111 protein-coding genes and 1 tRNA gene (1 of these 112 cut by a window edge) are annotated in these 109,032 nt (G+C 63.8%); 50 read left to right on the top strand and 62 right to left on the bottom strand.

All coding sequences use genetic code 11. The annotated features are described in order from the left end of the window. Positions 1 to 151 precede the first annotated feature (151 nt). Positions 152 to 2,428 (top strand): FdhF/YdeP family oxidoreductase, encoded by a 2,277-nt coding sequence (locus H8F27_RS07010; protein WP_197152562.1) that lies wholly within the window; start codon positions 152 to 154, stop codon positions 2,426 to 2,428. A 209-nt stretch (positions 2,429 to 2,637) separates the two neighbouring features. On the opposite strand, the gene H8F27_RS07005 is transcribed toward H8F27_RS07010, so the two are convergent. Next, positions 2,638 to 4,191, bottom strand: coding sequence for a transposase (locus tag H8F27_RS07005; protein WP_197152555.1), 1,554 nt, complete (start codon positions 4,189 to 4,191; stop codon positions 2,638 to 2,640). A 322-nt stretch (positions 4,192 to 4,513) separates the two neighbouring features. Here H8F27_RS07005 and H8F27_RS07000 point away from each other — a divergent pair, with 322 nt between their 5' ends. From H8F27_RS07000 to H8F27_RS06985, 4 genes are read left to right on the top strand one after another with little or no spacing between them, the layout of a single operon-like run. After that, complete coding sequence (locus H8F27_RS07000; protein WP_197152553.1) at positions 4,514 to 5,032, top strand: HPP family protein; 519 nt, start codon at positions 4,514 to 4,516, stop codon at positions 5,030 to 5,032. After that, positions 5,029 to 5,778: a sulfite exporter TauE/SafE family protein gene (locus tag H8F27_RS06995; RefSeq protein ID WP_197152551.1), complete on the top strand. Its 750-nt coding sequence runs from the start codon at positions 5,029 to 5,031 to the stop codon at positions 5,776 to 5,778. The genes H8F27_RS07000 and H8F27_RS06995 overlap by 4 nt, the downstream gene beginning before the upstream one ends. Before the next feature lie 21 nt (positions 5,779 to 5,799). After that, positions 5,800 to 6,219 carry a nucleotidyltransferase family protein gene (locus H8F27_RS06990; protein WP_197152550.1) on the top strand — a complete coding sequence of 140 codons (420 nt, stop codon included), beginning with the start codon at positions 5,800 to 5,802 and terminating at the stop codon, positions 6,217 to 6,219. After that, positions 6,206 to 6,589: a HEPN domain-containing protein gene (locus H8F27_RS06985; protein ID WP_197152548.1), complete on the top strand. Its 384-nt coding sequence runs from the start codon at positions 6,206 to 6,208 to the stop codon at positions 6,587 to 6,589. Before H8F27_RS06990 ends, H8F27_RS06985 begins: the two co-directional genes overlap by 14 nt. A gap of 6 nt (positions 6,590 to 6,595) precedes the next feature. On the opposite strand, the gene H8F27_RS06980 is transcribed toward H8F27_RS06985, so the two are convergent. Then, positions 6,596 to 7,231: a molybdenum cofactor guanylyltransferase gene (locus H8F27_RS06980; protein WP_231596571.1), complete on the bottom strand. Its 636-nt coding sequence runs from the start codon at positions 7,229 to 7,231 to the stop codon at positions 6,596 to 6,598. Between the two features lie 149 nt (positions 7,232 to 7,380). Between H8F27_RS06980 and H8F27_RS06975 the strand changes: the two genes are divergently transcribed. Beyond that, the gene (locus H8F27_RS06975; RefSeq protein WP_197152546.1) at positions 7,381 to 8,946 is read left to right on the top strand and encodes a NarK family nitrate/nitrite MFS transporter; all 1,566 of its coding nucleotides are present in this window, start codon (positions 7,381 to 7,383) and stop codon (positions 8,944 to 8,946) included. Between the two features lie 79 nt (positions 8,947 to 9,025). Beyond that, the gene (locus H8F27_RS06970; protein ID WP_197152544.1) at positions 9,026 to 11,233 is read left to right on the top strand and encodes a molybdopterin oxidoreductase family protein; all 2,208 of its coding nucleotides are present in this window, start codon (positions 9,026 to 9,028) and stop codon (positions 11,231 to 11,233) included. Here the strand turns inward: H8F27_RS06970 and H8F27_RS06965 are convergent. Next, the gene (locus H8F27_RS06965; protein ID WP_197152543.1) at positions 11,176 to 11,664 is read right to left on the bottom strand and encodes a nitrate reductase associated protein; all 489 of its coding nucleotides are present in this window, start codon (positions 11,662 to 11,664) and stop codon (positions 11,176 to 11,178) included. The two genes, H8F27_RS06970 and H8F27_RS06965, sit on opposite strands and share 58 nt — an antisense overlap. After that, the gene (locus tag H8F27_RS06960; RefSeq protein WP_197152542.1) at positions 11,654 to 12,772 is read right to left on the bottom strand and encodes an anthranilate phosphoribosyltransferase family protein; all 1,119 of its coding nucleotides are present in this window, start codon (positions 12,770 to 12,772) and stop codon (positions 11,654 to 11,656) included. The genes H8F27_RS06965 and H8F27_RS06960 overlap by 11 nt, the downstream gene beginning before the upstream one ends. 247 nt (positions 12,773 to 13,019) lie before the next feature. Here H8F27_RS06960 and H8F27_RS06955 point away from each other — a divergent pair, with 247 nt between their 5' ends. The 6 genes from H8F27_RS06955 (at position 13,020) to H8F27_RS06930 (ending at position 18,133) form a co-directional block, all read left to right on the top strand. Next, positions 13,020 to 13,169, top strand: coding sequence for a hypothetical protein (locus H8F27_RS06955; protein WP_197152541.1), 150 nt, complete (start codon positions 13,020 to 13,022; stop codon positions 13,167 to 13,169). 50 nt (positions 13,170 to 13,219) lie between these two features. Continuing rightward, on the top strand, positions 13,220 to 13,426 hold the full coding sequence (locus H8F27_RS06950; protein ID WP_197152540.1) for a hypothetical protein: 207 nt from the start codon (positions 13,220 to 13,222) through the stop codon (positions 13,424 to 13,426). A 280-nt stretch (positions 13,427 to 13,706) separates the two neighbouring features. After that, positions 13,707 to 15,263, top strand: a complete 1,557-nt coding sequence (locus H8F27_RS06945) for a ferredoxin--nitrite reductase (protein WP_197152539.1) — start codon at positions 13,707 to 13,709, stop codon at positions 15,261 to 15,263. Positions 15,264 to 15,378: 115 nt separating this feature from the next. Then, complete coding sequence (locus H8F27_RS06940; protein WP_197152538.1) at positions 15,379 to 16,680, top strand: CbiX/SirB N-terminal domain-containing protein; 1,302 nt, start codon at positions 15,379 to 15,381, stop codon at positions 16,678 to 16,680. Next, positions 16,677 to 17,483 (top strand): uroporphyrinogen-III C-methyltransferase, encoded by an 807-nt coding sequence (gene cobA, locus H8F27_RS06935; protein WP_197152537.1) that lies wholly within the window; start codon positions 16,677 to 16,679, stop codon positions 17,481 to 17,483. Before H8F27_RS06940 ends, cobA begins: the two co-directional genes overlap by 4 nt. A 173-nt stretch (positions 17,484 to 17,656) precedes the next feature. Beyond that, positions 17,657 to 18,133: a redox protein gene (locus H8F27_RS06930; protein WP_197152535.1), complete on the top strand. Its 477-nt coding sequence runs from the start codon at positions 17,657 to 17,659 to the stop codon at positions 18,131 to 18,133. 2 nt (positions 18,134 to 18,135) lie between these two features. Here the strand turns inward: H8F27_RS06930 and H8F27_RS06925 are convergent, their stop codons facing one another. The 8 genes from H8F27_RS06925 to H8F27_RS06890 form a co-directional block, all read right to left on the bottom strand. Beyond that, positions 18,136 to 20,169, bottom strand: coding sequence for a transglutaminase family protein (locus H8F27_RS06925; RefSeq protein WP_231596570.1), 2,034 nt, complete (start codon positions 20,167 to 20,169; stop codon positions 18,136 to 18,138). Between the two features lie 13 nt (positions 20,170 to 20,182). Beyond that, the gene (locus tag H8F27_RS06920) at positions 20,183 to 21,103 is read right to left on the bottom strand and encodes a transglutaminase family protein (RefSeq protein ID WP_197152532.1); all 921 of its coding nucleotides are present in this window, start codon (positions 21,101 to 21,103) and stop codon (positions 20,183 to 20,185) included. Next, positions 21,088 to 22,047 carry an alpha-E domain-containing protein gene (locus H8F27_RS06915; RefSeq protein WP_197152530.1) on the bottom strand — a complete coding sequence of 320 codons (960 nt, stop codon included), beginning with the start codon at positions 22,045 to 22,047 and terminating at the stop codon, positions 21,088 to 21,090. The genes H8F27_RS06920 and H8F27_RS06915 overlap by 16 nt, the downstream gene beginning before the upstream one ends. Continuing rightward, the gene (locus H8F27_RS06910; RefSeq protein WP_197152528.1) at positions 22,041 to 23,480 is read right to left on the bottom strand and encodes a circularly permuted type 2 ATP-grasp protein; all 1,440 of its coding nucleotides are present in this window, start codon (positions 23,478 to 23,480) and stop codon (positions 22,041 to 22,043) included. The genes H8F27_RS06915 and H8F27_RS06910 overlap by 7 nt, the downstream gene beginning before the upstream one ends. Positions 23,481 to 23,557: 77 nt before the next feature. Beyond that, complete coding sequence (ureC, locus tag H8F27_RS06905; RefSeq protein ID WP_197152527.1) at positions 23,558 to 25,282, bottom strand: urease subunit alpha; 1,725 nt, start codon at positions 25,280 to 25,282, stop codon at positions 23,558 to 23,560. 12 nt (positions 25,283 to 25,294) lie between these two features. Next, positions 25,295 to 25,612: an urease subunit beta gene (locus H8F27_RS06900; RefSeq protein WP_197152525.1), complete on the bottom strand. Its 318-nt coding sequence runs from the start codon at positions 25,610 to 25,612 to the stop codon at positions 25,295 to 25,297. A gap of 26 nt (positions 25,613 to 25,638) precedes the next feature. Beyond that, complete coding sequence (locus H8F27_RS06895) at positions 25,639 to 25,941, bottom strand: urease subunit gamma (RefSeq protein ID WP_197152517.1); 303 nt, start codon at positions 25,939 to 25,941, stop codon at positions 25,639 to 25,641. Between the two features lie 37 nt (positions 25,942 to 25,978). After that, positions 25,979 to 26,905, bottom strand: coding sequence for an urease accessory protein UreD (locus tag H8F27_RS06890; RefSeq protein ID WP_370594475.1), 927 nt, complete (start codon positions 26,903 to 26,905; stop codon positions 25,979 to 25,981). 36 nt (positions 26,906 to 26,941) lie between these two features. On the opposite strand from H8F27_RS06890, the gene ureE reads away from it, so the two are divergent. The 9 genes from ureE to H8F27_RS06845 all read left to right on the top strand — a co-directional run bounded on the left by ureE (position 26,942) and on the right by H8F27_RS06845 (position 34,552). Further along, positions 26,942 to 27,433, top strand: a complete 492-nt coding sequence (ureE, locus tag H8F27_RS06885) for an urease accessory protein UreE (protein ID WP_197152515.1) — start codon at positions 26,942 to 26,944, stop codon at positions 27,431 to 27,433. Continuing rightward, the gene (locus H8F27_RS06880; RefSeq protein ID WP_197152513.1) at positions 27,423 to 28,064 is read left to right on the top strand and encodes an urease accessory protein UreF; all 642 of its coding nucleotides are present in this window, start codon (positions 27,423 to 27,425) and stop codon (positions 28,062 to 28,064) included. Before ureE ends, H8F27_RS06880 begins: the two co-directional genes overlap by 11 nt. Before the next feature lie 9 nt (positions 28,065 to 28,073). Further along, positions 28,074 to 28,670, top strand: a complete 597-nt coding sequence (ureG, locus tag H8F27_RS06875) for an urease accessory protein UreG (RefSeq protein ID WP_197152512.1) — start codon at positions 28,074 to 28,076, stop codon at positions 28,668 to 28,670. Between the two features lie 119 nt (positions 28,671 to 28,789). Then, entirely contained in the window at positions 28,790 to 30,082 is a 1,293-nt protein-coding gene (urtA, locus tag H8F27_RS06870) for an urea ABC transporter substrate-binding protein (protein WP_197153413.1), read from the top strand. Between the two features lie 89 nt (positions 30,083 to 30,171). Continuing rightward, positions 30,172 to 31,329 (top strand): urea ABC transporter permease subunit UrtB, encoded by a 1,158-nt coding sequence (gene urtB, locus H8F27_RS06865; RefSeq protein WP_197152510.1) that lies wholly within the window; start codon positions 30,172 to 30,174, stop codon positions 31,327 to 31,329. 4 nt (positions 31,330 to 31,333) lie between these two features. Beyond that, positions 31,334 to 32,521, top strand: coding sequence for an urea ABC transporter permease subunit UrtC (gene urtC / locus H8F27_RS06860; RefSeq protein ID WP_197152508.1), 1,188 nt, complete (start codon positions 31,334 to 31,336; stop codon positions 32,519 to 32,521). Continuing rightward, positions 32,518 to 33,264: an urea ABC transporter ATP-binding protein UrtD gene (urtD, locus tag H8F27_RS06855; protein ID WP_197152506.1), complete on the top strand. Its 747-nt coding sequence runs from the start codon at positions 32,518 to 32,520 to the stop codon at positions 33,262 to 33,264. The genes urtC and urtD overlap by 4 nt, the downstream gene beginning before the upstream one ends. Then, positions 33,261 to 34,028 carry an urea ABC transporter ATP-binding subunit UrtE gene (gene urtE, locus H8F27_RS06850; RefSeq protein WP_197152504.1) on the top strand — a complete coding sequence of 256 codons (768 nt, stop codon included), beginning with the start codon at positions 33,261 to 33,263 and terminating at the stop codon, positions 34,026 to 34,028. Before urtD ends, urtE begins: the two co-directional genes overlap by 4 nt. A 38-nt stretch (positions 34,029 to 34,066) precedes the next feature. Continuing rightward, positions 34,067 to 34,552: a hypothetical protein gene (locus H8F27_RS06845; protein WP_197152502.1), complete on the top strand. Its 486-nt coding sequence runs from the start codon at positions 34,067 to 34,069 to the stop codon at positions 34,550 to 34,552. A 26-nt stretch (positions 34,553 to 34,578) separates the two neighbouring features. On the opposite strand, the gene H8F27_RS06840 is transcribed toward H8F27_RS06845, so the two are convergent. From H8F27_RS06840 to queC, 3 genes are read right to left on the bottom strand one after another with little or no spacing between them, the layout of a single operon-like run. Then, positions 34,579 to 35,481, bottom strand: a complete 903-nt coding sequence (locus H8F27_RS06840) for an aminotransferase class IV (RefSeq protein ID WP_370594474.1) — start codon at positions 35,479 to 35,481, stop codon at positions 34,579 to 34,581. Beyond that, positions 35,478 to 36,815 (bottom strand): anthranilate synthase component I family protein, encoded by a 1,338-nt coding sequence (locus H8F27_RS06835; RefSeq protein WP_197152500.1) that lies wholly within the window; start codon positions 36,813 to 36,815, stop codon positions 35,478 to 35,480. The genes H8F27_RS06840 and H8F27_RS06835 overlap by 4 nt, the downstream gene beginning before the upstream one ends. Continuing rightward, positions 36,812 to 37,582, bottom strand: coding sequence for a 7-cyano-7-deazaguanine synthase QueC (gene queC / locus H8F27_RS06830; RefSeq protein ID WP_197152498.1), 771 nt, complete (start codon positions 37,580 to 37,582; stop codon positions 36,812 to 36,814). The genes H8F27_RS06835 and queC overlap by 4 nt, the downstream gene beginning before the upstream one ends. Positions 37,583 to 37,620: 38 nt before the next feature. Here queC and H8F27_RS06825 point away from each other — a divergent pair, with 38 nt between their 5' ends. Beyond that, positions 37,621 to 38,136 carry an ecotin family protein gene (locus H8F27_RS06825; protein WP_197152491.1) on the top strand — a complete coding sequence of 172 codons (516 nt, stop codon included), beginning with the start codon at positions 37,621 to 37,623 and terminating at the stop codon, positions 38,134 to 38,136. Here the strand turns inward: H8F27_RS06825 and H8F27_RS06820 are convergent, their stop codons facing one another. From H8F27_RS06820 to H8F27_RS06810, 3 genes are all read right to left on the bottom strand, one after another. Continuing rightward, positions 38,137 to 38,808, bottom strand: coding sequence for a 7-carboxy-7-deazaguanine synthase QueE (locus tag H8F27_RS06820; RefSeq protein WP_370594473.1), 672 nt, complete (start codon positions 38,806 to 38,808; stop codon positions 38,137 to 38,139). Between the two features lie 326 nt (positions 38,809 to 39,134). Then, positions 39,135 to 40,766 carry a CTP synthase gene (locus H8F27_RS06815; RefSeq protein WP_197152490.1) on the bottom strand — a complete coding sequence of 544 codons (1,632 nt, stop codon included), beginning with the start codon at positions 40,764 to 40,766 and terminating at the stop codon, positions 39,135 to 39,137. Between the two features lie 58 nt (positions 40,767 to 40,824). After that, on the bottom strand, positions 40,825 to 41,328 hold the full coding sequence (locus tag H8F27_RS06810; RefSeq protein WP_197152489.1) for a Dps family protein: 504 nt from the start codon (positions 41,326 to 41,328) through the stop codon (positions 40,825 to 40,827). Between the two features lie 200 nt (positions 41,329 to 41,528). On the opposite strand from H8F27_RS06810, the gene H8F27_RS06805 reads away from it, so the two are divergent. Together H8F27_RS06805 and H8F27_RS06800 are read left to right on the top strand one after the other, a co-directional pair. After that, positions 41,529 to 42,122: a hypothetical protein gene (locus H8F27_RS06805; RefSeq protein WP_231596569.1), complete on the top strand. Its 594-nt coding sequence runs from the start codon at positions 41,529 to 41,531 to the stop codon at positions 42,120 to 42,122. Positions 42,123 to 42,134: 12 nt separating this feature from the next. Further along, positions 42,135 to 42,866, top strand: coding sequence for an MlaD family protein (locus H8F27_RS06800; protein ID WP_231596568.1), 732 nt, complete (start codon positions 42,135 to 42,137; stop codon positions 42,864 to 42,866). A 42-nt stretch (positions 42,867 to 42,908) separates the two neighbouring features. Here the strand turns inward: H8F27_RS06800 and aspS are convergent, their stop codons facing one another. Both aspS and gcvT read right to left on the bottom strand, forming a co-directional pair. Beyond that, positions 42,909 to 44,732 carry an aspartate--tRNA ligase gene (gene aspS / locus H8F27_RS06795; RefSeq protein ID WP_197152480.1) on the bottom strand — a complete coding sequence of 608 codons (1,824 nt, stop codon included), beginning with the start codon at positions 44,730 to 44,732 and terminating at the stop codon, positions 42,909 to 42,911. Positions 44,733 to 44,773: 41 nt separating this feature from the next. Next, positions 44,774 to 45,883: a glycine cleavage system aminomethyltransferase GcvT gene (gene gcvT / locus H8F27_RS06790; protein ID WP_197152478.1), complete on the bottom strand. Its 1,110-nt coding sequence runs from the start codon at positions 45,881 to 45,883 to the stop codon at positions 44,774 to 44,776. Between the two features lie 176 nt (positions 45,884 to 46,059). Between gcvT and H8F27_RS06785 the strand changes: the two genes are divergently transcribed. Both H8F27_RS06785 and H8F27_RS06780 read left to right on the top strand, forming a co-directional pair. Then, positions 46,060 to 46,257, top strand: coding sequence for a hypothetical protein (locus H8F27_RS06785; protein ID WP_231596567.1), 198 nt, complete (start codon positions 46,060 to 46,062; stop codon positions 46,255 to 46,257). A gap of 106 nt (positions 46,258 to 46,363) precedes the next feature. Continuing rightward, positions 46,364 to 46,762 (top strand): cyclic nucleotide-binding domain-containing protein, encoded by a 399-nt coding sequence (locus H8F27_RS06780; protein ID WP_231596566.1) that lies wholly within the window; start codon positions 46,364 to 46,366, stop codon positions 46,760 to 46,762. On the opposite strand, the gene speE is transcribed toward H8F27_RS06780, so the two are convergent. Further along, positions 46,756 to 47,619, bottom strand: coding sequence for a polyamine aminopropyltransferase (speE, locus tag H8F27_RS06775; RefSeq protein WP_197152474.1), 864 nt, complete (start codon positions 47,617 to 47,619; stop codon positions 46,756 to 46,758). The two genes, H8F27_RS06780 and speE, sit on opposite strands and share 7 nt — an antisense overlap. A 79-nt stretch (positions 47,620 to 47,698) precedes the next feature. Between speE and arfB the strand changes: the two genes are divergently transcribed. Further along, positions 47,699 to 48,148 (top strand): alternative ribosome rescue aminoacyl-tRNA hydrolase ArfB, encoded by a 450-nt coding sequence (gene arfB, locus H8F27_RS06770; RefSeq protein ID WP_197152472.1) that lies wholly within the window; start codon positions 47,699 to 47,701, stop codon positions 48,146 to 48,148. Between the two features lie 79 nt (positions 48,149 to 48,227). Here the strand turns inward: arfB and mazG are convergent, their stop codons facing one another. Both mazG and H8F27_RS06760 read right to left on the bottom strand, forming a co-directional pair. After that, positions 48,228 to 49,055: a nucleoside triphosphate pyrophosphohydrolase gene (mazG, locus tag H8F27_RS06765; RefSeq protein ID WP_197153409.1), complete on the bottom strand. Its 828-nt coding sequence runs from the start codon at positions 49,053 to 49,055 to the stop codon at positions 48,228 to 48,230. A gap of 45 nt (positions 49,056 to 49,100) precedes the next feature. Further along, positions 49,101 to 49,622 (bottom strand): metal-binding protein, encoded by a 522-nt coding sequence (locus H8F27_RS06760; protein WP_197153408.1) that lies wholly within the window; start codon positions 49,620 to 49,622, stop codon positions 49,101 to 49,103. A 27-nt stretch (positions 49,623 to 49,649) separates the two neighbouring features. Between H8F27_RS06760 and H8F27_RS06755 the strand changes: the two genes are divergently transcribed. Next, a tRNA-Val gene (locus H8F27_RS06755) sits at positions 49,650 to 49,721 on the top strand. A gap of 66 nt (positions 49,722 to 49,787) precedes the next feature. On the opposite strand, the gene H8F27_RS06750 is transcribed toward H8F27_RS06755, so the two are convergent. The 3 genes from H8F27_RS06750 to H8F27_RS06740 form a co-directional block, all read right to left on the bottom strand. Next, the gene (locus H8F27_RS06750; RefSeq protein WP_197152470.1) at positions 49,788 to 50,825 is read right to left on the bottom strand and encodes an alpha/beta fold hydrolase; all 1,038 of its coding nucleotides are present in this window, start codon (positions 50,823 to 50,825) and stop codon (positions 49,788 to 49,790) included. Between the two features lie 109 nt (positions 50,826 to 50,934). Continuing rightward, on the bottom strand, positions 50,935 to 53,598 hold the full coding sequence (locus H8F27_RS06745) for an HAD-IC family P-type ATPase (protein ID WP_197152468.1): 2,664 nt from the start codon (positions 53,596 to 53,598) through the stop codon (positions 50,935 to 50,937). Positions 53,599 to 53,616: 18 nt separating this feature from the next. Further along, positions 53,617 to 53,874, bottom strand: a complete 258-nt coding sequence (locus H8F27_RS06740; protein ID WP_197152465.1) for a hypothetical protein — start codon at positions 53,872 to 53,874, stop codon at positions 53,617 to 53,619. Positions 53,875 to 53,922: 48 nt separating this feature from the next. Here H8F27_RS06740 and H8F27_RS06735 point away from each other — a divergent pair, with 48 nt between their 5' ends. Together H8F27_RS06735 and H8F27_RS06730 are read left to right on the top strand one after the other, a co-directional pair. Continuing rightward, complete coding sequence (locus H8F27_RS06735; protein WP_197152458.1) at positions 53,923 to 54,381, top strand: protein phosphatase; 459 nt, start codon at positions 53,923 to 53,925, stop codon at positions 54,379 to 54,381. Then, a complete protein-coding gene (locus H8F27_RS06730) occupies positions 54,381 to 55,001 on the top strand; it encodes a 2OG-Fe(II) oxygenase (protein WP_197152456.1) in 621 nt (206 codons plus the stop codon). The genes H8F27_RS06735 and H8F27_RS06730 overlap by 1 nt, the downstream gene beginning before the upstream one ends. 18 nt (positions 55,002 to 55,019) lie before the next feature. Here the strand turns inward: H8F27_RS06730 and H8F27_RS06725 are convergent, their stop codons facing one another. Beyond that, the gene (locus H8F27_RS06725) at positions 55,020 to 55,283 is read right to left on the bottom strand and encodes a Nif11 family protein (protein WP_197152454.1); all 264 of its coding nucleotides are present in this window, start codon (positions 55,281 to 55,283) and stop codon (positions 55,020 to 55,022) included. A gap of 122 nt (positions 55,284 to 55,405) precedes the next feature. On the opposite strand from H8F27_RS06725, the gene H8F27_RS06720 reads away from it, so the two are divergent. Next, on the top strand, positions 55,406 to 56,212 hold the full coding sequence (locus H8F27_RS06720) for a hypothetical protein (protein WP_197152452.1): 807 nt from the start codon (positions 55,406 to 55,408) through the stop codon (positions 56,210 to 56,212). A gap of 24 nt (positions 56,213 to 56,236) precedes the next feature. On the opposite strand, the gene H8F27_RS06715 is transcribed toward H8F27_RS06720, so the two are convergent. Next, positions 56,237 to 57,085 (bottom strand): cyclopropane-fatty-acyl-phospholipid synthase family protein, encoded by an 849-nt coding sequence (locus tag H8F27_RS06715; protein ID WP_197152450.1) that lies wholly within the window; start codon positions 57,083 to 57,085, stop codon positions 56,237 to 56,239. Between the two features lie 6 nt (positions 57,086 to 57,091). After that, positions 57,092 to 57,940, bottom strand: coding sequence for a class I SAM-dependent methyltransferase (locus tag H8F27_RS06710; RefSeq protein WP_197152448.1), 849 nt, complete (start codon positions 57,938 to 57,940; stop codon positions 57,092 to 57,094). Positions 57,941 to 58,170: 230 nt separating this feature from the next. On the opposite strand from H8F27_RS06710, the gene H8F27_RS06705 reads away from it, so the two are divergent. The 4 genes from H8F27_RS06705 to H8F27_RS06690 are packed head-to-tail and all read left to right on the top strand — an operon-like array spanning position 58,171 to position 64,235. Continuing rightward, the gene (locus H8F27_RS06705) at positions 58,171 to 59,334 is read left to right on the top strand and encodes a glycine betaine/L-proline ABC transporter ATP-binding protein (protein ID WP_197152446.1); all 1,164 of its coding nucleotides are present in this window, start codon (positions 58,171 to 58,173) and stop codon (positions 59,332 to 59,334) included. Further along, positions 59,334 to 60,248 carry an ABC transporter permease gene (locus H8F27_RS06700; RefSeq protein ID WP_370594472.1) on the top strand — a complete coding sequence of 305 codons (915 nt, stop codon included), beginning with the start codon at positions 59,334 to 59,336 and terminating at the stop codon, positions 60,246 to 60,248. Before H8F27_RS06705 ends, H8F27_RS06700 begins: the two co-directional genes overlap by 1 nt. After that, on the top strand, positions 60,245 to 61,279 hold the full coding sequence (locus H8F27_RS06695; RefSeq protein ID WP_197152444.1) for a glycine betaine ABC transporter substrate-binding protein: 1,035 nt from the start codon (positions 60,245 to 60,247) through the stop codon (positions 61,277 to 61,279). Before H8F27_RS06700 ends, H8F27_RS06695 begins: the two co-directional genes overlap by 4 nt. Beyond that, positions 61,245 to 64,235, top strand: a complete 2,991-nt coding sequence (locus tag H8F27_RS06690; RefSeq protein WP_231596565.1) for a valine--tRNA ligase — start codon at positions 61,245 to 61,247, stop codon at positions 64,233 to 64,235. Before H8F27_RS06695 ends, H8F27_RS06690 begins: the two co-directional genes overlap by 35 nt. 321 nt (positions 64,236 to 64,556) lie before the next feature. Here the strand turns inward: H8F27_RS06690 and H8F27_RS06685 are convergent, their stop codons facing one another. From H8F27_RS06685 to H8F27_RS17520, 6 genes are all read right to left on the bottom strand, one after another. Then, positions 64,557 to 64,841 carry a hypothetical protein gene (locus H8F27_RS06685; protein WP_197152442.1) on the bottom strand — a complete coding sequence of 95 codons (285 nt, stop codon included), beginning with the start codon at positions 64,839 to 64,841 and terminating at the stop codon, positions 64,557 to 64,559. After that, positions 64,838 to 65,023 (bottom strand): hypothetical protein, encoded by a 186-nt coding sequence (locus H8F27_RS06680; RefSeq protein WP_197152441.1) that lies wholly within the window; start codon positions 65,021 to 65,023, stop codon positions 64,838 to 64,840. The genes H8F27_RS06685 and H8F27_RS06680 overlap by 4 nt, the downstream gene beginning before the upstream one ends. Before the next feature lie 75 nt (positions 65,024 to 65,098). Further along, positions 65,099 to 66,787 (bottom strand): glycosyltransferase family 39 protein, encoded by a 1,689-nt coding sequence (locus H8F27_RS06675; RefSeq protein ID WP_197152439.1) that lies wholly within the window; start codon positions 66,785 to 66,787, stop codon positions 65,099 to 65,101. 67 nt (positions 66,788 to 66,854) lie between these two features. Next, positions 66,855 to 67,145: a hypothetical protein gene (locus tag H8F27_RS17530; RefSeq protein ID WP_231596564.1), complete on the bottom strand. Its 291-nt coding sequence runs from the start codon at positions 67,143 to 67,145 to the stop codon at positions 66,855 to 66,857. After that, complete coding sequence (locus H8F27_RS17525) at positions 67,067 to 67,351, bottom strand: NAD(P)-binding domain-containing protein (RefSeq protein WP_231596649.1); 285 nt, start codon at positions 67,349 to 67,351, stop codon at positions 67,067 to 67,069. Before H8F27_RS17525 ends, H8F27_RS17530 begins: the two co-directional genes overlap by 79 nt. Before the next feature lie 5 nt (positions 67,352 to 67,356). Next, positions 67,357 to 67,497 carry a hypothetical protein gene (locus H8F27_RS17520; RefSeq protein ID WP_231596563.1) on the bottom strand — a complete coding sequence of 47 codons (141 nt, stop codon included), beginning with the start codon at positions 67,495 to 67,497 and terminating at the stop codon, positions 67,357 to 67,359. A gap of 60 nt (positions 67,498 to 67,557) precedes the next feature. On the opposite strand from H8F27_RS17520, the gene H8F27_RS06665 reads away from it, so the two are divergent. After that, a complete protein-coding gene (locus H8F27_RS06665; RefSeq protein WP_197152437.1) occupies positions 67,558 to 67,860 on the top strand; it encodes a hypothetical protein in 303 nt (100 codons plus the stop codon). Positions 67,861 to 67,873: 13 nt separating this feature from the next. On the opposite strand, the gene H8F27_RS06660 is transcribed toward H8F27_RS06665, so the two are convergent. The 8 genes from H8F27_RS06660 to H8F27_RS06625 form a co-directional block, all read right to left on the bottom strand. Continuing rightward, a complete protein-coding gene (locus H8F27_RS06660) occupies positions 67,874 to 69,070 on the bottom strand; it encodes a 4'-phosphopantetheinyl transferase superfamily protein (protein ID WP_255517748.1) in 1,197 nt (398 codons plus the stop codon). Positions 69,071 to 69,081: 11 nt separating this feature from the next. Further along, the gene (locus H8F27_RS06655) at positions 69,082 to 70,341 is read right to left on the bottom strand and encodes a beta-ketoacyl synthase (RefSeq protein ID WP_197152428.1); all 1,260 of its coding nucleotides are present in this window, start codon (positions 70,339 to 70,341) and stop codon (positions 69,082 to 69,084) included. Between the two features lie 24 nt (positions 70,342 to 70,365). Next, a complete protein-coding gene (locus H8F27_RS06650) occupies positions 70,366 to 71,658 on the bottom strand; it encodes a beta-ketoacyl synthase (RefSeq protein ID WP_255517747.1) in 1,293 nt (430 codons plus the stop codon). 3 nt (positions 71,659 to 71,661) lie between these two features. Beyond that, a complete protein-coding gene (locus H8F27_RS06645) occupies positions 71,662 to 72,540 on the bottom strand; it encodes a hypothetical protein (protein ID WP_197152424.1) in 879 nt (292 codons plus the stop codon). 9 nt (positions 72,541 to 72,549) lie between these two features. Then, a complete protein-coding gene (locus H8F27_RS06640; protein WP_197152423.1) occupies positions 72,550 to 72,981 on the bottom strand; it encodes an acyl carrier protein in 432 nt (143 codons plus the stop codon). A 4-nt stretch (positions 72,982 to 72,985) separates the two neighbouring features. After that, positions 72,986 to 73,744: a 3-oxoacyl-ACP reductase FabG gene (gene fabG / locus H8F27_RS06635; protein WP_197152415.1), complete on the bottom strand. Its 759-nt coding sequence runs from the start codon at positions 73,742 to 73,744 to the stop codon at positions 72,986 to 72,988. Positions 73,745 to 73,829: 85 nt separating this feature from the next. Beyond that, on the bottom strand, positions 73,830 to 74,585 hold the full coding sequence (gene fabL, locus H8F27_RS06630) for an enoyl-[acyl-carrier-protein] reductase FabL (RefSeq protein WP_197152413.1): 756 nt from the start codon (positions 74,583 to 74,585) through the stop codon (positions 73,830 to 73,832). A gap of 61 nt (positions 74,586 to 74,646) precedes the next feature. Further along, complete coding sequence (locus H8F27_RS06625; RefSeq protein WP_231596562.1) at positions 74,647 to 75,195, bottom strand: hypothetical protein; 549 nt, start codon at positions 75,193 to 75,195, stop codon at positions 74,647 to 74,649. A 49-nt stretch (positions 75,196 to 75,244) separates the two neighbouring features. On the opposite strand from H8F27_RS06625, the gene H8F27_RS06620 reads away from it, so the two are divergent. Continuing rightward, positions 75,245 to 75,880 (top strand): TVP38/TMEM64 family protein, encoded by a 636-nt coding sequence (locus H8F27_RS06620; RefSeq protein WP_197152412.1) that lies wholly within the window; start codon positions 75,245 to 75,247, stop codon positions 75,878 to 75,880. Here H8F27_RS06620 and H8F27_RS06615 read toward each other — a convergent pair. Genes H8F27_RS06615 through H8F27_RS06605 form a run of 3 tightly spaced genes read right to left on the bottom strand, consistent with a single transcriptional unit; the run spans position 75,856 to position 78,588 of the window. Next, positions 75,856 to 76,029 carry a hypothetical protein gene (locus H8F27_RS06615; protein ID WP_197152410.1) on the bottom strand — a complete coding sequence of 58 codons (174 nt, stop codon included), beginning with the start codon at positions 76,027 to 76,029 and terminating at the stop codon, positions 75,856 to 75,858. The genes H8F27_RS06620 and H8F27_RS06615 overlap by 25 nt on opposite strands. 57 nt (positions 76,030 to 76,086) lie before the next feature. Beyond that, entirely contained in the window at positions 76,087 to 78,141 is a 2,055-nt protein-coding gene (ligA, locus tag H8F27_RS06610; RefSeq protein ID WP_197152408.1) for an NAD-dependent DNA ligase LigA, read from the bottom strand. 24 nt (positions 78,142 to 78,165) lie between these two features. Continuing rightward, positions 78,166 to 78,588, bottom strand: a complete 423-nt coding sequence (locus H8F27_RS06605) for a hypothetical protein (RefSeq protein WP_197152406.1) — start codon at positions 78,586 to 78,588, stop codon at positions 78,166 to 78,168. A gap of 53 nt (positions 78,589 to 78,641) precedes the next feature. Here H8F27_RS06605 and H8F27_RS06600 point away from each other — a divergent pair, with 53 nt between their 5' ends. From H8F27_RS06600 to H8F27_RS06590, 3 genes are all read left to right on the top strand, one after another. Beyond that, positions 78,642 to 79,187, top strand: coding sequence for a SprT family zinc-dependent metalloprotease (locus tag H8F27_RS06600; RefSeq protein ID WP_197152404.1), 546 nt, complete (start codon positions 78,642 to 78,644; stop codon positions 79,185 to 79,187). 134 nt (positions 79,188 to 79,321) lie between these two features. Continuing rightward, a complete protein-coding gene (locus H8F27_RS06595) occupies positions 79,322 to 79,837 on the top strand; it encodes an RNA helicase (RefSeq protein ID WP_231596561.1) in 516 nt (171 codons plus the stop codon). Positions 79,838 to 79,862: 25 nt separating this feature from the next. Next, a complete protein-coding gene (locus H8F27_RS06590; protein ID WP_197152400.1) occupies positions 79,863 to 80,384 on the top strand; it encodes a DUF1269 domain-containing protein in 522 nt (173 codons plus the stop codon). Here H8F27_RS06590 and H8F27_RS06585 read toward each other — a convergent pair. After that, entirely contained in the window at positions 80,337 to 80,978 is a 642-nt protein-coding gene (locus H8F27_RS06585) for a chorismate lyase (RefSeq protein WP_197152399.1), read from the bottom strand. The two genes, H8F27_RS06590 and H8F27_RS06585, sit on opposite strands and share 48 nt — an antisense overlap. 94 nt (positions 80,979 to 81,072) lie before the next feature. On the opposite strand from H8F27_RS06585, the gene H8F27_RS06580 reads away from it, so the two are divergent. Further along, positions 81,073 to 82,149: a glycosyltransferase family 4 protein gene (locus H8F27_RS06580; protein ID WP_197152397.1), complete on the top strand. Its 1,077-nt coding sequence runs from the start codon at positions 81,073 to 81,075 to the stop codon at positions 82,147 to 82,149. On the opposite strand, the gene H8F27_RS06575 is transcribed toward H8F27_RS06580, so the two are convergent. From H8F27_RS06575 to mnmG, 3 genes are read right to left on the bottom strand one after another with little or no spacing between them, the layout of a single operon-like run. Next, entirely contained in the window at positions 82,113 to 83,000 is an 888-nt protein-coding gene (locus H8F27_RS06575) for a glycosyltransferase family 2 protein (RefSeq protein WP_197152395.1), read from the bottom strand. The genes H8F27_RS06580 and H8F27_RS06575 overlap by 37 nt on opposite strands. 53 nt (positions 83,001 to 83,053) lie before the next feature. Beyond that, the gene (locus H8F27_RS06570) at positions 83,054 to 83,878 is read right to left on the bottom strand and encodes a hypothetical protein (RefSeq protein WP_197152393.1); all 825 of its coding nucleotides are present in this window, start codon (positions 83,876 to 83,878) and stop codon (positions 83,054 to 83,056) included. A gap of 13 nt (positions 83,879 to 83,891) precedes the next feature. Next, on the bottom strand, positions 83,892 to 85,853 hold the full coding sequence (mnmG, locus tag H8F27_RS06565; protein ID WP_197152391.1) for a tRNA uridine-5-carboxymethylaminomethyl(34) synthesis enzyme MnmG: 1,962 nt from the start codon (positions 85,851 to 85,853) through the stop codon (positions 83,892 to 83,894). Positions 85,854 to 85,995: 142 nt separating this feature from the next. Here mnmG and H8F27_RS06560 point away from each other — a divergent pair, with 142 nt between their 5' ends. Further along, complete coding sequence (locus tag H8F27_RS06560; protein WP_197152389.1) at positions 85,996 to 87,255, top strand: O-antigen ligase; 1,260 nt, start codon at positions 85,996 to 85,998, stop codon at positions 87,253 to 87,255. A gap of 59 nt (positions 87,256 to 87,314) precedes the next feature. Here the strand turns inward: H8F27_RS06560 and H8F27_RS06555 are convergent, their stop codons facing one another. The 4 genes from H8F27_RS06555 to H8F27_RS06540 form a co-directional block, all read right to left on the bottom strand. After that, on the bottom strand, positions 87,315 to 88,094 hold the full coding sequence (locus tag H8F27_RS06555) for a hypothetical protein (protein ID WP_197152387.1): 780 nt from the start codon (positions 88,092 to 88,094) through the stop codon (positions 87,315 to 87,317). Further along, positions 88,084 to 89,493, bottom strand: a complete 1,410-nt coding sequence (gene dnaB / locus H8F27_RS06550; RefSeq protein WP_197152385.1) for a replicative DNA helicase — start codon at positions 89,491 to 89,493, stop codon at positions 88,084 to 88,086. The genes H8F27_RS06555 and dnaB overlap by 11 nt, the downstream gene beginning before the upstream one ends. Before the next feature lie 120 nt (positions 89,494 to 89,613). Continuing rightward, positions 89,614 to 90,072, bottom strand: coding sequence for a 50S ribosomal protein L9 (gene rplI / locus H8F27_RS06545; RefSeq protein WP_197152383.1), 459 nt, complete (start codon positions 90,070 to 90,072; stop codon positions 89,614 to 89,616). Between the two features lie 42 nt (positions 90,073 to 90,114). After that, on the bottom strand, positions 90,115 to 91,086 hold the full coding sequence (locus H8F27_RS06540) for a fatty acid desaturase (RefSeq protein WP_197152381.1): 972 nt from the start codon (positions 91,084 to 91,086) through the stop codon (positions 90,115 to 90,117). Between the two features lie 55 nt (positions 91,087 to 91,141). Between H8F27_RS06540 and H8F27_RS06535 the strand changes: the two genes are divergently transcribed. Then, a complete protein-coding gene (locus H8F27_RS06535; protein WP_197152380.1) occupies positions 91,142 to 91,930 on the top strand; it encodes a hypothetical protein in 789 nt (262 codons plus the stop codon). Positions 91,931 to 91,970: 40 nt separating this feature from the next. Here H8F27_RS06535 and H8F27_RS06530 read toward each other — a convergent pair whose 3' ends face one another. Beyond that, the gene (locus H8F27_RS06530) at positions 91,971 to 92,957 is read right to left on the bottom strand and encodes a fatty acid desaturase (protein ID WP_197152379.1); all 987 of its coding nucleotides are present in this window, start codon (positions 92,955 to 92,957) and stop codon (positions 91,971 to 91,973) included. A 62-nt stretch (positions 92,958 to 93,019) separates the two neighbouring features. Here H8F27_RS06530 and H8F27_RS06525 point away from each other — a divergent pair, with 62 nt between their 5' ends. From H8F27_RS06525 to H8F27_RS06510, 4 genes are all read left to right on the top strand, one after another. Further along, the gene (locus tag H8F27_RS06525) at positions 93,020 to 94,294 is read left to right on the top strand and encodes a methionine gamma-lyase family protein (protein WP_197152377.1); all 1,275 of its coding nucleotides are present in this window, start codon (positions 93,020 to 93,022) and stop codon (positions 94,292 to 94,294) included. A 20-nt stretch (positions 94,295 to 94,314) separates the two neighbouring features. Beyond that, positions 94,315 to 94,704: a glycine cleavage system protein GcvH gene (gcvH, locus tag H8F27_RS06520; protein ID WP_197152376.1), complete on the top strand. Its 390-nt coding sequence runs from the start codon at positions 94,315 to 94,317 to the stop codon at positions 94,702 to 94,704. Next, positions 94,704 to 97,607 carry an aminomethyl-transferring glycine dehydrogenase gene (gene gcvP, locus H8F27_RS06515; RefSeq protein WP_197152374.1) on the top strand — a complete coding sequence of 968 codons (2,904 nt, stop codon included), beginning with the start codon at positions 94,704 to 94,706 and terminating at the stop codon, positions 97,605 to 97,607. Before gcvH ends, gcvP begins: the two co-directional genes overlap by 1 nt. Positions 97,608 to 97,701: 94 nt before the next feature. Further along, positions 97,702 to 97,896 (top strand): hypothetical protein, encoded by a 195-nt coding sequence (locus H8F27_RS06510; RefSeq protein WP_197152372.1) that lies wholly within the window; start codon positions 97,702 to 97,704, stop codon positions 97,894 to 97,896. 43 nt (positions 97,897 to 97,939) lie between these two features. Here H8F27_RS06510 and H8F27_RS18120 read toward each other — a convergent pair whose 3' ends face one another. From H8F27_RS18120 to H8F27_RS06485, 5 genes are all read right to left on the bottom strand, one after another. Then, complete coding sequence (locus H8F27_RS18120) at positions 97,940 to 98,653, bottom strand: rubrerythrin family protein (protein WP_197152370.1); 714 nt, start codon at positions 98,651 to 98,653, stop codon at positions 97,940 to 97,942. Positions 98,654 to 98,748: 95 nt separating this feature from the next. Beyond that, positions 98,749 to 99,450: an ATP-binding cassette domain-containing protein gene (locus H8F27_RS06500; RefSeq protein ID WP_197152368.1), complete on the bottom strand. Its 702-nt coding sequence runs from the start codon at positions 99,448 to 99,450 to the stop codon at positions 98,749 to 98,751. Next, positions 99,450 to 100,613 (bottom strand): ABC transporter permease DevC, encoded by a 1,164-nt coding sequence (devC, locus tag H8F27_RS06495; RefSeq protein ID WP_197152360.1) that lies wholly within the window; start codon positions 100,611 to 100,613, stop codon positions 99,450 to 99,452. Before devC ends, H8F27_RS06500 begins: the two co-directional genes overlap by 1 nt. Beyond that, positions 100,610 to 101,602: an efflux RND transporter periplasmic adaptor subunit gene (locus tag H8F27_RS06490; protein ID WP_197152358.1), complete on the bottom strand. Its 993-nt coding sequence runs from the start codon at positions 101,600 to 101,602 to the stop codon at positions 100,610 to 100,612. Before H8F27_RS06490 ends, devC begins: the two co-directional genes overlap by 4 nt. A gap of 121 nt (positions 101,603 to 101,723) precedes the next feature. Continuing rightward, positions 101,724 to 103,529: a diflavin flavoprotein gene (locus tag H8F27_RS06485; RefSeq protein WP_197152350.1), complete on the bottom strand. Its 1,806-nt coding sequence runs from the start codon at positions 103,527 to 103,529 to the stop codon at positions 101,724 to 101,726. 407 nt (positions 103,530 to 103,936) lie between these two features. Between H8F27_RS06485 and H8F27_RS06480 the strand changes: the two genes are divergently transcribed. Then, on the top strand, positions 103,937 to 104,656 hold the full coding sequence (locus H8F27_RS06480; protein ID WP_197152349.1) for a hypothetical protein: 720 nt from the start codon (positions 103,937 to 103,939) through the stop codon (positions 104,654 to 104,656). A 181-nt stretch (positions 104,657 to 104,837) separates the two neighbouring features. Next, entirely contained in the window at positions 104,838 to 105,008 is a 171-nt protein-coding gene (locus tag H8F27_RS06475; RefSeq protein ID WP_197152347.1) for a hypothetical protein, read from the top strand. Between the two features lie 527 nt (positions 105,009 to 105,535). Here the strand turns inward: H8F27_RS06475 and H8F27_RS06470 are convergent. Then, positions 105,536 to 105,910, bottom strand: a complete 375-nt coding sequence (locus H8F27_RS06470) for a hypothetical protein (RefSeq protein ID WP_197152345.1) — start codon at positions 105,908 to 105,910, stop codon at positions 105,536 to 105,538. Between the two features lie 1,588 nt (positions 105,911 to 107,498). After that, a protein-coding gene (locus H8F27_RS06465; RefSeq protein ID WP_197152343.1) for a tyrosine-type recombinase/integrase crosses the window boundary here: on the bottom strand, positions 107,499 to 109,032 show its 3' portion. 206 nt of this gene lie beyond the right edge of the window; the window shows 1,534 of its 1,740 coding nt (coding positions 207-1,740); the start codon falls outside the window, past its right edge — the gene reads right to left on this strand; it ends in the stop codon at positions 107,499 to 107,501.

The raw sequence follows: 109,032 nt of genomic DNA, 5'->3' as shown, positions 1-109,032 counted from the left end.
TAACGGCTGGAGTGCCCTTTGCGGCCAGGCCCCGTATGAAGTTCGTTTTTCAGGGCTTAGGTGGATGGGCACAGCCGTTGGGCACAGCTGCCCTCAGAGGCAGCTGCTTTGCCATACCCCTAGGGTTTGACAAACGCAGCCAGTAGTAGCCATGGCGCCTGAGCTATCTGGATCGCCGGCACCAACCCAGCTGCCGGCCCCAGAAGACGCCGCCAGTGGGGGCGGCTGGCCCCTGATCGAGGGCTGGGCCCGCGCCACCCTCTCACCCACGGGGTTGCGGCTTTGGCAGACTCTCAACCACAAAAGTGCTTGCCTGAGTTGCGCCTGGGGCACGGGCGGCCAGAACGGCGGCTTTCGCGATGAACTGGGCGAGCCGCTGCAGCGCTGCCTCAAGAGTGTGGAGGCGATCGGAGCCGAACTGCAGTCGGCGGTGCCAGCGGAGGTGTTTGCCGGCCGCAGCCTGGCTGAGCTCCAGCAGCTCAGTTCCGCCGAATGCGACCAGCTGGGCCGGCTCGATCGACCCCTGATCCGGCGAGCCGGCAGCGACCACTACGAGCCGATCGGCTGGCAGGAGGTGCACGACCTCAGCGCCGCGGCCTTCGCTAGGCCGTCGCCGGAGCGGGTTGCTTCCTACAGCTCCGGGCGCTCCTCCAACGAGGCCGCCTATCTGCTGCAACTGCTGCTGCGGGCTCTCGGCTCCAACAATCTGGCCGACTGTTCCGACCTCTGCCACGCCCCCTCCAGCATCGGTCTCAGCCGGGTGTTTGGCAGCGGCACCTCGATGGTGAGCCTCGAGAGCCTCCAGCAAGCCGATGGCGTGGTGTTGGTGGGCTCCAATGCGCCGGCCAACCACCCGCGGCTGATGAACGAGCTGATCCGCCTGCGGGAGCGCGGCGGCACGGTGATCGTGATCAATCCGGTGCTGGAGGCGGGGCTGCTCAGGTTCGGCTCGCCCGCCTTCCCGATTCGCTCCATGCTCGGCGGCGGCAGTGAGATCGCCTCCCTGTTCCTGCAGCCGATTCCCGGCTCCGACACCGCCGTTTTTCTGGGGCTGCAGAAGGCCCTGCTGGAGCGTGGCGCCATCGCCCTCGACTTCGTGAAGGCCCATGCCGACGGCTGGCAGGCCCTGATCGAGCAGATCGAGACCACCAGCTGGGAGGCGATCACGGGCTGTTGCGGCCTCAGCCGCGAGGAGCTGGAGCACACCGCCTCCCGCTTGGCTGCGTGCAAGGCGGTGGTGTTCGCCTGGGCGATGGGCATCACCCACCACGCAAACGGCACCGCCAACGTGCAGGCGATCGCCAACACGGCCGTGCTTACGGGCAACGTGGCCCGGCCGGGGGCTGGCACGATGCCGATCCGCGGCCACTCCAACGTGCAGGGCTTCGGCTCGATGGGGGTGACGGTGAATCTGCGCGAGCCGATGCGGTTGGCGCTTGAGCAGCTGCTCGGCCGGCCCCTCAGCCCCACCCGGGGCTACAACACCCGCGCCCTGATCGAGGCGGCCGCTGCCGGCGCCGTCGATTCCCTGCTCTGTCTGGGCGGCAACCTGTATGGCGCCAACCCCCACAGCAGCCAGGCCCAGGCAGCCCTTGGCCGCATCGACACGATCATCTACCTGGCCACCAAGCCCAACACCGGCCACTTCCACGGCCTGGCGGCCCGCCAGACCCTGCTGCTGCCGGTGTTCAACCGCTTTGAGACGCCCCACCGCACCACCGTTGAATCGGGCAACAACTGGGTGCGGCTCAATGAGCCCGGCAGCACCCATCTGGCCAGCGGCCAGCTGATCAGCGAGGTGGAGTTCCTGGCCGAGCTGGCCCACCGCCTGCACGGCAGTGAGCCGATCGACTGGCGGCGGCTGCAGGATCCGGTGTATGTGCGCGAGCTGATCGCCCGCACCGTGCCCGGTTATGCCGCTATCGCCGAGATCGACGCCAGCAAGAAGGAATTTGAGGTGGCCGGCCGGGTGTTCCAGGAGCCCCGTTTCGCCACCGCCACTGGCCGGGCCCAGCTGGCGGTGACACCGCTGCCCGAGCTCGGATTGCCGCACGCGGATCACTTCGGCGGCCTGGCCGCCGGCGAGCAGGGCCTGGTGCTGAACCTGATCACCGCCCGCAGTTACGGCCAGCACAACACGGTGGTCTACAAGCTGGGCGACGGCTATCGGGGCATGCCGCACCGCCAGACGATCCTGGTCAACCCGGAGGATCTCGCCGCCTGTGGTCTGCGGGCCCACCAGCGGGTGACCGTGCAGGGTGAGGCGGGCCAGCTCGACGGGATCGAGCTGATCCCCGGCTCGGTGCGCCGCGGCGCGGCTTTGATGTTTTATCCGGAGGCCAACGTGCTGATGCGGGCGGTGAGCGATCCCGAGAGCGGTACGCCGGCCTTCAAGCGGGTGCCGGTGCTGTTGCGCGGGGCAGGCTGAGCTGTTGCCGTCGCCACCCTGTCTGCCACGCCCGGGCCTATCAGCCCCACCTCGATTGCCCTAGGAGCCTGTTGCGCATAGCGCCGTCTCAGACGCCATCTCTCCCCGCCGTGCACATTTTTTGTGCCGTCTACTGGTGAATTTATCAGATTCTTTGTTTCAGTAGCGCTGCGCAGCCCCGCCTGGCAGCCTGGAGCGGCAGAATCCCCTCACCCGGTAGCCATGGCCTGCTGCTGCCTCTGTTTCTTCATGTAGCGCCAGAGCTTGTTGAGGTTGTGCGTTGCACCCCAGAGCAACCACTCCCCATTCACCTTCTCCAGGCCCCGCAGCAGGAAGCGTCTCAGACGACGACATTCCTTGATCTGACCAAACACCGGCTCCGCGATCGTTTTGCGTCGGGCGTAGATCTTCTGTCCTTTCTTCTTGCGCAGCTTGCGGGCCATCCGGCCCTTGGCATCTAGATGCTTGGGGTTCGGGCCATAGATCGGTGGTGGTGGCTGACCGTGCGGCAGCCGGCCTGTGGCGATGTGGGGATCAACGCCGCAGTCCTCGCAGGCCTTGGCGTTGTCCTCGCTCCAGTAGCCGGTATCGGCGATCAAGGTCCTGGGCACCTGGCTGGTATTGGCGATGGTGCGCTCCAGCATGGGAACCAGGTGCTCCACATCAGGAGGCTGGTTGCTCACCCCCATCGCCACGATCACCTGGTAGTCGCCATCAACGACCGCCTGGCAGTTGTAGCCCTGCAGCACGTTGCCATCGCTTTTGACGATGTGGCTGTCGGGATCAGTGAAATTCCGCTGGGTTTTGGCAGTGGGGCTGCCATCGGCCCGATGGGCCAGGCCGCGATAAGGCATGGCATCAGCCGGCTGTGGCTCCAGCCCCTGCGGTTCAAGGCCTGCCTCGTTGGCCTTCTCGATCGCCAGCTCCCTGGCGGCGTCTGCTTTCTCCCTGGTCCTGGCTGCTTTGTCAGCCAGCTTCTGCTGCTGCTCGCTGGCATCCGCTGCTGCATCAGCATCTGTGGCATCGGCATTGGCAGCAGCATCTGCCGCTGCTGCCTGCTTGGCGCGATCACGGGCAGCAGCGGCGGCGGTTTCTGCTTCCAAGGCTTTGCGCGCCCGGCTGATCGCCGCCAGCCGGTCCTGACGCCGCTGCAGCTCCTTGGGCAGGTCACTGGCCAGCTTCCCCTTGCCGTACTTGCTGTCCTCCTGGGCATCCAGGAGCTCGGCCTTGCGCAGCAGCTCCCTGATCTCCTTCTCTAGCTGGGCCTCGGCTTTGAGCATCCGCTCGTGGCTCATCGCCTTGTGCTTACTGGCATTAGCCTGCACCTTGGTGCCGTCCAGCGCCACATGGCCCAGGCTCACCATCCCGGCCTCCTGGCAGAGCCGCAGGATCTGCACAAACAGATCACTGAGCGCTTCGAGGTTGCGGCGGCGGAACTCACTGATCCGGCTGTGGTCGGGCTGCTGGTTGCCGGTCAGCACACGGAATGCCAGATCCTCGTAGCAGGCCCGCTCGATTTTGCGGGAGGAAACGGTGCCCACGCAGTAGGCGTAGAGCAGCAGCATCGTCAACATCCGCGGGTCAAACCCCTTCTCACCTCTGGGATCCTTGGCCTGCGCTGGGATCAAGATGGCCGAGAGATCCAGCTCATCCACCAGGTCGAGCAGGAAATACACCTGGTGGTCTTCTGAGAGCCACTCCCTCGGCGATGGCGGCAGCAGGGTTGTCTGCTCCGGCTGCCAGGATCGAAAGGTCTTGTGCATGTGCCATTCTATCGCCCAGATCCATTGCTACCACTGGAATCTGGGCAGATTGATAGGCGTCTGTGGAGAAGCTGGCCGCAGATCTATGCGCAACAGCCTCCTAGCCCGGCAACTTCAGTCGCTGGACCTGCGACATGTGCTCCACGACTCCCTCGGGCTTCGTCACGGCCAGGTCTTCAGCAGCGTGGCCGATGCGTCTGGCTGGCTGATTAGTAGCCGTCGTCACCATGGTGGCGCCGGCTGCCATCGACAGTGCGCCGAGGAGGTTGGGGCTGGCTCGCGAGGATGGCGGGGACGATCCGATGGGCGTGTACGAAAGGTGATGCGGGAAGGCTGGCTGGCGGAGCAGCGGCGGCGGGGGCGGGCCTATCAGCCCCACTTCCAGCGCCGCCAGTTATCTGTGACCTGGCTGGGTGCGCTGCTGGCGCTCTCCCTGCTCGGCCTACTCGGTGCCTGGAGCGGCATGGTGCTGCTGGCGGCGCCGCTGGGAGCCTCCTCGGTGCTGCTGTTCGGCTACCCCGCCAGCCCCCTGGCCCAGCCGCGCAACATCGTGCTCGGCAATCTGCTGGGTGCGCTGGTGAGTGTGGCGGCGGGGGCCTGGCTGGGCCGGGGGCCCTTGGTAATCGCCCTGGCGGTGGGGCTCACGGTTTTGCTCGGTCAGCAGCTGCGCTGCCTGCACCCGCCCGCCGGCGGGCTGGCGTTTCTGGGGGTGGTGCTTGGGCCCACGCCCCTGTTTGTGCTCACCCCCGTGCTCAGCGGCTCGCTGCTGCTGGTGCTGCTGGCGACCGGCTTCAGCCGCTGGGTGAAGGGGGCGCTGCCCTATCCGCACCACTGGCTGTGACCCTCTGGCTGCTGCCGCCCCTGGCCCTGGTGGCCTTTCTCTATGCCACCGTGGGCCATGCGGGCGCCTCCGGCTACATCGCCGTGCTGGCCCTGGCCGGTCTGCCGGCGGAGCAGATCAAGCCGCTTGCCCTGATCCTGAACATCGCGGTGGCGGCCCAGGGCAGTTGGCAGTTCTGGCGAGCCGGCCACCTGCGCTGGCGGCTGTTCTGGCCGGTGTTGCTGGCCGGCCTGCCGGCGGCCTTTCTGGGGGGCTGGCTCGATCTGCCCACCCTCTGGTTTCAGCGGTTGGTCGCAGTGGTGCTGCTGACCTCGGCCCTGCGCTTTCTCCGCCAGCCAGGCGATCCCGAACGCTTGACGCAACCGCCACTGATTCTGCTTGTGCTTAGCGGTGCCGGGCTGGGGCTGCTGGCTGGCCTCACCGGTACCGGCGGCGGCGTGTTCCTCACGCCCCTGCTGTTGTGTTGCAGCTGGGCCTCCACCCGCCAGGCGGCAGCGGTGTCGTCGCTGTTCATCTTCGGCAACTCGCTCAGCGGCCTGGCCGGCCTGCTGCTGGCCCGCCAGCCATCTGGGGCCCTGCTGCCGGCCCTGCCGGCCCAGCTGGGCTGGATGTTGCTGATGGTGCTGCTGGCCGGTGCGGTGGGTTCGCGGCTTGGTAGCCGCCACTGGCCGGTGGCTTGGATCCGTCGCTGTCTGGCCTTGGTGCTGCTGCTGGCCGCCGCGAAGCTCCTGGGTTTCGCGGGCTGATGTTGGCGGTAGCGTTTCAGCATGGTCGCCTCCGCTGCCGAGCGTTTCACGCCGCCCCCCATCCCCTGGCGCCATCCCCTGGCGCTGGAGCCGGCTCCTGAGCTGGGTCCGGGGTTGGATCCCCAGAGGTCTGGGGAAGCCTTGGCGCGTCTGTGCGCCGAACCCGATGTGCAGGCGGTGATCGCCTTTGGTTCGCGGGCCAGGGGTGAGGCACGGCCCGACTCAGATCTGGATCTGGCGGTGATCGTGGGCCAGCCCCAGCTCACGCCGACCGAAAAGATGGCTTGCTGGAAGCGCTTTAACCGAGCGCTGGGCCGGCAGGGAGTGGCTGTCGACCTGGTGGTGGCGGGCAGCGCTGATGCCGAGCGCCTGAGTGGCTCCCGTTGGCACGTGTTCGGCGATGTGGCCCGTGAGGGCCGGGTGCTGTATGTCGCCCGCTGAAGACGCCTTGCTGCTGCTGGCGATTGTGCGTCGCCATCTGCGCAGCCTGGGGCTGACCCTTGACTCTGCCTATCCCGACGAAGACTGGGGCTTCACCGCCCAGCAGGCGGTGGAGAAACTGCTCAAAGCCTGGATTGTGCTGGCCGACCGGCGGCCACCCCGGGTCCACGACCTCGAAGATCTGTTCGCCCTGGCTGGTCAGCAGCTTGATCCCCTGCTGCTTGAGCTGCAGGTGTTTGCGGTGGAGGCCCGCTATGAGCAGGGCCCATTTCCGTTGCCCGCGCCGCGGCAGGAGCTGCTGGCCCTGGTCGAGGCGGAGCTGGAGCGGTGCGAGCGCATGGTGGCGGCGCTGGGCGAATCGGACGCCTGAATTGGCTTAGGCCAACTGACTTGGCCCGGGCCGGTTCACGTTGCGGATGGCACGGGGATCCAATGGCACCGTCTGGTAGGGCAGCGTCGCCAGCCAGCTCTGCAAGCGCCGTTCGCCTCGGCCCACCGCTGCGGCCAGGTGGGCCCGGATCGGGGCGCTGCTCGGATAGAGGCCTAGCAGCGGTTGCAGCCGCTCGCCGTCGTGGGCCAGCTGCAGCCGGATCGGGCTCCCGGTTGCTGCGCCCGCTAGCAGGGCTTGCAGGGCGGCCAGGCTGAGATCCGGCATGTCCACCGGGCAGAGCAACAGGCGCTCGTCTGGGTGGTGTTCCATCAGCCGGTGCAGGGCCAGCAGCGGCCCCTCCCAGGGCGGCGGTTCGGCAATCAGCTCCAGGGCAACGCCGCTCGCTTTGAGCTCGACCTGCAGCGCCTCGGAGCGCTCCAGGTGCGGCCCATGGCGGCTCAACAGGGCGATCGGCGCCTGGAGTTGGGCTAGCAGTAGCAGCGTGCGCTCCAGCCAACTGCCGCCCTCGGGGTGGCTCAGCAGTGCCTTGTCGCAGCCCATGCGCCGGCTGCTGCCGCCACTAATCAGGCAGCAGCGCAGGGGGGCCTGGGGCCGGATCAGTTCCAATGGCGTGGAATCCAATGGCGTGGAACAGCATCGGCTGATCTCGGTAGCGTCAACCACAGAAATGAATCAGACGCTCTGGTGTAGTTGCATCGCGGCTTGCATAAAGCGCCGCCCATCAGGTCTGGCTCAGCGTTCTGAAGCTTCGATCATAATTCCACCTCGACATGCTCGGTGAACTCTGGTCTTTCCAGGGGAGATACAAGACGCTGCATCTCACCTGGTTTGCGTTCTTTCTTACTTTTGTTGTCTGGTTTAACCTGGCGCCGCTGGCGACCACCGTCAAGGCTGATCTGGGCCTCACGGTGCCCCAGATTCGCACCGTTGCAATCTGCAACGTGGCCCTCACCGTACCGGCCCGCATCCTGATTGGAATGCTGCTCGACAAGTACGGGCCCCGCCTCACCTACTCGGCGCTGCTGGTTTTTTCTGCTTTCCCCTGCCTGTTGTTCGCCTTCGCTCAGGATTTCAACCAGCTGGTGGTGGCCCGCCTGCTGCTTTCGATCGTGGGCGCCGGCTTTGTAATCGGCATTCGCATGGTGGCTGAATGGTTCCCGCCCAAGGAGATCGGCCTGGCTGAAGGCATCTACGGCGGCTGGGGCAACTTCGGTTCCGCTTTCTCGGCCCTCACCATGGTCACCCTGGCCGGCTGGCTCTCCTTCGGAGGTGGTTTCGCGGTCGATGGCGTGGTGCTCAACTGGCGCGGGGCCATTGCCCTCTCCGGCATCATCGCCGCCATCTACGGCGTCTTCTACTACCTCAACGTTGAAGACACCCCGCCTGGCCGCACCTACCAGCGCCCCGCCAGGACGGCTGGCCTGGAGGTGACCTCCATGCGGGACTTTTGGGGCCTGATCGGCATGAACGTGCCCTTCGGCGTGATCCTGGCCGTGCTGGCCTGGCGCCTTCAGAAGGTGAAGTTTCTCGATGACACCGGCTTTGCCATCGCCATCGTGCTGGTGCTGCTGTTCTTCGGGTTCCAGACCTGGGGCATCATCCGCACCAACAAGGAGTTGATCGCCGGAACCAAGGTGTATCCCAAGGAGGATCGCTATGAGTTCAAGCAGGTGGCCATTCTCGAGCTCACCTACATCGTGAACTTCGGCTCGGAGCTGGCCGTGGTGTCCATGCTCCCCACCTTCTTCGAAACCACCTTTGACCTGCCTAAGGCCACAGCGGGAATCCTGGCCTCGGCTTTCGCGTTTGTGAACCTGGTGGCACGTCCCGGCGGCGGCCTGCTCTCGGACAAGCTCGGGTCGCGCAAGTCGACGATGGGCTTCCTCACGGTTGGTCTTGGTTTCGGCTATCTGCTGATGGGCATGATCAAGCCCGGAACGTTCGTTGGCTCCGCCGGCATCCTGCTGGCCCTGGTGATCACCATTTTGTGTTCCTTCTTTGTGCAGGCAGGGGAAGGATCCACCTTCGCCATGGTGCCGTTGGTGAAGCGTCGGGTCACAGGCCAGATTGCCGGCATGGTGGGCGCCTACGGCAACGTGGGTGCCGTGGCCTACCTCACCATCTACAGCCTGCTGCCGCTGTGGTTGTCCGGTGCCGCCGATGCCGAACCCACCCCCGCCGTGGTGGCTGCCTCCAACAGTGCCTTCTTCCAGGTTCTGGGTGTGGCTGGTCTGATCGTTGGTTTCCTCTGCTACTTCATGCTGAAGGAGCCCAAGGGATCCTTCGATGAGCTCCACGAAGGAGAAACGGCTGTGGCTTCCCCGCCGCTGGTCTGATCCGGGTCCTCAACCGCATCGCTGATGAGGGGCAGGCCCTGGGTCGGCCCCTTTTTTGTCCGCCTGTTCTCTGAGCTCCATGGCTGCTTCCCCACCAGGCTCGGTGCGCTCCCAGTGCCCCTACTGCGGCGTGGGCTGTGGCCTGGAGTTGCTTCCCCCTGCTGCCAAAAATCAGCCCACCCGGCGCGACGCCGACGGCCTTCCCCTCTGGGGCACCCGGGGGGATCGGCGCCATCCCTCCAGCCTTGGGCAGGTGTGCATCAAGGGGGCCACGGTGTGCGACACCCTGCGCCACGGACGGCTCAGCCAGCCGCTGGCTCGCGCCAGCCTGGATGAGCCCTTCCAGCCGATCAGCTGGGATCAGGCCATCGATAGCATCGTGGCCAGGATCCGCAGCTCCCTGGCCAGCAAGGGCCCCGGTGCGATCGCCATGTATGGCTCCGGCCAGTTTCACATCGAGGACTACTACGTCGCCCAGAAGTTGCTCAAGGGGGCGATCGGCACCAACAACTTCGATGCCAACTCGCGCCTGTGCATGAGTTCGGCAGTGGCGGGCTATGCCCGCAGCCTCGGCTCCGATGGCCCCCCCTGCTGCTACGAGGATCTCGACCACTGCGCCGTGGCCTTCCTGATCGGCACCAACACGGCGGAGTGCCATCCGGTGCTGTTTCAGCGGCTGCTGAAGCGCAAACGGCGCCAGCCCGGCAGCGTCACGATCGTAGTGGTGGATCCCAGGCAGACGGCCACCAGCGACGCGGCCGACCTGCACCTGGCGATTCGCCCCGGCACCGACCTGGTGCTGATGCACGGCCTGGCCCATCTGATGGTGCAGGCGCTCACGATCGACGTGGAGTTCATCGAGGAGTCCACCGAAGGTTTCGCCGCCTATGCCGAACTCCAGCAGGCCTGGACCCCCGAGCGGGTCAGCCGGCTGTGCGGCATCCCTGAGGCGGCCCTGCGGCAGCTGGCCCAGCTCTGGGGCCAGGCCCCCAGCGTGCTCAGCCTCTGGTCGATGGGCCTCAACCAGAGCGTGGAGGGCACCGCCAAGGTGGCGGGCCTGATCAACCTGCACCTGCTCACCGGCCAGATCGGCAAGGTGGGAGCGGGGCCCTTCTCCCTCACCGGCCAGCCCAATGCCATGGGCGGCCGCGAAGCCGGTGGGCTGGCCCACCTGCTGCCGGGCTATCGCACGGTGGTGGATCCCTCCCACCGGGCCGTGGTGGAGGCGGCCTGGCGGTTCGAGGCCGGCGCGATCGATCCCGCGCCTGGCCTCGACGCCTGGCGGCAGGTGGAGGCGATGGAATCCGGTGCCCTTGATCTCTGGTGGGTGGCCGCCACCAATCCCCTGGTGAGCATGCCGAACCTGGAGCGGGTCAAGGCCGCCGTGAGCCGCTGCCCGTTGGTGGTGCTCAGTGATGCCTATGCCGACACCGAGACCGCCCAGTACGCCCACCTGCTGCTGCCTGCGGCCCAGTGGAGTGAAAAGCCCGGGGTGATGGTGAATTCAGAGCGGCGGGTCACCCTGTGTCCGGCCTTTCGGCCGCCCCCCGGCGAGGCCCGCCCCGACTGGCAGGTGTTCGCGGAGGTGGGCCGCAGGCTGGGCTTCGTTGAGTCCTTCAGCTACGGCTCCGCGGCGGAGGTCTACGCCGAGCTGACCGCCCTCACCGCCGGTCGGCTCTGCGATCACTCCGGTCTCAGCCATGCCCTGCTGGCCAGCGAGGGTCCCCAGCAGTGGCCCTTCCCCTGCGGCTCAGCTCCCAGCCAAGAGCCCCGGCGCCTGTACACCGACCACCACTTCCCCACCGCCAGTGGTCGGGCCCGCTTCATCGCCGAGCAGCCCATGGGCCTGGCGGAGCCTCCCAGCGACGGGTATCCACTGGTGCTCACGGTGGGCCGTTACTTGGGCCAGTGGCACACCATGACGCGCACCGCCAAGGTGCCTCGCCTCAACGCCCTGCATCCTGAGCCCTTGCTCGAGATTCACCCCGAGGATGCCGGCCCCCTCGGCCTGGAGGATGGCTCCATGGCCGAGATCCGCTCCCTGCGTGGCACGATCACGGCCCGGGCGACGGTGACCGAGCGCATCCGACCGGGCACCGTGTTTCTGCCGATGCACTGGGGCTTCATGCAGGAGCAGGCCTGTGAGGCCAACGCCCTGCTGCACGAGCAGGCCTGCCCGATCTCCAGGCAGCCCGAACTCAAGGCCGCCGCCGTGGCCGTCGCCAGGGTTCAGGAGGTGGCCCCGGTCGGGGCAAACAGCTCCACCAGCGCCGCTGGCAGGTTGTGATGGTCGTGGCCGGGGCGGGCCAGCTTGCAGAGAGCAAACCGCTCCAGCTCCGAGAGACCATTCCACTGGTCAGGCCCCAGCCCATAGCCCAGCTCTGCGGCTGAGCTGCTCACCTCAGCGGGGGGCTCTCCAGGGTGTTGCCAGGGGGCTTCGCGGGGGATGGGCAGGGAGGTGACCCCGCCGTCCGCCATGGCCGCCGTGCTCTGGCGCAGCTCGGCCGCCAGGGCCGCCAGGTCGTCGGGGCCGTCACGCCAGAGCACGAGCTGATCCCGCTGGCTTTCCGTGAGGGCCAGCCAGTGGTTGAGCCGCAGTTTCACACCGCAGAGATCGAGCTTGCGGCGTAGGCAGAGGGGAATGCAGCGCCAGTTCCCGACGAAGTCGCGCTCGAAGCCGAAGCAGTGGGAGCAAGGATGGGAGCCTTCAGGAAGCATCGTGTCTCCACTGGATCAGGGCACGCAGCTGATCCAGCAGCGCTCCGCTCTGGACCAGATCTGTGGCGCGGGCCACGCCTGCAGCCAGATCCTGGCAGACACCGCCATACCAGAGATAGGCCCCGGCATTCCAGATCAGGGCGGTGGCCAGGGGCCCCTGGCCACCCAGAGCGGCCAGGGCCTGCTCGCGCCAGGTCTCTAGATTCTGCCAGAGGGCATCGTGGTCGTAACAGCCGTGGTCGCGCGGGTGAAGGATCAGGCGCTCCCCATCACCTCCCTGGGCCCGGGCCGTGATGCAGGCGCGGCTGATCGGCAGGTCGGTGCTGCCCTCGAGGCCTTTCACCGTGATGGCCATCGCCTCGCCGGCCAGTTCCAGGGCCTTCCAGGCCCGGCTTTCGGTGGGGGGATGCACGAAGCCGCTCACCAGCAGGTGGGGGCCCTGATGGGCGGTCCAGAGCAATTCGAGGCTGGCCACGGGGGGGCGCTTGCCCAGGTCGTCGCGGATCGGCGTGAGGCTCTCCGCCAGCGGGAAGTGGTCCGGTTGGTGCACCAGGGCCAGGCGGTGCTGCGTCAGCCCTGCCTGCACCGTGGTCAGGTCCAGCCCCTGCAGCTCCAGCCCCAGGGCGGCGAACAGCTCGATGGCCGGCACGCCATATTTCACCGGCATGCGCCCCCCCCCCTGCAGTACCACGGGCAGCCCGGCCGCACTCAGGGCCAGGGCGGTGAGCGGGTAAATGGGGGCCGTGCGGGTGCGGCCGTCAAAGGGCATGCTGAAGCAGAGGGCAGGCTCGGCGCTGTGCAGGCTCGGCCCCAGGCGCCGGTAGACATCCAGCATTCCGGCCAATTCCTGGGGCTCGGGCCGACGGATCCGATGGGCGATCAGAAAGGCGCCGATCTGGGCCGGCGTGGCCTCTTCGTTCAGCATCAGTTCCATCGCATGGCCGGCCTCCTCCCGGCTCAGCCCCCGGCTGGTGTGCTCGCCACTGCCCACCTTCTGCAGATAGTGCTTGAAACGCTCCCGGCCAGACAGAAGCTCGGCAGCAGGGGCATGGCCGTTCAGTCCGGTCTCAGGCGAGGCGTTGGGCAGGGTGCCGGTAGGGAGCGCCATCTAGGGCTGAGGGGAGGGGGCAGCGTGGGCCGCACGAACTGCATGGTCGAGAACTCCATGCTGTCACCAGTGATCGTCCAGCGTGCGCCCCACCGAACAAAGGCCAGAACGGAAAAGAAGTATCAACCGACACGGAAGACATCCTGAAGATTGGCGCCGGAACCAGGCGGCTTCGGTTCGGTACCAACCGCTGCATCCCGATGGCCCCCTGGCTGGAGACAGTCGATCCTGAGACCTGGGTGCGCCGATGCGATTTGCTGCCTGCTGCGGGCTTCTGCTCGGATGCCTGCATGGTCTGGTGAGCCTTGAGCTGCGGCCCAACAGCGTCGTTGAGGCGCCTGGATCAGCTCTGGTGGGGGCCTGGAGCCCTGCCCCCCCAGCCGGCGCCCGCTTCTGAATCCCCTCATCCAGCTTCGATACTGGAGTTTGTTCTTCGGCAGCTCCGCCATGGCCACTCCGCTGCAGACCACCCGTAGCGCCAGCTCCCCCCTCGGCGTCGCCCTCGCCTTCGTCGGCATGTTTGTGGTGGGGTCCCTGGGAGTTCAACTGCTGGCCGGTCTGCTACGCGACGCGGCGCCTGCCGCTTCCGCCGGGCGAGCCGCCTCGGTGGTGGCCCATCCCGCCACCCTCTGGAGTGCCCTGGGGGAGCGCTGAAGCCAGCCAGGTCAGGGATAACAGATCCGTAACGACCACGACACCCGGTCCTGCCCCGCGCCTGCAAGATCAGTGAAGGTCTGTGATTGCAGATCCCAGCTCATCTCGAAGGGGAGCCGCAGCGCCATGGCGCTGCCCTCCCATTCCGGACAACGCATCCCTCATTGGCGTTCACCGGCTCCATCCCCTCCCGATCCCGGGGCTGAGCTTGGTGGTGCCATGGGGTCACGTTCACGGCCGCGTTGTCTGGGCGTGTACTAGCGCGCCGTGTACCTTTTCCATGAGCTCTTCCAGCACCCCCGCTGCGCCTGCCCCCAGCTCCGGCCTCACCAAGGTGGAGCAGGCCAAGGCCGATCTCTGCGGCCTCGATCTGCAACCCCAGCTGGCTGAGCTGGCCGCCGCGGGCTGGGACAGCCTCGACGAGGCCACCCTCACCATCCGGCTGAAGTGGATGGGCATCTTCTTTCGGCCCGTCGCCCCCGGCCGTTTCATGCTGCGGCTGCGACTCCCGAACGGCGTGGTTAGCGCTGAGCAACTGGTGCTGCTCGCCGAGGCGGTGGATCGTTGCGGCGAGCACGGCAGCGCCGACATCACCACCCGCCAGAACCTGCAGCTGCGGGGCCTGCTGTTCGAGGACATGGCGCCGCTGTTGGAGGCCATGGAGCGGGTGGGCCTAACCAGTCGCCAGTCGGGACACGACAACCCGCGCAACATCACCGGCAACCCCCTGGCCGGCATCGATCCCGAGGAGATCGTCGACACGCGTCCCCTCGTGCAGGCGATTCAGGCGCGGCTGTTCCAGCCGGATGGCCCCCGCAACCTGCCGCGCAAGTTCAACGTGGCCGTCGGCGGTGCTCCCGACAGCTTCCTGCTCCACAACGACCTCGCCTTCCTGCCCGCCCATCACGCCGGCGAGCTCGGCTTCACCGTGATGGTGGGCGGCTTCTTCTCAGCCCAGCGCAACGAACTCGCCATCCCGCTCGGCCTGTGGCTGCGGGCTGATCAGCTGCCTGATTTTGCCCTCACGGTGCTGTTGCACTTCGAGCAGAACGGCAATCGCAAGCTGCGCAACAAGAGCCGGCTGATGTATCTGATCGATGATCTGGGGCTTGAGACCTACAGGGACACGATCAAGGCGGCCTATGGGGCGTTGGCCGGCGGCGAGGCGATGGCCTCGCTCCAGCCCCACGACGGCACGCACCTGGTGACACGGGCCCCCCGGGATGGCCTCGGCTGGAATGCCCAGGCCCAGGAGGGGCTCGGCTGGATGGGCCTGCACGTGCCGATGGGCCGTCTCGATGCCGAAGGGATGCTGGCCCTGGCCGGTCTGGCCCGGCAGTACGGCAGCGGTGAACTGCGGCTCACCGAGGCCCAGAACGCCCTGATCGTCAACGTGCCGGAAGCCAGCCAGGAGGCGCTGTTGGCCGAGCCGCTGCTGCAGCGCTTCCGCCCCGATCCCGGCCACCTGCAGGCCGAGGCTGTGAGCTGCACCGGCAACGCCTACTGCAGTTTTGCCCTGATCCCCACCAAGAGCACGGCCCAGGAGCTGGTGGAGGAGCTGGAGCGGCGGGTGGAGCTGCCCCATGGGGTGCGCACCCACTGGACCGGTTGTCCCAACGCCTGCGGCCAGCCCTACATGGGTCAGATCGGCCTGATGGGAGCCAAGACCCGCAAGGACGGCGAGATGGTGGAAGCCGTGAAGATCTTCCTCGGCGGCTCCATGGACGCCGACCCGAGGCTGGCTGAGCTGCATGACAAGGGTGTGCCTCTCAGCGACCTACCGGACGTGATGGAGCAGCTGCTGGTGGACCGCTTCGGAGCTCGCCGCCGCGAATAGGCAGCCAGCTGATCAGGGTGGTGGTGGTAAGAACACCAGCGGGCTGGAATCCAGTGGTTACCTACCCAGCACACCTCGCGAGCTGATTGCCCTGGCCCCTGTTGAGCCCCAACTAATGCCGGCGGATCTGCCACCGATGGGCTGCGCGGATCGCTGGTCCTGGCTGCAAAGGTTGCGCCACCAGCCTGAGCTGGTTGCCGAAGACTGGCTGGCGGCGCTGGAGGCTGGAGTTCTGGGGGCAGACCAGGATCTTTTGGCCGTCCTGGCGGAGCGCCTGGATCCTCCGGCCCAGTTGCGAATGCTGCGCTGGTGGCGCCAGCAGGCCAAGCCCGATCCCGCCTTACCCGCCCAGGTGCTGCGCCACCTGGATGGGGCCAGTGCTGCCTGGTTGCTGGAGCAGCTGGCCGCTGGCCCGGCTGCCCTTGCTGCGGAGTTGCCCCCCGCTGTGGCGGCGGCCCTGCTTCCCTTGCTGGGTCACCAGCGCCAGCGTCAGGCCTGGCCGGTGCTGCAGGCCTGGTTGCAGGCGCCGATTGCCAGGCACCTGCGGCGCTCAGCGCTGGAGGGGGTGGCCCGGGGCCTGTCGGTGTGGCCCCGGGCCCAGCTGCGGGTTGTGCTCAGCGCCCTCGCCGCCGGTCTGGATACCCAGCTGGCTGCCACAGCGGTGGATCTGCTGGCCCGTCTGCCCGGCGCCCGCCGGGCCCTGGTGCCCCTGGGCCTTCGCCAGCTGGATCCCCAGGTGGCGGAGCGCCTTGGTCGCCGCCTCGCGGCCATCCCCGCCCGGCCTCTGCTGCTGGTGGTGCATGGCCGCATGGGCGGGGGGCTGCCGGCTGAGTTGGTGGCCCTGGCTGCCGAACTGGAGCGCCGCCGCGGGGCGCCCGTGCGCCTGCAGGCCCTCAGCGCTTTGGCGCCGCCGGCGCCCCAGGAGCTGCTGCTGGGCGATCTGGGCGATCAGCCGCTCACCCTGGTGCCCTTGCTGCTGCTGCCGGGCGGCCATGTGCGCCACGACCTGCCGGCGATCGCGCGCCATTGGGCTGGGTTTGCGCGACTGCAGCGCATCCCCTTTCTGGGGGCCTGGCCCCGCTGGCAGGCGGCGCTGGCTGTGGAGCTGGCGGGGTTGGGCCCCAGGGATTCCCAGGGCTTCGCTGTGCCCCTGCTGTTGCACCATCCCCTCGAGGGCCCCCTGGCAGGGCGATATCTGGCCACCCTGGAACGGCGCACCGGTTGCCGTTGTCTGGCCACTCCATACAGTGCAGAGCACCTCGCCGAGCTGCAGCTGTCCCTCTCCGCCCCGGCGCTGCCCCTGGTTCTGGCGGCCAATCGGCTCACCGACCAGCTTGCCGATCAGGTGGGTCCGCCGCTGCTGCAAAGGCCGCTCCTGCACCAGCTGCTGCTGGCCGAACTGGAGGCCCTGCCATGAGTACCGCCCCCCAGCCCGGCACTGTCCCCCAGCCAGGCACTGTGTATCTGGTGGGGGCGGGCCCGGGCGATCCCGAGCTGCTCACCCTCAAGGCCCATCGCCTGCTTCAGCAGTGCGATGCCCTCGTCTACGACTCCCTGGTGCCCAAGGCCCTGTTGGATCTGGTGCCGGCGGGCTGTGAGCGCCGCTTCGTGGGCAAGCGCCGCGGCCACCATTCGGTGCCCCAGCCCAGTACCAATGCGGTGCTGGTCGAGCTGGCCGGCCGCTGCCGTTTGATCGTGCGGCTCAAGGGCGGCGATCCCTTTCTGTTTGGCCGCGGCGGCGAGGAGGCGGCCCATCTGGCGGCCCGGGGCATCCCGGTGCAGGTGGTGCCCGGCGTGACGGCTGGCATTGCGGCGCCCGCCTACGCCGGCATTCCGGTGACCCACCGGCGGGCCGGCTCCAGCGTCACCTTTGTGACCGGCCATGAGGAGATCGACAAGCAGCGTCCGGGGGTCGACTGGCGTGGCTTGGCCCGCTGCAGCGACGGCCTGGTGATCTACATGGGCCTGCACAACCTGCGCCGCATCGCCGAGGAATTGATGTTGGGGGGCCTGGCCGCTGACACGCCGGCGGCAGTGATCCAGCAGGGCACGGTGGTGGGCCAGCGCCTGTTGCTCAGCCCCCTGGGCGAACTGGCCGACCGGGCTGAAGCAGAGGCGTTTGCCTCCCCCTCGATCGTGCTGGTGGGCCAGGTGGTGGCCCAGCGGGTGGCCGCCTGCAGTCCCGCTCCAGCTGCCGTGGAGATGCCGATTCCCTTTTGAGGGTCAGATCTGAGGGGGCAGGGCTTCGGGTCACTGGCGGAACTGGCCCGTGGTTCGGCTGTTTCAGTAGTGGTTGAAACGGTTGCTAGGCCGGATTGTTCGTTTCACTGAAGCTTCTCAAGCCAGCCCCCGTGCCGGACCTAATGACTGCGTTCATGCCCAAGCCGGCTCCGATGTTTGAGTTGATCCCCTACGAGAAGTTCCGGGATACCCCGGCGGTGCGCTTTTTTGACATCACCGTCGCCGCATCGAATGCCCGCGACCTGGTGATCCATGCCGGCCCGGCCATCAGCCCCCCTGACGAGGAGAAGACCGGCGCCTGGCAGTTTTATCTGCACCCCCACCAGGAGGACAACCTGCTGGCCCTCCACGGCGGCCGCACCTTCTACCTGGTGAATTTCGGCTGGAATTACCCCTATCACATAGTTCGCCTGGAAACCGGTGGCGACATCCTGCGCATTCCCCCGGGCACCTTCCACCGCTCCGTTTCCGACCCGGATGGCTCAGTGGTGCTCAACCAGGCCGTGCGCGAGGAGGGTGCCAGCGTGCAGCGGGAATTCCGCGTCTACAACAGCCGCCGCATCCCGCGCCTGTTTGCCACCACCTTCAAAACGGCGCCCCTGCCCAAGTTGCACGGGGTCAGCTGGTAGCTCTAGAGGCGCAGATCGAGGCTGCAGGATCCCGGATCTGGGCCGCGCAGGCTTGGCCCCTTACCCCTGGGCTCCCCGGGCTGGTCGGCGATGGGCCCAAAGCCCTGCTCCTCCCGCTCTAGCCGCCAGGCCTGCAGCCTGGTGCCGCTGGCGGCATCGCTCAGTACCAGCTCTAGGGGCACATCCACCGGCAGGCAGGGATGCAGGCAGGGGAACAGGGCCTCCTGGCGGTAGCGCACGGCCAGCGGCCCCTGCTCCTCTGGAGCTGGCAGGGGCACGGCTCTGCCCTGCAGTTCCAGCCGGAAGCGGCGGCGGAAGTCGGGGCTGGTGATCAGTTCGAAGCGCCGCAGGGAGCTGTCCACGAAGCGGCTGGTGCTGCCCCCCTCCACCGGCGTGTCGCAGAGCAGGGGCCAGGGTTCGAGGGCCTGGCGGATCGTCAGCTCTGCAGCCCCCTCCTGCCAGTGCAGCAGCTGTGGGAAGCGCCACTGCCAGATCTCCGCAAAGGGTTTGGGATCGAGCGCCAGGCCCGCAGCGGCGAGCTCGGCCAGCACCTGCTCCAGATCGCTCCAGAGCTGGCTGGGGAGTAGGAGCCTGTCGTGCAGGGCTGGGCCCCAGTCACGCAGTTGGCTGGGGCGATGGGCGGGCTCGAGCAGATGCACGGCCAGGGCGCGCCAGAGCAGGGCGACGGCGTTGGTCCAGCCGGGTTCAGGCAAGGACTCCAGGGCCCGAAATTCCAGTAGTCCCTGGCAGCCGGCGGTCCAGGCCGGGTTCCAGAACTTGTCGAGGCTGATCTCGCTGCGGTGGGTGTTGCCGCTGCGGTCGGCGTGCAGGTGGCGCAGGGTTTCGCCGATCGCCACCCGCTGGTCCCCCGGGGGCAGGTGCTCGAGGGCCCGGTGGGCCAGTTCCAGGTCCAGCAGGCTGGCGGAGCCCTCATCGGTTCGGGGTGCCTGGGAAGCCGGGCCGACGCTGCGGCCGCTGAACAGATAACCCAGGCATGGGTGGTGCTGCCAGTAGCGCAGGATTCCCACTAGCCAGGCAGGTCGGGCAAAGAAGGGGTTGGTCTCCAGGCTCGGCCCCCCCAGCAGCAGGTGGTTGCCGCCGCCGGTGCCCTCGCGGCGCCCGCCCTGCTCCCGCCAACAGCGCAGGCCCACGGCCGCGGCGGCCTGCTCCAGCAGCAGGATCCAGTCGGCATAGTCCTGCCAGCTGGGGCACACCGGCAGGTTCACCTCCAGCACGCCGGGGTCGGCCGTCAGGCCCAGCACCTGCCAGTGGCCGCTGCAGTCCACCGGCAGCACGCCGCTGAGCTCCGGCCGCTGCCAGGCGCTGCTGTGCCGGGCGATCAGCTGCAGCAGCTGTTCCAGGGGCTCCCGGGCCAGGGGTGGCAGAAACAGTCCCCAGCCCTCCCCGTCGAGCTCCAAGGTGAGCACCTGGCGCAGGCCCTGCTCAGGGAAGTGCTGCAGGGGCAGGCGCAGCCCGGCCGGGCCCTGGGCTGCGCTGAGCTGGCGCAGGGGCTTGGCCAGCGGCCAGTTGAGCGAATGCCAGCGGCCCTGCTCGCAGCTCAACGGTATGGCCCAAATCCGCCGCTCGGCCTGGAGGGGGTCCCGCAGGGCCAGGGGGTGCAGGCGGCAGCCGAGCCCCTTGCCGAGTTTCGCCAAAAATTTCAGCGCCTGGCTTTTTCTGGGCACCGCGGCTGGGTTCGGGCTAGGCCAGAGCGCCAGGGGGTCGCCGTCGCCGCCGCGGATCAGCCGTAGGGCCCAGCGGGGATTGACTTCGCCGTCGTAGCGCTTGCCGGGGCAGTAGAGCAGGGTGCTGTCGGGCCAGGCCCGACGTTGCAGCTCCTTGGCCAGGGCCCTGGCATAGCCGAGCTTGGTGGGGCCATCGGCGGCCACGTTCCACTCCGCCCCATCCGGTTCTAGGGGCACCAAGGTTGGCTCCCCTCCCATGGTGAGCTGCACGCCGGCCTGGCGCAGGCGTTGTTCGATCACCTCAGCAGGACCTGGGATGGCCTCAGCAGGGACTGGGATCGCTTCAGACACGGCTGGCTCGGGCTCAGAGGGGATGGGGAACCTCAGGGGCCCCGGACGACTCATGAATTGTCGACTCTTGGATTGCCGACTCCTGGATTTCAGCCTCGATGCTCCAGCTCATTTTGCTCTCCACGCCGTTGGGGCCGGAGAAGCTGCCGGTGACCGCCGCCGTCAGCTCCGGCTTGGAGGAGGTGGCCAGGGGGATGTAGCGGTCGTCGATGATGCCGCTGCCGCTCGGGTCAAAGCCCCGCCAGCCGGCACCGGGGAGGTAGACCTCGGCCCAGGCATGCAGGTCGTAAATCTCAGGTTTCGGTTCCACCAGGTGGTAACCGCTGACAAAACGGGCCGGCAGGCCGACGCAGCGGCAAGCCTCGACCATCAGCATCGCCAGGTCGCGGCAGGAGCCCACCCGCTCCTTGAGGGTCCGGCCGGCGGGCCAGGCCGGACCCACGTGCCTCTGGGTGTACTTGACCCGGTCCTGGATGATCTCCACCAGCTGCTGCAGGAACATCAGGGCCCGCTGATCGCTGCCCATCAGCGCCTCCTGGGCCACGTCCACCGCGGCTGGATCGTGCTGTCCATTGGGCAGCCAGCCCTCCAGGCTGCCGGCCAGATCCCCGTTGAGGTGGCCCACGGGGTAGGGCAGCAGGGGTTCGTTGCCCTCCAGGCAGGCCTGCAGCAGGGGGGGCGTTTCGGTTTCCACCAGGCTGCTGGCCCGCACACTGAAGGCTTCGCAGGGTCCGTTGAAGCGGGCCCGGATGATTTCATCGCCGCTGGCGGCCACCAGGGGGTACTGGCGTCCGGGCTGGGGGCTGATCGTCAGCTGGAAATCCAGCAGGCGCTGGAAACCCTGGCCCCTGGGTTTGAGGCAGAAGCGGTGGGGGCCAAGCAGCACGGGTGCGCTGTAGCTGTAGGTGAAGGTGTGGATTACGCGGGCACGCATGCGGAGTCGGCGATGAAGTAGCGCTGCTCGACCAGATCATGGAGCCGGTTGAGATCGCTTTGCAGATCGTCGATCGACTCGTGCAATCCCCCGGCGATCAGCTCGTCGATGCTCGTGTAGCTCCAGCGGGCCAGGGTGAGACCGCTGAGGCATTCGAGCTCATCGGGGGCACCTGGCACGGCCTGGCCCCGCACGATGCGCAGGGTTTCGTTGATGCGCTCCAGGCAGTAGCGCACCGACCGGGGAAAGATCGGATCCAGTAGGAGAAAGGCGGCCACGGCTTTCGGTTCGATCGCCTGCTGCTGGGACTGGCGGAACATCTGATAGGCCCCGGCACTGCGCAGCAGCGAGATCCACTGCAGTTCATCCAGCACACCGCCGACCTCATCCGGGGAGGGCAACAGCAGAAAGTATTTGACATCGAGGATGCGGGTGGTCTTGTCGGCCCTCTCCAGCAGTCGGCCCAGCCGGCTGAAGTGCCAGGAGAGGTCACGGCTGAGGGTGGCATCGGTGATGCCATAGAAGAGCTGGCAGGCCCGACGGATGTCCCGCAACTGCTCCTGGGGCTGCTGTTTCCAGAAGCCTTCGCTGTCAAGCAGGGTCCAGTAGATGTCGTTGAGCTGCTCCCACATCTCGGTGGTGATCACGTCGCGGATCTGGCGTGCGTTTTCCCGGGCGATGGCGATGCAGTTGGCCACGCTGTGGGGGTTGGCTTCTGCCCGCACCAGAAACTCCACCACCTGCTCGGGCCCGCCGGCCGGATAGAGCCGATCAAACAACTCCCGATCGCCACTGGCATCGATCAGGGGCAGCCAGGGCTCGGCGCTGCCGGGAGGGCAGTCGAGGGCCATGGCCTCACTCACCTCGACGAAGCGGGAGATGTTCTCAGCCCGCTCTACATAGCGGTTGATCCAGTACAGCGAATCGGCGACGCGGCTCAGCATGGTTGCTCGGCCACGATCCAGGTGTCCTTGCAGCCTCCCCCTTGGGAGGAGTTCACCACCAGGGATCCCCGGCGCAGGGCCACCCGGGTGAGGCCACCGGGGCTGACCCAGGCGCCCCGGCCGCGCAGCACGTAGGGCCGCAGGTCAACGTGGCAGGGGAACAGTTCACCCTCGCTCAACGACGGCACGGTGGAGAGCTCCAGGGTGGGCTGGGCGATGTAATTGCGCGGATCAGCCTGGATTTTGGCATCGAATTCGGCGATCTCCTCCGGGCTGGCATGGGGGCCGATCAGCATGCCGTAACCGCCGGCCTCAGCCACCGCCTTGACCACCAACTCGCCCAGGTGGGCCAGCACATAGGCCCGGTCTTCCTGGCGGGAGCAGAGGTAGGTGGGCACATTTTCGATGATCGGCTCCTCGCTTAGGTAGTAGCGAATCATCTCCGGCACGTAGGCATAGATCAGCTTGTCGTCGGCGACGCCGGTGCCGGGGGCATTGGCGATCGCCACCCGACCGGCCCGGTAGGCCGCCATCAGGCCCCGCACCCCCAGCATTGAATCGCTGCGGAATACTGCCGGATCGAGGAAGTCGTCATCGATGCGCCGGTAGATCACATCCACGGGCTCCAGGCCAGCCGTGCTGCGCATCCACACCCGCTCGTCCTGGCAGATCAGGTCGCGACCCTCGACCAGCTGGATGCCCATCTGCTGGGCCAGGTAGCTGTGCTCGAAGTAAGCGCTGTTGAAAACCCCCGGGGTGAGCAGCACCACCTTGGGGGTATCGGTCCAGTGGGCCAGCTCCCGCAGGGTCTGCAGCAGGCGGGAGGGGTAATCGTCGATCGGTTGCACCGTGCGTCCTGAGAACAGGCTCGGGAACATCCGCTTCATCACGCGGCGATTTTCCAGGAAGTAGGCCACGCCGGAGGGGCAGCGCAGGTTGTCCTCCAGCACCCGCCAGGCTCCCTGGCCGTCGCGCACCAGATCCAGGCCGGAGATGTGGCACCAGCGGCCCAGGGGCGGCTTGAAGCCCTGCAGCTGGGGCCGCCAGCCCTGGGAGCTCTCCACGTCTTCCCTGGGGATCAGGCCATCGCGCAGGATTTGCTGGGGGCCATAGACGTCGGCCAGAAAGAGGTCTATCGCCTCCAGGCGCTGCAGCAGGCCCTCCTCCAGCCGCTGCCAGTCGTCGTTGCTGATCAGCCGGGGCAGGGGATCAAAGGGCAGGATCCGCTCCCCCCCCTGGCTGCCGGAATCGTTGAGGCGAAAGGTGGCCCCCAGCCTCCGCAGGAGCACTCCGGCGGCGGCATGGTTGCGGTTGAGTTCGTCGAGGCCCAGCTGACCCAGGGAGGAGACCAGGGGCCTCAGGGCGCTGCGGGGCTGGTCGGCGGCGCTGAAATATTCGTCGTAGCCCTTGTTGGGTTTGTATTCCGTGAACATGGATCACCCCCTCGACGTGGCGGGATCATGTCCAGCCGGCGGGGTTATCGCCGGTGTGTATTGATACGGAAGCCCGGCTACAGCAAAAAGTAGCGCTGGGCCATCGGCAGCACCTCGGCTGGTTCGCAGCTGAGCAGCACCCCATCGGCAAACACCTCATAGGTCTGGGGGTCTACCTCAACCTTCGGCAGGGCCGTGTTGTTTTTCATTGAGGCCTTGCCGATGTTGCCGCGGGTGTTGGTCACGGGCACGCAGGGGCGTTTCAGGCCCAGCTGGCGGGGGAGGTCGGCATCGAGGGCTGCCTGGCTCATGAAGGTGAGGCAGCTAGGGGCCAGGGCGGCTCCAAAGGCGGCAAACATCGGCCGGCCGTGCACCGGCCCGGGGGTGGGGATCGAGGCGTTGGCATCCCCCATCTGGGCCCACACGATCGAGCCGCCTTTGATCACCAGCTCCGGCTTCACGCCGAAAAAGCCCGGCTTCCACAGCACCAGATCGGCCAGCTTGCCCACCTCCACCGAACCGATCTGGGAATCGAGCCCGTGGGCGATGGCCGGGTTGATCGTGGTTTTGGCTATGTAGCGCTTCAAGCGGGTGTTGTCGTTGCGGCCTCCACTGGAGGCGGAGTCTTCGGGCAGGGCGCCGCGCTGCAACTTCATCTTGTGGGCGGTCTGGAAGGTGCGGGTGATCACCTCGCCCACCCGGCCCATGGCCTGGGAGTCGCTGGCAATGATCGAGAAGGCGCCCAGGTCGTGGAGGATGTCTTCGGCGGCAATCGTTTCGCGGCGGATGCGCGATTCGGCGAAGGCCACGTCCTCCGGGATGCGTGGATCCAGGTGGTGGCACACCATCAGCATGTCGAGGTGCTCCTCGAGCGTGTTGCGGGTGTAAGGGCGGGTGGGGTTGGTGCTGCTGGGCAGCACGTTGGCCTCGCCGCAGATTTTGATGATGTCGGGGGCGTGGCCGCCGCCGGCTCCCTCGGTGTGGAAGGTGTGGATCGTGCGGCCGCCGATGGCGCGGATCGTGTCTTCCACAAAGCCCGCCTCGTTGAGGGTGTCGGAGTGGATGCACACCTGCACGTCAAAGCGGTCGGCCACCGTGAGGCAGCAGTCGATCGCGGCTGGGGTGGTGCCCCAGTCTTCGTGGAGCTTGAGGCCGCAGGCGCCGGCGCGCACCTGCTCTTTGAGGGCCTCGGGGCTGGAGGCATTGCCCTTGCCGTAGAAGCCGAGGTTCACCGGCAGCCCCTCGGCGGCCTGCAACATGCGGGCCAGGTGAAAGGCGCCCGGGGTGCAGGTGGTGGCGTTGGTCCCGGTGGCCGGGCCGGTGCCGCCCCCCAGCAGGGTTGTTACACCGCTGGCCAGGGCCGTTTCAATCTGCTGGGGGCAGATGAAGTGGATGTGGGTGTCGATTGAACCGGCGGTGAGGATGTGGCCCTCGCCGGCGATCGCTTCGGTGCCCGGGCCCACCACGATCGTCACGCCCGCTTGGGTGTCGGGGTTGCCGGCCTTGCCGATGGCGCAGATGCGGCCGTCGCGCAGGCCGATGTCGGCCTTGACGATCCCCCACCAATCCAGGATCAGGGCGTTGGTTACAACTGTGTCCACGGCGCCTTCAGCGCGGGAGGTCTGGCCCTGGCCCATGCCGTCGCGGATCACCTTGCCGCCGCCAAATTTCACCTCATCGCCGTAGACGGTGAAATCCTTTTCCACCTCCAGAAATAGTTCGGTGTCGGCCAGGCGCAGCCGATCGCCGGTGGTGGGGCCGTAGGTCTCGGCGTAGGCGCGGCGGGAGATGCGGTATGGCATGTAAAAAAAGGGTTAATCGAGCGGGCCGTTGACCAAGCCGTTGAAGCCGAAGATGCGGCGCTCGCCGGCGAAGGGCACCAGCTGTACCTCGCGGCTGTCGCCGGGCTCGAAGCGAATAGCCGTGCCGGCGGGAATGTCGAGCCGCAGGCCGCGGGCCGCGTCGCGGTCGAACTCCAGGGCGCTGTTGGCCTCAAAGAAGTGGAAGTGGGAGCCCACCTGCACGGGCCGATCGCCCGTGTTGGCCACCAGCAGCGTTGTCACGGGCCGGCCGGCGTTGAGCACGATCTCGCCGGGTTCGGGCAGCAGTTCACCAGGGATCAGGGGGGGCATGGCGGATCGGGGTTGGGGGGCAGCGATCAGCGGATCGGGTTGTGCAGGGTCACAAGCTTGGTGCCGTCGGGAAACATCGCCTCGATCTGTACTTCGCTCACCAGCTCCGCCACCCCCTCCATCACCTGTTCACAGCTCAGCCAGGTGCTGCCCTCGGCCATCAGGGCGGCAACGGTCTTGCCGTCGCGGGCGCCCTCGATCACTTGAAAGCTGAGCCAGGCCACCGCCTCAGGGTGGTTGAGCCGCAGGCCGCGGTTGAGCCGCCTCTCTGCCAGCAGGGCGGCGGTGACAATCAGCAGCTTGTCCTTTTCCTGGGGGGTTAGGTGCATGGCCCAACTTTGGCAGCTTTAGGGCGCCTTGACCCGTTCAGCCTGAACCCAAGGGCTGTTCCTGGAAGGGCCATACCCGGGGCAATTCCGGGGCGCAGAGGCCCCGTGCGGCCCGGATCCGGGCCCATAGCCTGGTGAACCAAAACCGGGCCGCCTGACTGGACGGGCCGCGGTAGCGGGCGATTAGGCCTTGGTCTAGGGCGCCGCAGGCCATCTCGCCCTCCAGGCCCTGGCGGTCGCTGCGGCAGTCGGCCAGCAGCTGGGCCAGGGCAGCGGCCCCCAGGGGCTGCGGCGCTGCCCACACCAGCGATCCCAGCACCGGTTGGCCGGCCATGCCGTGTTCTGCTGCGAGTTGGGCGCCGCTGATTTCCAGGGGATCCACCAGCTCCCAGCGGCGGCCTTCGGGGCCGCGGCGGCAAATCTGCAGCCGTGAACGCCAGCACCCCTGGCCCAGGGTTTCGCCGGCGGCGCTGCGGCCCAGCCGCACGACGTCCATGCCCAGCCAGCTGGCCCCCGCTGCTAGCTCCACCGTGAGGTTCTGCTCCAGCAGTCCGCCGGCAAACAGCACCAACTCCTGGGGCAGCCATTCCAGGTCGCTGCCGGCTTCAAGGCTGAAGTGCAGGCTCTGCCGGGCCCACTGGCCCTGCGGCACCAAACGGGAGCGCCCCACCGTGCCGTAAACCTTCTGGGCCGCCACGCTGGTGATCAGGGCCTGGCTGCCTGGGGCGAGGTGGGCCCGCAGCGTGAGTTGGTCGCCCCCCACCAGGCCGCCGGCGGTGTGCAGGAGGGGCAATTCGCAGCGGCCGTCTGCCTGGGGGTAGGCCCGTTGCAATTTCAGGGGGGAGGTGGCCCAGCCCTGGTGCACAGTTGCAGTCGGCTCCCCCGGACTGCCCTGCCGGGCCGTGAACTCCAGCTCAGCGGCGCCGTGCCAGCGGCCTGCCGCAATGGTGTTGGGATGATTCACCAGGCATGCTGTTTAAAGACCATGGTGCACCCGGCGATGGCCAGCTCTGAGCCTGCTGACCGGCCGTTGGTGCTGCGTGAGCGCGGGCTGGCCGCCAGCCCGGGGGCCGTTCCTGGCTTGGTGCTGGCCCTTTCGGCGGCGGAGCGCACCCAGCTGCGGGGTTTGCGTTGCACTGCCTGTGGCAGGCAGGTGCTGCTGCAGCTGCCCCGGGGGGCAGCCCTGCAGCCCGGTGAGTGGCTGGCCGCCACGGCTGCCGAACCGCTGGTGCAGGTGCGGGCGGCGCTGGAGGAGCTGATGCAGGTGCGCAGCGCCGATCCCCTGGCCCTGCTCCAGGCCGCCTATCACCTCGGCAATCGCCATGTGGCGATGGAGATCAGGGCTGGTGAACTGCGCCTGCTCGCCGATTCTGTGCTGGCCCACCTGCTGGAGCATCGCGGTCTGCAGGTGGGCCAGCTGCAGGCCCCCTTTCAGCCCGAGTCCGGTGCCTACGGCTCCGCCCACGGCCACAGCCAAAGCCATGACCACTAGCCGGCTGCGCTTGTTTCAACTGATCAGCCCGGCGCTGCCGGTGGGGGCCTTCAGTTATTCGGAGGGTGTGGAGGTGCTGGTGCAGCGCGGGCTTTTGCTGGATGGGGCTGGGGTGAGGCGCTGGTTGGAGGCCGAGCTGCAGCGCGGCACCCTGGCGCTGGAGGCGGCGAGCCTGCCGGGCTTGCTGCTGGCTGAGGTGGCCGAATTGCGCGAGCGCGACAGCTGGTTGCTGGCCCTGCGGGAGGCGGCCGAGGTGCGCGCCCAGCAGCGTCAGATGGGGGCGTCGCTGCTGGGGCTGCTGGCCGATCTGGGCTTCAATCCGCCCGCCTTGAACCTGGCCTGGCCAGCAGCCTTTGCCCTGGCGGGCCGCGCCCTGGAGGTTGCTGCCACCGAGCTGGTGGAGGCCTACTTGTATGGCTGGGTGGCAAACCAGCTCAGTGCGGCCTTGCGGCTGGTGCCCCTAGGACCCACCGAGGCCCAGCGCCTACAGCTGGGCCTGGCGCCTTTGATTGCCGAGCGGGCCCTGGAACTGGCGGCTGCCGATCCAGATCAGCTCTGGAGCGGTGGTGTGGGTGCGGGTCTGGCCCAGTTGCGCCACGCCGAGCTGTACTCCAGGCTGTTTCGCAGCTGAGCGGATCGGATGAGCAAGCTGCGGGTGGGCGTAGCTGGGCCGGTGGGCTCGGGCAAAACGGCCCTGGTGGAGGCCCTGTGCCGGCGGCTGCGCGATCGCCTGCAGCTGGCGGTTGTCACCAACGACATCTACACCCAGGAAGACGCCCAGTTCCTCACCCGAGTTGGGGCCCTAGAGCCCGAACGCATCCGCGGCGTCGAAACCGGTGGCTGCCCCCACACCGCCATCCGTGAGGACTGTTCGATCAACCGAGCTGCGGTGGCCGAGCTGGAGGCGGCCTTTCCCGATCTGGATCTGGTGCTGGTGGAGAGCGGCGGCGACAACCTGGCTGCCAGCTTCAGCCCGGAACTGGTGGATCTCTGCATCTACGTGATCGATGTCGCCGCTGGCGACAAGATCCCCCGCAAGGGCGGTCCGGGGATCACCCGCTCCGACCTGCTGGTGATCAACAAGATCGATCTGGCCCCGATGGTGGGGGCCATCCTTGAGGTGATGGCAGCGGATACCGAGCGCATGCGCCCTGGGCGCCCCTGGTGCTTCACCAACATCCGCAGCGGCGAAGGGCTGGAGGCGGTGGAGCAGTTTTTGTGGGCCCAGCTGCCCTAATTGGCTTGCTTTTAGTGGAACCGTTGCAACCGCTACAAAGCCAAAATGGGACTACTGGATACCTTCCTACAACCGCTGAGCAGAAGCGGAACATTCAGCGGTTTCCCGTAGGAGTTTTTATGAAGTCTTCCCTGATGCGCAAAACCACCATGCGTTACGTCGCTGGCGCTACGGCGATGGCAGCCAGCCTTTCGCTCGTGGCCTGCGGCGGCGGCGAAAAAGCCTCTGGCGATTTTGATGGTGAAGTGAAGGTGGGGATTTTGCATTCCCGCTCAGGCACCATGGCCATCTCCGAAAACACGGTGGCTGAAGCCGAGTTGATGGCGATCGAGGAGATCAACGCCAAGGGCGGGATCACCATCGAGGGCAAAAAGCTGAAGATTGTTCCCGTCGAAGAAGATGGTGCCTCTGACTGGCCCACCTTCGCTGAGAAAGCCAAAAAACTGATCGATCAGGATCAGGTGGCTGTGGTGTTTGGTGGCTGGACCTCAGCTAGCCGCAAGGCGATGCTGCCGGTGTTTGAAGCCAAGGATCACTTCCTCTTCTATCCGATCCAATACGAAGGTCAGGAGTGCTCCAAGAACATTTTCTACAGCGGTGCTACCCCCAATCAGCAGGCGGAACCCGCGGTCTCCTGGCTGCTGAAGAACAAGGGCAAGGACTTCTTCCTAGTGGGCTCCGACTACGTGTATCCGCGCACCGCGAACACGATCATGAAGGAGCAGCTCAAGGTTGAGGGCGGCAACCTGGTGGGTGAGGACTACCTGCCACTTGGCAACACTGAGGTGGCTCCGATCATTGCCAAGATCAAGCAGGCCCTGCCCAAGGGTGGCGTGATCGTCAACACCCTTAATGGCGATAGCAACGTTGCCTTCTTCAAGCAGATGAAGGCTGCTGGCATCACCCCTGCCAACGGCTACGCGATCATGAGCTTCTCAATTGCTGAGGAGGAGGTTGCGGCAATCGGCCCTGAGTACCTGGAAGGCACCTATGCGGCCTGGAATTTCTTCCAGAGCCTGGATACACCAGCTTCCAAGGAGTTCACCAAGAACTTCAAGGCCAAATATGGCGAAAACCGAGTCACCAACGACCCGGCTGAATCTGCCTACAACATGATCTATCTCTGGGCCGCTGGAGCGGAGAAGGCCAATAGCGTTGACAACAGCGCCGTGCGCAAATCGCTAATCGGGGTTACTTTCGATGCCCCCCAGGGCAAGATCGAGGTGCAGCCCAACCATCACACCACCGAGCTGGTGATGATTGGTGAGGTCCAAAAGGACGGCATGTTCAAGATCATCGAAGATAAGGGTGTGCTCAAGCCGATTGCCTGGAACCAGTTCGTTCCCGAAACCAAGGGCTACACCTGCGATTGGACGCAGGATCGTCCTGACGCTGGCAAGTTCAAGATGTGATCAGCCCACTTTGATTAGCTGCAGGGGGGGGAGACATTTAGTCTTCTTCCCCTTTTTTATTTTTGTTCCTTTGTCCCCTTCGGGACTCCATGACAGCTCTTTACGACACGCTCTTCAACGGGCTGGCGATCGGCTCGGTGCTGATGCTGGCGGCGCTTGGCCTCGCTGTGGTCTTCGGCCTGATGGGTGTCATCAACATGGCCCATGGGGAGTTGATGATGCTCGGCGCCTACACCACCTTCGTGGTGCAGAACCTGCTCAAGAACGGCCCCCTTTCCGGCCTCTTCCCCATCTATTTACTGATTGCGATACCGATCGCCTTCCTGGTTAGTGGCTTGGCCGGGCTGCTTCTCGAGAAGACGGTGATTAGGCGCCTCTACGGCCGTCCCCTGGAAACCTTGCTGGCCACCTGGGGCGTCAGCCTGATCCTGCAGCAGTTCGTGCGTTCAGTTTCCACGGCCTTCTTTCTCGGCTTGCTGCTGGCGGTGTTGCTGGGGATGTTCGCGCCGCGTCTCACCCCCCAGATCTGGTGGCAGAGGCGTTGGGCGCCGCTGCTTGGCGTTGGCGGCTGGGTGTTGGCCGGCGTTCTGGGTATTGGGCTGGCTTCGGCCCTTGGCAGCGTGAGAGCCCTGGATCAGCCTTGGTTCAGTGCTCGCAACATTGATGTCACGGCGCCTCAGTGGCTGCGTGGTTCGATCGATTTGGCGGGGGTGACAATGCCCACCGGCCGTCTGTTCATCATCGCGCTGACGGCAATTGCCCTTGTGGCGGTGAACTGGTTCCTGCAGAAGAGTGTTTGGGGTATCCGCATTCGGGCCGTCACCCAGAACAGGCCGATGAGCAGTTGCCTTGGCATCCCCACCCAAAAGGTCGACGCCCTCACCTTTCTGGTTGGCTCGGGGCTGGCCGGGGTGGCCGGTGTTGCCGTCACCCTGCTGGGTTCGGTGGGCCCAAACCTTGGCGGTAATTACATCGTTGATTGCTTCATGGTCGTGGTACTCGGTGGGGTCGGCAAGCTGCTCGGCACCGTGGTGGCGGCCCTCGGCATCGGCATCTTGAGCTATGTGCTCGGCTCTGGTTCCCTCCTGTTGCTTTGGCCGACGATGCCCGCCGGCCTGAACGAGACGATCACCTTTTTTGCCACCACATCGATGGCAAAGGTGCTGGTGTTCGTGCTGATCGTCGTCTTCCTGCAGTTCAGGCCTGCAGGCCTGTTCCCGCAAAAGGGACGCATGGTGGAGGCCTGAGGCGATGAGCAGCTCACCTTTCCTTATCGTTTTTCTGCGTCGCTGGTGGCCCTGGATTCTGATCGTGGCGGCCGCCCTGATCCTGCCCTTCGTGTTGCCGCCCTTTCGGCTCAACCTGCTCGGTCGCTTTTTGGCTCTTGGCATCGTCGCTCTGGGTGTTGATCTGATCTGGGGTTTCACCGGCCTGCTTAGCCTTGGTCAGGGAATCTTCTTTGCCCTCGGCGGCTATGCCCTGGGTATGCATCTTTCGCTCAATTCGCTTGAGCCTGGCCAGTTGCCGGAGTTCTTCAGCCTCTATGGCGTCAAGAGCCTGCCCCTCTTCTGGCAGCCGTTCAATTCGCCCCTGTTCACGCTTTTGGCGATCTGGGTGATTCCAGCGATTGTGGCTGGAGTACTGGGCTTTCTTGTATTTCGTAACCGCATCAAAGGGGTGTACTTCTCGATCCTCACCCAGGCGGCCCTGCTGGTGTTTTTTAACTTCTTCAACGGCCAGCAGAAGCTGATTAACGGCACCAACGGTCTCAAGACAGACACCGCTCGCTTCTTCGGTGAGCTGGTGGGTTCCGATGGCATGCAGCGTTACCTCTTTTGGATCACGGTGTTGCTCGTGGTGGCTGCCTGGTTCCTCTGCCGCTGGCTTACAAGCGGTCGCTTTGGCGATGCCCTGGTGGCAGTGCGCGATGACGAGCCGCGGCTGCGCTTCACCGGCTACAACCCCACCGCCTACAAGACCCTTGTGTTCACCGTCGCTGGTGCTCTTGCCGGTATCAGTGGTGCCCTCTACACCGTGCAATCGGGCATTATTTCGCCCCAGTTCATGTCGGTTCCCTTTTCGATTGAGATGGTGATTTGGGTGGCGGTGGGGGGCCGCGGCACCCTGATCGGCGCCGTGTTCGGTGCGGTGTTGATCAACTACGCCAAGAGCCTGATCAGCGAACAGCTACCCGAAACCTGGCTGTTCGTTCAGGGGGGGCTTTTCCTGCTGGTGGTTACAGCCCTGCCCGATGGGGTAGTGGGCTGGTGGCGCAAAGGCGGGCTTCGCCACATTCAGGCGATGGTGGGCTGGCCGCCGCTGGCTCCCACCTATCCCGGCCTTGACCTCGATCCACTCGTACAGGCCGAGAAGCGCGAGATTGAAGCCCGTGCCCTTGCTGAAGAAACCGGTTCCACAGGATCTGGAGGTTTGCCATGACTGCTCTGCTTGAACTGCGCCAAGTGAGTGTCAGCTTTGATGGCTTCTGGGCGCTCAATGACCTCAATCTCTCCCTCATTCCCGGCGAACTGCGGGCCGTTATCGGCCCCAACGGCGCTGGCAAGACCACCTTCCTCGATGTGATCACCGGGAAGGTGAGGCCTACCAAGGGGGATGTGTTTTTCCGGGGTCGCTCGCTGGTGGGCATTAGCGAGCACCGCATCGCCAGGCTCGGCATCGGCCGCAAGTTCCAGGCGCCGCGTGTCTATCACAACCTCACGCCACGGCGCAATCTTGAGTTGGCCGTCAAGGGCAGCCATTCGCCCTTCACCCTGCTGTTTGGCAGCCTCAGTGCCGCCCAGCGCGACCGAGTGCAGCAACTGCTCGCCGTTGTGGGCCTGGAAGTCCACGCCTCCCAGCAGGCCGGCAGCCTCTCCCACGGCCAGAAGCAGTGGCTGGAGATCGCCATGTTGCTGGCCCAGGATCCCGAGGTTCTACTGGTGGATGAGCCAGTCGCTGGGCTCTCCGATGAGGAGACCGAGCGCACCGGAGAGCTGTTGCGCAGCCTCGCCGGTGATCACACCGTGCTGGTGATCGAGCACGACATGGACTTCATCCACGAACTCAATTGCCCAGTCACGGTGCTGCACGAGGGCCATGTGCTCTGCGAGGGCAGCATGGATGAGGTGCAGCGCGATCCTCGCGTTATCGAGGTGTACTTAGGAGTTGAGGACCCAGCATGACCAGCACTATCTCCCGCGGTGAACCTGCCACCCCCCATCCCCCCGAGGGTAGTGATGGGCACCTACTCGCCATCCGTGGCCTCAACGTTTACTACGGCGAGAGCCACATTCTGCGCAACGTCGATCTCTCGATCGCGCCGGGCCAGATGGCCTGTCTGATCGGCCTCAACGGTGTCGGCAAGACCACCCTGCTTAAGACGATCATCGGCTTGCTGCGCCAGCGCAGTGGTTCGGTGCAGCTTGAGGACAAGGACCTGACGTCGCTACTGCCGCACCACCGGGCCCGGGCCGGCATCGGTTACGTGCCCCAGGGGCGAGAGATTATTCCCCAGCTCAGCGTGCGCGAAAACCTACTATTGGGCCTTGAAGCCCTGCCGGGGGGTATGGGTCGCCATCGCCATATCGACCCGCTGGTGTTTGAGCTGTTCCCCGTACTGGAGAAGTTTCTGGCCCGCCGTGGTGGCGACCTCTCCGGTGGTCAACAGCAGCAACTAGCCATCGCCCGAGCCCTGCTCGGCAAGCCCCGCCTGCTGCTGCTCGATGAACCCACCGAGGGCATCCAGCCATCGGTGGTGCTCGACATCCAGCGGGCCGTGAGCCGCATCATTCGGGAGACAGGTATTTCGGTGTTGCTGGTGGAGCATCACCCCAGCTTTGTGCGCCAATCCGACTGGTACTACGCCATGCAGAAGGGTGGAATTGTGGCCAGTGGCGCCATGGCAGATCTCAGTTCGGAGATGATCCAGCGATTCTTGAGCGTTTGAGGTTGTATAGGTGGTGGTTAATCTCACTTTGAAATTTGATGCGTGCTTACTTCGCGGCGGCCTTCGCGGCGGCCTCTGCGGCCACTCTCTGCAGCACCACCTTGATTGCCGGCCTGGCTCCAGTTCAGGCCCAAACCTGCCAATTCCTGGCCCCGGTGGGAGGTAATGGCACCACCAACATCGTGCTCAAGACAGTGGGCCCGGGCAATCCGTTTGGCCGTCCGAACTGGAACACCGATTTCTTCGTGACCCAGCCCTACGCCATCTACAAATTTTTCTTCACAGCTGATTCCTCGGTGAGTGCCACCTACCCGATCCAGGGCTACCTCAAGTTCACCGATGGCTCCAATCTGCAGGTGATCAACGAGTCGTTCGCCCCCCAGATGGGTACGGGCCGCATGTGGGGCCCCTTCCCGGCGATTCCCGGCAAAACCGTCAGCCAGCTCAACTTCAAGATCGGTGCCAGTGCCGACCAGGCGGCCACCGGCTTCACCTATCGGATCTCCACCATGGGTTGCAATTGACTGCGTTGCAACTGACTGCATTGCAACTAACCGCAGGGGCGATCGGGCAGGAGTAGTTGGCGCCAGAACTTTTCGGGCTGCTGGCCGGGCTGCTGGCCGCTGCTCGCCAGGGGCACCGCGCCCAGGTGGCTGATCGGCCGGCAGCCGAGGCTGTTGATCAACCAGGCCGCCCCAGCCCCGAGCAGATCCTGTTCCCCGATCACGGCCTCCGCCACCAGCCCCCGCTCCAGGGCCCGCCGCCGCATCACCCCCGGCAGGCAGCCGCTGCTCAGCGGTGGGGTGATCCAGCTGTCCCCTCGCCACACCAGCAGGTTGGCGGTGGTGCCGCAGCAGAGGCCGCCGGCTGAGCTGGGCAGCAGGGCATCGTCGGCGCCGGCGGCGCGGGCCTGGCGGCGGGCCTGGATCGAGGCCCCATAGGCGAAGCTCTTGCAGCGGCTCAGCAGGCTGGTGGCGCTGCGGGTTTCGGTGGGGCTGACGATCACCCGCAGCGGCGCGAAGCAGGGCTCGATGGCGCTGAGCTGCAGCCAGAAGCGGGGCTCGTCGTTGCCGGCCAGGTCGATCCCCCGGCTGGTGCTGCTCCGGTCGCTGCTGCCCCGGCTCCAGTTGAGCCGCAGGGCGCCGCTGCTGCCCAGGGCCGTGCCGATGCCGCTGCGGGCGGTGGCTGCGCCCAGCAGGCCCTCTACGGTCGCTGCCCCCGGTGGTGGTGGCAGCCCCAGCAGGGCCGCCGAGCCCTGCCAGCGCTCCAGGTGCTCCGCCAGCAGCCAGGCGCGGCCGGCCTCCACCAGCACCGTTTCAAACAGGCCGTCGGCCAGCAGCAGGCCCCGATCGTCGAGCGGTATGGCCAGGTCAGCGGGGCTACCCCAGCAACCATGCCCCGAGCCATCCCCCAGCCAGGCAATCGCGGCGGCCATGGGCTGGGGGCGATTCACGCCAGGGCCTCCAGCAGCGGTTGCAGTTTCCAGCCCAGCTCCTCGGCTTCGGCGGCGGGATCGGAGTCGGCCACGATGCCGCAGCCGGCGTGGGCCCGTAGCCGCTGGCCCCGCAGCAGCAGCGAGCGGATCAGGATGCTGCTGTCGAACTGCCCGTCGGCCCCCAGCCGGAACAGGGAGCCGCAGTAGGGGCCCCGGGGTACCGGCTCCAGGCCGTGCAGCCGCTGGCAGGCCCGGATTTTTGGGGCCCCGGTGATCGAGCCCCCCGGCCAGCAGGCCCGCAGCAGGTCAATGGCGCTCAGCCCATCGCCCAGCTGGCCCCGCACTACTGAGGTGAGGTGGTGCACCTGGCGATAACTTTCCAGCCCCACCAGTTGGGGCACCTGGATCGAGCCCGGCAGGCACACCCGCCCCAGGTCGTTGCGCAGCAGGTCAACGATCATCACATTCTCAGCCCGGTCCTTGGCACTGGTGACCAGGTCGGCGGCGGCGTCGGCATCGGCGTCGGGGTGCTGGTGGCGGGGCCGGGTGCCCTTGATCGGCCGCGTTTCCACCTGCCCCGTTCCATCCAGCCGCAGGAACCGTTCCGGGGAGGCCGAGAGCACCGCCTCACCAGCCGCTGCCGCTCCGGCGACCGCCAGGCCACCGAAGGGTGCGGCGCAGCTGCGGCGCAGGCGGCCGTAGAGCTCCAGGGGATCGGCGGGGTTCGCCAGTTGCTGCTCGCAGCAGGCGGTGAGATTGGCTTGGAAAAGATCGCCGCTGGCGATCCAGGCCAACACTTGCTCCACCTGATCGGCGAAGCGCTCGGGGGGCGTGTGCCAGTGCCAGGAGGCTGGCGCGATCGCGGCCGGCGGTTGGCTCGCAGGCGCGGTGCCTAGATCAAGCCGCTCCAACAGGGCAGCGAAGCTGCTCAGCCGCCCTGGATCTTGACCCTCGAGCCACTGCTGCTGGCTGCCATGGTCAAACACCAGCACCGGGTCGTGGCGGGCGGCCCAGAGCAGGGCCATGTCGGGCGACTGCCAATGGGGTGCGGGCTCCACCCAGGCCCCGGCTTCGTAGCTGAGCCAGCCCATCCAATGGCCGCCGCCCGCCGCCAGATCGGCCAGCAGCGCAAATGGATCCCTGGCTCGGGCCTCCCCCGGCAGGCCGCGGCAGATGCGCTGCTCTAGGGGCGCCAGGCCGAGGCGGCTGCAGGGGCCCTGGGCGCTGCCATCGCTATCGAGCCACACCAGACCCTCCCTGCCCAGCTCGGCCGCCAGGGCTTGCACCAGGGGCCAGGGATCCCGCCAGGGCAGGGGGTGATGCAGGGGCTCGCGGTGGCGGGGCGGGCTCATACCCCGGCTGCCAGCAGGGCGGCATCGCGAATGCGGCAGCTGTCGCACACGCCGCAGGGCCGCTCGCCACCCTCGTAGCAGCTCCAGGTGCGCTCGATCGGCACGCCCAGCCGCCGGGCCTCCTGCACGATCCGGGTTTTGCTCCAGCTCACCAGGGGTGCCCAGAGCTGGGCCGCGCGGCCTTCGCGGCCGGCCTTGCTGGCCAGCTCAGCCAGGGTCTGGAAGGCTTCGAGGTAGTCGGGGCGGCAGTCGGGGTAGCCGGAGTAGTCGACAGCATTTACGCCCAGCACCAGCTTCTGGGCGCCGCGGGCCTCAGCCAGGCTCAGCGCCAAGGCGATGAACACGGTGTTGCGTCCCGGCACGTAGGTGCTCGGGATTATGCCCGCCTCAACCCCGGCGCTGGGTACGGCGATGGCGGTGTCGGTGAGGGCGGAGCCACCCCAGGCGGCCAGGTTGACGGCGATGGTGTGGTGTTCAGCCAGTCCCAGGAGCGGGGCGAGTTCGGCGGCGGCCTGCAGTTCGCGGCGATGGCGCTGGCCGTAATCCAGCGACAGCCCGATCACCCGATAACCGGCTTCGATCGCCAGGGCCGCGGCGGTGGCTGAATCCAGGCCGCCGGAGAGCAGGGCGATCGCGGTCGGCTGGCGAGCAGTGGATCGGCGGCCGGTGGGTTGGTGGGGGATGGACACGGGGGCGAGGGTCTGATTCGCGAGCCGCTTCGGGAGGTTGTACAGATGTACATCCTCCCTGAGGCGACCGATGGCCATTCACGCCACGATGGCGGCAGTGCAAAGGCAAAGTGTTGATGGTGCGCGTTCGCTTTCAGGCCTGGGTTGCAGTGGCCATGCTGCTTGGGGGCTCCGCAGCCGCGATCCCCCGGCTCGATCTCTCGAGCCATCCCAAACCCGCCGCCGGCGATCGCCGCTGGGTGATCCAGCTGCCGGGGGTGCTGCCTCCCCAGGCCGATCCGGCGCTGTCAACCAACCCCGCCGACTGGCGGGTCCAGCTGATCGTGGGCCAGATGGTGGAGCTCGATTGCAACCGGCAGACCTTCGGCGGCAAGCTGCGGCCCGTGAAGCCCGCCCAGCCGGGCGGCCCCCTGCTCTATCGGGTCACCGATGTGGGGCAGCTGGCCTCCACCCGCATGGCCTGCCCGCCGGATCAGCCCCGGCGCCGCGCCTTTGTGCCGATGGCTGGCAAGGCCTTTGTGGTGCCCTACAACGCCAGCCAACCGATCGTGGTGGATGCGCCCCGGCCGCTGGAGCTGCGCTGGCGGCTGTGGAAGGCCGAGGTCCAGGAGCGGCCGGCCCGCCTGCAGTGATCAGCGCAGCCCCAGCCACTTGTGGCTCTGGAGACTGAGCCGCCATTGGGGATGCCGCAGCACGTGGGCCGTGGCCAGGGCCTGGCCGCTCTGCGAGTCCCAGCCCGGCTGCAGCAGCAGCGCTGGCTGGTTGCCAGCGGCGGCGGCCGCTGCCGCCATGGCTTCGGCGAAGGCCAGATCGCCGGCCCCGTGCACCACCACCTTGAGTTCGTGGCAGCTCGCCAGCAGCTCGGTTGTGGGCGGCCGGTGGGCTTTGGGTGAGAGGGTGATCCAGTCGAAGCGGCCGCTCAGGGGATCGACGCCGCTGGTCTCCAGATGCAGGGGCAGGCCGCTGCTGGCGAGGGCGGCGCAGAGGGCGGAGAGCTCGTGATGCAGGGGTTCGCCGCCGGTGACAACCACAAAGGCGGCCCCTGCTGCTGCAGCTGAGGCGGCTTCGGCGGCCAGCTCGGCCAGTGGGCGCAGGGGGTGGGGCGCCGCGGCCCAGGAATGCTTGGTGTCGCACCAGCTGCAGCCCACGCCGCAGCCCGCCAGGCGGATGAAGAAGGCGCTGCGGCCGGCGTGGATCCCTTCCCCCTGCAGGGAGTGGAAGGTTTCCACCACCGGCAGGGCCTGGCTGGGCGGTGCCGGTGGTGGATTCGGATTGGGTGTCGGTGGCTGGGGCGCAGGGGTCAAAGGGCTTGCCGGGGCCAGCAGGGAGATCCCATCGATTCTCCTGGCAGAGGACGTGGCTGTCCTACATGGCGAGCCAGCAACGTTTTATGCCTTCCAGTGCCGAAGGGCCTCCAGGGGCGGAGCTGGGCGGGTAGTTGTTGCTCAAAGGCTTTCGGTCGCTAGGGCGGGCTGGTTGCAGGTACCGGCGCAGTTGTCAGGGTTTTAGGGTTCGGCACCGCCCTGCTGGAGGCCGTAGTCGGCAGCGTTGATCGACACGCCAAGCGTGGATAAACTTTCAGGGGCCCTTTGCCCGCCTGTGAACTCAGGTGAGAGCAGATCCTCGCCGCTCAGGCTTGAAGCGGTTGCGCGAAAGCCACCTGGGCGGCCCGCTGCTGGGCCGCCTCGATCAATCCCCGGAAGAGGGGGTGGGGCTTGCCGGGGCGGGAGAGGAATTCAGGGTGGTATTGGCAGGCGGTGAAGAAAGGGTGGCTTGGCAGCTCGATCAATTCCACCAGCCGGTTATCCGGTGATGTGCCGCTGATGGTGTATCCCGCTTCGGTGAAAAGGCTGCGGTAGGCGTTATTGAATTCGTAGCGATGGCGGTGGCGCTCATACACCACTTCGTCGCCATAGAGCCTCTGGGCCATGGTGCCGGCTGCCAGGCGGCAGGGGTAGACGCCCAGGCGCATCGTGCCGCCCAGATCCACCACGTCCTGCTGCTCGGGCAGTAGGTGGATCACCGGGTGGGGCGACTCCCCATCCAGCTCGGCGCTGGTGGCTCCCTCCAGACCCGCCTGGTTGCGGGCCCACTCGATCACGGCGCACTGCATGCCCAGGCATAGGCCCAGGAAGGGCACCCGCTCTTCCCGCGCCCAGCGGATCGCCGCCACCTTGCCGTCCACGCCCCGGTTGCCGAAGCCGCCCGGCACCACCACCGCATCCATGCCCGCCAGCAGCGCTTCGGCCCCCTGGGTTTCGAGCTGTTCGGCGCAGACCCAGTGCAGATCCAGCGAGGCGTCCCGATCCAGGCAGGCGTGGCGCAGGGCCTCCACCACAGACAGGTAGGCGTCGTTGAGCTGCACGTACTTGCCCACCAGGGCCACCTTCACGGCCGGGCCGGGGTGACGCAGTTTGGTCACCAGCTCCTGCCAGCGCCCCATGTCGCTTGGGCCGTTGCTGAGCTGCAGCACGTCGAGCACCTCGCTGCAGAGGCCCTCCTGCTCCATCGCCAGGGGCACCGCATAGATGCTGTCGGCATCGAGGGCCTGGATCACTGCCCGCTGGGGCACGCCGCAGAAGCCGCCGATTTTGCGCCGCAGCTCTTCGCTCACCGGCCGGTCGCTGCGGCACACCAGCAGATCGGGCTGGATGCCGATCGAGCGCAGCTCCTTCACCGAGTGCTGGGTGGGTTTGGTCTTGAGCTCGCCTGAGGTGCCGATGAAGGGCAGCAGGGTGACATGCACGTAGGCGATGTCGTGGCGGCCCACGTCGCCGCGGAATTCCCGGATCGCCTCCAGGAAGGGCAGGGATTCGATGTCGCCCACCGTGCCGCCGATTTCGCCGATCACCACGTCGGCATTGCTGTTGGCGGCCACCCGGTGGATGCGCTCGCGGATTTCGCCGGTGATGTGGGGGATCACCTGCACGGTGCCGCCGTTGTAGTCGCCGCGCCGCTCCTTGTTGATCACCGCCTGGTAGATCGAGCCGGTGGTGACGCTGTTGAGCCGCGACATGGCCGTGTCGGTGAAGCGCTCGTAGTGGCCCAGATCCAGATCTGTTTCGGCGCCGTCTTCGGTGACGAACACCTCGCCGTGCTGATACGGGCTCATCGTGCCCGGATCCACATTCAGGTAGGGGTCGAGCTTGAGGATCGAAACGCTGTAGCCGCGGCTCTTGAGCAGGCGCCCGAGGCTGGCGGCCACGATGCCCTTGCCGATGCTGGAGACCACCCCGCCGGTGACGAAAACAAACTTGGCCATATCCCGCCGGCGGATTCTTCAATGTACCGGGCGCCCCAAGCACCCTCGCCCCTGCGGCTCAGGCCTCCAGCAGGCTGCGCAGCATCCAGGCGGTCTTCTCGTGGATCTGCAGCCGCTGGGTGAGCAGGTCGGCGGTGGGCTGGTCGTTGGCGCCATCGGCGGTGGCAAACACGCTGCGGATCGTGCGGGCCACCGCTTCGTGGCCCTCCACCAGCTCGCGCACCATGGCCAGGGCACCGGGCACGCCTGCAGTTTCGGGAATTGAGGAGATGCCCGCATAGGTGGCGCCGCCGTAGGGGGCTGGGCAGCCAAGGGCGCGGATGCGCTCGGCGATGGCGTCTAAGGCCATCCAGAGTTCGGTGTACTGCTCCATGAACATCAGGTGCAGGGTGTTGAACATCGGCCCGGTCACGTTCCAGTGGAAGCCGTGGGTCTTGGCGTACAGCACGGTGCTGTCGGCCAGCACCTGGCCCAGCCCCGCGGCGATCTGGAGGCGCTGGGCTTCCGGGATGCCGATGTCGATCGGGGGGGCGCCGGTGGGAGCGGCTGGATTGGAGGCCATGGGGCTTATGCGTAATAATTCCGTTTTAGTTGGTCGGTGGGGCCTGGCAGCCCTGTGTTGAGCTTTGTTGTTCCGCAGGCCACCGGCGTTCCCGTCAGGCGGCTGAGCTGTCCCTGGAAATAGACGTGCTGGCACCGCGACACCTGAACGCTTACGGGAAATTTAGGTTTGTGATCAAGAGGCTTGTGATCAAGCGGCTTATGGCCCTGCTGGGAGCTATCGAGAGAGATGGTAAGCACTGCGCCGATGAGGCAATTTTAGCCGGCCTATTTGTGGGTGCTGGAAGTGTATATATTGCCGAAAAGCTACACCAGTCAAATGCGTTTGGGCTCCATTTATTGGTTAATGCATCGCTGCATCTGGCAGGGCCGATTGCCTGTGCGCTGCTGATCACCATGAGGTTGAGCCCCCATTGGGTTCGTTTTTATCGGCTCGGGATTGGTGCTGCTTGGCTAAGGGTCGTTGTGCCCGCGGCGGTTACTGGCGCTATTTTGAACTTTTATTTTCTTTTGGCCTCCGTTGTTGCTGGAGTATTAATTAGTTCTCGTCAGGATGTGATTGGTGAATTCCGGCTTATTTTTGCTGCCGTAAGGGCCGCAGACTTGGCCCTTTCAAGCTTGGAGGCAAGTGTTTATGTCATGATCGCAAGTACATGGGCCTTGATAGAGTCTAGGTCTAGCATCGGCAAGGGTAAGCCCATTGCCCTGGTGATTAGCTCGGTGACGGTCCATGTCTTTGCTGCTGTGATGGCGACAAAAATTGCTTGGATCTTTGTGCGCCAAATGATTTTCTAAAAAGCTGGTGGAATGAAGCGAGATAGTTGGATTTTTAGCTCCATTACCTTTGTGCTCCTCGGCGCCACATTGGTGGCGTTCGCCCTGGAGCAGGGCTGGATTTCCTGGTGGCAAAGGCCATTGCGGATCACCATGGTGGCTAAATCGGCGAAATCCTTGAGCCCTGGCATGGAGGTCAAATTGTCTGGCCTGACTGTTGGTCGGCTCAAGACCCTCTCGATAGCAGACGATGCCCGTATAATTGGAAAACTTGATGTGGACCCAAGCTATGCAAATTTTATCGGCCCATCCAGCGTTTTGAGGGTGGATCAGGAGGGGCTTATTGGGGATTCCTTTATTTCCATAACGCCAGATTTATCTAAGACGAAGCCTAAAGAGCTGAATCGGGCAAGTGATTCAACGCTTGAGCTTCCTCTCGATCCTGCACTTGATACAAGGGAATTGTTGATAGGCCTGGCGCAAACGCGTATGCGGCTTGATGCAACAATTGCCAATGCGGGTAAGGTCTTTGCCAGTGATGTCCCGATCACATTGAGTTCCATGCGTCAAGGGGCGGGATTTTTTTCTGATCTGGCCAAGGCTCTTCAAAAGGAGACCGAAGATACAGCGCCTGTGGTGCGAGAAACTTTGCAGAGTGGCCAAGCAGGTGTCAATCAGCTTGGCGCAGCCGGCGTGAGTGTCATAGTTACAAGCGAGGAATTGCGTGGTCTAATTCAGACACTCAAGGCCATGTTTGATCGGTAGCAGTTTTGCCATTCATAGGGGGAGGCTGGGGTGGCCAGGGAGTCACCCCTCCTCCTCCGTCCAGGTGCTCGCCACATGCAGCTCCTCCAGTTGCTTGTCGGCCACCCCGGCCGGGGCCTGGGTCATCAGGCAGCGGGCCTGCTGGGTTTTGGGGAAGGCGATCGTGTCGCGGATCGAATCCTCGCCCGCCAGCAGCATCACGATCCGGTCCACGCCGTAGGCCAGGCCGCCGTGGGGCGGGGCGCCCATATCGAGGGCCTCCATCAGGAAGCCAAACTGGCGCTCTGCTTCCTCCAGGGGCAGGCCGATGGTCTGCAGCACCTGGCGCTGCAGGGCCGAATCGTGGATGCGCAGGGAGCCGCCGCCTAGCTCCAGGCCGTTGAGCACCAGGTCGTAGGCCTGGGCGCGGGCCGTGGGCAGCGTTTCGGCCCAGGCGGCCGGATCTGCCCCAAGGTCTGCGGCGTTGGGGGCGCAGAAGGGGTGGTGCAGGGCTTCGAGCCGGTTTTCGCCGGCGTTGAACTCGAACATCGGGAAGTCCACCACCCAGAGGAAGTTCCACTGGTCGTTCTGCCGCTCGCCCTGCACCAGGCCCAGCTCCCTGGCCAGAAACTGGCGCACCCGATCGAGGGCCTTATTCACCGTGGCGGTGTCGCCTGCGCCGAACAGCAGCAGGGTGCCGGGTGTGGCGCCGCTGCGGGCCAGCAGCTCGGCTTTTTTGTCGTCTGGGAGGTTGTCCTTGATGGCTCCGATCGTGTCGATCTCGCCGCCCTCGCGTACGCGGATGAAGGCCAGGCCGCCGGCCCCGGCCTTCTGGGCCTCGCTGAACACATCGCCGCCGGGCTTGATGCGCACGTTGCTGATCGCCTCGTTGCCGCCGGGCACGGCGATGCACTTCACCGCGCCGCCGGCGGCCACCGCCCCTGAAAACACCTTGAAGCCCATGTCTTTGACCAGGTCGGAGACATCGCACAGCTCCAGGCCGTAGCGGGTGTCGGGCCGGTCGGTGCCGTAGCGCGCCATGGCCTCATGCCAGCTGAGCCGCGGGAAGGGGCGCGGCAGCTCGATGCCCTTGACGGCCTGCCAGATGCTGGCGATCAGGGCTTCGTTGAGCTCCAGGATCTGCTCCTGGCCCATGAAGCTCATCTCCATATCCAGCTGGGTGAATTCCGGCTGGCGATCGGCCCGCAGATCTTCATCGCGGAAGCAGCGGGCCACCTGGTAATAGCGCTCGATGCCGCCCACCATCAGCAGCTGTTTGAACAGCTGGGGTGACTGGGGCAGGGCGAACCACTCGCCACCGCACACCCGACTGGGCACCAGGTAGTCGCGGGCGCCCTCGGGGGTGGAGCGGGTGAGCACCGGGGTTTCCACCTCGATGAAGCCGGCCTCTTCCAGGAAGCGGCGCATGGCCTGCACGGTGCGGTGGCGCAGGCGCAGGTTGCGGGCCATGCGCTCGCGGCGCAGGTCGAGGTAGCGGTGGCGCAGGCGCAGCTCCTCGCGGGTGTTCTCCTCGTCGTGCAGCGACACCGGGAAAGGCAGGTTGCCCTTGACGGCATTGAGCACGGTGATGGAGGCCGCCATCACTTCCACCTGGCCGGTGGCCAGCTTGTCGTTGATGGCGTCGGCGGGGCGCTGGCGCACGGTGCCGGCCACCTGGATCACCGTTTCGTTGCGCAGGTGCTCCGCTACGGCGAACATTGCGGCGCCGTTGTCGGGATCGACGGTGATCTGCACGCTGCCGCTGCGGTCACGCAGGTCGACAAAAATCACACCGCCATGGTCACGGCTGCGGTCTACCCAGCCGCACAGCTCTACGGCCTGACCGCTGGCGTCTTGGCGCAGGTCGCCGCATCCGTGGCTGCGCATGGGGAGAAAGCAAGCGAATCCGCGATTTTCCCACGGCGCCGTCAGCGCCGGTAGAAGGGCCGCTTCACCACGGTGGCCGGCTCGGCCTTGCCCCGAACCTCCACCGCCAGCTCGGTGCCCAGCTTGGCGGCGGCGACGGGCACGCTGGCCAGGGCGATGGCCTTGCCCAGGCTGGGGGACCAGCTGCCACTGGTCACCTCGCCCACCACTGCGCCGTTGTGCAGCACCGGGTAGCCGTGGCGTGCGATCGCCCGGCCCTGCAGTTCCAGCCCCACCAGCCGCCGCCCCACCCCCTCGGCGCTCTGGCGCTCCAGCACCGCCCGGCCGATGAAGGGCTTGGGCATCTCCAGGTGCACCAGCCAGCCCAGCCCCACCTCCAGGGGCGTGGTGCTGGCATCCATCTCACTGCCGTAGAGGTGCATGGCGGCCTCCAGGCGCAGGGTGTCGCGGGCGCCGAGACCGCAGGGGGTGACCCCCGCCTCCAGCAGCTGGCTCCAGAGGTCCAGGCCCGCCTGGCGGGGCAGGAGCAGCTCGAAGCCGTCTTCGCCGGTGTAGCCGGTGCGGCCCACAAAGGCGGTGGCCCCCGCCAGCTCCAGCTCCCGGTGGCCGAAGCGGGGCAGGCCAGAAAGACTTTCGCCGCAGAGGGCCTCCAGGCGCACCTGGGCCTCGGGCCCCTGCAGGGCCAGCAGTACCCCATCGCCCTTGCGGTCGTCGATGGTGATGCCGGCGGGCTCCAGCTGGCTGCGGATCCAGGCGGTGTCGGTGTCGGCACAGGCGGCGTTGATCACGAGCACCAGCTCATGGCTGGCTGCTTCGCCCTTGGCTCCCTGGCGCCAGCCCCGGTCGTAGACGATCAGGTCGTCGCGGATGCCGCCGGCCTCGTTGAGCAGCACCGTGTAGCAGGCCTCGCCGGTGCCGATGCGGAACAGGTCGGTGGGCACCAGTCTCTGCAGGGCATCCTTGACACCATCGCCCCGCAGGCCCAGCACCCCCATGTGGGAGATATCGAAAACGCCGCAGTGGCTGCGCACGGCGGTGTGCTCGGCCACCAGGCCTGAAAATTGCACGGCCATCTCCCAGCCGGCGAAGGGCACCATCCGGCCGCCAGCCGCCCGGGCTGCTTCGAATAGTGGGGTGTGCAGCAGGGTCATGGGGGGATCCTATTGGGGGGTCGCGGCAATCACGAAGGAACTCGAAAGATTCGGGTTTCTTGCTTCCCAGCAGTGCCAGGCGTCCATACCTTGGGAGACCAAATCCCGATCTGTTGATGGGTCAAAGACCCTGCTGTCGTAGCTGCCGCCATTGCGCCCCGCCCAGGGGGGCGGAAATGGGCTGGTGCCAGCTGCGCCAGTTGCAGATCCACCCCGAGCTGGCTACCGAGCTGTGGTGCCACCACTGGACGGCCCGGCCACCGCGGCTGCCGGTGCTGGCGGGGGGGCAAGGCGCCGGATCAGCTGATGACTCCCTAGCTGGGTCCCTGGCGAATCAGCAACTCAGCCTCGATGCCGTCCTGGGCCAAAGCTGAAGCGGATATAAATTTTTTACATGACTGATCGGCCTGGCCGCTTTGCCTGGCCACAGCAGGGATGCTGCGTTATTAAGTTATCTGATGGTTCCCGGAGGAGGCTGAGATGACCGCAACTATGTCGATCACCACCCCTATCGAGTTGATGGCGGCCCAGGTGGACTGCGAGATACTCACCCTGCCCACCGGTGCCAAGGTGTTTTCCCGCGGGGAGCGGGCCGATTCCATCTATGGGGCGCGGCGCGGCATCGTGGAGTTGGTTGGCGAAGGTGGGGAAAAACTCTGCTACCGGCCCGGCGAGCTGTTCAGTTACCAGGACATCGTCTGGGGCGATGGCTGCTACCGCAATGAGGCCCTGGCCCGCACCCCGGTGGAAATCCTGCGGCTCGATCGCCTCCGCTTCCTCAACCTGCTGCACAACCACCCCACCCTGGCCGTGCTGTTGATCAGCCAGCAGCATGAACGCCTGCGCGAGCAGCGCACCAGCGGCACCTGCTGCTACTGAAGCTCCCGCTCGATCGCGGCTGGGATGGCGTCGAAGCCGCCCCGCTGCCAGCGGGGACTCCAGATCTCCGAGCCACAGACGACGGCCGCGGCTCGGGTGGGGTCCGGCTCCAGATAGCGACGGCCGTCTGTGGCGGCGAACGTCCAGCTCCACCAGCCGCTCGGATACATGGGCACCCAGCCATACATCGGGTCGGCGAAGCCGAACACCTCGCGGATCAGCTTCACCGTGTCGATGTGCACCTGGCGGAAGGCCTCGGGTGATTCGCTCTGGGTGGCGAACACGCCGCCGGGCCGCAGGATGCGGCGGCAGTGCTCGAAAAACGCCCGGTTGAACAGGCCTTCGGCCGGGCCGGCCGGGTCGGAGCCATCGACGATCACCACGTCGTAGCTGGCATCGGGCGCATTGGCGGCCCAGGCGATGCCGTCGCCCACCGTCAGCTGGAAGCGGGGGTCGCTCCAGCAACCGCCGCCGATCAAGGGCAGGTACTGCTGGCTCCACTCCACCACCAAGCCGTCGATCTCCACCAGGTCGAGCTGCTTCACGCCGGCGTGGCGCAGGCACTCGCGGGCGGTGCCGCCATCGCCGCCGCCGATCACCAGCACCCGCTTGATGCTCGCCGCGCCGCAGAGGGCCGGATGCACGATCGCCTCGTGGTAATGCCGCTCCTGGCGCTCGGCCGTCATCCAGCAGCCATCGAGCAGCAGGCCCTTGCCGTAGCGCTGGCTGTCGATGATGGTCACCCGCTGGATGGGTGACTGGGCCTCGGCGACCACCGTGCCCTCGAGTCCGTAGCGCACGCCGTCGAAGATCTCGTCGATCCAGCCTGGGCTGGGTGGGGTGCTGCTCGCGGCCATGGACGGGAAGGATCACCTCTCCACATTTGCGCATCACGGGTTGCCGATCCCCCTGGGCTGTCCATGACAGGCTTTGGTGATGACTGGTGGGGTGCCTGGCGATATGCGGCTGAGTGGGCGGTGGGTGATCCCCGCTGCTGAGCTGCGCTGGCGCTTCTCGCGCTCCTCCGGCCCGGGGGGCCAGAACGTGAACACCACCGACTCCCGGGTGGAGCTGGTGTTTGATCTGGAGGCTTCCGCTGCCCTGCCGCCCCTGCTCCAGGCCCGGGCCCTGCGGCGGCTGGAGGGGCGGCTAGTGGAGGGGTGCGTGGTAATCGCTGCCAGCGAGCACCGCTCCCAGTGGCAGAACCGGGTGGCGGCCCAGCGGCGCCTGGTGGAGCTGCTGCAGGAGGCGATCAAACCACCGCCGCCGCCGCGGCGGGCCACCAAGCCCACCCGGGGTTCAAAAGAGCGCCGCCTCGCCGCCAAGAAACTGCGCAGCGCCATCAAGGGGCAGCGGGGGTCGCGTCCTCTGCTGCCGGAAGACTGAGCTGTTTGTGGATGCCTACAGGAGCATGTACATCTGTACAACCTCCCGGAAGCACCAGATCGGCAGCGGGCCTGCCGCCTCAGCTGCCAGCCGGCGGCCCGTTCTCCGCCCGGATCTGGGCCTTGGCCTGCTGCCATAGGCCTTCGAGCTCGCCGATGCTGCGGCCCTGGAGATCGCCGCCCAGGGCGGCCTCCACCCGGGAGAAGCGATTGAGAAAGCGCCGATTGGTGCCGGCCAGGCCCTCTTCCGGGTTGATCCGGCACCAGCGAGCCACGTTCACCAGGGTGAACAGCAGGTCGCCCAGCTCCTCCTGGGCATGGCGGTGATCCCCGGAGGCCACAGCTTCTTTGAGCTCGTCGAGCTCCTCGTGCACCTTCGCCCACACCCCCTCGATGTCATCCCACTCGAAGCCGGCCGCGGCCGCCTGTTTGGAGATGGTCATGGCGCCGGCCAGGGCTCCCTGGCCGCGCACCTTGCGGGTCAGGCGCTCGCTGAGGGGGCTGGCGGAATTTGCGCTTGCGCCCTCGCGCTCGGCCTGCTCCTGGACCTTGATCGCCTCCCAGCTGGCCGGCTCGCCGCCGAACACGTGCGGGTGGCGGCGCACCAGCTTGGCGCTGATGCCGCGGGCGATCGCCGCCAGGTCAAAGCGCCCTGCCTCGCCGGCGATCTGGGCGTGCAGCACCACCTGCAACAGCAGGTCGCCCAGCTCCTCGGCCAGGTGGTTGTCGTCGCCATGGCGGATCGCATCGGCCACCTCATGGGCTTCCTCGAGCAGGTAGGGCACCAGGGAGGCGTGGGTCTGCTCCAGGTCCCAGGGGCAGCCGGTCCTGGGGTCGCGCAGCCTTGCCACCACGGCGATCAGCTCGGCGAGGGCCTCAAGGGTCGGGGTGCTGGAGGGGGAGCCCATGGGGGTGGCGGGGCGCGGTAGGGCCACCCTCTCATCGCCACCCTCTCATCGGCGCCGTTTGCGCCCCCGCCGCTTGTGCCCCCGCCGCAGCAACCGCGGCGTTTTGGGCATCGGATCACCGTCCTGCACCAGATGCAGCCAGGCGCTGGCCTCCAGCCCCACCAGCGCCGCGATCACCAGGGGCTGGTGCCCGCGCCAGAGCTGCTGGGCCAGCTGCGCCAGGGCGGCGGGGGTAGGGGTGCCGAGGGGTTGGGCCAGCCAGCTGAGGCCGATCAGCAGGCTGCCCAGGTAGAGCAGCCGCCCGCAGCTGCCCAGCAGGGGGCTGTGGGAGAGCAGGGAGCGATGGCGCAGCAGGTTGCGGTAGGGCCACCAGAGCAGCCGCAGGACTCCCCAGCGGCGGGTGGGATTGGAGCGGGTGTCGAGGTCGGGGGAGAGCAGCAGGCCCCCCAGCAGGAAGGCCAGGCTGGCGCAGGCCGCCCCGGCCAGCCCCTGCCACGGCCACCACAGCAATCCGAAGGGCAGACACAGTCCCCAGGTTGCTCGGTCGTGGCTGGGGCCGCTGGCCATGGTTGGTTGGTGTAGGTTGCGCAGCAAGCGCGATTAGCTCAGCGGTAGAGCGCCTGCCTTACAAGCAGGATGTCGCTGGTTCGAACCCGGCATCGCGCATCTTATCTTTTTGCTCCGCGTAGTAGCCGCGGCGGCTGTCAAACAGTTTGGGCCAGTAATTTTGGCTTAATAATCGCAGTCTAGCGATTTAAGGAACTCACCAATTCTTGGTGCACAGGCCTGGAGTACATGCTGCAAAGAGGTGTGGCCCCTGCCCGAGCCGGAATCGCCAATCTGAACGATTTCCATTTTCTCGGCAAGTATGCGCCTGGCCTCATCCAACTGGCCCAGCTCAACTGGCACCATTTCGTCGCCGTCAATTGCTACGGCAAGCACTTGGGCTTCAATCGCTTCAAGTGATAGGGCAGCGTTGAATGTGTCATTGGCGCGCAATTGGTAGATCCAGTCGTTGGCATCTAGTTTTGCGGCGATTTTCTTTGCCAGCCTGGGCAGGTGCCGGAGGGCTAGCTCCCTGGTGGGGGCAGCTCTCCATAGGTGGTTGACCCCGGACATAAATATCCAATAGGTCATGATGGCTAGGGGAAAGTTGCGTGGGGGCTCAAGGTAATTGCCACCATCCCAGCTTGGATCAATGAGCAAGGGCTCAATTCCGAGATAATCCTGCATGCCACGACGGCCAGCCAGCGGAAAGGGAGAGGCGACCATCGGAATGATGCTCTTGGCCGCCTGGGGATATTGAATTGCCCATTGCCATGCGAGCCTGCCGCCCAAGGAGCTGCCGATCACGGCCCGTAATTGGTTGATACCCAGGTGATTGGTTACCAGGTCGTGCTGGGCCCGAACCACATCCCCATGCTGGTAGGAGGGGAAGTTCATGCGCAGGCCATCGCTTGGTTTGCTTGAGCCGCCTGCACCAATGTTGTCTGAGATAATCACAAAGGTTTGGCCCAGATCGAGCGGCTGGCCGGGGCCATACATGCTGTTGGCCCACCAATCCTCTGTGAATATCTGCCAGCTGCATGCGGTTCCATGAATGAGCAGAACCGCATTTTGGATCTGTCCATTTGAGTCAAGCTGGGGCATGCCCAGGGTGGTGTAATTAATGCGCGCAAGGGCAAGTGTCTGGCCGCTTTCAAACTGAAAGTTCTCGACCAGGTGAAACTTCTCTCCGCTGTTTACGGCGAAGGTATCTCGATCGGCCATGTTGCCCTGCTTCGGATTCTTGATCCCCAGCCTTGGGGCAGCATTTGGCCATGTTGTCCAGCCAACCCGGTGCTTGAACCCTCACCGGGTATTGCCCAGTATCACCGGGTCAGTCCCTCGGAATTCCCGTGGTGGGATCGAGCCGTTCGGCCATGGCGGCCACCGGCACCATCACCAGCAGGGCCACGCCGCAGATCAACCACTGCTGGGGCTCCAGGGGGGCCGTGGCGAAGAAGCGGTTCATCCAGCCGAGCTGGCTGAAGCCCAGCTGCAGCACCACCGCCGTGCCGATGCCCGCCAGCAGGATCGGATTGTGGTGCCAATGGCGCCAGCCCAGCTTGCTGACCTGGCTGATGCTGACCAGATAGGCGATCTGGGCCAGCACCAGGGCCTGGATCGCCATGGTGCGGGCCAGGGGCAGGCTGTGGCCATGGGAGCGGGCCCAGAGAAATACCCCGAAGATGAAGCACCAGTAGAAGGTTGAAACCAGCACCACCTTGCGCACCAGACCCCAGCTCAGGAGGGGCTGGGCTGGGGGCCGTGGCCCTTGCCGCATCAGCCCCGGTGGCCGGGGCTCGAAGGCCAGGGGGATCGAGAGGCTCAGGGAGCAGACCATGTTCAGCCAAAGCACCTGCAGGGCTGTTACCGGCAGCTCCAGGCCCAGCACCGCCCCCAGCAGGATTGTCATCGAGGCACCGCCGTTCACCGGCAGCACGAAGGCCAGGGCCTTGTGCAGGTTGAGGTAAACGGCCCGGCCCTCCTCCACGGCCGCTTCGATCGTGGCGAAGTTGTCGTCGGTCAGCAGCATGTCGGCCGCTTCCCGGGCCACCTCGGTGCCCCCCTTGCCCATGGCAATGCCGATGTCGGCCTGTTTGAGGGCCGGGGCGTCGTTGACGCCATCGCCGGTCATGGCCACCACGGCCCCATCGGCCTGGAGGGCCCGCACCAGGGCCAGCTTCTGGGCGGGTGCCACCCGGGCAAACACGTCGTTGTGGCGGACGCAGTCGACCAGCTCAGCCGGGCTGAGCCTGGCCAGGCTGCGGCCATCGATGGCCCCCAGGCTGCCCACTCCATCTCCCAGGCCTAGCTGGAGGGCGATGGAGCGGGCGGTTTCGAGGTGGTCGCCCGTGACCATCTTCACCCTGATTCCCGCGCCCTGGCAGGCGGCCACGGCCCGGATCGCCTCGGGGCGGGGGGGATCGAGCATGCCCTGCAGACCCAGAAAATCCAGCCCCCGCTCGATCTGGCTGGGCTTCAGCTGGTTGGGATCCCCATCGGCCTGCCCGATGGCGAAGGCCAGCACCCGCTGGCCCCGGCCGGCCATGGTCGCCACCGCGGCGGTGATGCGCTCGCCTTCCAGGGGCTCGGCCTGGCCGCTCGGGTTCAGCTGGCGGCTGCAGCGGGCCAGCACCACTTCCACCGAGCCCTTGACCAGGATGCGGTCGCTGCCGTGCAGGGTGGCCATGTATTGCTGTTTTGACTCAAAAGGAATGGCATCCCGACGGGGGTGGCGCTCGAGGGCCTGCTGCCGGTCCAGGCCAGCCGTTGCGGCGGCCTGGAGCAGGGCCGTTTCGGTGGGATCCCCCACCAGCCCCTCCTGCTGGCTGGGCCGGGCGTCGCTGCAGAGCAGGCCTGCCAGCAGGGTTTCTTCCAGGGCCCGATTGCTGGCCAGGAGATCACCGTCACTGCCATTGCCTGGCCAGAGCGCCTCGATCGGCACCAGGGCGCCGCCGGCATAGATCTCCTGCACCGTCATCCGGTTCTGGGTGAGGGTGCCGGTCTTGTCTGAGCAGATCACGGTGGTGCTGCCCAGGGCTTCCACCGCCGGCAGCTTGCGGATGATCGCGTTGCGGCGGGCCATCCGGTTCACGCCGATCGCCAGGGTGATCGTCACGATCGCCGGCAGCTCCTCCGGAATCGCCCCAACCGCCAGGGCCACCGCCCCGTCAAACATCTCGACCCCATCGCGGCCGCGCAGCAGACCCACCAAGAAGGTGAGGCCGGCCAGCACCAGCACCAGCTGCAGCAGGGTGTGGCTGAAGCGGCGGAACTTGCGGGTTAGGGGCGTGCTCAGGCTGACCTGCTGTTGCAGGGAGCTCGAGATCTGGCCCACTTCGGTGGCGGCACCGGTGGCTACCACCAGGCCCAGGCCCAGGCCGCTGGTCACCAGGCTGCCGGCATAGGCCATGCCGATCCGCTCTGCCAGGGGAGTGCTCTTGGCAACGGCTGCGCTGTCTTTCGCCGCCGGCAGGGATTCGCCGGTGAGGCTCGATTCATCCAGCTGCAGGTTGCGGGCCTGGAGCAGGCGCATATCCGCCGGCACCTTGTTGCCCGCCTCCAGGCGCACCAGGTCGCCCGGCACCAGCTGCTCGGAGGCGAGGCGATGGCGCCGGCCCGCGCGGATCACCTCCACTTCGGTGCGCACGGCTCGGGCCAGGGCGGCAATCGCCGTTTCGGCCCGGCTTTCCTGCACGTAGCCGATCACGGCGTTGATCAGGGTGACGCTCCAGATCACCAGCGCCTCGCCGGGTTCGTGGAGTAGCAATTTGATCCCGCCCACCGTCAGCAGGGTGTAGAGCAGGGGGTCGTGAAATTGGCCCAGGAACCGGCGCCAGGCCGGTGAGCCCCCCCCGTTGCCGAGGGCATTCGGCCCCCAAACCCCCAGGCGCCGCTCTGCCTCCTGATCGCTGAGCCCCTGGCTGGTGCTGCTGGCCAGCTCGGCTGCCAGCTCGGAGCCGGCGCGGCTGTGGACGTCAGCGGGGAGAGGGGGCACGACTGCTCTTGCGGGGTGTCAACTTTCCGGGAACAGCAGGTTGGCGAGCTCCTCGGCATCGACGTCATAGACACGGGCCAGGCTGGTTTCGATGGCGCTGGTCACTTCGCCGGGCAGGAAGCGCATGGCGTTGAGGGCGTCGTCGGCGATCTCTTCGGTGAGCAGGGTTTCGCTGCCGCCGAGCTTCTCATCGTTGATAACCGCCATCACCCAGCTCTGGTAGGCGTAGACGAGATCGCCGAACTCCAGTTCAGGATCGTTGAAGTCGAGGGCCATGGGCTGCGGCGGGCGCGGGTGGTTGCAGTCTGCCCGCGGCTGGGCAGGATGGCGGCCATGAACGCCTCCAGCCTGCAGGCCAGCTTGTTTGATTTCGCCATCGGCGAGCTGGTGCGCCAGCACCGCGAGAGCTTTCAGCCCCTGTGGAGCACAGAGAGTTGGGCCAAGCTGATGATCTGGCTGTCGCTCAACTGCGGCTGCAGCGGCGATCGTCAGGGTCTGGAAACCTTTGCGGCGGCCCTGGGATCGGTCAGTGGCCGCATGCGCCGCCTGTTCTTCGAACGGGAACTGGACGACATGGATCTCCAGGTGCTGGCCGATCCGGCCGAGCAGCAGGTGCTGGTGCTCCCCCTGCATCAAGGCAGCTCCCTGGAGCCCGCCCGGGTGGCCCAGGCCCTGGAGCGGTTGGAACTGCTGCCCCGGCTCGTGGCCCAGCCGAACCACTGGCAGCATCTTGAAGGAGTGGTGGCCATTCCCTGGCGGCATCATGACCAGCAGACACCCTGATGCAGTTGATCGCCTCCTATCGCAACGCCGGCTTTGAGGCCCTGGCCGATGGCGTGCTGGCCTTCTATGGGCGGCGCAACGATTTGCAGCGCCCCGGAGTGGCCTTCGGGCCTGGCGGCGAGCCCGCCAAGGTGTCAACCGACATCAGCCTGGTGGCGCTCGACCGCTCCGATCCCGAAGCCTTCGCCCTAGCCGATGTGATCCTGCGGGGGGTGGGCGCCGGCCTGGAGCGCTATCTGCAGGAGCGGCCCCTGTTTCGCGCCTGCTGCCCAGACCAGCAGCTGTTTATCAATCCGATCTTCAACCTGCAGCACTACGCCCCGGGCGAGGGCTTCAAGCGCTGGCACTGCGACTGGACGATCAGCGACGAGGCCACGGAACCGGTGCACCGGGTGTTGGCCTGGATCCTCTACTGCAACACGGTGCCCGAGGCCGGCACGGAGTTCCACTGGCAGGGGCACCACGAGCAGGCTGAGCGGGGCAAGCTAGTGATCTTTCCGGCCGGGCCGTCCCACATCCACCGCGGCCGGGTGAACCCCGACTGCAGCAAAACCATCGCCACTGGCTGGATCAACGCCGGCAACCTCCAGGACTTCCTCAGCCGTCTGGCGAGGGGATGACCCAGGACCAACGGGGGCTCAATCCTGGCTGGGCAGCTCCCAGGTCTTGAGCGCCCAGAGCAGCTCACCGACATCCCAGCCGAGGTTGTCGAAGTTGCGTGCCGCCAGATCGTTGTCAGCCTGGAGGAGCAGCTGAGCAAACCCCTTCACGAGGGCACCAGCTTCCACGTCCAGCCCGGCCTTCTTCGCCACCTCAGCCAGTCCGGCAGAGGTTGTCACCGTGCGCATCTGGCTCTGCAGAGCCTCATCAGCACGCACGGCAGCCAGAAGTTCTTCAACCATCAGTGATACAAAACACACCTGAAGCGTAAAGCGCTGCCATTCCGGCTCGTGTGTCGCACAACACGTGCGTAACCCAGAGGAAGGCCCGTACCATTGCCTGAAACGGTGGACAAATCGCGCCATTGAAACGTTTTGGTCATCAAGGCGCAGCCCGCAGGACTCGCTTCAGAAAAATTCGACTGGTTGCGATACAGGTTTTGATTCTATGCGCCATTAAGATCAGCATTCATTCTCTTGGGCTTGAACGGATTTCGGTAAGCCAGCTGTTTTCAGCCATGGTTGCTTCCACAGTTTTTCTGTTGGGCTTTCTATTGAGTGGGGTGCTGACAGACTTCAAGGAGAGCGAAAAGATCCCAAGCGAGCTGGCCACCACACTTGAATCCCTCTCGCTTGAAATCAAGGCGATTTCGGCCTACGCCAAGGGCGCGGATGTCGCCCCTGCCCTCTTGGCGGTGACAGATCTGGGCCAGGCCTTGATCAAGTGGCTGTTGGAATTGATCGATACCGAGGCGTTGCTCAGCTGCTTTCACCAGACCCATCACCAGGTGGTGCTTGTAGCTGTACAGATCAAGGGCGATGCTTCCACACTTCGCGGCAGGCTGATGCAGGATCTTGAAGTGGTGCTGCAAAAGATCAATCGGGTGCAGACCATCCGAGACACAGGTTTTGTTCCCCTCGTTTACTGGATGGCCTACACAGCAGCCGGGCTTCTGTTCGCTGGCCTGGTGCTGGCCAAAGCCGAAAGCCTGCCCGAGTCGGTTTTTTTCCTGGCCGTGATCTCCTTCCTGGTGATCCTGCTGCTGCGATTGATCGACGACATCGACAATCCCTTCGGTTTTTCCGATCCTGATTCCGCTGAGGATGTTTCGATTGAGCTCCTTCACGACACCGTGAATCGGCTCAAGAACTCCCTGGGTGCCCCCAGCTGAGAACGCCCAGGGGGCTCTGCAGACCTAGGTGGGGCCAGCTGGCCTCCGGAGGCGCATCAGCCCCCAGCTGAGCAGCCCCGCTTGCCCCCCCTCGATCCAATGGCCCAGGCCAGCGTCCATACGGTCGAGATAGCCGCAGTTGATCGTGGCGGCCAGTTCGTCGCGGCGACGGCGCAGTTCCTCGCGGACGCGGGTGTAATGGCTCACCAGCATATCGGTGTGGTCACTCCAGTGCTCGCAGACCAGGCCGGCCTGCTCCGCCCAGGCGCGGTAGCGGCTGGGGCTGCCCAGGTCGCCAAGGTGGATACGTTCGAGGATCGGGCGCAGCCGCACCGAGTCGACGCCGTCGGCGGCCATTGGGTCTGTGAATACAAAAGCGCCGCCGGGACGCAGCAGCCGCTTGACCTCCCGCAGCACCTCCTGGCGGTCACCGGCATGGAGAATGGCATCCTGGCTCCAGGCCAGATCGGCGCAGCCATCCTCCAGCGGGCAGGCCTCGAACGAGGCGTCGTGGACCCGGATGCGTCCCTCCAGGCCGGCGGCACGGTTGAGGGCGCGGTGTCGTCCGTTCTCCACGCTGCTGATGTTCACCGCCTCAACCCGGCAGCCCCAGCTGTTTGCCAGGCGCCGGCTGGCACCGCCGTAGCCGGCGCCAAGGTCAACCACAGTCCAATCGGGAGAGCCGCCACCGGCCAGCTCCATTAGTGTGGTCACGGTACGGGCGCTGGCCGCAGCGATCGACTCCTGCGGGTCGTGGTAGATGCCGATGTGGATGTCCTCGCCCCCCCAGATGGCGGCGTAGAAACGGTCGGCGTCGCTGCTGTCGTAATAAGCGGACGCAACGGCGGACGCCCGGGCGTTGCAGGAAGACATGGGGAATCAGATCTCGGTGAGGTCGGTCTCGAAGCGGTAGGCCTTCTCGGCGATGTGCACGTAGAAGTCAGGATCGTCGTGGCTTGAGACGAAGTCGCCGTAGGTATTGATCTTCTGGAATCCCACCTCGCGCATCAGCCGCCGCACGTAGCCCCGGCGAAGCGGGAACATGTTGAGGTGATAGGCGCTGCCATCAGGGAAGGCATAACGAAAACGGGCCAAACCGTCGTCGACATGCTCGGGGCCCACCTCCACGTTCTTGCCGCAATAGACACCGCTCCTACCGGAGCGGACCGCCGCGCCGCCCTCAAGCAGGCGATCGTAGTTGCGGTGGTCGAGGATGAGTACCCCGTTGTGCCTGAGCACCGCGTAGTACTCAGCCAGGGCCTTGCGGCGGTCGCGTTCCTTGAACAGATGGGTGAAGGAGTTGCCCAGGCAGATCACAGCGTCGAACTCGCCGTGAATGTCACGGTTAAGGAAGCGCCAGTCCGCCTGCGCGGTGCGCAGCAGCAGGTCGCGATCGCGGGCGTTGCGGAACGCCTTGGCCAGCATGTTCGGGCTGCCGTCAGCGCTCACCACGTCGAATCCCTCCTCCAGCAGCCGCACTGAGTGAAACCCCGTGCCGGTAGCCACGTCGAGAACCGAGCGCACGCCACGGTCGCGCAGCTGGCGGATGAAGAAATCTCCTTCCGCCTCAGCCCGTGCCTCCCAGTCGATCAGTGCGTCCCAGCGATCGGCAAAATCTTCGATGTATTCCTGCTGGTAGTGATCGGTTTCGCGAACTTCGACCGGCGCATCGCCGAAACGCTGGGAATCGTCAAGGACCTTGCTGACCTTGGAAACAGTTGGTGGCATCTACACACGATCGTTACGACAACGGGCTAAGCGAAGCGGGTGGGTCACCCCCCAACGGCTCAAGCCCCTTGGTCCGACCCTAACGAGATGGGTCGCGATGCGCAGCCCGCAGGGCCGATTGTGTTACGGCCGAGCCGCCTCGGCCACTACCGCAGGGACCGTCTGCATAGGCTTGGTAGCGGTAAGCGGCCGCTCGACCGCGCCGAGGCGACGTCTGGAGTAAGGCCTGGATGGGGGATGCAATCGTCGTCGACCATCTCACGAAGCTGTTCGGAGAGCGGTCGGCCGAGGTGCTTCCCAGGCTCAGGCAGAGCCTGACAAACACCGAGATCCGTGGCCGCTACGGCGTCAGTGTCGCCGTGCGCGATGTCAGCTTCCGGGTGCGCCAAGGGGAGATCTTTGTGGTGATGGGGCTTTCCGGCTCCGGCAAGTCGACCCTGGTGCGGCTGCTGAACGGCCTGATCACCGCCACTGCCGGCGAGGTATGCATCGGCGGACGGGCCGTCACCGCCATGAAAGGCACCGAGCTGGTGCGCTTTCGAAGGACCACCACGGCAATGGTGTTCCAGTCCTTCGCCCTCTTCCCTCACCTCAGCGCTCTCGAGAACGCCGCCTTCGGGCTCAGCATCGCCGGGCGACCCCGGACCGAAGCGGTGCGCCGGGCCAGGGCCGCCCTCAAGCAGGTGGGCCTGGAGGGGGATGCCGGCCGGCTGCCCGCCGAGCTCTCCGGCGGCATGCGCCAGCGGGTCGGGCTAGCCCGCGCCCTGGCGATGGATCCCCCCGTGCTGCTGATGGACGAGGCCTTCTCTGCCCTTGATCCGCTGATCCGCCGCGGTCTCCAGGAGGAGCTGCTGGAGCTGCAGCGGCAACGACCGCGCACGATCGTCTTCATCTCCCACGACCTCGACGAGGCCATCCGACTCGGCGATCGCATCGCTCTGATGGAGGGAGGGCGGATTCTGCAGGTGGGGACACCTCGCCAGCTGCTACGCGACCCCGCGGACGAGCACGTGCGCCGCTTCTTCCGCGATGTGGATACAGCCCAGGTGCTCACTGTGGCGGACCTGGCCGAGCCGCCCGGGCTGGTGCTCGATCCGCGGCGCCCCCCTGATCCGGCCCAGCTGCGGCGGGCGACGGCAGCCGACGGCGTCGCGTACCTGGTGGAGGGCGACCAGCGCTACCGCGGCCTGCTGGGACGAGAGCAGCTCATGGCGGTGCCCCCCTGGCCGCCTACGGAGACGCCGCCCCCGGGCCCAACCCTGGCGGCCGCCACCACAGTGGAGGAGGCGATCCCAGTGGTGGCGGGGGCCCCGTACCCGGTGCCCGTGCTCGGGGAGCGCAGTCGCTTCCTGGGCGTTGTCTCCGCCCGCAGGTTGCTGCGAAGCCTGGCCTGATGCCACTGGTCGATGCCCTGCCGATGCCGGCGCAGCTGCCGGGCCGCCTGCCGCTCGGGTCCGCAGCGGAGCCCGTGGTGGTCTGGCTGCTGGAGCACGCCCAGCCCCTGTTCAACGGCGTCTTCGCCCTGGTGGACGGCCTCACTCAGGCGGTGGAGAGCCTCCTGCTGCTGCCGCCGCCCTGGCTGGCCTGCCTGCTGATCTTTCTGCTGGGGATCTGGCGCCTCGGTGCGGGCTTCGGTCTTGCCGCCCTGCTCGCCCTGGCCTTGGTGGTGGGCCTGGGCCTGTGGTCGCCGATGGTCGCCACCCTTGCTCTGGTGCTCTCGGCCACCGCGATCTGCGTGCTGCTTGGGTTCCCGCTGGGGATCCTGGCGGCCCGCAGCGAGCGGGCCTGGGGCCTGCTACGGCCGCTGCTCGACCTGATGCAGACGATGCCGGCCTTCGTCTACCTGATCCCGGCGGTGATGTTCTTCGGCACTGGCAAGGTTCCGGGCACGATCGCCACGGTGATTTTTGCGATGCCTCCGGCGGTGCGCCTCACCCGTCTGGGGATCCAGGAGGTATCGGCGGATCTGATTGAGGCCGGGCTCGCCTTCGGCTGCACCCCTGGCCAGCTCCTGCGCCGGGTGCAGATCCCGGCGGCGTTGCCGACGTTGATGACAGGTCTTAACCAGACGATCATGCTTGCCCTCTCGATGGTGGTGATCGCCTCGATGATCGGCGCCGGCGGCCTTGGCGACATGGTGCTGCGCGGCATCCAGCAGCTCGACTTGGGGCTCGGGATCGAGGGGGGGCTCGCCGTGGTGATCCTGGCGGTGCTGCTCGATCGCCTCGGCCAGAGCTTCGCCTGCCGACCTCGCAGTATGGGCCAGCGGCTGAGGGAGCTGGCCCGGCTCTGGGGAGTGTGGCGATGAGAACCACCCCCCAGGGCCGCTGGCTCGCCCGCCTTCGGGGCCTGGCCGCTCTGGGCCTGGCCTGCTTAGCGATGGCCTATGTGGTGCGACTCGGCGACGACGCCCCAGTCGCTGGTGCCGTTGGAGGAGCCGCCACCACGACGGCGGGGAGCGGCGGCGTGGGCAGGGCCAGCCGGATGCGACTCGGCTGGACGTCCTGGGCCGACGCCGAAGTTGTGAGCCTGCTGGTTGAGCGGCTGCTGGAGCGGCGACTCGGGCTGGACGTGGAGCGGGTGATGGCTGACATCGGCATCCAGTACGAGGGGGTGGCACGCGGCCACCTTGACCTGATGCTGATGGCCTGGCTGCCCGAAACCCATCGCAGCTATTGGAATCGGGTACGCACGCGGGTGGTCGACCTCGGACCGATTTACACCGGCAGACTGGGTTGGGTCGTGCCCGAGCGGATCCCGGCAGCGCAGCTGGGTTCGATCGAGGACCTGCGGGACCCCGCCGTAGCGGCTCGGCTGGGAGGGCGGATCCAGGGGATCGACCCCGGTTCCGGCCTGATGCAGGCCTCGGAGCGGGCCCTGGAGGCCTACGGGCTTCAGGGGGGGCTGCAGCTCGTGCCGGCCAGCGGCGCAGCGATGACCGCGGTGCTCGAACGGGCGATGCGGAGCCCCGACGCCTGGGTGGTGGTGACCGCCTGGCGGCCCCATTGGATCTTCGCCCGGCACGAGCTGCGCTTCCTCGACGACCCGCGCGGGGTGCTCGGCCGCCGCGAACGGATCCACGCCGTGGCGCGCCGGGGCTTCGACCGCGACTTCCCCGAGGTCGTTGATCTGCTGGCCCGCTTCCACCTCGAGCAGAACGAGCTGGCGGATCTGCTGCTCGCTGCCCGGGACAGCAGCCCGCGACTGGCCGTGGAGGCCTTCCTGCAAGCACATCCCCGCCGTGTCGCTTACTGGGTCAACGGTCAGCTGGAGGAGACGACGGAGGCGGCGCAAGCAGGTCCGGATGGGCCGAGCTCCCCGTCGCCACCGCCTCGCTGAAGACGGCAGTGGCATCGAACTACTGGCGAATCGAGAACCGGCGGAGGAAGCGACCGCTTCGGGCATAGCCATCAAGGAGGGTTGCGGGCGGCGTCTCGAAGAATTCAGCGTTCCGCTGCCGTTCCCTTTGAGACCATGGGAAGTCCTTCCGAACGCCACTGTGTCCCTGGCACCGCGCCCCTCAGTGACCGAGGCCCTGCCCAAGACCTACGACCCAGCGGGCACCGAGAGCCGCTGGCAGCAGGCCTGGGAGACCTCGGGAGCCTTCCACCCGGATCCTGCTGCGCAGGGTGAACCCTTCTCCGTCGTCATTCCGCCGCCGAACGTGACCGGCAGCCTGCACATGGGCCACGCCTTCAACACGGCCCTGATCGACACGATCGTGCGCTTCCAGCGCCTGCGGGGCAAAAACGTGTTGTGCCTGCCTGGCACCGACCACGCCTCGATCGCTGTGCAGACGATCCTCGAGAAGCAGCTCAAGGCTGAAGGAAAGCGCAATGAAGATCAGGGCCGCAAGGCATTCCTCGAGAAGGCCTGGGAGTGGAAGGCAGGCAGCGGCGGCACGATCGTGGGCCAGCTGCGCCGCCTGGGCTACTCGGTGGACTGGCGGCGGGAGCGCTTCACCCTCGATTCCGGCTGCAGCACCGCCGTGATCGAGGCCTTTAACCGCTTACACGAGCAGGGCCTGATCTACCGGGGCGAATACCTGGTGAACTGGTGCCCCGCCTCCGGTTCGGCGGTGAGTGATCTGGAGGTGGAGATGCAGGAGGTGGACGGCCACCTCTGGCACTTTCGCTATCCGCTCAGCAGCGGTGCCGGCTTCCTCGAGGTTGCCACCACTAGGCCCGAAACCCTGCTGGGCGACACGGCCGTGGCGGTGAACCCCAATGACCCGCGCTACTCGGCGCTGGTGGGGCAGACCCTCACCCTGCCGCTGGTGGGTCGCCAGATCCCGATCGTCGCCGACGACCACGTGGATGCCGAATTCGGCACCGGTTGTGTAAAGGTGACCCCCGCCCACGACCCCAACGACTTCGCGATCGGCCAGCGCCACGATCTGCCGCTGATCACGGTGATGGCCAAGGACGGCAGCATGAATGAGGCGGCAGGCCGCTTTGCAGGCCTGGATCGCTTCGAGGCCCGCCAGGCCGTGGTGGCGGCCATGGAGGCAGAAGGGTTCCTGGCTCGGGTGGAGCCCTACCGCCACAGCGTGCCCTTTTCCGATCGCGGCAAGGTGCCGGTGGAGCCGCTGCTTTCTACCCAGTGGTTCGTGAAAACCGAGCCCCTGGCAGCCCGTTGCCGTGAGGCCCTGGCCGCTGCCGCCGGGCCAGATCCGCGCTTTGTGCCGGAGCGCTGGGCCAAGGTGTATCGCGACTGGCTCACCGACATCCGCGACTGGTGCATATCCCGCCAGCTGTGGTGGGGCCACCGCATCCCCGCCTGGTTTGTGGTGAGCGAAACCGGCGGTGTGATTACCGACAACACGCCCTATGTGGTGGCGCGCGATGAGGCGGAAGCCATGGCGAAGGCCCGGGCCCAATTTGGCGGCGGCACTCACGCCCACCCCCTGCTGCTCGAGCAGGACCCCGACGCCCTCGATACCTGGTTCTCGAGCGGCCTCTGGCCCTTCTCGACCCTGGGCTGGCCGGACGAGCAGGCCTCCGACCTGGCCCGCTGGTATCCCACCAGCGTGCTGGTGACGGGCTTTGACATCATCTTTTTCTGGGTGGCCCGGATGACGATGCTGGCCGGCGCCTTTACGGGCCAGATGCCCTTCAAAGACGTGTACATCCACGGCCTGGTGCGGGATGAACAGAACCGCAAGATGAGCAAGTCTGCTGGCAACGGCATCGACCCGCTGCTTCTGATTGATCGTTATGGCGCCGATGCCCTGCGCTTTGCCTTAGTGCGCGAGGTGGCGGGGGCCGGTCAGGACATCCGCCTCGACTACGACCGCAAATCCGACACCTCCGCCACGGTGGAGGCCTCGCGCAACTTCGCCAACAAGCTCTGGAACGCCACCCGCTTCGCCTTGATGAACCTGGGCGGCGAGACGCCGGCCTCGCTGGGTGAGCCGGATCCAGCGGCCCTGCAGCTGGCCGACCGCTGGATCCTTTCGCGACTGGCCCGCGTCAATCTTGATACGACTGAGCGCTATGGCAACTACGGCCTGGGCGAGGCGGCCAAGGGGCTTTATGAGTTCGCCTGGAATGAGGTTTGCGACTGGTATGTGGAGCTGATCAAGCGGCGGCTCAACCCAGGTGAAAACCCGAGCCCAGCAGCTTTGGCCGACCAGCGCACCGCCCGCCAGGTGCTGGCCAAGGTGCTTGGCGAGTTGCTGGTGATGCTGCATCCGCTGATGCCGCACCTGAGTGAGGAGCTTTGGCACGGCCTCACTGGCCAGCCAGAGAGCAGCTTCCTGGCCTTGCAGCACTGGCCGGTGCTTGATCGGGCCGCTCTAGACGACCAGCTTGAGGCCCAGTTTGCCGAGCTGATCGAGGCGATTCGGGTGGTGCGCAACCTGCGGGCTTTGGCGGGGCTCAAGCCCAGCCAGAGCGCGCCGGTGACGTTTGTGACTGGTCGCGCTGAGCTGGCAGCCCTGTTGCAGGAGGCCAGCTCTGACATCACGGCCCTCACCCGAGCCGAGAGCGTGGCGGCGCTCAGCCCCGAGCAGGCCGAAGCTGCTCCGGCCGCCAAGGCCCTGGCCGGCGTGAGTGGTGAGCTGCAGGTGCTGCTGCCTATCGAGGGCCTGGTGGATCTCGACGCCCTGCGCGGCCGGCTGGAGAAGGACATCGCCAAGGCCGATAGGGAGACCAAGGGCCTGGCGAGTCGCCTCGCCAATCCCAACTTTGCAGATAAGGCCCCGCCTGAGGTGGTGCTGGAGTGCAAGGCAAACCTGGCCGAAGCCGAAGCCCAGGCGGCCCTGGCCCGCAGGCGGCTGGGGGAGTTGGGCTGACATGATCTTGCCGCCTGCCGCAAGCATGTCTCCCAAGGGGCATGGTCAAGCCCAAGCCCAAGCCCTTCAGTGCCTGGAGTTTTTTCAGCTGGATCTGGGTGCCGAGCTGGATCTTGTTGAGGCGATCGACCTCGTCTACCGGCAGAACGATCAGAGGGGTAATAGCCGAATTACCTGCAAGGACGTGCGAAACGTTCCTACTCCTCTGCTGAACCCAATTCGGAAGCAGGAGCGGCGGCTGAGCGCGCCGTTCTGGGTATGCAAAGCAGTGCCCCTGCCAATCCAAAGGCGGCACCGAAGCAGATATCGCTGAGATAGTGGCTACTGCTGCTGATCCGCTACCGCGGCATGCCCTGATGGAAAGCTCATCAATGCTGATCGGCTGTGATCGCCAGCCTCCAGCAGCTGTCGCCCGAAAGTATCGAGCACTGCGCCGGCATTCTCCAGCTGGGCAACCCGAGGCCTGACGCGGGGGATAAGGAGCTTCAGCACATCAACCACAAGGGAGCCGAGGAAAGTGCCGCCAATCAACCGCCAGGCCAGGCTTCGTTCCACCTGACGGCTCCAGTTGAGCCTGCTGCATCCCAGGGCTGCAATCAGAATCATTGCTGCCCCGGTGCCATGGCCGCAAACTCGGCGAGATGCAGGATGCGAGAGATTTTCTTGTGTAGGGGTTTATCTGCCATCCAGACGGCGAGGGGCACGTCGACCAGCAGCGCCAGGCAGCCCACCAACCATAAAATTATGGCCACAATCGCGATGTGGCCGCACAGGGTGGACTGGGACAAAATTGGCGTGAGGGGAAGCTGAAGGTTGTGGACATGGCTGAGCTTTCCTGATCCGGAGTCTCGTATGATCCGAGTCTAATCTATCAGCGGCGGGGCGGGGATTGGTTTCAATTCAGGAGCCCTAATAGTGTGTATTAGCGCCAAGTTAACGGCTTTGCCCTTTGAGTAATTGAAGCCGTTAATTTGCCCAAAAGTGTTGAGTCTGACCTCCTGAGAGAGTTGCCGCTGCAATTCATCGGCCTGCTCCAATGGCACGATGGCAATCGTCTCAGGGTTGCTGGATACATGGCTGACCACCCCATTTATATCTGTCAGCTTGGTGTCGGTCCCCAGATTGAAAACGACACTGGGTTCGTGGTACCCGGTGATAGCTACTGGTACGCTGGCAAGGCCGTGACTGTCAATAATCTTTCGCATTATTTCGGCTGGCCATAGTGATTTTAGTTGGGGAAGAGCGAGCTCAAAGATTAAGCCGAAGATGATCACGGCTGCTGCCGTTGATGCCAGTAATCTCTGTCCATCGTTCTTCAGCCGGGGAGCAAGAGCAATGGTCGCGATCCCGAGCAGGCTAACGAGGAAAGCTGGTGTTGAAATCCTGCCAGAGGACCAGATCGATACCGCAGGGAGGCCTGCCACGATAATCAAGCCTGTAAAAATCCAGGCCGCCCAGCCAATTTTCTGCGGCCACTTTGATGCCGCCAGCGCTGTTTGTTGCTGGTCTCTACTCTGGCTGAATCCGATTCCCCCAAGTAGGCATAGTGCTGGTATCAGTGGCAGCACATAGTGGGGCAGTTTGGTTGGCATGATTTCAAATAACAGCCAGGAAGGCACAAGCCACGCGATAGCAAATGTTGTTAGGCGTGGATTTCTCTCCTCGATGCTTTGGAGCCCTAGCCAGGCCTTGGGAATCAGAAGCCAGGAAACGGGCCAGAGCAGGATTGGGGTCACCAGCAGATAGGTGCCAGGGGGGGCTCCATGGGACTCCTGGGCCTCGAGAATCTTTGCGAGAAAATCGCGCCCAATAGAGTCCTGCACAAACTGGCCTTCACTGAGGCTTTGAATACTTAGTAGCCATGGCCCAACGATCAACACAGGCAACGCAAGCCAGCGCAGAGGTTGAAGCGCTCTCAGGGGCCAGAAGCTTCTTTCGGTCCAGCAGATCCACGCTAAGGTCATGGCTGCGATTGCGGGGGCAACTGGTCCCTTGATCAGTATTCCCAGGCTCAGACCTAGCCAGAAAAGCAGGCGAGCTTGCCACGATCCATTTGTGTTGCCGACGCAATACAAGCGGGCCAGGCCAACTTGCATCGTCACTATCGCGGCTAACTGCATCGCGTCGGTTTTGGCCAGATGTGCTTCCACGCTGAGCAGGAGCGTGGCGGATAGAAAAACAGCGGAAATTAGGGCATCGTGCTCACCCATCAACCTCCTGAATCCCAGGAAAAGTGCCAGCACGGCGCCAGTTGCACCGATGGCTGAAACGGCCCGGTAAGAGGCGCGTTCTGTTGGGGATATACCGATAAATTGCGCAGCCTTACTGACTCCGGCTTGCAGCCAGTAGATGCCCACAGGTTTCTTGTGGCGGGCATTGTCCTGGAATCGTATGTCGATGAAATCGCCACTTTCAACCATCTGATGGGTTGCTTGCATATAGCGCGACTCATCGCGGTCAGTGGCGGGCAGCCTGGAGAGGCCAGGAAGATAGAGGGCCAGGCATAGAGCCAGTAAAATCCAGATTTTGCGGATTTGACGGAGTCTGTTCATCGCTAGGGATATCTATTGATTTGGGTTGGGCAAAGAGACAGCTTGATGGCTGAAGAATGCTTTTTTGCTAGGAAACCTTGGTTCGATTAATATCGTTACGGTTCTTCCGCTTTTCACGCTTTGTTGATGGGTCGTCGGCCAGTTCCTTGGCCAGTTTTTTGTCGAGGGTGGGGGCGTAGAGGGCGCTTTCGCGCAGGATTGCCATGAAGGTTTCCACCTCCACGCCGGCCTGCTGCACCGCGTGCAGGGCCAGGCTGAAGCTGTGGGTGAGGCTGGCGATCAGCTGGTTGAGGGCCAGCTTGGTGTGCAGGGCAGCTCCGACATGTCCGAGATGGCGCGGTTCGCCTCCGAGGGCCATGAACACCGGCCGGGCCCGTTCGAGATCGGCCGGCTCCCCAGCACGGGGGTTCCCAGATAGCGGGCACTGCGTTGCTGCAGGGCGATCGCCAGGTCGCGGCTTTCGGCCGGCGCGATGGTCGCCATCTGTAGCACCAGCCGCCCCGGGAGGGCGGTGCCGGCCTGGTTGAGCAGCACCTCAGCGGGGATGGGGCCGTCACCTAGCACGGTGATCACGAGCTCGCCCGCGGCCACAGCCCCGGCAGGGCACGCTCCGGCCGCCGGTTCCACACGTGGAGTCGGTAGCCCCGGCCCAGCAACCGTTCGCCGATCGCCGTGCCCAACAGGCCGCTACCCACCAGGGTGATCTCCATCGTGCATGCCCTAGGTGGCAGTCAAGTTACCGGTCCAGCCTGGCCCCCTAATGTCACCCCATGGAACGATCGAGCCCGCCACCAAGCCCTGAGGAATTGGCCATCCGGCTGGATGCCGTAGACACCCGTTTGCAGCAGGTGGTTTTGCGGGTTGAGGCCCTATTTGAGCTGCTGCTGGCCAGCGGCCATGTTGGCCAGGCCGAGCTGGAGGCCAAGCTGCGGGAGATCGACCTGCGCGATGGCGTTGAGGATGGCCGCAATGTGGCGCCGGTGGTGCAGGTGTGTGGCAAATGCAGCCATCGCCAATTGGGTCAGCAACGCTTCTGCGCCCGATGCGGCAGCGACGCCCTGCAGGCGGCATGAGCCCTAAACCAGCTCAGTTGCGCCAGCGCCGGTGAACCCACCACCACTGATCCGGGTGACGCAGCACCATTTGCTCCAGGCTCGCATTGAAAAGGCGTGTATTGAGCCGGATCTCTTCCTTTGCACTGGTCGATTCAATCAGTTGTAAGGGTTCCTCAAACCGCAATACGTGGTTGCCATTTTCGTCCCTCCAGCTTGATGCTGGAATTACTGGGGCGCCTGAAGCAATCGCAATCAGGGCGAGGCTGCGAAAGGTTCCGGCCGGGTGGCCAAGGAAGTCAACCAGGATGCTGCTCTTGCCGCCAGCGTGTTGGTCGAAGGGGAAGACAACCGCATGGCCCGCCTCTAGGCAGTTCATGATTGCTTCCATCGACCCTGTTTTTGGCAGGCTCTTGAAACCGGATTTTTCAAATTGTTTATTAATCAGGGCCTCGAACCAAGCCGGCTGCAACGGTCTGCGCACAAAGTAAAAACGTCCCCTGGCTTCAGGAAAGTTGGTAACTCCGGCCGCAATGGCTGTAGTGAAGTTACCAAAATGGCCAGTCAGGATGATGGCCCCCTGGCCCTTGCTAAGGGCGGCGCCGATCAGGTCGGCATTTTCTACCCTCGCCTGGGCCATCCGCTGGGCTTGGGATAGAAACTGAAACTGGATGAACTCGATGCCGATTCTAATGAAATGGGCATAGTGGGCCTGGGCTATGGATTTAATCTGAGATTTGCTAAGTGTTCTGCCATAGACCCTTTCAAGATTGGCCAGCACCAGCTTTCGTCTGATGGGTAGAAGCCGATAGGCCAATCTGCCGATCAGGGGGGCTTTAAAGTCTTTGCTTGATGCTATTGCCGTGGCCGCAGCGTGGGCTTTGGTGTGACTCAGGCTGATTGAGATCTGCTCAAATCCATACAAATTCAGCAGGGCGTTTGCCCTTGGCGATAGGCATATAAAGGGGGCCCCGTAGCCATCATTCTCTACTGAAAAATCAGAGAGATCAATGGCTGCGGTTGCCGTTTCCAGCGGAAATAGCTTGAGGCAAGCTTCCTTCGCGGCAAAGCGAGCGGCTAGGCGCCCATAGCGGCTCTTTGATTTGCCCGCATAATCGAGTTCCTGTTGGCTAAAGATTCCCTTGAGATCTTCATTAGATGAATGATCCACCAGCTGCCGCACTCGGGCGATATCTACATGGTCAACACCACATTTGTATCTATTAGGCATTATTCATGATCTCATCGGCTGCTTGCCCGGATGATCAATGCGCTGTTCTGGCCTCCGAAGCCACGCGATAAAATTAATGCCGTATTAGAGATGGGTTCTCTGGCAACCTTCGCAATTGGCAGTTCTTGCAAGGATGGATCGATGTTGCTCAGGGGTGCGATGGCAGGCACAATTCCCCGTTGAAGTGCTGTAAGGGCAAGAACTGTATCGATACTTCCAGCGGCTGCTAAGAGGTGGCCAAATGCCCATTTGAAGCAGGTAATTGGTGGGATTTGGGTACCGAATACCCTGCGAATTGCCACGCCCTCAGAGAGATCTGATGTTCTAGTGCCGTTGCCATGGCACACAATCATTCCGATTTGCTGAGTTTCCAGGCCTGCCTGTTCCAGGGCCAGGCAAATGGCCCTGGCGACGCCATCACCATCCACTCTCACCGGCAGCAGCCCTTCGGCTTCAGAGGTACATCCCTTGCCAAGAATCTCAGCATGGATGGGAGCTGACCTCGACTCGGCCGCCTCCAGGGTTTCCAGCACTAGAGCTGCCCCGCCCTCGCCAAGGATGCAGCCAGACCGATCGGTATCAAAGGGGGTGAGCTGGGCGTCCGCAAGCAGCCCAGCCTTTTGGTAGTAGAGAACTGTTTGGGGTTCGACTGGGGCATCGTGGCCGATGGCTATGGCCCGATCGGTGTCGCCAATGCGTAGGCTTTCGAAGGCCTCGATGATTGAAAGGGACCCACTTGTGCCGTGATTTGTGATACAGGCGTTTGCTCCCTTGAGCTTATTTCTTATGCCTACATGGCATACAACGTTGTTGGGGAGGTTGCCCAGTAGCCACATTGGATTGACACTTTCGCCCAGCCTTTCGCCAATGGTCTGCATGCTGCCATTGGCTTCGCTGATCAGGGGCAAAAAATCATACTGGGTGTCATAGTAGCCGCCGCTGGTGCCTACATAAAGGCCAAATCTTTCGGCAAAACTATCGTCGTCGGCACTCGCCAGTGACTCCCGGTATGTACTGATCCCAGCAGAGTTCAGCGCTTGTTCGGCGGCATAGATGCCGACCACGTCTGTTTTCTTGATTAGCTTAAGGAGCTTTCGATCATTGATCAGTTCCCTTGGGCTGAACCCAACCACCCCGCCTAATCGGCATGGCCAATTCTCCCCGTCCCAGCCGCCTATTTCGGCGATGCTGATAGTGCCATCCAATAGGGAATCAAGGATCTGCTCAGGCTGCTTGCCAGATGCGCAGATTGCACCCAGGCCAGTGATCACAACTCGCGTCGCTGTCTGCATCGATTATGAGGCCCCGGGCTCGCGAAATACTAGGCAGCTGTTGGAGCCACCAAAGCCGAGAGAGTTGGACATGGCCACGCGAACAGCCTGATCCTTTGCCTTGTCACATATAAAATTGAGGTTGCAGTCTGGGTCCCGTTGGGTGAGATTTGCATTGATTGGAACCTTGCCGTGATGAATGGTCAAGGCGCAAATCGCCGCCTCTACGGCCCCTGCTGCTGCGATTAGATGGCCCATGGTGCTTTTTGTTGAACTCACGCTTAGATCCTTAATATGGCTGCCAAATACCACATGCGCCGCCGCTGCCTCACTGCGATCGTTCATTGGTGTTGATGTGCCATGGGCATTTAGGTAATCAACCTGTTCTGGAAATATGCCGGCCGATTGCAGAGCTTGTTGCATTGCCTGGATTGGGCCATCACCGGAGGGATGGGAATCGGTGATTCGGTAACTGGAAAGGGAATTGCCCTCCCCCGCTAGCTCTGCGTAGATCCGAGCGCCCCTTTTAACAGCTGCTTCCCATTCTTCCAGAACAAGGAAGCCAGCCCCTTCGCCCAGGACAAATCCATTGCGGCTGGCATCAAAGGGGCGGCTGGCCGTATGGGGATTGTGGTTGTCTGTTGATACTGCGTTGAGCAGGCAGAATCCGGCTAGGCCCAGGGGACTAATCATTGAATCGAAGCCCCCCGCAAGTACGTAGTCACAGTCGCCACGTCGGATCAGTTTTAAGCCCGTGCCAACGGCTTGACCTCCCGATGCGCAGGCGGTGTGCACGGATGTTGTATAACCTTTGATGGCATATCGCTCAACTAGAAGCGATAGACCCTGGGCCGATTGACTGCGGCAGAAGGCGATAGGGTCTGAGGCTATCGAGCTGCTCAGCATTAGATCCGTATCCAGCTCGCCAGCGGGGGCGGCCTCCCTTTGCAAGGCTTCGAGCTCGGGAAAGTCAACGCTGACCATGCCTGTGCCAACCGAGCAGCCCCAGCGGTGGCCATTGGCTGCATCCGGACGGATGCCCGCATCCTGAATGGCTTCTTCAGCTGACGCTAGGGCGAACAGATGGGACCGGGTGGCAGCTTTGCTCAGGCGTTTGTGGCCCGTGTTGCTGAGGTAGGTATCGCCTTTAACCTCGGCGGCAATCCGCACGGAAAAGCCGCTGGCATCAAACAGGCTGATGGGCGCCACGCCGCTGCGCGCCTCGAGCAGCGATTGCCAGGTTTCACCCAAATTGTTGCCCACAGGGGTGACGAGACCCATTCCCGTAATAGCAACTCGGCGAGGCTGGGTAACCATTTTCTAGGCCTCCTGCGGGGATGGGGCGACAACAAGGTTGAGCAAAGCCGATGCAACCAACTTGGTGCCGACATGGGCACTCAATTTGACCTGCTTTGGGCCTATCTCAGGTGTCAGGCCTTCTGCCCTTAACTTGACTTGGTCGCCAGGGGCTATCCAGGAGCGCACCTTCACCCTTGCCATTGAAGATATGACCAGTTGGGGGTGGTTAGGTTGGTTGGGCGGCTGGTTGGATAGGGGCCTTGGGCTGCAATTCATTTGCTCAATCACCATTGATGACAGGGCATGCATCAAAAGTGTTGCAGGAAAGACAGGCTTTTTGGGGAAATGATCCGCAAAGAAATCCGCTTGAATTGGAATGATTAGGCTGCCTTCCAGCGTCCCTAGGGCGTCAGATTGTATATCGGTAGGCAATATACAGGGAGCCTGAGCCAGCCTGTTTTCTTTGGCTCCAGTTGCCTCAAGGAGTTTAAACTGTTGGCCGATAGTTTCTGGATCGTCAAACTCTTGCTGGGGCAACATTGCCCCCGAGCAGTCTACCAATTCGAGTATGAGACGCTCGCCCGCAGTGGCTACACCTGAATAGGAAACCGACTCGCTATCGCAGGACTCAATTATTGCCTCCAGGCTCAACCTTTCGCCAGGGCGGGCCTCGCTGTGGTATTTGGTTGCTCCGGCAAGTGCTGCAACGGGTCTGCGCGCGAAATTCAGACTTGACATGGCGTACCACGCGGCTAGCTGGCCGATCGCCTCGGCAACTAGGGACTGGGGGAAGAATTCCAGATGGGCTGGAATTAGGAAGGAGCCCTTGATCTGGCCAGAACTCCCGATTGAGGTTATGCGATCTACAAAGGAGAAGGCGCTGAAGCGATGTAGAGACATTGCCCCTGGCTATTGAGCCGCACCGACTTGCTCTCGTTGCGCTTTGATTACCAGCTTTAAAAAGGTTTCCGGAGTAAAAAGTCTGGGAATGTCAGCCACATTAAGAGGTGTCTTGAAGCGTTCGGCAGGCACTTCACTCAAATAGGCCTTCAATTGGGCCAGTCCGGCGCTGGTTACCACACCATTTTGTTCAAATTCACTTTCGGAGAGGGGCCCCCGTGAATCTTCCAGAATTTTGCCGCGGGGTATTTTGACCTTAAATGTTTTCTCCAGTCGAAATACTATATCCAGGAAGTCAATCGACTCTGCATCAAGGTCGTCAATTAGAGAAGCCGTTAGGGTGATCTCCTCTTCGTCGCAGCCCAAGGCTTCGGCCATGGTTTCGGCGAGCTTGGGAAATACGGCTGCAATCTCCTCTGCGGTGAAATCGGATTGGGTCATGGAGTTAACTCATTTTGAAGCCGCCATCGACGTGAAGCACTTGCCCAGTGACGTAATCAGACAGGCTTGAAGCGAAAAATAACACGACGTTAGCGACATCCTCCGGTTGGCCAAAGCGACCAAGAAGGATACGCGACTTTACCACGTCTCCAGCCTGTTGTCTGATGGCTTCAGTCATCTCGGTTTCGATCACCCCGGGTGCAACACAGTTCACCAGAATATTGCGCGGTGCCAACTCAACTGCAAGGGCTTTTGTTAGGGCATTGATTGCACCCTTGCTGGCTGCATAGTTTGTTTGGCCCCGGCCACCCTTTTCGCCGGCTACGGAGCTGATATTTATGATTTTGCCCCTTCGCTTGGAGACCATGTAGGGGATTACGGGCCGCAGTACATTAAATACACCTACCACATTTGTGGCGAGCACCTCTTGTATGTCGTCATTTGTAAGCAGGCCGAGAATGTTGTCTCTGATGATGCCGGCGCTGTTGACAAGAATGTCGATCTTGCCGGCGTCTTCGGCTATTTCATCGATTGCCTGCTCGCAGTTTTCGGCATTGCGAACATCAACCCTTTTGGCTTTCACAGTGCCACTGAGTCCAGCAGCAGCTGCCAATGTTTCATTGGCGGCTGCTTCATTGCTGCAATAGAGGAATGTGACATCGGCTCCCTGGGCAGCCAGCGTAAGCACAATTGATCGGCCGATTCCCCTGCTGCCGCCTGTGACAACGACTGCCTTGTTTTCAAGTAGGTTTGCGCTGTCCATTTGCTGCTTGGTAGGGTTTGGTGGGGGCTCAATCGGTAGGGATTGGCAAATCGGGATTGGAGAGTTCCCCATGGGCTGGCTTGAGTTAGCCAGAAATGGCGAAGCCCCCATCTACCACCAGGGTTTGACCGTTGATCATCTCGGCTTCAGGTAGGCATAGAAGATAGACCCCATCTGCAACATGCTCCGGCACCATGCTTTTGCCCGTTGGGTTTCTCTGGCTGAAGCTTTCCAGCAGTTCTTCCCGGTTCGGAAAGTGGGAGAGGGCGTCGGTGTCAACTACCCCAGCGCTGACGGTGTTGACGCGAATTCCCCTTTGGCCCAGCTCCTGGGCCAGGCTGCGCACAAGTGACTCCAGGGCAGCCTTTGAAGCTCCTACAAAGCCGTAGTCAGGTATTGCCCTGCTGGACCCCAAGCTTGAAAGCGCAATTATCCGGCCCCCGTCAGCCATCAGCTTTATCGCCTCCTGGCTGAGCAGCACCAGGGCCAGGGCGTTGGTTTCCAGGCACCAGCGCCAGTGCTTTCTATTCATCTGCATGACCGGCTTGAGCACACCACTTGCGGCATTGCTGATCAGTATGTCGAGGCGATTAAATGTCTCTGTAAAACTTTCAAATATATCTTTCACGCTTTCGGGATCGCCCACACTCCCTTTGATCGCGATTGCCCGTCTGCCCATGTCCCGAACTTGATCGCAAAGCGCAGTGGCTTCCGCGTGGCTATTGTAATAATTAATCGCTACGTCGCAGCCGGCTGAGGCGAGTTTCAGGGCGGTCGCCCGGCCGATTCCCCTGGCTCCACCAGTCACCAGAGCCACCCTCCCCGCCAGCGTCTGCGTCATGGATCCTGCGTGGATGGCTGCCTTGGCGGAGATAGTAGGGCTCGACCCCCAGCAGGGCCCTCTACAGCAGCGAAGGCTGGTGTTCGACTGGCTCCAATCGGGCCTGCTTCGCCCCTGTGCCAGAGGTCTCCCCACTGGGCTCTTCACCGGTCTCCTCACCGCGCTCCTCGGCCTCGCCGGCCTTGACCTCCAGGGCCTGCTCGATCACCCGGTCGGTGAGGGCGTCGAAGTAGGCCGCCAGACTGGCCTGTAGCTCCAGGAACTCCGGCCAAAGGGTGTCGTTGACGAAGCTGCGGCTAAGGCGGGCCATCACCGTGGTTCGCCGCTGGCGGCTGTAGCGGTAGGGCTGGATGCCGTAGCGCCGCATCAGTGCCACGAACAGGTGGCGGGACCACTGGTCTGACAGGGAGAAGCGAAACTCCACCGGCGGCTCTTCGGTGGCCAGCTCGGCCAGGCGGGCTTCGATGCGCTCGCGGGCCCTTCCCGCCGCCACCCGCTCACCGTCGCTGCCGGCCCTGGCATAGAGCGCCTCGATGCGCTGCAACTTGGCTACCAGCTGGGCTTCCGGGCCCTGTGGCGGTGTTTGCACCGTGCGGGTGCGGCGGGCCATTGGCTTCTAGAAGCTGGTGTCAAGCTACCGACCCTGCCAGGCCTGATCCATGTTCTCCCCCGGCCCATGGTTCGATCCCGAGACCACAGCCATGGTTCTTGCCTCCCTGCGCTCCCCTGCCGGCGCCGTGGCATTCGTTCCCCTCTATGCCCTCTGGGTGACCCTGCTGCTGCCGGGGGTGTGGGCCTCGATGCTGGCCGGCGCCCTCTACGGCCCTGCCTGGGGCAGCTTGATCGTGTTCGTGGGGGCCTGCCTGGGTGCCCAGGCGGCCTTTCTGCTGGGGCGCACCTGGCTGCGCAGCTGGGCGCGCCGGCGGCTGGCGGCGGTGCCGAAGTTGCAGGCGATTGAGCAGGCCGTGAGCCGGGAGGGGCTGAAGCTGGTGTTGCTCACCCGCCTCTCGCCCGCCTTTCCCTTTTCCCTGCTGAATTTCGCCTACGGCCTCAGCGAGGTGAGCTGGCGCGACTACTCGATCGGCCTGGTCGCGATCCTGCCTGGCACGATCCTCTTCTGCGGCCTGGGTGCGCTGGCCGGAGATGTGGCCCGCTTCCGCGAGGTGCTCTCCGGCCAGGCCGATCCCCTCACCTGGACCCTGCGCATCGTGGGACTGCTGGCCACCGTTCTGGTGGTGTGGCTAGTGGGTAGGGCAGCGCGGCAGGCTCTTCAGGGGGCAGAGCCACCGGGCTGATCGGGCAACCGCCAGTCGCGCAGTGCTGCGATCAGTACAAACCAGGCCAGCCGCAGCCGGGCCAGTGGGCCTGGCTGGCTGACGAGCTCGGCATATTTCGCCCGCCCGCACTCGGTTTTGATCCAGCGGAAGGCGGCGGGAGCGGCCATGGCAGCGCGGAGCGGCGGTGGTTTGGGGCCAGTCTGATCCCACCACCTTGGGGTTGGTTACATCACCAGCAGGGCCAGCAGCCCGGCCTCATCCAGCACCGCCACCCCCAGGCCCTCGGCCTTGCTGAGCTTGCTGCCGGCCTCCTCGCCGGCCACCACATAGCTGGTCTTTTTGCTCACCGAGCCGCTCACCTTGCCGCCGGCGGCTTCGATCAGGGCCTGGGCGGCACTGCGGCTGAGGGAGGGCAGGCTGCCGGTGAGCACAAAGGTCTGGCCGGCCAGGGGGGCCTGCTGGCCCGCCGCCGCAGCTGACGCCGCCCGCTCCCCTGGCCCTGCGGCCAGGGAGAAGCCCAGCCCTGCCAGTTGCTCCAGCAACAGCCGGTTGGCCGGGGTGGCAAACCACTGCTGCAGCGATTGGGCGATTTCAGCGCCGATGCCGAAGACGGCGGTGATTGATGGGGGATCGTGGGTTGCGGCGGTTGCCAGCTCAGCGGCACTGGGGAAGGCGGCAGCGAGCGCCTTGGCGCTCACCTCCCCCACGTGGTGGATGCCCAGGCCGTAGAGCTGGCGGTGCCAGGGCTGGGCCTTGGAGGCGGCCAGGGCGGCCACCAGGTTTTCGGCGCTCCTGGCGCCCATGCGCTCCAGGCTGGCCAGCAGGGCCCCATCCAGCCGGTAGAGGTCGGCGATCGAGCCCACCAGGCCCTTCTCCACCAGCTGCTCGATCAACTTGGCCCCCAGCCCATCCACATCCAGGCCCCCCTTGCTGACCCAATGGCGCAGGGCGCCCCGCAGGATCGCCGGGCAGCTCGAATTGACGCAGCGGGTCGCCGCCTCCCCCTCTTCGCGCACCAGCTCCGAGCCGCACTCCGGGCACAGGTTGGGCAGCGCCAGCGGTGCCGCCCCGGCGGGCCGCAGCTCGCCCAGCACCCGCACCACCTCGGGGATGATCTCGCCGGCCTTGCGCACCACGATCGTGTCGCCGGCGTGCAGATCGAGTTCGGCCAGGCGATCGGCGTTGTGCAGGGTGGCGCGGCTCACCGTGGTGCCGGCCAGGGGCACGGGCTCAAACTCGGCCACCGGGGTCACCACCCCCGTGCGACCCACCTGACAGGCCAGCCGCAGCAGCCGGCTGGGGGCCTCCTCGGCGGCGTACTTGAGGGCGATCGCCCAGCGCGGCGCCTTCTGGGTGAAGCCGGCGGCGTCCTGGAGGCGCAGGTCGTTGAGCTTCACCACCACGCCGTCAGTTGCGTAGTTGAGGTCGTGGCGCCGCCCATCCCAGGCGCTGAAGAAGGCCTCCACTGCCGCCAGATCCGGCAGTAGCTCGGCGTTGGGATTCACCTTGAAGCCGGCTTGCTGCAGCCACTGCAGACACTCCCACTGGCTGCGCGGCCCCTGGGGCGGGTCTGGCGGCAGGTGCAGGGTGTAGGCAAAGAAATCCAGCCGCCTGGCGGCCACCACCTTGGGATCCAGTTGGCGCAGGGTGCCGGCACAGGCGTTGCGGGGGTTGGCGAACGGGGCCTCATCCCGCTCGGCCCGCTCAGCATTGATGGCGGCGAAAGTGGCGTTGGGGATCAGGGCCTCGCCGCGCACCTCCAGCCAGGCGGGGGGCTCATCGAGATGAAGCCGCAGGGGCACTGAGCTGATCGTGCGCACGTTTGCGGTAATCTCCTCGCCCCGTTCGCCGTCGCCGCGGGTGGCAGCCCTCACCAGCAGGCCGTTTTCGTAGCTGAGGGCGAGGGCATTGCCATCGATTTTCAGTTCCCCCACCATCGGCAGCGCCGTGCCGGGTTCCCGGTCGAGCACCTTGAGCAGGCGGTCATACCAGGCCTCCAATTCCTCGCTGCTGAAGGCGTTGTCGAGGCTGAGCAGGGGAATGCGGTGCTCCACGCTGGAGAAGGCCGCCGCCGGCGTTCCCCCCACCCGCTGGGTGGGGCTGTCCGGGGTGATCAGCTCGGGGTGGGCGGCCTCGAGCTCGAGCAGTTCCCGGTAGAGGCGGTCGTAGACCGGATCCTCCAGCTCGGGGGCATCCAGCACGTAGTAGGCGTGGGCGGCGTGGTTGAGCAGCCGCCGCAATTCGCTGGCCCTGGCCTGGTCCTGGTTGGCTGCACTCACGCCAGCACCCTCAGACAGAAAAATTCAGGCTGCAGCCAGCTTGGTGATGCGATCCACCCGCCACTGCTCTTCCACCTTTACGAAGGTGAAATCAAGCGGCAGTTCTTCTTTGCCGTCGCTCTTGAGCTTGACGGTGAGGATCAGCTGACCCTCATCTAGCCGGGGCCGGCCCGATTTGAGGTTGCGGTATTTGTTGAGCTGCAGACCCGCCAGGAAGCGGATGAACTGCTGCCGGTTGACGTGGGAGCGGTAGTTCTTGGTGGTGAGCAGGTAGGCCCCATCCACCTGGCCGCTGGCCACCTGGGTGAAGAACTGTTTGATCAGGGGGTTGATGCCGCGGGCGCTGAGCACCAGCCTGACTGCCGAGATGGTCCAGTAGAGGAGCAGGGCCCCGGCCCCGCCGAGCAGGAGCTTGGTGCCGATGTCACGGGTCAGACCCCAGTCCATCACGAAACAATTTGCGTTGACTGGGGCAGAGTCTGACTGACTGCCCCGCCGGCATGCCGCTCGAGCCCCTGCTGCCCCTGTTTCACCAGCTTGACCGGGAGTGGTTTGACGGCAGCCTGGCGCCGGATGGCCAGCGGCTGGTGGAGCTGCGCTGGAGCGATGGCCGCATGCGGCGCACGGCGGGGATGTATCGCTTTGGCCGCCACCGCGACGGGCGTCCCCTCAGCGAAATTGTGCTGTCGCGGCCCCTGCTGGAGCCCTTGCCCCGGGAGGCCACCCTCAGCACCCTCTGCCACGAAATGATCCACGCCTGGGTGGATCGGGTGGTGGGAGCCCAGGAGGTGCACGGCCCCCACTTCCGCGCCCGCATGGCCGCCATCAATGGGGCCCAGGATGGGTTTCGGCTCAGCATTCGCCACCGCTACCCCCTGCCCGTAAGCACGCTGTCGCCCCGCTGGCTGGCCTGCTGTCCAAACTGCGGCCTGAGCGCCCCCTACCGCCGCCGGGTCAAGGGGCTGGCCTGCCGCCTCTGTTGCGAGCGGCTTCACGGCGGGCGCTGGCACGCCAGCTGCCTGTTGCGATTTGAGCAGGCGGCCTAGGGTCGCGCCAGCAAGGCACCTGCATGGGCGTTTTTCTCTGGACCCTGGAATTCGGTGGGCTCACCATCGCCCTGGTGGGCCTGGGCCGGGAGCGCTGGCTGGCGGGCCGTCGCCGTTAGGTTTGGATGATTTTGATGGCTGATTCCTGGTCTGAGCCCCTCGAGCAGGGTTTTGATCGGCTGGTGAGCACCGGCCGACAACTGGTGAATGGCGTATCCGGTGCCCGGCCAGGTGCCCGGGGCAGCGAGCGCCGCCAGCGGGGGCCATCGCTCCAGGCTGGCCTGGGCAAGTGGGTGGAAGGCAAGCTCGATTGGATTCTGGAGGATGGGGAGGAGCTGAGGGAACCCTGGCAAGATCCCCTGCCGGTAGCCCCGCGCCGCCAACCCCTGGAGGCCATCTCGCGGCGCAGCGGCCCTCTCCCCCAGGCTCTTCAGGCTCGCCAGGCACCACAGACAAGCCAGGGCGAGCCAGATGTTTGGCCTGACGATACTGATTTTGTGGTGCCCCGCTGGCAGCGTCAGGCCCCAGGTCAGGCCAGGGCCGAACCCCAGTTGCCGGCTACCTCCCCTTCCTTTTCCCGTGCCCCCGGCCGGACCATGCCCCGCTCCAGCCGGCGCCGCCCGGGGGCCAGCTCGAGCTGGTCTGACTAACCTGGGTCAGTGAGCGTCCGGTGCGATGGGCAGTCTGGTGGTGGTTGGTTTTCCCAAGGCCGAGGAGGCCGAGTTGGTGCGGCGGGAGCTGGTGGATATCCAGCGCGAGCAGCTGATCGCCCTGGATGATGCGGTTGTGGTGGAGCATGACGCCGCCGGCCAGGTGCACCTGCGTCAGTCCATCAACCTGACGGCGGCCGGCGCCATCGGTGGCGGCTTCTGGGGCACCCTGGTGGGCCTGCTGTTCCTCAATCCCCTGCTTGGAGCTGCGGTGGGTGCGGGGGTGGGCGCCGCCTCCGGATCTCTCTCGGATATCGGCATCAACGACGACTTCATGCGCGAGCTGGGCGAAACCCTGCCCTCCGGCAGTGCGGCCCTTTGCCTCCTGGTGCGCGAGGTCACCCCGGATCGGGTGATCGAGCGGCTGCGGGCCCATGCCCCCCACGCCAAGTTGCTGCGCACCAACCTCTCCCACACCGACGAGGATCGGTTGCGGGAGTTACTGGAGCAGGCCCGCCTGCAGGCCGAGGCCCTGCGGCTGGGTTGAGCCAGGTGCGAGGCCGGCCGGCCCGAGCCAGTGCTCCAGTTCGGGCGAAAACACCTCCCTGATCACCGTAAGTTCCTTCCCGCCTCGAAAGAAGCGGTAGTGGCGGCTCCAGAAGGGGCCGCCATGGCCGAAGCGCTCTGCCAGCCAGGGGGCATCCACCCGGGCCAGGCCATCCACTTCCCGAAATAGCTCGGCTCGCCGTGCCGTCAGGCTGCGCCAGATCGGTTGATCCCGTTCGAGCAGGTAGGCGTCGGCCTGCTGCTGGTTCCACCAGCTCTCGGCCCAGGCCAGGGTTCGTTCCCCGCAGCGCAGCCACACCTGGCGCCGCAGCAGGGGGCTTTCAAGTTCGCTGATCTCGGCCGGTGGAGGGCCGCCGGCGCTGGCACCAGCCGAAGTCTCAGGTGCCATGGAGATCAATTCGATCTCCACCGGGTCACCGGTGAGCAGTTGGAAGTGACGGGTCGGGCTGCCATCGCCCAGCAGCATCAGCCGCCAGGCTCCCGAAAGCACGGCACCGGCCTGGCCGCCGAGGACGGCGTCGGTGCTGGCCTGCCAGATCACGCTGGGGGAGCTCAGCAATTGGTTAGCCCACATCCGCAAAGGCCTCTGGCCTAGTGCACTTACGTTAGGTAACAAGGAACGGGGTTCGGGATTGGGGTCCAGCCTGCTGCCCGCCAGCTTGCCTGACGTGGTCGTCACCAACTTCCATCGCCGCTACACCGGGGTGTCGGCAACGGTGCGGGCGCTGGTGCCCGTGCAGCGTCAGGCGATGAAAATCGGCCTACTGGATTGGGGTCGCTTAGGTCTGAGCGCGAACATGCGTTGGTGGCATCTGCTGTGGCTGGGATGGACTCCGCCATCTACTGCCAGATTTCGGATCTGGCATGCCCGTCGGGATATTGAGATCGTCGTTGGATTGCTGCTGAAAACGCTGCTGCGCCAGCCCTGGAAAATTGTTTTCACCTCGGCAGCTCCCAAGCGACCAGGTCTATGGTTGGGGATGTTATTGCGTAATTGTGATGCGGTAATTGCCACATCGGAGAGGTCAGCCCAGTTTCTGGCTTCCTGCACGCAAGTCATTCAGCACGGCGTAGATACTAGCTATTATTCGCCGCCTCCCAATGACGAATTAAGTAGGCTCAAGACATCCCCACTCCCCCAGGGCTTAGCCAGCGTTCCTTGCTCATTGGCGGGTCACTACTGGATCGGGGCATTTGGCCGCATAAGGCCCAGTAAGGGAACTGATCTTTTGATTGAAGCCCTGATCCAGGTGCTTCCAGACTTCCCCGATTTTAGTGCTGTAATTACGGGGCTGTGCCAGAATAAACATCAAAAGTTTGCCCAGTCCTTGCAGGTCAAGGTTGTTAACGCTGGCCTGGCTGAACGCATTGTTTTTCTGGGCGATTTGGATCGCGAAACCGTACGCAGCTGCTACCGACGCCTGCTCCTCTGCGTCGCGGCGTCCCGTTCCGAGGGCTTTGGTCTGACCCCGTTGGAGGCAATGGCTTGTGGGCGCGCTGTTTTGGTGTCCGGAGCTGGGGTTTGGCCCCAGCTTGTGGATCCTCAGGTTGGGGCATCTTTTCAAACCGGATCTGTGGATTCGCTTGTGATGGCATTGCGAGTTTTGCTGCGGGATCCCCAGTTGCTCTGGCAGATGGGGATCAATGGGCGCCAAAGATCTCTGCAGTGCCATTCCCTGCAGGGCGAAGCAAACCAAATTAATCAACTCTATGCTCGTTTGATGGATTGGGGGTCTGGTTTATAGCCTGCTCCCCGGTCATGACGGGCACTGAGCACCCCTTGGAGAAAAGCGCGATTCTTGTAGAATTTTCGCTTGCTGAGCAGGGTTGCCGGCGATAACAGTTGTCGCCAGGCAGAGCCCTTCGCCTTGCGGAATGCCCCCTTGATCTGGTGTTTTGTGGTGACATAAACAAGTGAGCGACCCATATGCCAAGCCTTGAGAGCTGCAATGCTGGCCGAGCGCCCGCTCGAGTGGCCACTCAGGTGGGTCATCAAGGAGTTATGGATCAACCAAGTTGGCCCCACCTGCTTGCGTAGGCGGATGCTGATGTCATCGTCTTCATGATAGAGGAAAATATTTTCATCAAAGCCGTAAACCCGATCAAAGTTCCGTTTGCTCAAAAATAGGGCTGCACCTGTGAGTACTGGCACTGGGCTATCGTTTTTAAGTGCGATAGGGCCCATTATTTCGTTGGCACTAAGCAGGCAGCTCCGGCGTTTAAATGAGACCCTGCCCCGGCTGTCGATGATCTTAGGATTGAAGGCGGATGCTTCGGGCTTTGCGGCGGCGGCGGATTCTAGGGCCGTGATTGTTGTGGCTTCAAGAAAGCTGTCTGGATTCACAAAGAAGAGAAATTCGCTTTGGCTGGCAGCTGCGCCTTGATTGCATGCAGAGCCAAAGCCCAGATTGGTATGATTGGTAATCAGGAGCGCATTATGGCTCTTTGCTAGAGCTTTAGTTTCGGCAAGATCTGATGAGCCATTGTCAACAAGAATAATGCTTGTGCCTTGGGGAATAGATGCTAAAAAGCGCCCCAACACCGCTGAACTGTTGAAGCAAACGCTGATTACGCTGGTGCGGCTCGGGGCGTTCAAGTTTCGGGGCTCCACCTCACCTTTGCTGGAGGGTCAGCTGGGCCCCAATGGCATCAAAAGCCACTGGAGATACTGACCCGCAGCTGTTCTCTTCCTTTTTCGATCACGGCGCTGTCCCCGCTGGCAGAGCGCAAACGCCAACCGCTGGCGCCGATGCTTTCTCCCACCGCCGCACTTGTTGAGTTGCCCCCGATCTGGAAGATTGCCGAACCACTTTGACCAGCCACTTGAACCACCCCCACCAACTGGGGCGAGCTGGAGTCCGCATCACCACTTCTGTTACCACTATTGCTATTGCTATTTCTATTGCCGCTGGCCTCTGGTGCTGGGCTGGTGATGCGGCCATTGACAGGCACCCTGAGTACGCCGGCTAGGGGAGCGCCGGTCGCGGGCAAGGCGGCCAGCTCCTCAACCCAGGGTTCACCTGGCGGGGGCGGCGGCAGATCGCCAACTTGGGCCGCGCCTGCCGCCGTGGCAGAGCTCTGATCGCCTTCAGCAGTGGCGGGAGCAGTGGCTGGAGCAGTGGCGGCGCCGGAGCTGGGCCCCATGTTGCGCAGCCGCTCGATCAGAAGCATGTTGCGTTCCTGCTGGATGGCCTGCTGGGATTGGTTCCAGAGGCCCAATACAACCAGGGCAGCGCCAGTGGCCACCACCACGGCCCCAGTGGTGATGGCCAGCAGAAGCCCAGGCTTGGCCCGATGGCTCGGGAGTGGGTTGATGACGAGCGTTGGTTCCACCGCCTGCAGGGGGGCTTGCCTGGGGCTGTCACAGAACACCACCTCGATGGGTTTTTCTGGTTCAAACACCCGGTTGAGCACCTGTTCGGCTCGCAGCTCCCAGTAGGCCATGGACGTAGGTATGCCCCGTGCTGGATTCACCAGAAGTCACCCCCTACGGCCTTGGCTTCAACCTACCGAGCCTGGCTGGGCTTGACGAGGCCTGGCGGTTGCGGATCTCGAGCCAGAGCATCAAGGCCGTGACGTCTGCCGGAGAGACCCCCGCCATTCGGGAGGCTTGGCCAAGGTTCATTGGCCTGATTGCCGCCAGTTTCTCCCGGGCTTCGTTGGAGAGGGTGGCGATCGCGGCGTAGTTGATGTCGGTGGGGATAGGGCGGTTTTCCTGCTTCTTCGCCTGGTCGATCTGCTGCTGCTGGCGGGCCAGGTAGCCGCTGTATTTGATGTCGATTTCGGTGGCTTCGGCCACATCGCGGCGCAGCTCTGGGTCGGCCAGGCCGTGGCGGGCCAGATCGGCGCTGTGGAAGCCGGGGCGACGCAGCAGCTCGGCCAGGGTGATCGAGCCCTTGATGGGGGCGCTGGTTTGGACTTCCACGGCGGCGGCGGCCGGTTCGCTGGCCTTGAGCCGCACCGTGTTGAGGCGGTGTTGCTCGGCGGCAATCGCCGCCTGTTTGTCCTCGTAGATCCCCCAGCGGCGCTCGTCGATCAGGCCCAGTTCGCGCCCCAGGGGGGTGAGGCGCCGGTCGGCGTTGTCGCCCCGCAGCACCAGCCTGTATTCGCTGCGGCTGGTGAGCACCCGGTAGGGCTCGCGCAGATCCTTGGTGATCAGGTCATCGACCATGGTGCCGATGTAGCTGCCCTCTCGGGGGAAGTGGACAGGCTCCTGGCCGCGCACCAGCCGGGCGGCGTTGAGGCCGGCCACCAGCCCCTGGGCGGCGGCCTCCTCGTAGCCGGTGGTGCCGTTGAGCTGGCCGGCCGAAAACAGCCCGGCTACCCGCTTGGTTTCCAGGGATGGCTTGAGTTGGGTGGCAGGCAGGTAGTCGTAGTCCACGGCATAGGCAGGCCGCAGCATCACGCAGCGCTCCAGGCCCGGCAGGGTGCGTAGCAGCTCCAGTTGCAGCCGCTCGGGCAGGCCGGTGGAGAAGCCCTGCACGTAGATCTCCGGCGTGTCGCGGCCCTCGGGCTCCAGAAAGATCTGGTGGCTTTCCCTATCGGCGAAGCGCACGATCTTGTCTTCTATCGAGGGGCAGTAACGGGGCCCCTTGCTGTCGATGAAGCCGCCGTAGATCGGGGTGAGGTGCAGGTTGGCGCGAATCAGCTGGTGGGTGGCGGCGGTGGTGCGGGTGATGTGGCAGCTCATCTGCTCGCCACTCACCCAGGCCGTTGGATCAAAGGAAAAGAAGCGATCGGCTGCGTCGCTGGGTTGCTCCTCGAGTTGGTCTAAGGCGATGCTGCGCCGATCCACCCGAGCTGGGGTGCCGGTCTTGAGCCGGCCCATCTGGAAGCCCAGGGCCTCGAGGGTTTCGCTGAGCCCAACGGCTGCCTGTTCCCCGGCGCGGCCGGCGCTCATCGATTGGCTGCCCACCCAGATCTGGCCGCCCAGGAAGGTGCCGGCGGTGAGGATCACGGCCGGCGCGGCATAGGTGCTGCCGAAGTAGGTGCGGATGCCGCTGACGCGGGCGTCTTCTCCTGGGGTGCCCTCCAGCTCCAGGCCGGTCACCATCGCCTCGCGCAGGGCCAGATTTGGCGTGTGCTGCAGCAGCTGCAGCATCTGGCGGGCGTACTGGCGTTTATCAGTCTGGGCCCGCAGGGCCCAGACGGCTGGGCCGCGGCTGGCGTTGAGCACCCGCTTCTGCAGGGCCGTGGCATCCGCCAGCCGACCGATCACGCCGCCGAGGGCATCGACCTCATGCACCAGCTGGCTCTTGGCCGGTCCGCCCACCGCCGGGTTGCAGGGCTGCCAGGCTATTCGATCCAGGTTGAGGGTGAACAGGGCGGTGCTGAGCCCTAGACGTGCGGCGGTGAGGGCCGCCTCGCAGCCGGCATGGCCGCCACCCACCACGATCACGTCGAAATTTTCCGTGAAGTGTTCGGTGAAGTTGGTGGCGGAGCTTGTCATGTATCCCAGACTATCGAGTTGCCAGCGCTGGGTTGGGTTCTAAGCATCATTATTAATGGCCTACGGTCGCGGCAAATAGTCAACAGGCTTGGCAATCCTGCTTCGCTAGGCTAGCATTGATTGCGCGGTATTGACTGTATTTATGGGCGGCTTTTTGGTAAGACTGCATCCAGTAATTATCAGGTTTGCCTTGCTTGAGTGGTCGGTATTCGCTTTCTACTCTTCCATCCTGCTGGTTAAAAACGCGTTCGGGTTGTTTGCGGGGGTATTGGTGTCCTTAAGCCTAGTGGCGGTGCTTGGCCGGTGGCCTTGGCGATTATTGCCCTTGGATCATGTCTTCACCGAGCTCTTGGCGATCTTCCCATTGCTGATGGTGCCGTCTCTGCTGGTAAATGGCGGCTCGCTAGATTATTTTGACTATCCGATTCGGGCTTTATTATATATTCCCTTGATTATTGGGCTTCGTAGTTATGCTGGGCCCAGGGTATTTGAGGATTTCCTGTTTCGTGGCGTGAGCACGGGTGGTTTGTTTGCTGCCATGTTCTCAGCCCATTCTCTTGTTCTAGCTCCTTCAGAGCGAGTTGGCCTGCCGATTACTAATCCAATTGCCTTTGGCCAGATCGCCGCAATCCTTGCCTTACTTGCTTTGGCCGGTATTTGTAGGAATGGCGGTCGGCTTCAAAAAATATATTGTGGTTTTGGTTGCTTGGGTGCAGTCATCGCTGTGTACGCTTCTGGTTCGGCAGGGGCGCTGTTGGGCTTGGTATTTGGCGGTTTGGTACAGCTTGTCTTGCTGGGTCGTTCATCAAAAAACCCAGTGTATACCAAGATTATATTTATATTACTTTTGGTTTCAGCTGCTATTTTGTTGCCGCTTGCAGTTTTCAAATATGGGCAAATTACTAGCGAAACAACAGCCTTTTTTGCTGGAAAAGGCATGGGAGCATCCCAGGGGCAGCGGCTTATAGCGATGCAAATTGCACTCCAAAGCTTTTTCCAGCACCCCCTCCTTGGCATAGGGCCTGGGAACGGCCATCAAGTGATAGCTGCCTACTGCAGTGCAAACCTATGTACAGATCAATTTAAGGGCTGGACGGGCATGCACAACCAGTATCTGGATATTTTGTTGACATCTGGCCTGGTTGGTCTAGCCGGCTGGTTTATATTTTCTATTGGCATTCTTTGGTTGTTTTACATTAGGCTCCGATCTGGTGTGGCCCCTATCATTTCGGGTGCTGGGTTTTCCGTAGTTGTGGCGATGATGATTTCTGCCTTTCCCCAGCCCCTTTATCATCATAATATCTCTGTAATCTCTTTCTTCTTCACCATCACTTTCCTTTGGTTCTTGGCTTATCCTGCGCCCAAAGAGTTGACAAGTCTGGGCGAAAATATTACGAAATAGGCCTATTAGTGCGCCTTGGGCTGGATCAATTTTTGGGTTTGCACCTTCAATGCTGCTAGCTAGCACCAGTGCCTGCGCAGCTCCTCGCCCAGGTAGCCCCAGAGCCGGGGCTGGAGTGGATGGCGCAGGATCGTGCGGAGTGGATGGCGCCAGGGGTGCAGCACCTCATTGGGCTTGGGCCGGCCGTGGAATTTGAGGATGGAGCTGGCCTCCAGCTGGCCCCGCGCCGCCTCGGGATTGCGCCGGGCGAATTTGCGCAGGGCTTTGTAGGAGCTCACCCAGCCTGGGGGCCAGTAGGAGAGGGCGCCGGGAGCATGGTCGCTGAATACCTGATAGATGAAGTTCTGGTCGCCCGGGAAGGCTGCGGCCGCGTAATGGCCCTGCTGCCAGCACTGCCAAACTGCCTGGGTGTGGGCATCGGGACGGCACCAGAGCACCGATGAGTTGAGAATTGGGTAGTTCCAGTCCCGCACGCCGATGACACTGGAACGGCTGGTTCGCCCCAGCTCCACCAGCGGGCCCAGGTTGGAGCGGATCACCAGGGTGCTGTCGAGATACAGAAAGGGATCCTCGCCGGTGAGGCCCCGGTCGAACAGTTTCAGCTTGCCGAAAAAGCCCTTCAGGCCGCCTCCCTGCAGATCCCGTACCTCCAGCTGCTGGTGCTGGCTGCTCGGCCCGTCAAAGCGGGCCGGTTCGGGCCGGTCGGTGTAAACGACGAAGCGATGGGCCTCGCTGACGTTGCGGCCCACCATCGCAGCCAGTCGACTCACCCAGAGGTCTGGGTAGCGCTGGCCGGTTTGGACCGTCACCACCTGGAGGGTGGGGTGCTCAGGCGGCAAGATTCCTGAACCGGGTGAACTGGGGCTCAAATAGCAGTTTCACCGTGCCCACCGGGCCGTTGCGGTGCTTGGTGACGATCACTTCGGTGATGCCGCGATCGGCCGTTTCCGGGTTGTAGTACTCGTCGCGGTAAATCATCAACACCAGGTCGGCGTCTTGCTCGATCGAGCCCGATTCGCGCAGGTCGCTCAGCATGGGCCGCTTGTTGGTGCGCGATTCGACGCCGCGGCTGAGCTGGGAGAGGGCCATCACCGGCACGTTGAGTTCGCGGGCCATGCCCTTGAGGCCCCGGGTGATGCGGCTGAGCTCCTGCACCCGGTTGTCGGGGGTGGAGCCCTCCATCAGCTGCAGGTAGTCGATCACGATCAGGCCCAGCTCCTTGCCGGTTTCGGCCATCAGCCGGCGGCAGAGGGAGCGCATCTCCAGCACGCCGGTATTGGGCTTGTCGTCTAAGAAAAGAGGAAGTTGGCCCAGGCTGTTGATGCCCTGGCCCAGCAGGGGCCATTCCTCCTGCTGCAACCGGCCGGTGCGCAGCCGGCCGCTCTCAATGCCCACCTCCATCGAGAGCAGCCGGTAGGTGAGCTGCTCCTTGCTCATCTCCAGCGAGAACACGCACACCGGCAGGGCGTGGAGCTGGGCCACGTTCTTGGCGATGTTGAGCACGATCGAGGTTTTGCCCATGGCCGGCCGGCCGGCCACGATGATCAGGTCGCTGCGCTGCAGGCCCTGGGTGATGGCATCGAGGTCGTAGAAGTTGCAGGGGATGCCCGCAACGGAGGTGCCGAGTGAGCGGCTCTCGATCTCGTTGAAGGTGCTGGTGAGGATCTCGGCGGTGGGGGTGAGGCCGGTGCTGGGTTTTTCCTGGCTGATGGCGAAGATCTTCTGCTCGGCCTCATCGAGCACCTGCTCCATCGGCTTGCTCTGGTCGAAGCCGAGCCGGATCACCTCGTTGCCGGAGCGGATCAGCTGGCGCCGCAGAAACTTGTCCATCACCAGGCGGGCCACCTGGTCGATCGAGGCGGTGGAGGTGATCCGTTCCACCAGCTCCACCAGCCGCCCCTGGCCGCCAGCCTTCTCGAGGGAGCCGGTGTCGGCCAGCCAGGCGCACATGGCCGTCAGGTCGGTGGGCTTGCCCTGGCTGTGCAGCATCACCGCCGTGCGGTAGATCTCGCGGTGGGCGCCCAGATAAAAGGCCTCCGGTTGCAGCACGTCTGCCACCCGGCCGATGGCGTCAGGATCCAGCAGGATGGCGCCCAGCACCGCCTCTTCCGCCTCCAGGTTTTGGGGTGGAATCGAATCGGGCAGGGCCTCGAAGCTGGCCTCCTCGCGCAGACGCCTCCGCCCGCCTTGCCTGGCCTCTAGCGGTTCGTCTGCTCCGGCCAGGGCCGCGTTCACCATCTAAAAGCAGGCGGAAAATGGGGGATGCACAGGGCTGATCAGGGGGCCGGAGCTCCGCCCGGGGCCATCAGTTTGCACCGGATCCCCGCAATCGCCCACTAGGGGCGAAGGGGACGGCGCTCAGAAGCTCGCCACTTCCAGGTTGATCTCCGCCACCACTTCCGGGTGCAGCTTCACCTGCACCTTGTAGGAGCCGGTGCGGTGGATATCGGGCACCGTGATGTCGCGGCGATCCACCTCTTTCTTGGTGGCAGCTTCGATGGCCTCGGCCACGTCGCCGTTGGTCACGGTGCCGAAGAGCACGTCGTCGCCCCCGGTCTGCTTCTTGACGGTGAAGCGGCCAATGGTGTCAAGGGCGGTGCGGAAGGCCACGGCCTCGGCCTTGAGGGCTGCCTGGCGCTCGGCCTCCTTGGCGCGGCGGGCCTCCACCTGGCGCAGCACGGCGGCGGTGACGGGCACGGCCTTGCCGGTGGGCACGAGGAAATTGCGGGCGTAACCGGGGGCCACTTCCACCAGGTCACCGTCCTTCCCCAGGCTCAGAACGTTTTCGTTGAGGACGACTTGAACGCGCTTGGCCATGGGATCGGACGGGGGAGTTTGGCGGAGAGCCGATTGGTCAGCTTACGCCAGGGAGCGGGCGCCAGGGTTGGCGGCAGCCGGCAGCCGCACCGCGGTGGCTAGGCCCAGGGCGCGCAGCAGGCGGATGTGCTGCCAGGTGAGGTCGATCTGGCGGCCGAAGCCGTGGCGGGCCGAGTGGGGGAAGGCGTGGTGGTTGTTGTGCCAGCCCTCGCCGAAGGTAAGGGCGGCCACCCAGGGGTTGTTGCGGGAGCCATCACCACTGGCGTGGGCCACTTCGCCCCAGAGGTGGGTGGCCGAGTTCACCAGCCAGGTGCAGTGGTAGACCACCACCAGGCGCAGGGGGATTCCCCAGAGCACCAGGGCCCAGCCACCGGCGCCGGTGACACTGCCGATCCAGAACAGCAGGGCTGCTAGGGGCAATTGCAAAAGCAGGAAGTAGTTATTTAGCCAGCGGTAGTAGGGGTCGCTGGCCAGGTCGCCGGTGAGGCGGGGCACCGCCGCCATGGCGGGGATGGCCTCCAGCATCCAGCCCATGTGGCTCCACCAGAAGCCCTTGAGGCTGGTGTGGTGATCCATTTGGGTGTCTGAAAACTTGTGGTGGTGGCGGTGCAGGCCCACCCAGTCGAGGGGGCCGTGCTGGCAGCTCAGCGCTCCGCAGGTGGCGAAGACGCGCTCTAGCCACTTGGGCACCCGGAAGGCGCGGTGGCAGAGCAGGCGGTGGTAGCCGATCGTCACGCCCAGGCAGGCCGTGAGCCAATAGAGCACCAGGAAACTGGCCAGGGCGGGCCCACTCCAGAACTGGGGCAGCAGGGCCACCAGCGCCAGTACATGGATGGCCGCCATGAAGCCGATCGTGCCCCAGCGGGTGCTTTTGGGCCCGGTGGTAGCTGGGGCTTCGCCGTGGCGGGAGTGGTGCAGGGCCTGGGCCCGCGATTGGCCGCTGACTCCCCGGCTGATCGAGGCTGGCCGGCGGGTGGCCAGGCGCTGGCTGGCTGGTTTTGCTGGTGCGGCCATAGGGCCCGGGCTCCGATTGAATGGCTACAATAGTAGCAATACGAATCCGGATCAGGTGGGTTATCGGGAGGAACTCGCATCGGGGAGGGTTGCCTTCGCCCATCTGATCAGGGTCTGGCACGAGCGCAACGGCTGGTCCCACCGGGTGTTGCCGGCCCTGGCAGAGGCCCTGGATCTGGGCCGGATCCACGGCTCCCAGCTCTCCATGCTGCGCAACGGCAAGCTGGCCTCCCCAGGCCCGGAAGTGTTTCTGGCCCTGGGCCGGATCAACCAGCTGCTGGCCGCCGGTGGCCGAGCCGGAGAGCTCGGCGAAGGCCTGCGCCTGCAACTGGTAGACAGCCCCGAGCTGGTGACGACCCTGGAGGCCTCCGCCCTGCCGGTCCAGGATGAGGGGGCTCCGGTGTTGGGTCCTGGCGAGCTGCTGGAGGTGTTTGTTGGCCTGCGTCAGCCGCCTCAGGCCTTCGACCTGCGCATCACCGATGCCGAGGCGGGGCCGTTGAGCGGGGCCCTGGCCCAGCTGCTGACGGCGGGCAGGCCCTGGCGCCTCTGCCGCGACCAGTTGCTGGAGGCCTATCCGGTGGAGAAGCGCCAGCGGCGCCAGCGTTTTGCCGAGGTGATGGCGGGCCAGCGGGATTTTTCGGCGGCAGAGCTAGACAGCGAACTCGCCGATCTGCGCCGCACCCTGGCCCGGCTCGGGGCCACCGGCGAGGGGGAGCTGGAGGCGGATCAGTTCCTCGAGGTGCTGCGCAGGCAGGCTGCCGACCTGGGCCTGAGCGGTGGGGCGGCCGGGGCCCAGTTGGATCTGGCCGCCGCAATCCGCCAGCAGCTGAAGGATCACCGCTAGGGGGATATCGCTAGTGGAACGATTTCCGCTAGTAGAACGATCACCGGTAGCTGGCCTCCCGCACCCGGCTGGCCCAGCCCAGGGAGCGCAGCAGCTTGATGTGCTGCCAGGTGATGTCGAATTCAAACCAGCGCAGGCCGTGGCGCGCCGAATGGGGAAAGGCGTGATGGTTGTTGTGCCAGCCCTCGCCGAAGCTCAGGATCGCCACCCACCAGCAGTTGCGGGATAGGTCGGGGCAGTCGAAGTTGCGGTAGCCACAGAAGTGGGTGGCGGAATTCACCAGCCAGGTGACGTGGTACACGATCACCAGGCGCAGGGGGATCGCCCAGAGCACCAGGCCCAGGCCGCCGCCGTGCACGCCTGCCAGTTCTCCATACCAGAAGAGGGCTGCGCCCAGGGGCAGTTGCAGCAGCAGGAACCAGCGGTCTAGCCAGCGATAGAAGGGGTCGCGCTGCAGGTCGCCGGTGAGCCGCTCCACGTGCTGCAGGGCCGGAATCTCGTGCAGCATCCAGGCGCTGTGGGCCCACCACAGGCCCCGGGCCGCATCGTGGTGGTCGTTGGGCTGGTCGGAATACTTGTGATGGTGGCGGTGCAGCCCCACCCACTCGATCGGGCCGCTCTGGCAGGCCAGGGCCCCCATCAACACCAGGATGCGCTCCAGAGGGCGGGGGGCCGTGAAGCTGCGGTGGGTGACCAGCCGGTGCAATCCCAGGGTGACGCCCAGCACGGTGGTCCAGTAGAGAACGACCAGTACGAGCACGGCCTGCCAGCTCCAGAACCGGGGCAGCAGGGCAAAGACGGCCCCCACGTGCATGGCCAGCATGAAACTGGTGGTGCCGCCCTTGAACTTGCGCTGGCGTGCCGGTAGGGGCTCGCGCCTGGCGGCCAGCGCTGCGCGGATGCGTCGCTCCTCCTGGCTGCTGGGGCTATCAACCCTGAGCAACTCGGGTTGAAGGCCTTTGTTGCTGGCCGGATCTGAACTGAGAACCAACGAACTCTCCCGGTGGTGGATGCCGGGCAGGGCCATGGCAGCGGCGCAAATCTAGCCGTGGCTCGCCCGCCAACATGGGGCCTGCCCAGCCAGATCCCATGACTGATTCAGCCGGCTCAGCGCAAGGGATTGCGGCCCAGCGCATCGGGGCTGCGGTGGCGGCTACGGCCGCCGCAGCCGACCGGCACACCAGCGGGGTGCAATCCCGGATGGAGCGGTTGCTGAATGCATTTGCGGCCGAGCGGGTGGGCGTGCAGCACTTCGCCTCGGTGAGTGGCTACGGCCACGGCGATCAAGGCCGGGAAGTGCTCGATCGGGTGTTCGCCCGGGTGCTGCAAGCGGAGGCGGCAGCGGTGAGGCTCCAGTTCGTCAGTGGTACCCATGCGATTGCGGCGGCACTGTTTGGCGTGCTGCGGCCGGGCGATCGGCTGCTGGCCCTCACCGGCCGCCCCTACGACACCCTGGAGGAGGTGATCGGCATCCGCGGCAGGGGCCAGGGCTCCCTGGCGGAATTCGGCATCGCCTACGCCGAACTGGCGCTCAGCGCCGCCGGCCGGGTGGACCTCCCAGGCCTGGAGGCCGCCCTGGCGGTGCCCACCCGCCTGGTGTTGATCCAGCGCAGCTGCGGCTACAGCTGGCGGCCTTCGCTTTCGGTGGCCGAGATCGGAGATCTCTGCGCCCGGGTGAAGGCGATCCAGCCCGACTGCATCTGTTTTGTCGACAACTGCTACGGCGAGCTGGTGGAAACCCGGGAGCCAACGGCGGTGGGTGCCGACCTGATCGCCGGCTCCCTGATCAAGAACCTCGGCGGCACCATCGCCCCAACCGGCGGCTACGTGGCGGGGCGGGCCGCGCTGGTGGAGCAGGCCTGCTGTCGCCTCACGGCCCCCGGCATCGGTAGTGAAGGGGGCACCAGCTTTGACCTCAATCGCCTGCTATTTCAGGGCCTGTTCCTGGCCCCCCAGATGGTGGCCGAAGCCCTGATCTGCAGCGAGCTGGTGGCCCAGGTGTTCAGTGATCTCGGCTTTGCCGTAAACCCCCTGCCCGGCGCAGAGCGCAGCGATGTGATTCAGGCGGTGCGGCTGGGGGATCCCGAACGGCTCAAAATTGTCTGCCGGGCCTTTCAGGCCGCCTCGCCGGTGGGCGCCTATCTCGATCCGGTGCCGGCGCCGATGCCCGGCTATGCCAGCGAGCTGGTGATGGCGGGCGGCACCTTCATCGACGGCAGCACCAGTGAGTTCTCCGCCGATGCCCCCCTGCGGGAGCCCTATGTGTTGTTCGCCCAGGGCGGCAGCCACCGGGCCCATGCCCGGATCGCCCTGGAGCGGGCTTTGCTGGCGCTGGCCACAGCCGGCCTGGATCGGTCAGAATAGGCAAACTTTCTTATTAGGCGATGGCGCTCACCTTCCCCGGCGATTGCCGCTACGCCGACAGCCACGAGTACGTGCGCCCTGAGGGCGAGCGGCTGCGGCTGGGCCTGAGTTCCTTTGCCGTCGACCAGCTCGGCGACATTGTGTTTGTGGAACTGCCCGAGGTGGGTGCCACGGTCCAGCAGGGGGCCAGCTTCGGCAGTGTGGAATCGGTGAAGGCGGTGGAAGACCTACTGGCGCCCGTGGGCGGGGTGGTGCTGGCCCGCAATGAGGCCGTGCTGGCCAGCCCCGAGGAGCTGCAGCAGGACCCCTATGGCGAGGGCTGGCTACTGCTGCTGCAGCCGGCCGATCCGGCCCAGCTCGAGGGCCTGATGGATGCCCAGGCCTACGGCGCCAAGGTGCAGGGAGCCTGATGGAGACTTCGCCTGCAACCTTTGAGAGCCGTCACATCGGCCCCTCGGCTGAGGACCAGCGCCGCATGCTGGCGGAGGTGGGTGCGGCCAGCCTCGAAGACCTGGCCGCCCAGATAGTGCCGGCCGACATCTTGCTGCCCCCCGGGGAGGCCTTGGTGGGTTTGCCCGAGCCCTGCAGTGAGGCCCAGGCCCTGGCTGAACTGGCAGCTATCGCAGGCCACAACCAGGTGGTGCGCAGCTTGATTGGCCAGGGTTATTACGGCACGGCCACCCCGGCGGTGATCCAGCGTCACGTCTTTGAAAATCCCGCTTGGTATACGGCCTACACCCCCTATCAGGCTGAAATCGCCCAGGGCCGGCTTGAGGCCCTGCTCAATTTCCAGACCCTGATCTGCGAGTTGACCGGGCTGCCGATTGCCAATGCCTCCCTGCTCGATGAGGCCACCGCTGCCGCAGAGGCCATGGCCCTGGCCCGGTCGGTCTGCAAGCGGCCCCAGGCCCTGCGTTTTTTGGTGGATCAGGCCGTCTTCCCCCAAACCCTGGCCGTACTCCAGACCCGCGCCGAGCCTCTGGGCATCGAATTGGAGTTGATCGATGCCCAGGCGCTGGCGGGGTCGGGGCCTGGGGCTGTTGCCCCAACCCTGGCTGGGGACGTTTTTGGGATCTTGTTGCAGCTGCCGGGAGCCGGGGGAGGCCTGTGGGATCCGTCTCCCCTGCTGGCCGCGGCGCGGCTGGCAGGGGTGATCACGGCCGTGGCCATTGATCCGATGGCTCAGGTGTTGCTGGCTCCGGTGGGTGAGCTGGGGGCGGATATTGCCGTGGGCAGTGCCCAACGCTTTGGGGTGCCCATGGGCTTTGGCGGCCCCCATGCCGCGTTTTTTGCCACCACCGCTGCCTTCAAGCGCCAGATCCCCGGGCGTCTGGTGGGCCAATCCCTAGATGCCGAGGGCCGACCTGCGCTGCGCTTGGCCCTGCAAACCCGGGAGCAGCACATCCGCCGCGACAAGGCCACCAGCAATATCTGTACGGCCCAGGTGCTTCTGGCGGTCATGGCCGGCTTCTATGCCGTGCACCACGGTCCGGACGGTTTGACGGCCATTGCCAGCCGCTTGGTGGGGCTGCGATCCGCCTTGGCTGCCGGCCTGGGGGCCCTGGGCCTGGCGCCGGACGGCGAACCAGGTTTTGACACCCTCACCGTGCGCCCCCCCAATCCGGACGCCCTGGTAGCCCGCGCCTTGGCGGCTGGTTTCAATCTCCGCTCGGCCGGTGCGGCTGTGGGTATCAGTCTCGATGAGCTCAGTTCGCTCGAGGAGTTGCAAGCCTTGTTGGCGTCCCTGGCGGAAGGGGCCGACCAGGCTGCCCAGGCCCAGAACGCCTGTGTTGCAGCTCTGGCTCAGGCCAGTGTTGAGCAGGCCTGGTCGGACCTGCCCCGGCGAAGGGCCCCCTGGCTCAGCCAGGCCGTGTTTCACCAATACCGCAGCGAAACCGAACTGCTCCGCTACATCCAGCGCCTGGTCGGCAAAGACCTGTCGCTGATCCACGGGATGATTCCCCTGGGCAGTTGCACCATGAAGCTCAATGCGGCGGCTGAACTGGCGCCCGTGAGTTGGCCAGCCTTTGGCCAGTTGCATCCCTTTGCTCCGCCTTCCCAGACCGCCGGTTACCAACAACTGGCCGCCCAACTCGAGGGCTGGTTGGCAGCGATCACCGGATTTGCAGGCGTGTCGCTCCAACCGAATGCTGGCTCCCAGGGGGAATACGCCGGGCTGCTGGCCATCCGGGCCTGGCATCGCAGTCGCGGCGAAGGCCACCGCAAGGTGTGTTTGATTCCGGTTAGCGCCCATGGCACCAACCCTGCCAGTGCGGTGATGGCGGGCATGCAGGTGGTGCCTGTCGCCTGCCAGGACGACGCCATTGATGAGGTGGATTTGGCCGCCAAGGTCAAGGCCCATGCCGGCGAGCTGGCGGCCTTGATGATCACCTACCCATCCACCCATGGAGTGTTTGAGGCCGATCTGCGCAGGGTCTGCCATTTGGTCCACGACCACGGAGGCCAGGTGTATCTCGACGGCGCCAACCTCAACGCCCAGGTGGGGCTCTGCAAGCCCGGCTCCTATGGGGCTGATGTCTGCCATCTCAACCTGCACAAGACCTTCTGCATCCCCCATGGCGGCGGTGGTCCGGGGGTGGGTCCGATCGCGGTGGCAAGCCACCTGGTGCCCTTCCTGCCAGGCTCGGATGGGGCTGGCGCTGCCCAGGTGTCCGCCGCACCCCTGGGCAGCGCCAGCATCCTGCCGATCAGCTGGATGTACATCCGCATGATGGGAGGAAGCGGCTTGCGCACTGCCAGCCAGGTGGCCTTGCTGGCGGCCAATGTGATTGCCAAGCGCCTGGATCCCCACTTTCCGGTGCTGTTTTGGGGCGCCAATGGGTGGGTGGCCCACGAATGCATTCTCGATCTGCGCCCCCTCAAGCGCAGCATCGGCCTGGAGGTCGATGACCTGGCCAAACGGCTGATGGACTACGGCTTCCATGCCCCAACGGTGAGCTGGCCCGTGGCCGGCACGGTGATGGTGGAGCCCACCGAGAGTGAGTCGCTAGCAGAGCTGGATCGCTTCTGCGCAGCCATGGTGGCGATTCGCCAGGAGGCCGCGGCGATCGAGGCTGCCCAGGCCGACCCCCTCAACAACCCGCTCAAGCGGGCGCCCCACACCCTGGCCGCGGTGACCGCCGACGTCTGGGACCGTCCCTATTCCCGCCAGCAGGCAGCCTTCCCCGCCGGCGAAACCCAGCAGGCCAACAAGTTCTGGCCGGCGGTGGCCAGGATCGACAATGCCTATGGCGACAGGAATCTGGTCTGCTCCTGCCCTTCAGTTGAGGAAATGGCCCAAGTGGTGGCGTAAGGCTGCTCAGGGGGCCTGGTCAGGGGGGCCCAGATGGCGCACACTGGGTTCAATCTGCTTCGCCTGGCAGACGCCAATTTTTTGTTGGGGGACCATGAAGGGCAATGACGGCGGGTCTGAAACCGGGGAGGGCAAAACCCTGAGAGTGGAGGGCACCAATGTGGTGCGCGTGCCCTTTGGGGTGCGCCGTTCCCGGCGCCCCCGACCCAAGCGGCCCGACCACTGGGCCACCCTGGTGCTGCCCTTCCAGAGGCACACCGATCCAACGCCGCCGCCCCAGGCTGCTTGACCAAAACAGCTTGATCAAAACAGCCTGAATAAAGCTCCCTGATTTAGGCGGCGAGCAATTCCGGTTCGCGGTAGGGAATAAAGCTGGCCTTGCGGGCCCCGCAGATCGGGCATCGCCAGGAGTCGGGGATGGCTTCGAAGGCGGTGCCCGGGGCAATTCCGGAATCCGGATCGCCTACGGCTGGGTCGTAGATCATTGAGCACAGCTTGCAGATCCATTTGCCGGCCACGGGAGTGGCTGCTTCCCCTGCCACTCCCTTGCCCTGCAGGGCTTCCAGGGCAATGCCGTAGCGCTCGGCGTGGTGCTGCTCAATTGGGGTGAGCAGGCCGAAGTTTTTGGCGGCTGTGCGGAAGATGCCGGCATGTTGCTCGGATTCTTCCACCTGTTCCTGGAACTCAGCCGCGGCGCCGGAGTCTTGATCGGCGCGGGCCTGGGCGGCGAAATCCGGGTACATGGTGGTGTACTCGTAGGTTTCGCCCTCGATCGCCAGCTCCAGGCAGCGGCTGAGCAGGGCCTGCTTTTGGTCTTCGCTGAGGCTCGCCGGATCGCTGATCACCAGCTCCGGGTGCAGCAGCCGGAAGTGGGCGAAGGCGTGCTCGGTTTCCTGGGCGGCGGTGTCGCGAAACAACTTGGCCAACTCGCTATGGCCAACCTGCTTGGCCACCTCGGCAAAGAACAGGTATTTGCGGTTGGCCATGCTCTCGCCGCCAAAGGCGGCTTCCAGGTTGGCAGCGGTGCTGGGCTTGGCGATGTCCATGGGCTGGGAGGGCAGCTCGACCAATATAGGCTAAGTCGGACTCGGTATGAGTTGGGGGCGTGCGTGGCTGTTGGCGGCGTGCGGGGTAGTTGGGGTCAGTCTTCAACCAGGGCGCCGGCTTCAAGGGCCACGATGCGATCGGCAATATCCAGCACTTTGTTGTCGTGGGTCACCATCACAATTCCTGCTTGCTGCTCCTTGGCAAGGCGTTGGAACAGATCCACCACCTCCCTGCCGGATTCGCGATCCAAGGCGGCGGTGGGTTCGTCGGCCAGCAACAACCTGGGCCCCGCTACCAGGGCCCTGGCAATGGCGACCCGTTGTTTCTGGCCGCCCGAAAGTTTGGCGGGGGCGTAATGGAGGCGATGGCCCAGGCCCACTTGCTCGAGCCCTTGCTGGCAACGTTTATCCATGGCGGAGCGTCCCTGCCGCAGCCAGTCTGGCAGCACCTCCAAGCCAAGCCGGACGTTTTGGAGGGCTGAGAGGTAGGGCATCAGATTGTGGGCTTGAAAGATGAAGCCCACCTGGCGCCTCAACTGCGTGAGCTGTTGGCTTGACGCCTGCCTTAGCTCTTGGCCAAATATCTGCAAGCTGCCCTCTTGGGCTGCCCGTAGGGCTCCCACCATGGTCAGCAGGGTGGTTTTGCCTGAACCCGAGGGTCCAGTCAAGATTAATATTTCCCCAGGATGGACGCTGAGGTTGATGTTGCGCAGCACCTGTTTGGGTCTGCCCGCCTCTTCAAACCAATGGTTTAGGCCTGCAATTTCCACGAGGGGGCTTTCCCCTGAGGTGGCCATCAAAAAACCTCGGCAGGATCAAGACGCCGCAGCTTCCCTGTGGCGAGCCATCCGGAGGCGCTGCACAGCACAAGGGTGAGGCAAAAAACAAACAGGGCCCGGCCTAGGGTCATGGCCACCAGGAGCCCTGTGGCACGCACCAGGACTTGGTACAGCAGCATAGAAAGCAACACGCTGGGTAAGAAGGCCAAGGTTGCCAGGAGCAGGGACTCTTGAAGAATGATCCCCACAACGAAGTTGTCGCCATAGCCGATGGCTTTCATGGTGGCGTACTCGCTGAGGTGATCGCCAACGTCTGAGTAGAGAATCTGGTAGACAATGATTGCCCCAACAGCCAGGCCCACAAGCACGCCCAGGTTGAAGATCAAGCCAAAGGAGGTATTGCGCTGCCAATGGCTCATTTCACGTTCTTTGAGCTGCTGGATCGTCAGCACCTGGAGTGAGGGATCCAAAAACCTGGAGATCGTTGCCTGGACCTGGGCTTCATTGGCGCCAGCACTGAGCTGGATCACACCTAATTGGATGTCATCGTTGCTCTTTTCAGGGAAGTAGGTCTGAAAATTGGCTGCAGACATGATCACGTTGATGTCGGCGGCAAAGGTGAGTCCGAGTTTGAAGATCCCCACCACCTTGGCCTGTTGGCCGCGCAATTCAGTCAGATAGCTGCTGCCCGTCGCCAGGGTCTGCACGACCGATCCAGCTGCTTTTTTCGATGCTGAATCGAAGAAGAGGGTGTTTGGCTGCTTGAGCAGTGTTTTGTTTTGTTGGAGGATAGGCAGCTTCATAGCTGGATTCTCTGGGGTGACCCCAAAGACAAGTGCTTGCTTACTCTGACGGGTATCCCTGTTGAGCCAGTCGGCTTTACCGATATACAGAGGTGTGACACCAGCAACACCTTGAACCCCTCGGACCCGAACGAGTTGGGCCCTGGAGAAATTGAGAGGTTCGCCCAGGTTGGTGTATCGCTGCGGGACGAGGACCAGTTGGCCACTGATTTGATCGATGGGCCGTTTTTGGCTGTCGTAGAGCGAACCGGAGAGTCCGAGCTGGAAGAAGACCAGCACATTGGCGAAACTCACCCCAGCAATAGCGGCCAGAAGCCGGAGGGGGCGGTGGCTGAGTTGCAGCCACGCCACAGGTGTGCGACTGCCCAGCAGGTTCATAACTGCGCCGGGCGCATCTGTCGCTGCGCTGCTGTTAGGGGCGCGAACAGCACATTCACCTGCAGGTAATTGACCCGACTGGCTTTTGCCATGGCGTTTTCGGGAAGGGCGATCTTGACTTCGACAACCCGGCGGTCGACGTTTTCACCCGACTCCCCACTAAATACACTTTGGCGGCTGATCTGGCGGGAAATTTCCGTGACGCGGCCTCGGCCGGTCTTGCCTGGGAATCCATCGGCAGTGATGGTTGCCTCCTGGCCCAAGCGTATTTCTGGTAGGTCAGTTTGATAAACCTCAGCGATCACACCCATTTGTTTGGTGTTTCCCATTTCGACAAGCCCTGAGTCTCCAACTTTGTCGCCGGCGCGCGCATTGATTTTGAAGATAGTGCCGGCATAGGGCGCCCGTATGGTGGCCTTGGCTAGTTCACTTTTGTCTTTCGCCAGGCTGGCCCGGCTCTCGACAAGTTCGGCATCCAGGGTTGCCCGATCGGCGATCGCCTGCTCGAGCTGGGCGCTGGCGCTCTCGGCTTCTGCTACTTGAGCCTCCATTCTGTTTGCGCTGGTGGCTCCAGAGGCAAACAACTCCCGTGCTCGGCGCGCTTCCGCCTCGGCCTGGCCCAGGTCGGCGCGGTAGCGCCGGATCACGCTTTCCTGAGCTGAGAGTTTGCGTTGGGCAACCTGCAAGGAAGCCTCGGATTTACGCACCGTGGCACTGAGGGGATCAATGCTTTCGAGAATGGCCAGGGGTTGCCCGGCCTCGACGCGATCTCCCTCTTGAATCAGGATTTCACGGACGGGATCGTTGATCAGCGAGCTCGGAACGGAGACCTTGCTGATGCCTCCGAGGGGCTCAATGCGCCCGATGGCGGAAATCTGTCTGGGCAGGAGCGCCGCCTCAGATTGGGGCGGATTTTGGGAACCGTTACACCCGGCCAGAACTCCACCCGCCAATAGGAGGGAGAGCGATATGGACAAACGGCGACCCATCCATGCCCTGGGCAGTGATCGAAGTATGGCCGAGGATGGAGCAGGCCCTCCCCAGCGGGGCCCAGGGGGAACTGTTCCCAGGGGGCCTGTCTAGTTGGCACATGTCAGAAGTTGGCACCCGTTAGTAGTTGGCGCCGCTGCGGCGCTGGTGCACGGCCGTGTTGCCACTGGCATCGAGGACGCCCCCCCGGATCACTTCGGCATAGAGCAGCCAGTGGTCGCCACATTCCATCCGCTGCCGCACCGTGGCCTCCAGCCAGGCGAGGGCCTCCGGCAGGATCGGCTGCCCCCCCGGGCTCTGCTCCAGGTTGAGGCCGGCGAAACGATCGGCGCCGGGGGCAAAGGGCTTGAGGAACTGCTTCATGGGTCCTGATTCGCGGCCGGCCGCCAGCACGTTGAGGGCGAAGTGATCGCCGCTGTGGAGCAGGGTCTCCACCGACCTGTCTTTCGCCACCGCCACGGTGAGCCCCGGCGGCGTAAAGCTGGCCTGGCTCACCCAGCTGGCCACCATGGCCCCGCCCAGGCGGCTCTGGCCCTCCCCTTTGCTGGTGGTGAGCACGCAGAGGGAGCCCACCACCCGGCCCAGGGCCTGCACGGCCGGGTTGCTGCGGCTGTCACTGAGGCCGCCGGCCGCACTGCGCTTCAGGCTCTGCCGCTGCTCGTTGAGCAGGCGGCGGCCCAGGGCGGTGCCCGTTTCCTCGATGGCTTTGAGGCTGGCCGCATCGGGGCTGAACTTCACCTTGATCGGATCAAAGGCGAACTGGAAGCCGCCATCACGCAGCTTGCTTTCGAGCAGATCGAGGGCTTCGCCGCTCCAGCCGAAACTGCCGAAGACCCCCACCGGTTTGGCCCGATCGCCTTCGGCCAGCACCGTGCCCAGGGCCGAAACAATCGGAGTGGGGGCATGGCCGCCCAGGGTGGGCGAGCCGATCAGGATCGCGTCACAGCTGCGGATCGCGGCGAGCAGCTGGTCGGGCTCACTGAATTCGCAATTGATGCTCTCCACCCGCACGCCGGTGCGAGCCACCCCCTGGGCCAGCCCATCGGCAATGGCGGCGGTGTTGCCGTAGGCGCTGGCGAACAGCAGGGCCACTGAAAGGCGCGCCCGCTCCTGGGTTGCGCCCCAGAGGTGGTAGTCCCGCAGCAGGCTGCGCCAGCTCTCGCTGATCGCCGGGCCATGGCCGGGGGCAATGGAGCGCAGGTCGAGCTCTTCGATGCGCTCAACCACCGCCTCCACCTGGCGGGCCATCGGTGCCATCAGGCAGTCGTAGAAGTAGCGTCGGTCTTCTTCGGTGCTGCTGCGGTTGGCCTCGGCGAAGCTCTCGCTGCAGAGGTGGGCGGCGAAGAACTTGCCGCTGATCAGCAGGCCGCCTGTTTCCTCGAAGACCATCAGGCCATCGGGCCAGCGCGGGGTGGGTGTCGGGATCAGGCGCAGGGAGTGGCCATCGGCCAAGCTGCTGCTGGTTTCCTGTTTGACCACCTCAATCGGCGGTAGGGGTGGGATCGGAACCTGGGCCAGCTCGCTGCCGGCGGGGCTGGGTTTCTGCTGGCTCCAGAGCTCCGCCAGCAGGCGGGCGCCGGGGTTGGAGCTCACCAGTTGCAGCTGGGGCCAGCGGCTTGCCAGCTGGCGCAGCAGGGCCACCCGGTTGGGGTTGACGTGGCCCACCACTACCTTCAGGGCTGCATTGGCTGGCACCAGGGTCGTCAGCTCGGCCAGGAAGGGCTCGGCAAAGGAGGCCCCGGGCGGGTGCACCAGCAAGGGCCCAGCGGTGAACAGGAAGCTGTTGGCAGTCGTGCCCCGCTCCAGGCCGTATTCCACCTCGAAGCGCAGCCGGCTGGGGCTGAGCCCCTTGAGGCAGATCAGCCCCGGTTCCAGGGGCAGCTGGATGACGCGGCGCGCGCTGCTGGGGTCGGCAGGGCTGCCCATCAGTAGTGAATCCCGACCTTCTTGTCCAGCACTGCTTTTGTAAGTGCCTTCAAATCTTTTTGAAATGGGATCCCCACCTTTTAAATTCCTCGTTCTGCCAGTTCTCCCCCCATTATCGGTAGGTAGAGCAGAGGTGACGAGGCAGGCAACCCTTCACCCGCCAAACCGACACAACCTCTACCGATAGAGGGCGAAAAACAGCGGACACTACCGAGAGAGGCAATCCCGTCCTCGTGACTGCCACACCACCCAGAAACCGAAATCTCCGTGGGCAGACACTGCTGTTCCGCTGCCTGGAAACAGGGTTCGTCACGACTGCCCCCGCCCTGTTCCGCTACCAGCAGTCCAATCGGTATCAGGCGTCCAGAGGGGCAAGTAAGTTAAGCTACTAAAAATCATTTTTCAAGATGTTTAAGAGCACGCATTTAAAAACGGCTATTAAGAGCTCTCGCCATACTCTGCCATCTATCATCTCTAGCTTAGACGATGACCCTTCAACGCAAAATTGCGACAAGCTCATTAATATCCTTGCTCAAAGCTCTGTTAGGGCTTCTATTATACAAATCAACTCTTCAAGTGACAAACAGGATAGCATATACTACAATATTTATCCAGGCGAGCACTATAGATTACTGGCAGGATTAGTTTCGACAACAGATCCCAAGTGCTTGGTTGATATTGGAACTTTTACTGGCATGTCATCAAGAATTATGCTTGACTATTCATCACCTGACGCAGAGATTCACACCTTTGACATTCATGCTTATGACAAGTTCGATTCTCATTTAAAGAGTAAAGATTTTAATGAGCGTAACTTTGTTCAGCATTTGGATGATCTAAGCCGCCCGAGTGTGTTCAATAAATACGCAGCACTACTTGACAAAGCTGATCTTATCTTTTGCGATGCTCCAAAAGATGGCAGTTTTGAATATGAGTTCTTGAAATTACTAAGCGATACCAAGCTTTCCGAAAAAAGTCGTCTATTACTCCTGGATGATATTAGGTTTGAAAACATGTGGATGCTCTGGAGATCAATAGGTTCTCCCAAGATCGATGCCACGTCTTTTGGTCACTGGAGCGGAACAGGAATAGTAGATATACAGAAATCATTGATTATGAATAAATAAAGTGGCATTCGGCGAGGGATTGCTATTTGGTAGCCACCTCCCAGTCCCCCGCCCAGTAACTACGCCGCTTCCACCAACGGCGGATGTTGCTCCAGCACCTGCTGCTGAGCTAGAAGCATCCTCGTTCTTGAGGAGAGCGGCAGCATTGTCTGGATAGGTCTTGAGTTGTGGGGGTGATCCGATGAGCATCCAAATTGAGTGGCAAGACCAAAATGGAAACTGGAAGAACTTCCAGACCAAGCAGAACCAGGCGGATGCCTATCGGGTTGCTCTGCGTCTTGCCCAATCAACAGGGAAGTGTCATCGGTTGGTTGATGACGAAGGGCGGTTGATGGATCTGCTTGAACCCTGAAAGTTACGATAAATCATGATCGTTGCTGTCTTTATCAAAATAGGATTGGAAGCGTCCCCTCTTGGATGGCGAATATTTTCGTGAATATTGAATCGGATATCTTTCGCCTTTGTTGTTCGTGAAGGACTTTCCGTCGCCACTCACACCGAACTGAGTAGCTGTTTTCTTTCCATCCGAAATCTAACCTGATCCCATTTCAGGTTCAATGATTTTCGTATCTTATTTGCCCTGTCTTTTGCTGAATCGTAATCAGGGATGCCTCTTGCCAGAACAGCGTTCGTGTCAGTTCTGTACACATAGCAAGTGCCTTCGATCAGATCGAGCAATTCCTCAAGGTCGTCGAAGATACTCCGCTCAATTGTGACCTCATTCAGGCGACGGCGGAGTTCCTTAAAAGTAATCATATGAACCTCTACGCTAACTTCTTGTTCTTCATCACTGACTCATAATCCTGCTTGACTCGGTGCTCCAGGTACTCCTGTGGGTCGGAGAACTTGGATCGCTTGAGGATCTCATCGATCCACTTTTCAACCTTTGGATTTTTGATGCTTATCACGCTCTCTCCTCCTTGATAGACACTCTCTAATGACCCTCAGTTTTTCTCTGGCATCCTGGTGATGCTCATAGGTGTAGATACCTTGCTGAGGGTCGTAGATATTATTTCGATGGAATTTGATTCTGTTGCTGTGATGAGTTTCAGGATTCGTAGGATCAATTGATTTCCAATCATCTACAAATGCTGGATCATACATTTGATCCTTATTAAATTCTTCAGATTTGATCTTGTCCCTCAGCGTCTGGAGATACCCCTTGTCCTGAAGATATGCCTGATATAGCAATTCAATATAATCCCTAAACAGCATCACTCTTCTCCTTTTTGGTGAATCCAGGAGAACCTTCAAACAGTTCTTCTAAGCGATCACTGAATTGAGTGTACTCATGCTCAAAGAGCATCATCTGTAGATTCTGGATCTCTTCATTTATAAAGCGATAGGACTTTCGTAAATCCTGATCAATACGATATCCAGTGGATTCTATCTTCTCTCTTTCTGAATACAGGTAGTGAAGCAGTTCATGTATAAGTTTCTTGTTTTTCATCTTGACCTTATGGCAATATTTGATTGTGTGTTGTTCTTTTCTTAGTTTGACCTCATGGGTGACCCAAAGACCTCTCTGTGCTTTTCACGAAGAAGGGTCTTATAGAGACCGCTAATATCTAACTTGTATAGATCCATTAGATCTTCTTGATGCTTTAGAAGCATCTGGTATTCACGTTCTTTAAAACTGATCTGTTTTACTTTTGGGAATGACCTCATGTTTTTCCTTATGTTATCTACAGTTATTTATTCATGAATCATTTTTAAACTGAATCAATTGATTTTAATAGAGAGCAACCTTAGGTACACTTCTGAAGTACATATAAAATTGTATTTTAAAGTGTTTTCAAGAGTTCTACTGGGTTTATCTAAATAGAATCAATTGTTTTGATGTTGATAATTTACTTATGGTTTTATTGAGGTATGCTTTGAGAAACTTTTTGGGAAATTATTTAAAGTAATCCTGATTTTGATTTGATTGTGTTTTATTGATTACACTTTAGGATGTCTTTTGGTTTTCAATGAATTCTCTTTAGAGAGGACTCAAGGACTCCAGCTTTGAATTGACTTTAGAAAACCAAGAACTTAAGCATTGAACAAAGTTAAGATCCTGTTGAACCCCTTACAAGGTTAATTGTATCAGTTTTCAAGGATCTTGTCAAGTACCTGATGAACACAAGGGATTAACAAGGGTATATCTCTGTTAAACCTCTACAAGGTTATTTATAATTTTCATGATTTACAGATTAGGAATTCTGTGTTATACTGTCAGAACGTCGAATTAGCAAATATGACTATCGAAGAATCAATCATTCAAGGAATCTCGTATTCACTTGGGTTTTTCACAAAGACACAAAATGGATACAAGTTCCAATGCCCGTATTGCCAGCATGGAAGCAAAGACCACAAGGGTCGTACAATGACTGTGGGCAGGGTCAAAGGCTCTCTGTATCAGGTGTCTGGAGGAACCGCTTGGAACTACAGGTGCTTTCGCTGTAACAAGGGCGTTTCCTTCACCAAGTTCCTGGAGGATCATTTCCCAAGGCACTTTGAGGCGTATGTACGCCAGCGAGATGCTCTGGGGACTACGGGTAAGCACACGAACTGTCCAACACTGGAAACCGTCCTGAAGCGCCAGGGAGTGCTCCCAGAGAACCCTCCTGACTTTTCATGGCAGGGAACACTGCCGCCTGTTCAAAAGCGCCTTGAGGACTCTCCTGGCGTCCACCAGGGCCCTCCTGTGATGCCCAACTCACCAACAGCACCAAAGATCACCAAATTGCCGCCGATGAGATCTCCCCAGCAGCAAGCAGGGCATCAAGCGAGGATCAACCAAGTGATGAAACAGCGGGCGAAACGGAGATTGGAGCAGTCGGGGGAACTGTGGTGACACTTATTCCCCTGTTTCTTCTCGCCCATTCCATTTCCACTTAAGTCGCTCTCTTTCTTTATTGACATCTTCTCTGGGAATCCTACTGTCCCCTTCCATCACCTCTAACCAGGCGTAGTCATCCTCTTTTTGAAATTCGATGTCTCTCTTTTTATAATAACCTTCATAGTTAAGTTTTAGGAACTCTGGGTCTTCGCTGTATTCCAGATCTCCGACTTTGACATTGCCTTCTTCGGTGATTTCGTATTTTCGATCTGGTATTGCTGCTTTCTCTTCGATTACCTTGTGGATCCCCTGCCCTTTCGTGATTTCGCCGCTTTTCTTGAGTGCCGTTATCTTGGAGTAGGTTTGCTCGATGTAGTGGACGCTTGTGCCGAGATTTAAGGCAACATCATAGATCGAGACGCCCCTCATGAGGGCATCGGTAGCAGCGTAATGACGTGCTGAATACTGTGTGATATGTCTTCCGGTTTCGTCCAATATCTTCTTGAGACCACTTCCCTCGATCACTGCTTTGAGGCGTTTCTCCATGGCGGGTTGGTCGTATGGGGTATTTGTCCCACGTTTCGTTTTGGCAAGATTGATGAAAACAAAATCTTCTCTCCCAAACTTTGTGATTCCCAATTTTTTGTAGTGCTCTTTTATCCGTTCAAATTGAAAGGCGACTGGGGCGACACATGTTCTTGACCTGCCCGTCTTTGAATTCTCGGCGGGGATGAATATCCCTCTGTTGATTCGCTGTGACTCTTTGTCTTCGTGTTTAATCGTTGAGATATCGCCCCAGCGCAACCCCAGCATCTCCTTGTTACGGCATCCTGTGTAGTAATTAATTACCAGATAGTGACTGTAGATGTATCTCTTTGTGCGCTCTAACTCGCTGATTCCCTTCTCTCGGCACCATATATTTGTCATCCATCGCCGAAGCATTGTGAACTCTTCCGCTTCAATGATGTCTCGCTTGTGTGCTTTTTCTCTATTTACCTTGAGGTACCTAAAGATCGGGAATTCTGCCATTGTGATGTATTTCTCGTCGATGGCGACGTCTCGATACATCTTTTTGACTGCTGCTATCGTGTGATTGATGGTTTCATTGCTTCTTTCTCGCCCTCCGTACCGCTGTTTGTGAAGTTCCTTAATCCATAATCCAAACCCTTTCCCGATGTCTGGAGGAATGTCCTCCAGTTTGGTCTTTCCGTATTTTTTAAAATCGATAAATTCTTGCCAATACTTTAGGTGTTTGATTAAGGTGTTGTAACTTTCTTTTGTTATTCCTTGATGGGGAATCGAGGTAATCGTCTTCATTCTTTCGTTGGTGTATATTCTTATTAACTCTTTTGTGTTGATGGAGGTTGTCTTTACGCCTCTTCTGAGAGTGTCTTTCCTTTCGGCATATAGTTCTTCCGCTTTCGCCAGCGCCTCAATTCTATTGGTTGTCCTTAAACTTTGGACAAAATCCCGCTTTGTCTTTTCGTCGTATATTCTTACGTAGTATCTCCCGCTTTTCGTCGCCCCAGATCTGTATATAAATACATCCCTT

The organism is Synechococcus sp. CBW1108, assembly GCF_015840335.1.
Lineage (GTDB): Bacteria > Cyanobacteriota > Cyanobacteriia > PCC-6307 > Cyanobiaceae > Cyanobium_A.
This window is presented reverse-complemented; position numbering and strand designations above follow the sequence as displayed.

Excerpts from the sequence above, each read along its gene's own strand:
- H8F27_RS07010 (WP_197152562.1), top strand. The coding sequence starts at position 152 with ATGGCGCCTGAGCTATCTGGATCGCCGGCACCAACCCAGCTGCCGGCC.
- H8F27_RS07005 (WP_197152555.1), bottom strand. The coding sequence starts at position 4,191 with ATGCACAAGACCTTTCGATCCTGGCAGCCGGAGCAGACAACCCTGCTG.
- H8F27_RS07000 (WP_197152553.1), top strand. The coding sequence starts at position 4,514 with ATGCGGGAAGGCTGGCTGGCGGAGCAGCGGCGGCGGGGGCGGGCCTAT.
- H8F27_RS06990 (WP_197152550.1), top strand. The coding sequence starts at position 5,800 with ATGGTCGCCTCCGCTGCCGAGCGTTTCACGCCGCCCCCCATCCCCTGG.
- H8F27_RS06985 (WP_197152548.1), top strand. The coding sequence starts at position 6,206 with ATGTCGCCCGCTGAAGACGCCTTGCTGCTGCTGGCGATTGTGCGTCGC.
- H8F27_RS06975 (WP_197152546.1), top strand. The coding sequence starts at position 7,381 with ATGCTCGGTGAACTCTGGTCTTTCCAGGGGAGATACAAGACGCTGCAT.
- H8F27_RS06970 (WP_197152544.1), top strand. The coding sequence starts at position 9,026 with ATGGCTGCTTCCCCACCAGGCTCGGTGCGCTCCCAGTGCCCCTACTGC.
- H8F27_RS06965 (WP_197152543.1), bottom strand. The coding sequence starts at position 11,664 with ATGCTTCCTGAAGGCTCCCATCCTTGCTCCCACTGCTTCGGCTTCGAG.
- H8F27_RS06960 (WP_197152542.1), bottom strand. The coding sequence starts at position 12,772 with ATGGCGCTCCCTACCGGCACCCTGCCCAACGCCTCGCCTGAGACCGGA.
- H8F27_RS06955 (WP_197152541.1), top strand. The coding sequence starts at position 13,020 with ATGCGATTTGCTGCCTGCTGCGGGCTTCTGCTCGGATGCCTGCATGGT.
- H8F27_RS06950 (WP_197152540.1), top strand. The coding sequence starts at position 13,220 with ATGGCCACTCCGCTGCAGACCACCCGTAGCGCCAGCTCCCCCCTCGGC.
- H8F27_RS06945 (WP_197152539.1), top strand. The coding sequence starts at position 13,707 with ATGAGCTCTTCCAGCACCCCCGCTGCGCCTGCCCCCAGCTCCGGCCTC.
- H8F27_RS06940 (WP_197152538.1), top strand. The coding sequence starts at position 15,379 with ATGCCGGCGGATCTGCCACCGATGGGCTGCGCGGATCGCTGGTCCTGG.
- cobA (WP_197152537.1), top strand. The coding sequence starts at position 16,677 with ATGAGTACCGCCCCCCAGCCCGGCACTGTCCCCCAGCCAGGCACTGTG.
- H8F27_RS06930 (WP_197152535.1), top strand. The coding sequence starts at position 17,657 with ATGTTTGAGTTGATCCCCTACGAGAAGTTCCGGGATACCCCGGCGGTG.
- H8F27_RS06920 (WP_197152532.1), bottom strand. The coding sequence starts at position 21,103 with ATGCGTGCCCGCGTAATCCACACCTTCACCTACAGCTACAGCGCACCC.
- H8F27_RS06915 (WP_197152530.1), bottom strand. The coding sequence starts at position 22,047 with ATGCTGAGCCGCGTCGCCGATTCGCTGTACTGGATCAACCGCTATGTA.
- H8F27_RS06910 (WP_197152528.1), bottom strand. The coding sequence starts at position 23,480 with ATGTTCACGGAATACAAACCCAACAAGGGCTACGACGAATATTTCAGC.
- ureC (WP_197152527.1), bottom strand. The coding sequence starts at position 25,282 with ATGCCATACCGCATCTCCCGCCGCGCCTACGCCGAGACCTACGGCCCC.
- H8F27_RS06900 (WP_197152525.1), bottom strand. The coding sequence starts at position 25,612 with ATGCCCCCCCTGATCCCTGGTGAACTGCTGCCCGAACCCGGCGAGATC.
- H8F27_RS06895 (WP_197152517.1), bottom strand. The coding sequence starts at position 25,941 with ATGCACCTAACCCCCCAGGAAAAGGACAAGCTGCTGATTGTCACCGCC.
- ureE (WP_197152515.1), top strand. The coding sequence starts at position 26,942 with ATGGCCAGCTCTGAGCCTGCTGACCGGCCGTTGGTGCTGCGTGAGCGC.
- H8F27_RS06880 (WP_197152513.1), top strand. The coding sequence starts at position 27,423 with ATGACCACTAGCCGGCTGCGCTTGTTTCAACTGATCAGCCCGGCGCTG.
- ureG (WP_197152512.1), top strand. The coding sequence starts at position 28,074 with ATGAGCAAGCTGCGGGTGGGCGTAGCTGGGCCGGTGGGCTCGGGCAAA.
- urtA (WP_197153413.1), top strand. The coding sequence starts at position 28,790 with ATGAAGTCTTCCCTGATGCGCAAAACCACCATGCGTTACGTCGCTGGC.
- urtB (WP_197152510.1), top strand. The coding sequence starts at position 30,172 with ATGACAGCTCTTTACGACACGCTCTTCAACGGGCTGGCGATCGGCTCG.
- urtC (WP_197152508.1), top strand. The coding sequence starts at position 31,334 with ATGAGCAGCTCACCTTTCCTTATCGTTTTTCTGCGTCGCTGGTGGCCC.
- urtD (WP_197152506.1), top strand. The coding sequence starts at position 32,518 with ATGACTGCTCTGCTTGAACTGCGCCAAGTGAGTGTCAGCTTTGATGGC.
- urtE (WP_197152504.1), top strand. The coding sequence starts at position 33,261 with ATGACCAGCACTATCTCCCGCGGTGAACCTGCCACCCCCCATCCCCCC.
- H8F27_RS06845 (WP_197152502.1), top strand. The coding sequence starts at position 34,067 with ATGCGTGCTTACTTCGCGGCGGCCTTCGCGGCGGCCTCTGCGGCCACT.
- H8F27_RS06835 (WP_197152500.1), bottom strand. The coding sequence starts at position 36,815 with ATGAGCCCGCCCCGCCACCGCGAGCCCCTGCATCACCCCCTGCCCTGG.
- queC (WP_197152498.1), bottom strand. The coding sequence starts at position 37,582 with ATGGCCATCGGTCGCCTCAGGGAGGATGTACATCTGTACAACCTCCCG.
- H8F27_RS06825 (WP_197152491.1), top strand. The coding sequence starts at position 37,621 with ATGGTGCGCGTTCGCTTTCAGGCCTGGGTTGCAGTGGCCATGCTGCTT.
- H8F27_RS06815 (WP_197152490.1), bottom strand. The coding sequence starts at position 40,766 with ATGGCCAAGTTTGTTTTCGTCACCGGCGGGGTGGTCTCCAGCATCGGC.
- H8F27_RS06810 (WP_197152489.1), bottom strand. The coding sequence starts at position 41,328 with ATGGCCTCCAATCCAGCCGCTCCCACCGGCGCCCCCCCGATCGACATC.
- H8F27_RS06805 (WP_231596569.1), top strand. The coding sequence starts at position 41,529 with ATGGCCCTGCTGGGAGCTATCGAGAGAGATGGTAAGCACTGCGCCGAT.
- H8F27_RS06800 (WP_231596568.1), top strand. The coding sequence starts at position 42,135 with ATGAAGCGAGATAGTTGGATTTTTAGCTCCATTACCTTTGTGCTCCTC.
- aspS (WP_197152480.1), bottom strand. The coding sequence starts at position 44,732 with ATGCGCAGCCACGGATGCGGCGACCTGCGCCAAGACGCCAGCGGTCAG.
- gcvT (WP_197152478.1), bottom strand. The coding sequence starts at position 45,883 with ATGACCCTGCTGCACACCCCACTATTCGAAGCAGCCCGGGCGGCTGGC.
- H8F27_RS06785 (WP_231596567.1), top strand. The coding sequence starts at position 46,060 with ATGGGCTGGTGCCAGCTGCGCCAGTTGCAGATCCACCCCGAGCTGGCT.
- H8F27_RS06780 (WP_231596566.1), top strand. The coding sequence starts at position 46,364 with ATGACCGCAACTATGTCGATCACCACCCCTATCGAGTTGATGGCGGCC.
- speE (WP_197152474.1), bottom strand. The coding sequence starts at position 47,619 with ATGGCCGCGAGCAGCACCCCACCCAGCCCAGGCTGGATCGACGAGATC.
- arfB (WP_197152472.1), top strand. The coding sequence starts at position 47,699 with ATGACTGGTGGGGTGCCTGGCGATATGCGGCTGAGTGGGCGGTGGGTG.
- mazG (WP_197153409.1), bottom strand. The coding sequence starts at position 49,055 with ATGGGCTCCCCCTCCAGCACCCCGACCCTTGAGGCCCTCGCCGAGCTG.
- H8F27_RS06760 (WP_197153408.1), bottom strand. The coding sequence starts at position 49,622 with ATGGCCAGCGGCCCCAGCCACGACCGAGCAACCTGGGGACTGTGTCTG.
- H8F27_RS06750 (WP_197152470.1), bottom strand. The coding sequence starts at position 50,825 with ATGGCCGATCGAGATACCTTCGCCGTAAACAGCGGAGAGAAGTTTCAC.
- H8F27_RS06740 (WP_197152465.1), bottom strand. The coding sequence starts at position 53,874 with ATGGCCCTCGACTTCAACGATCCTGAACTGGAGTTCGGCGATCTCGTC.
- H8F27_RS06735 (WP_197152458.1), top strand. The coding sequence starts at position 53,923 with ATGGCGGCCATGAACGCCTCCAGCCTGCAGGCCAGCTTGTTTGATTTC.
- H8F27_RS06730 (WP_197152456.1), top strand. The coding sequence starts at position 54,381 with ATGCAGTTGATCGCCTCCTATCGCAACGCCGGCTTTGAGGCCCTGGCC.
- H8F27_RS06725 (WP_197152454.1), bottom strand. The coding sequence starts at position 55,283 with ATGGTTGAAGAACTTCTGGCTGCCGTGCGTGCTGATGAGGCTCTGCAG.
- H8F27_RS06715 (WP_197152450.1), bottom strand. The coding sequence starts at position 57,085 with ATGTCTTCCTGCAACGCCCGGGCGTCCGCCGTTGCGTCCGCTTATTAC.
- H8F27_RS06710 (WP_197152448.1), bottom strand. The coding sequence starts at position 57,940 with ATGCCACCAACTGTTTCCAAGGTCAGCAAGGTCCTTGACGATTCCCAG.
- H8F27_RS06705 (WP_197152446.1), top strand. The coding sequence starts at position 58,171 with ATGGGGGATGCAATCGTCGTCGACCATCTCACGAAGCTGTTCGGAGAG.
- H8F27_RS06700 (WP_370594472.1), top strand. The coding sequence starts at position 59,334 with ATGCCACTGGTCGATGCCCTGCCGATGCCGGCGCAGCTGCCGGGCCGC.
- H8F27_RS06695 (WP_197152444.1), top strand. The coding sequence starts at position 60,245 with ATGAGAACCACCCCCCAGGGCCGCTGGCTCGCCCGCCTTCGGGGCCTG.
- H8F27_RS06690 (WP_231596565.1), top strand. The coding sequence starts at position 61,245 with ATGGGCCGAGCTCCCCGTCGCCACCGCCTCGCTGAAGACGGCAGTGGC.
- H8F27_RS06685 (WP_197152442.1), bottom strand. The coding sequence starts at position 64,841 with ATGATTCTGATTGCAGCCCTGGGATGCAGCAGGCTCAACTGGAGCCGT.
- H8F27_RS06675 (WP_197152439.1), bottom strand. The coding sequence starts at position 66,787 with ATGAACAGACTCCGTCAAATCCGCAAAATCTGGATTTTACTGGCTCTA.
- H8F27_RS17530 (WP_231596564.1), bottom strand. The coding sequence starts at position 67,145 with ATGGCCCTCGGAGGCGAACCGCGCCATCTCGGACATGTCGGAGCTGCC.
- H8F27_RS17520 (WP_231596563.1), bottom strand. The coding sequence starts at position 67,497 with ATGGAGATCACCCTGGTGGGTAGCGGCCTGTTGGGCACGGCGATCGGC.
- H8F27_RS06665 (WP_197152437.1), top strand. The coding sequence starts at position 67,558 with ATGGAACGATCGAGCCCGCCACCAAGCCCTGAGGAATTGGCCATCCGG.
- H8F27_RS06660 (WP_255517748.1), bottom strand. The coding sequence starts at position 69,070 with ATGCCTAATAGATACAAATGTGGTGTTGACCATGTAGATATCGCCCGA.
- H8F27_RS06650 (WP_255517747.1), bottom strand. The coding sequence starts at position 71,658 with ATGGTTACCCAGCCTCGCCGAGTTGCTATTACGGGAATGGGTCTCGTC.
- H8F27_RS06645 (WP_197152424.1), bottom strand. The coding sequence starts at position 72,540 with ATGTCTCTACATCGCTTCAGCGCCTTCTCCTTTGTAGATCGCATAACC.
- H8F27_RS06640 (WP_197152423.1), bottom strand. The coding sequence starts at position 72,981 with ATGACCCAATCCGATTTCACCGCAGAGGAGATTGCAGCCGTATTTCCC.
- fabG (WP_197152415.1), bottom strand. The coding sequence starts at position 73,744 with ATGGACAGCGCAAACCTACTTGAAAACAAGGCAGTCGTTGTCACAGGC.
- fabL (WP_197152413.1), bottom strand. The coding sequence starts at position 74,585 with ATGACGCAGACGCTGGCGGGGAGGGTGGCTCTGGTGACTGGTGGAGCC.
- H8F27_RS06625 (WP_231596562.1), bottom strand. The coding sequence starts at position 75,195 with ATGGCCCGCCGCACCCGCACGGTGCAAACACCGCCACAGGGCCCGGAA.
- H8F27_RS06620 (WP_197152412.1), top strand. The coding sequence starts at position 75,245 with ATGTTCTCCCCCGGCCCATGGTTCGATCCCGAGACCACAGCCATGGTT.
- H8F27_RS06615 (WP_197152410.1), bottom strand. The coding sequence starts at position 76,029 with ATGGCCGCTCCCGCCGCCTTCCGCTGGATCAAAACCGAGTGCGGGCGG.
- H8F27_RS06605 (WP_197152406.1), bottom strand. The coding sequence starts at position 78,588 with ATGGACTGGGGTCTGACCCGTGACATCGGCACCAAGCTCCTGCTCGGC.
- H8F27_RS06600 (WP_197152404.1), top strand. The coding sequence starts at position 78,642 with ATGCCGCTCGAGCCCCTGCTGCCCCTGTTTCACCAGCTTGACCGGGAG.
- H8F27_RS06595 (WP_231596561.1), top strand. The coding sequence starts at position 79,322 with ATGGCTGATTCCTGGTCTGAGCCCCTCGAGCAGGGTTTTGATCGGCTG.
- H8F27_RS06590 (WP_197152400.1), top strand. The coding sequence starts at position 79,863 with ATGGGCAGTCTGGTGGTGGTTGGTTTTCCCAAGGCCGAGGAGGCCGAG.
- H8F27_RS06585 (WP_197152399.1), bottom strand. The coding sequence starts at position 80,978 with ATGTGGGCTAACCAATTGCTGAGCTCCCCCAGCGTGATCTGGCAGGCC.
- mnmG (WP_197152391.1), bottom strand. The coding sequence starts at position 85,853 with ATGACAAGCTCCGCCACCAACTTCACCGAACACTTCACGGAAAATTTC.
- H8F27_RS06560 (WP_197152389.1), top strand. The coding sequence starts at position 85,996 with ATGGGCGGCTTTTTGGTAAGACTGCATCCAGTAATTATCAGGTTTGCC.
- dnaB (WP_197152385.1), bottom strand. The coding sequence starts at position 89,493 with ATGGTGAACGCGGCCCTGGCCGGAGCAGACGAACCGCTAGAGGCCAGG.
- rplI (WP_197152383.1), bottom strand. The coding sequence starts at position 90,072 with ATGGCCAAGCGCGTTCAAGTCGTCCTCAACGAAAACGTTCTGAGCCTG.
- H8F27_RS06540 (WP_197152381.1), bottom strand. The coding sequence starts at position 91,086 with ATGGCCGCACCAGCAAAACCAGCCAGCCAGCGCCTGGCCACCCGCCGG.
- H8F27_RS06530 (WP_197152379.1), bottom strand. The coding sequence starts at position 92,957 with ATGGCCCTGCCCGGCATCCACCACCGGGAGAGTTCGTTGGTTCTCAGT.
- H8F27_RS06525 (WP_197152377.1), top strand. The coding sequence starts at position 93,020 with ATGACTGATTCAGCCGGCTCAGCGCAAGGGATTGCGGCCCAGCGCATC.
- gcvH (WP_197152376.1), top strand. The coding sequence starts at position 94,315 with ATGGCGCTCACCTTCCCCGGCGATTGCCGCTACGCCGACAGCCACGAG.
- gcvP (WP_197152374.1), top strand. The coding sequence starts at position 94,704 with ATGGAGACTTCGCCTGCAACCTTTGAGAGCCGTCACATCGGCCCCTCG.
- H8F27_RS06510 (WP_197152372.1), top strand. The coding sequence starts at position 97,702 with ATGAAGGGCAATGACGGCGGGTCTGAAACCGGGGAGGGCAAAACCCTG.
- H8F27_RS18120 (WP_197152370.1), bottom strand. The coding sequence starts at position 98,653 with ATGGACATCGCCAAGCCCAGCACCGCTGCCAACCTGGAAGCCGCCTTT.
- H8F27_RS06500 (WP_197152368.1), bottom strand. The coding sequence starts at position 99,450 with ATGGCCACCTCAGGGGAAAGCCCCCTCGTGGAAATTGCAGGCCTAAAC.
- devC (WP_197152360.1), bottom strand. The coding sequence starts at position 100,613 with ATGAACCTGCTGGGCAGTCGCACACCTGTGGCGTGGCTGCAACTCAGC.
- H8F27_RS06490 (WP_197152358.1), bottom strand. The coding sequence starts at position 101,602 with ATGGGTCGCCGTTTGTCCATATCGCTCTCCCTCCTATTGGCGGGTGGA.
- H8F27_RS06485 (WP_197152350.1), bottom strand. The coding sequence starts at position 103,529 with ATGGGCAGCCCTGCCGACCCCAGCAGCGCGCGCCGCGTCATCCAGCTG.
- H8F27_RS06480 (WP_197152349.1), top strand. The coding sequence starts at position 103,937 with ATGTTTAAGAGCACGCATTTAAAAACGGCTATTAAGAGCTCTCGCCAT.
- H8F27_RS06475 (WP_197152347.1), top strand. The coding sequence starts at position 104,838 with ATGAGCATCCAAATTGAGTGGCAAGACCAAAATGGAAACTGGAAGAAC.